The 111,647-nt window shown below is 64.3% G+C and carries 116 protein-coding genes and 4 pseudogenes (2 of these 120 cut by a window edge); 44 read left to right on the top strand and 76 right to left on the bottom strand.

The window, feature by feature from the left end; genetic code table 11:
• Positions 1-498, top strand: partial view of a TraB/TrbI/VirB10 family type IV secretion system protein gene (locus tag FHS82_RS15515; protein WP_166954505.1) — the 3' end only. 603 nt of this gene lie to the left of the window's left edge; only the last 498 of its 1,101 coding nucleotides appear in the window; the start codon falls outside the window, past its left edge; the stop codon is at positions 496-498.
• A 2-nt stretch (positions 499-500) separates the two neighbouring features.
• A complete protein-coding gene (locus tag FHS82_RS15510; protein ID WP_166954440.1) occupies positions 501-737 on the top strand; it encodes a DUF2274 domain-containing protein in 237 nt (78 codons plus the stop codon).
• Positions 738-782: 45 nt separating this feature from the next.
• On the opposite strand, the gene FHS82_RS15505 is transcribed toward FHS82_RS15510, so the two are convergent.
• A complete protein-coding gene (locus FHS82_RS15505) occupies positions 783-1,502 on the bottom strand; it encodes an SDR family oxidoreductase (protein ID WP_166954438.1) in 720 nt (239 codons plus the stop codon).
• Between the two features lie 65 nt (positions 1,503-1,567).
• Here FHS82_RS15505 and FHS82_RS15500 point away from each other — a divergent pair, with 65 nt between their 5' ends.
• The 5 genes from FHS82_RS15500 (at position 1,568) to FHS82_RS15480 (ending at position 5,109) form a co-directional block, all read left to right on the top strand.
• Entirely contained in the window at positions 1,568-2,215 is a 648-nt protein-coding gene (locus FHS82_RS15500) for a TetR/AcrR family transcriptional regulator (RefSeq protein ID WP_166954436.1), read from the top strand.
• Between the two features lie 143 nt (positions 2,216-2,358).
• On the top strand, positions 2,359-2,682 hold the full coding sequence (locus FHS82_RS20925) for a hypothetical protein (protein WP_246225364.1): 324 nt from the start codon (positions 2,359-2,361) through the stop codon (positions 2,680-2,682).
• Entirely contained in the window at positions 2,679-3,032 is a 354-nt protein-coding gene (locus tag FHS82_RS15490; protein WP_166954434.1) for a toxin-antitoxin system TumE family protein, read from the top strand. The genes FHS82_RS20925 and FHS82_RS15490 overlap by 4 nt, the downstream gene beginning before the upstream one ends.
• Positions 3,029-3,418 (top strand): HVO_A0114 family putative DNA-binding protein, encoded by a 390-nt coding sequence (locus FHS82_RS15485; RefSeq protein WP_166954432.1) that lies wholly within the window; start codon positions 3,029-3,031, stop codon positions 3,416-3,418. The genes FHS82_RS15490 and FHS82_RS15485 overlap by 4 nt, the downstream gene beginning before the upstream one ends.
• On the top strand, positions 3,415-5,109 hold the full coding sequence (locus tag FHS82_RS15480; RefSeq protein WP_166954430.1) for a recombinase family protein: 1,695 nt from the start codon (positions 3,415-3,417) through the stop codon (positions 5,107-5,109). The genes FHS82_RS15485 and FHS82_RS15480 overlap by 4 nt, the downstream gene beginning before the upstream one ends.
• A 134-nt stretch (positions 5,110-5,243) precedes the next feature.
• Here FHS82_RS15480 and FHS82_RS15475 read toward each other — a convergent pair whose 3' ends face one another.
• The 6 genes from FHS82_RS15475 to FHS82_RS15450 all read right to left on the bottom strand — a co-directional run bounded on the left by FHS82_RS15475 (position 5,244) and on the right by FHS82_RS15450 (position 9,215).
• The gene (locus FHS82_RS15475) at positions 5,244-6,188 is read right to left on the bottom strand and encodes a zinc metalloprotease HtpX (protein ID WP_067253583.1); all 945 of its coding nucleotides are present in this window, start codon (positions 6,186-6,188) and stop codon (positions 5,244-5,246) included.
• A 9-nt stretch (positions 6,189-6,197) separates the two neighbouring features.
• Positions 6,198-7,316: a S1C family serine protease gene (locus tag FHS82_RS15470; RefSeq protein ID WP_166954428.1), complete on the bottom strand. Its 1,119-nt coding sequence runs from the start codon at positions 7,314-7,316 to the stop codon at positions 6,198-6,200.
• Entirely contained in the window at positions 7,313-7,804 is a 492-nt protein-coding gene (locus tag FHS82_RS15465; RefSeq protein ID WP_166954426.1) for a phosphate-starvation-inducible PsiE family protein, read from the bottom strand. The genes FHS82_RS15470 and FHS82_RS15465 overlap by 4 nt, the downstream gene beginning before the upstream one ends.
• A 114-nt stretch (positions 7,805-7,918) precedes the next feature.
• Positions 7,919-8,410 carry an Hsp20/alpha crystallin family protein gene (locus FHS82_RS15460; RefSeq protein ID WP_166954424.1) on the bottom strand — a complete coding sequence of 164 codons (492 nt, stop codon included), beginning with the start codon at positions 8,408-8,410 and terminating at the stop codon, positions 7,919-7,921.
• Between the two features lie 20 nt (positions 8,411-8,430).
• The gene (locus tag FHS82_RS15455; RefSeq protein WP_166954422.1) at positions 8,431-8,829 is read right to left on the bottom strand and encodes an Hsp20/alpha crystallin family protein; all 399 of its coding nucleotides are present in this window, start codon (positions 8,827-8,829) and stop codon (positions 8,431-8,433) included.
• A gap of 14 nt (positions 8,830-8,843) precedes the next feature.
• Complete coding sequence (locus tag FHS82_RS15450) at positions 8,844-9,215, bottom strand: Hsp20/alpha crystallin family protein (RefSeq protein ID WP_246225363.1); 372 nt, start codon at positions 9,213-9,215, stop codon at positions 8,844-8,846.
• Positions 9,216-9,471: 256 nt separating this feature from the next.
• Here FHS82_RS15450 and FHS82_RS15445 point away from each other — a divergent pair, with 256 nt between their 5' ends.
• The 11 genes from FHS82_RS15445 to FHS82_RS15390 all read left to right on the top strand — a co-directional run bounded on the left by FHS82_RS15445 (position 9,472) and on the right by FHS82_RS15390 (position 21,280).
• Complete coding sequence (locus FHS82_RS15445) at positions 9,472-9,903, top strand: MarR family winged helix-turn-helix transcriptional regulator (protein WP_166954418.1); 432 nt, start codon at positions 9,472-9,474, stop codon at positions 9,901-9,903.
• Positions 9,904-9,917: 14 nt separating this feature from the next.
• The gene (ftsH, locus tag FHS82_RS15440) at positions 9,918-11,750 is read left to right on the top strand and encodes an ATP-dependent zinc metalloprotease FtsH (protein ID WP_166954415.1); all 1,833 of its coding nucleotides are present in this window, start codon (positions 9,918-9,920) and stop codon (positions 11,748-11,750) included.
• A gap of 63 nt (positions 11,751-11,813) precedes the next feature.
• Positions 11,814-14,708: an ATP-dependent Clp protease ATP-binding subunit gene (locus FHS82_RS15435; RefSeq protein WP_166954412.1), complete on the top strand. Its 2,895-nt coding sequence runs from the start codon at positions 11,814-11,816 to the stop codon at positions 14,706-14,708.
• Positions 14,709-14,785: 77 nt separating this feature from the next.
• Positions 14,786-15,928 carry a flagellar biosynthesis protein FliA gene (locus FHS82_RS15430; protein WP_166954409.1) on the top strand — a complete coding sequence of 381 codons (1,143 nt, stop codon included), beginning with the start codon at positions 14,786-14,788 and terminating at the stop codon, positions 15,926-15,928.
• Positions 15,929-15,954: 26 nt separating this feature from the next.
• A complete protein-coding gene (locus FHS82_RS15425) occupies positions 15,955-16,602 on the top strand; it encodes an HdeD family acid-resistance protein (RefSeq protein WP_166954406.1) in 648 nt (215 codons plus the stop codon).
• Between the two features lie 211 nt (positions 16,603-16,813).
• On the top strand, positions 16,814-17,434 hold the full coding sequence (locus FHS82_RS15415; RefSeq protein WP_142585247.1) for a hypothetical protein: 621 nt from the start codon (positions 16,814-16,816) through the stop codon (positions 17,432-17,434).
• Between the two features lies 1 nt (position 17,435).
• Positions 17,436-17,996 (top strand): NADH dehydrogenase ubiquinone Fe-S protein 4, encoded by a 561-nt coding sequence (locus tag FHS82_RS15410; protein WP_037094077.1) that lies wholly within the window; start codon positions 17,436-17,438, stop codon positions 17,994-17,996.
• 143 nt (positions 17,997-18,139) lie between these two features.
• Entirely contained in the window at positions 18,140-18,778 is a 639-nt protein-coding gene (locus tag FHS82_RS15405; protein ID WP_343042591.1) for a rhomboid family intramembrane serine protease, read from the top strand.
• Complete coding sequence (locus FHS82_RS15400; protein WP_024845968.1) at positions 18,769-19,611, top strand: SDH family Clp fold serine proteinase; 843 nt, start codon at positions 18,769-18,771, stop codon at positions 19,609-19,611. The genes FHS82_RS15405 and FHS82_RS15400 overlap by 10 nt, the downstream gene beginning before the upstream one ends.
• 52 nt (positions 19,612-19,663) lie before the next feature.
• A complete protein-coding gene (gene trxC / locus FHS82_RS15395) occupies positions 19,664-20,086 on the top strand; it encodes a thioredoxin TrxC (RefSeq protein WP_024845967.1) in 423 nt (140 codons plus the stop codon).
• Between the two features lie 48 nt (positions 20,087-20,134).
• Positions 20,135-21,280 (top strand): cation:proton antiporter domain-containing protein, encoded by a 1,146-nt coding sequence (locus FHS82_RS15390; protein WP_100964408.1) that lies wholly within the window; start codon positions 20,135-20,137, stop codon positions 21,278-21,280.
• Positions 21,281-21,314: 34 nt separating this feature from the next.
• Here the strand turns inward: FHS82_RS15390 and FHS82_RS15385 are convergent, their stop codons facing one another.
• From FHS82_RS15385 to FHS82_RS15270, 24 genes are all read right to left on the bottom strand, one after another.
• Positions 21,315-21,566 carry a hypothetical protein gene (locus tag FHS82_RS15385; protein WP_166954399.1) on the bottom strand — a complete coding sequence of 84 codons (252 nt, stop codon included), beginning with the start codon at positions 21,564-21,566 and terminating at the stop codon, positions 21,315-21,317.
• 141 nt (positions 21,567-21,707) lie between these two features.
• The gene (locus FHS82_RS15380) at positions 21,708-21,905 is read right to left on the bottom strand and encodes a hypothetical protein (RefSeq protein ID WP_166954395.1); all 198 of its coding nucleotides are present in this window, start codon (positions 21,903-21,905) and stop codon (positions 21,708-21,710) included.
• Between the two features lie 24 nt (positions 21,906-21,929).
• Positions 21,930-22,499: a TIGR02594 family protein gene (locus tag FHS82_RS15375; RefSeq protein WP_166954392.1), complete on the bottom strand. Its 570-nt coding sequence runs from the start codon at positions 22,497-22,499 to the stop codon at positions 21,930-21,932.
• 139 nt (positions 22,500-22,638) lie between these two features.
• The gene (locus FHS82_RS15370; RefSeq protein ID WP_166954388.1) at positions 22,639-22,980 is read right to left on the bottom strand and encodes a hypothetical protein; all 342 of its coding nucleotides are present in this window, start codon (positions 22,978-22,980) and stop codon (positions 22,639-22,641) included.
• Between the two features lie 147 nt (positions 22,981-23,127).
• Positions 23,128-25,338 (bottom strand): hypothetical protein, encoded by a 2,211-nt coding sequence (locus FHS82_RS15365; RefSeq protein ID WP_166954386.1) that lies wholly within the window; start codon positions 25,336-25,338, stop codon positions 23,128-23,130.
• 28 nt (positions 25,339-25,366) lie between these two features.
• The gene (locus FHS82_RS15360) at positions 25,367-26,065 is read right to left on the bottom strand and encodes a DUF2793 domain-containing protein (RefSeq protein WP_166954383.1); all 699 of its coding nucleotides are present in this window, start codon (positions 26,063-26,065) and stop codon (positions 25,367-25,369) included.
• A 78-nt stretch (positions 26,066-26,143) separates the two neighbouring features.
• On the bottom strand, positions 26,144-29,959 hold the full coding sequence (locus FHS82_RS15355) for a baseplate multidomain protein megatron (protein WP_166954381.1): 3,816 nt from the start codon (positions 29,957-29,959) through the stop codon (positions 26,144-26,146).
• An 11-nt stretch (positions 29,960-29,970) separates the two neighbouring features.
• A complete protein-coding gene (locus FHS82_RS15350; RefSeq protein WP_166954379.1) occupies positions 29,971-30,600 on the bottom strand; it encodes a hypothetical protein in 630 nt (209 codons plus the stop codon).
• Positions 30,600-31,034 (bottom strand): NlpC/P60 family protein, encoded by a 435-nt coding sequence (locus FHS82_RS15345; RefSeq protein ID WP_166954377.1) that lies wholly within the window; start codon positions 31,032-31,034, stop codon positions 30,600-30,602. Before FHS82_RS15345 ends, FHS82_RS15350 begins: the two co-directional genes overlap by 1 nt.
• Entirely contained in the window at positions 31,031-31,870 is an 840-nt protein-coding gene (locus FHS82_RS15340; protein ID WP_166954375.1) for a DUF2163 domain-containing protein, read from the bottom strand. Before FHS82_RS15340 ends, FHS82_RS15345 begins: the two co-directional genes overlap by 4 nt.
• Positions 31,871-31,873: 3 nt before the next feature.
• Positions 31,874-32,455, bottom strand: coding sequence for a DUF2460 domain-containing protein (locus FHS82_RS15335; protein WP_150288510.1), 582 nt, complete (start codon positions 32,453-32,455; stop codon positions 31,874-31,876).
• Entirely contained in the window at positions 32,452-35,808 is a 3,357-nt protein-coding gene (locus FHS82_RS15330) for a phage tail length tape measure family protein (RefSeq protein WP_150288509.1), read from the bottom strand. The genes FHS82_RS15335 and FHS82_RS15330 overlap by 4 nt, the downstream gene beginning before the upstream one ends.
• A 12-nt stretch (positions 35,809-35,820) precedes the next feature.
• Positions 35,821-36,042 carry a DUF7697 family protein gene (locus FHS82_RS15325; RefSeq protein ID WP_150288508.1) on the bottom strand — a complete coding sequence of 74 codons (222 nt, stop codon included), beginning with the start codon at positions 36,040-36,042 and terminating at the stop codon, positions 35,821-35,823.
• A gap of 95 nt (positions 36,043-36,137) precedes the next feature.
• Entirely contained in the window at positions 36,138-36,515 is a 378-nt protein-coding gene (locus FHS82_RS15320; protein ID WP_166954374.1) for a hypothetical protein, read from the bottom strand.
• A 22-nt stretch (positions 36,516-36,537) separates the two neighbouring features.
• Positions 36,538-37,785, bottom strand: coding sequence for a phage tail tube protein (locus FHS82_RS15315; RefSeq protein WP_166954372.1), 1,248 nt, complete (start codon positions 37,783-37,785; stop codon positions 36,538-36,540).
• Between the two features lie 96 nt (positions 37,786-37,881).
• On the bottom strand, positions 37,882-38,316 hold the full coding sequence (locus FHS82_RS15310) for a hypothetical protein (RefSeq protein WP_166954371.1): 435 nt from the start codon (positions 38,314-38,316) through the stop codon (positions 37,882-37,884).
• Between the two features lie 13 nt (positions 38,317-38,329).
• The gene (locus FHS82_RS15305; RefSeq protein ID WP_166954369.1) at positions 38,330-38,962 is read right to left on the bottom strand and encodes a DUF6441 family protein; all 633 of its coding nucleotides are present in this window, start codon (positions 38,960-38,962) and stop codon (positions 38,330-38,332) included.
• Between the two features lie 4 nt (positions 38,963-38,966).
• Entirely contained in the window at positions 38,967-39,281 is a 315-nt protein-coding gene (locus FHS82_RS15300; RefSeq protein WP_166954367.1) for a head-tail joining protein, read from the bottom strand.
• A gap of 1 nt (position 39,282) precedes the next feature.
• Positions 39,283-39,618 carry a DUF2190 family protein gene (locus FHS82_RS15295; protein WP_166954365.1) on the bottom strand — a complete coding sequence of 112 codons (336 nt, stop codon included), beginning with the start codon at positions 39,616-39,618 and terminating at the stop codon, positions 39,283-39,285.
• A 48-nt stretch (positions 39,619-39,666) separates the two neighbouring features.
• On the bottom strand, positions 39,667-41,646 hold the full coding sequence (locus tag FHS82_RS15290) for a prohead protease/major capsid protein fusion protein (protein ID WP_166954363.1): 1,980 nt from the start codon (positions 41,644-41,646) through the stop codon (positions 39,667-39,669).
• Between the two features lie 10 nt (positions 41,647-41,656).
• Positions 41,657-43,177 (bottom strand): phage portal protein, encoded by a 1,521-nt coding sequence (locus FHS82_RS15285; protein ID WP_343042590.1) that lies wholly within the window; start codon positions 43,175-43,177, stop codon positions 41,657-41,659.
• Positions 43,174-43,383, bottom strand: coding sequence for a phage head-tail joining protein (locus FHS82_RS15280; protein ID WP_100964371.1), 210 nt, complete (start codon positions 43,381-43,383; stop codon positions 43,174-43,176). The genes FHS82_RS15285 and FHS82_RS15280 overlap by 4 nt, the downstream gene beginning before the upstream one ends.
• Positions 43,384-43,392: 9 nt before the next feature.
• Positions 43,393-45,423 (bottom strand): phage terminase large subunit family protein, encoded by a 2,031-nt coding sequence (locus FHS82_RS15275; RefSeq protein WP_166954361.1) that lies wholly within the window; start codon positions 45,421-45,423, stop codon positions 43,393-43,395.
• Positions 45,371-45,934, bottom strand: coding sequence for a hypothetical protein (locus FHS82_RS15270; protein ID WP_100964367.1), 564 nt, complete (start codon positions 45,932-45,934; stop codon positions 45,371-45,373). The genes FHS82_RS15275 and FHS82_RS15270 overlap by 53 nt, the downstream gene beginning before the upstream one ends.
• 95 nt (positions 45,935-46,029) lie before the next feature.
• On the opposite strand from FHS82_RS15270, the gene FHS82_RS15265 reads away from it, so the two are divergent.
• Both FHS82_RS15265 and FHS82_RS15260 read left to right on the top strand, forming a co-directional pair.
• On the top strand, positions 46,030-46,251 hold the full coding sequence (locus tag FHS82_RS15265; protein WP_100964365.1) for a hypothetical protein: 222 nt from the start codon (positions 46,030-46,032) through the stop codon (positions 46,249-46,251).
• A 92-nt stretch (positions 46,252-46,343) separates the two neighbouring features.
• Entirely contained in the window at positions 46,344-46,904 is a 561-nt protein-coding gene (locus tag FHS82_RS15260; RefSeq protein WP_100964363.1) for a DUF3489 domain-containing protein, read from the top strand.
• 25 nt (positions 46,905-46,929) lie between these two features.
• On the opposite strand, the gene FHS82_RS15255 is transcribed toward FHS82_RS15260, so the two are convergent.
• The 19 genes from FHS82_RS15255 to FHS82_RS15165 all read right to left on the bottom strand — a co-directional run bounded on the left by FHS82_RS15255 (position 46,930) and on the right by FHS82_RS15165 (position 61,719).
• Positions 46,930-47,172, bottom strand: a complete 243-nt coding sequence (locus tag FHS82_RS15255) for a DUF7220 family protein (RefSeq protein ID WP_100964361.1) — start codon at positions 47,170-47,172, stop codon at positions 46,930-46,932.
• Positions 47,169-48,479: a DNA modification methylase gene (locus FHS82_RS15250; RefSeq protein WP_166954359.1), complete on the bottom strand. Its 1,311-nt coding sequence runs from the start codon at positions 48,477-48,479 to the stop codon at positions 47,169-47,171. Before FHS82_RS15250 ends, FHS82_RS15255 begins: the two co-directional genes overlap by 4 nt.
• The gene (locus FHS82_RS15245; RefSeq protein WP_208394270.1) at positions 48,454-49,230 is read right to left on the bottom strand and encodes an HNH endonuclease signature motif containing protein; all 777 of its coding nucleotides are present in this window, start codon (positions 49,228-49,230) and stop codon (positions 48,454-48,456) included. Before FHS82_RS15245 ends, FHS82_RS15250 begins: the two co-directional genes overlap by 26 nt.
• A 378-nt stretch (positions 49,231-49,608) precedes the next feature.
• On the bottom strand, positions 49,609-50,046 hold the full coding sequence (locus FHS82_RS15240) for a DUF6362 family protein (protein ID WP_166954357.1): 438 nt from the start codon (positions 50,044-50,046) through the stop codon (positions 49,609-49,611).
• Complete coding sequence (locus FHS82_RS15235; RefSeq protein WP_166954355.1) at positions 50,027-50,230, bottom strand: hypothetical protein; 204 nt, start codon at positions 50,228-50,230, stop codon at positions 50,027-50,029. The genes FHS82_RS15240 and FHS82_RS15235 overlap by 20 nt, the downstream gene beginning before the upstream one ends.
• Positions 50,227-50,730: a crossover junction endodeoxyribonuclease RuvC gene (locus tag FHS82_RS15230; RefSeq protein WP_166954497.1), complete on the bottom strand. Its 504-nt coding sequence runs from the start codon at positions 50,728-50,730 to the stop codon at positions 50,227-50,229. Before FHS82_RS15230 ends, FHS82_RS15235 begins: the two co-directional genes overlap by 4 nt.
• Before the next feature lie 344 nt (positions 50,731-51,074).
• Positions 51,075-53,351, bottom strand: coding sequence for an AAA family ATPase (locus FHS82_RS15225; protein WP_208394269.1), 2,277 nt, complete (start codon positions 53,349-53,351; stop codon positions 51,075-51,077).
• Positions 53,330-54,088 (bottom strand): hypothetical protein, encoded by a 759-nt coding sequence (locus FHS82_RS15220; protein WP_166954354.1) that lies wholly within the window; start codon positions 54,086-54,088, stop codon positions 53,330-53,332. The genes FHS82_RS15225 and FHS82_RS15220 overlap by 22 nt, the downstream gene beginning before the upstream one ends.
• Positions 54,088-54,294 (bottom strand): DUF6511 domain-containing protein, encoded by a 207-nt coding sequence (locus tag FHS82_RS15215; protein WP_166954353.1) that lies wholly within the window; start codon positions 54,292-54,294, stop codon positions 54,088-54,090. The genes FHS82_RS15220 and FHS82_RS15215 overlap by 1 nt, the downstream gene beginning before the upstream one ends.
• Positions 54,287-54,508, bottom strand: a complete 222-nt coding sequence (locus FHS82_RS15210) for a hypothetical protein (RefSeq protein ID WP_166954352.1) — start codon at positions 54,506-54,508, stop codon at positions 54,287-54,289. The genes FHS82_RS15215 and FHS82_RS15210 overlap by 8 nt, the downstream gene beginning before the upstream one ends.
• Positions 54,508-56,190 carry a DEAD/DEAH box helicase gene (locus FHS82_RS15205; RefSeq protein WP_166954351.1) on the bottom strand — a complete coding sequence of 561 codons (1,683 nt, stop codon included), beginning with the start codon at positions 56,188-56,190 and terminating at the stop codon, positions 54,508-54,510. The genes FHS82_RS15210 and FHS82_RS15205 overlap by 1 nt, the downstream gene beginning before the upstream one ends.
• Before the next feature lie 9 nt (positions 56,191-56,199).
• Positions 56,200-56,796, bottom strand: a complete 597-nt coding sequence (locus tag FHS82_RS15200; RefSeq protein WP_166954350.1) for a hypothetical protein — start codon at positions 56,794-56,796, stop codon at positions 56,200-56,202.
• Positions 56,797-56,802: 6 nt separating this feature from the next.
• Positions 56,803-57,678 (bottom strand): ATP-binding protein, encoded by an 876-nt coding sequence (locus FHS82_RS15195; protein WP_166954349.1) that lies wholly within the window; start codon positions 57,676-57,678, stop codon positions 56,803-56,805.
• A 2-nt stretch (positions 57,679-57,680) separates the two neighbouring features.
• A complete protein-coding gene (locus tag FHS82_RS15190; protein ID WP_166954347.1) occupies positions 57,681-58,004 on the bottom strand; it encodes a hypothetical protein in 324 nt (107 codons plus the stop codon).
• A gap of 12 nt (positions 58,005-58,016) precedes the next feature.
• Positions 58,017-58,496: a hypothetical protein gene (locus FHS82_RS15185; RefSeq protein WP_166954345.1), complete on the bottom strand. Its 480-nt coding sequence runs from the start codon at positions 58,494-58,496 to the stop codon at positions 58,017-58,019.
• On the bottom strand, positions 58,496-58,837 hold the full coding sequence (locus FHS82_RS15180) for a hypothetical protein (protein WP_150288480.1): 342 nt from the start codon (positions 58,835-58,837) through the stop codon (positions 58,496-58,498). The genes FHS82_RS15185 and FHS82_RS15180 overlap by 1 nt, the downstream gene beginning before the upstream one ends.
• 34 nt (positions 58,838-58,871) lie before the next feature.
• Positions 58,872-59,447, bottom strand: a complete 576-nt coding sequence (locus FHS82_RS15175; RefSeq protein WP_166954343.1) for a sigma-70 family RNA polymerase sigma factor — start codon at positions 59,445-59,447, stop codon at positions 58,872-58,874.
• Positions 59,448-59,552: 105 nt separating this feature from the next.
• Positions 59,553-60,545 carry a response regulator transcription factor gene (locus tag FHS82_RS15170; RefSeq protein ID WP_166954341.1) on the bottom strand — a complete coding sequence of 331 codons (993 nt, stop codon included), beginning with the start codon at positions 60,543-60,545 and terminating at the stop codon, positions 59,553-59,555.
• Positions 60,493-61,719, bottom strand: a complete 1,227-nt coding sequence (locus tag FHS82_RS15165; protein ID WP_166954339.1) for a hypothetical protein — start codon at positions 61,717-61,719, stop codon at positions 60,493-60,495. The genes FHS82_RS15170 and FHS82_RS15165 overlap by 53 nt, the downstream gene beginning before the upstream one ends.
• A gap of 138 nt (positions 61,720-61,857) precedes the next feature.
• On the opposite strand from FHS82_RS15165, the gene FHS82_RS15160 reads away from it, so the two are divergent.
• From FHS82_RS15160 to FHS82_RS15105, 12 genes are all read left to right on the top strand, one after another.
• Positions 61,858-62,073, top strand: coding sequence for a hypothetical protein (locus tag FHS82_RS15160; protein ID WP_166954337.1), 216 nt, complete (start codon positions 61,858-61,860; stop codon positions 62,071-62,073).
• Positions 62,070-62,516, top strand: a complete 447-nt coding sequence (locus FHS82_RS15155; protein WP_166954335.1) for a DUF2924 domain-containing protein — start codon at positions 62,070-62,072, stop codon at positions 62,514-62,516. The genes FHS82_RS15160 and FHS82_RS15155 overlap by 4 nt, the downstream gene beginning before the upstream one ends.
• Positions 62,513-63,853 (top strand): recombinase family protein, encoded by a 1,341-nt coding sequence (locus FHS82_RS15150; protein WP_166954333.1) that lies wholly within the window; start codon positions 62,513-62,515, stop codon positions 63,851-63,853. The genes FHS82_RS15155 and FHS82_RS15150 overlap by 4 nt, the downstream gene beginning before the upstream one ends.
• Complete coding sequence (locus FHS82_RS15145) at positions 63,853-64,290, top strand: hypothetical protein (RefSeq protein ID WP_166954331.1); 438 nt, start codon at positions 63,853-63,855, stop codon at positions 64,288-64,290. Before FHS82_RS15150 ends, FHS82_RS15145 begins: the two co-directional genes overlap by 1 nt.
• Before the next feature lie 99 nt (positions 64,291-64,389).
• Positions 64,390-64,995 carry a restriction endonuclease subunit S domain-containing protein gene (locus FHS82_RS15140; protein WP_166954330.1) on the top strand — a complete coding sequence of 202 codons (606 nt, stop codon included), beginning with the start codon at positions 64,390-64,392 and terminating at the stop codon, positions 64,993-64,995.
• Positions 64,992-66,509, top strand: coding sequence for a type I restriction-modification system subunit M (locus tag FHS82_RS15135; protein WP_166954329.1), 1,518 nt, complete (start codon positions 64,992-64,994; stop codon positions 66,507-66,509). The genes FHS82_RS15140 and FHS82_RS15135 overlap by 4 nt, the downstream gene beginning before the upstream one ends.
• A complete protein-coding gene (locus tag FHS82_RS15130) occupies positions 66,502-67,518 on the top strand; it encodes a virulence RhuM family protein (RefSeq protein WP_166954328.1) in 1,017 nt (338 codons plus the stop codon). Before FHS82_RS15135 ends, FHS82_RS15130 begins: the two co-directional genes overlap by 8 nt.
• A complete protein-coding gene (locus tag FHS82_RS15125) occupies positions 67,511-68,731 on the top strand; it encodes a restriction endonuclease subunit S (RefSeq protein ID WP_166954327.1) in 1,221 nt (406 codons plus the stop codon). The genes FHS82_RS15130 and FHS82_RS15125 overlap by 8 nt, the downstream gene beginning before the upstream one ends.
• Entirely contained in the window at positions 68,731-70,158 is a 1,428-nt protein-coding gene (locus FHS82_RS15120) for a Shedu immune nuclease family protein (protein WP_166954326.1), read from the top strand. Before FHS82_RS15125 ends, FHS82_RS15120 begins: the two co-directional genes overlap by 1 nt.
• Before the next feature lie 12 nt (positions 70,159-70,170).
• A complete protein-coding gene (locus FHS82_RS15115; protein WP_166954325.1) occupies positions 70,171-71,019 on the top strand; it encodes an HAD family hydrolase in 849 nt (282 codons plus the stop codon).
• A complete protein-coding gene (locus FHS82_RS15110) occupies positions 71,016-74,231 on the top strand; it encodes a type I restriction endonuclease subunit R (protein ID WP_166954324.1) in 3,216 nt (1,071 codons plus the stop codon). The genes FHS82_RS15115 and FHS82_RS15110 overlap by 4 nt, the downstream gene beginning before the upstream one ends.
• On the top strand, positions 74,228-74,944 hold the full coding sequence (locus FHS82_RS15105; protein WP_166954323.1) for a M48 family metallopeptidase: 717 nt from the start codon (positions 74,228-74,230) through the stop codon (positions 74,942-74,944). Before FHS82_RS15110 ends, FHS82_RS15105 begins: the two co-directional genes overlap by 4 nt.
• A 582-nt stretch (positions 74,945-75,526) precedes the next feature.
• Here the strand turns inward: FHS82_RS15105 and FHS82_RS15100 are convergent.
• The 8 genes and pseudogenes from FHS82_RS15100 to FHS82_RS15065 form a co-directional block, all read right to left on the bottom strand.
• Positions 75,527-76,048, bottom strand: a pseudogene (locus FHS82_RS15100) (DUF2285 domain-containing protein).
• 58 nt (positions 76,049-76,106) lie between these two features.
• On the bottom strand, positions 76,107-76,310 hold the full coding sequence (locus tag FHS82_RS15095; RefSeq protein ID WP_166954321.1) for a transcriptional regulator domain-containing protein: 204 nt from the start codon (positions 76,308-76,310) through the stop codon (positions 76,107-76,109).
• Between the two features lie 143 nt (positions 76,311-76,453).
• Complete coding sequence (locus tag FHS82_RS15090; RefSeq protein WP_166954319.1) at positions 76,454-77,095, bottom strand: pyridoxamine 5'-phosphate oxidase family protein; 642 nt, start codon at positions 77,093-77,095, stop codon at positions 76,454-76,456.
• Between the two features lie 27 nt (positions 77,096-77,122).
• Entirely contained in the window at positions 77,123-78,301 is a 1,179-nt protein-coding gene (locus FHS82_RS15085; protein ID WP_166954317.1) for an MFS transporter, read from the bottom strand.
• 86 nt (positions 78,302-78,387) lie between these two features.
• Positions 78,388-78,957 (bottom strand): TetR/AcrR family transcriptional regulator, encoded by a 570-nt coding sequence (locus tag FHS82_RS15080; protein WP_208394268.1) that lies wholly within the window; start codon positions 78,955-78,957, stop codon positions 78,388-78,390.
• A gap of 287 nt (positions 78,958-79,244) precedes the next feature.
• Positions 79,245-79,397 (bottom strand): annotated as a pseudogene (locus FHS82_RS15075) (DUF3363 domain-containing protein); the annotation flags it as partial.
• Between the two features lie 93 nt (positions 79,398-79,490).
• On the bottom strand, positions 79,491-79,757 hold the full coding sequence (locus FHS82_RS15070) for a conjugal transfer protein TraD (protein WP_166954313.1): 267 nt from the start codon (positions 79,755-79,757) through the stop codon (positions 79,491-79,493).
• A gap of 1 nt (position 79,758) precedes the next feature.
• Positions 79,759-80,085, bottom strand: a complete 327-nt coding sequence (locus FHS82_RS15065) for a conjugal transfer protein TraD (RefSeq protein ID WP_208394278.1) — start codon at positions 80,083-80,085, stop codon at positions 79,759-79,761.
• Positions 80,086-80,266: 181 nt separating this feature from the next.
• On the opposite strand from FHS82_RS15065, the gene traA reads away from it, so the two are divergent.
• The gene (traA, locus tag FHS82_RS15060; protein ID WP_166954311.1) at positions 80,267-83,254 is read left to right on the top strand and encodes a Ti-type conjugative transfer relaxase TraA; all 2,988 of its coding nucleotides are present in this window, start codon (positions 80,267-80,269) and stop codon (positions 83,252-83,254) included.
• 75 nt (positions 83,255-83,329) lie between these two features.
• On the opposite strand, the gene FHS82_RS15055 is transcribed toward traA, so the two are convergent.
• The 4 genes from FHS82_RS15055 to FHS82_RS15040 form a co-directional block, all read right to left on the bottom strand.
• Positions 83,330-83,995: a hypothetical protein gene (locus FHS82_RS15055; RefSeq protein ID WP_166954309.1), complete on the bottom strand. Its 666-nt coding sequence runs from the start codon at positions 83,993-83,995 to the stop codon at positions 83,330-83,332.
• A gap of 243 nt (positions 83,996-84,238) precedes the next feature.
• Positions 84,239-84,688: a hypothetical protein gene (locus FHS82_RS15050; RefSeq protein WP_166954307.1), complete on the bottom strand. Its 450-nt coding sequence runs from the start codon at positions 84,686-84,688 to the stop codon at positions 84,239-84,241.
• 4 nt (positions 84,689-84,692) lie between these two features.
• Complete coding sequence (locus FHS82_RS15045; RefSeq protein WP_208394267.1) at positions 84,693-86,642, bottom strand: ATP-dependent helicase; 1,950 nt, start codon at positions 86,640-86,642, stop codon at positions 84,693-84,695.
• Between the two features lie 42 nt (positions 86,643-86,684).
• On the bottom strand, positions 86,685-87,392 hold the full coding sequence (locus FHS82_RS15040; protein WP_166954303.1) for a hypothetical protein: 708 nt from the start codon (positions 87,390-87,392) through the stop codon (positions 86,685-86,687).
• Between the two features lie 442 nt (positions 87,393-87,834).
• Between FHS82_RS15040 and FHS82_RS15035 the strand changes: the two genes are divergently transcribed.
• The 7 genes and pseudogenes from FHS82_RS15035 to FHS82_RS15005 all read left to right on the top strand — a co-directional run.
• Positions 87,835-88,053: a helix-turn-helix transcriptional regulator gene (locus FHS82_RS15035; protein WP_166954301.1), complete on the top strand. Its 219-nt coding sequence runs from the start codon at positions 87,835-87,837 to the stop codon at positions 88,051-88,053.
• Complete coding sequence (locus FHS82_RS15030; RefSeq protein ID WP_166954299.1) at positions 88,043-88,288, top strand: hypothetical protein; 246 nt, start codon at positions 88,043-88,045, stop codon at positions 88,286-88,288. The genes FHS82_RS15035 and FHS82_RS15030 overlap by 11 nt, the downstream gene beginning before the upstream one ends.
• Before the next feature lie 79 nt (positions 88,289-88,367).
• Complete coding sequence (locus FHS82_RS15025) at positions 88,368-88,787, top strand: putative toxin-antitoxin system toxin component, PIN family (protein ID WP_166954297.1); 420 nt, start codon at positions 88,368-88,370, stop codon at positions 88,785-88,787.
• Entirely contained in the window at positions 88,784-89,044 is a 261-nt protein-coding gene (locus tag FHS82_RS15020) for a type II toxin-antitoxin system HicB family antitoxin (RefSeq protein WP_166954295.1), read from the top strand. The genes FHS82_RS15025 and FHS82_RS15020 overlap by 4 nt, the downstream gene beginning before the upstream one ends.
• A 16-nt stretch (positions 89,045-89,060) precedes the next feature.
• Positions 89,061-90,749, top strand: a complete 1,689-nt coding sequence (locus FHS82_RS15015; RefSeq protein ID WP_166954293.1) for a recombinase family protein — start codon at positions 89,061-89,063, stop codon at positions 90,747-90,749.
• A gap of 632 nt (positions 90,750-91,381) precedes the next feature.
• Positions 91,382-91,756: pseudogene (locus tag FHS82_RS15010) on the top strand (ATP-binding protein); the annotation flags it as partial.
• A gap of 54 nt (positions 91,757-91,810) precedes the next feature.
• Positions 91,811-92,147 (top strand): annotated as a pseudogene (locus FHS82_RS15005) (formylglycine-generating enzyme family protein); the annotation flags it as partial.
• Between the two features lie 34 nt (positions 92,148-92,181).
• Here FHS82_RS15005 and FHS82_RS15000 read toward each other — a convergent pair.
• The 13 genes from FHS82_RS15000 to FHS82_RS14940 all read right to left on the bottom strand — a co-directional run bounded on the left by FHS82_RS15000 (position 92,182) and on the right by FHS82_RS14940 (position 104,674).
• On the bottom strand, positions 92,182-92,925 hold the full coding sequence (locus FHS82_RS15000) for a Clp protease N-terminal domain-containing protein (protein ID WP_166954291.1): 744 nt from the start codon (positions 92,923-92,925) through the stop codon (positions 92,182-92,184).
• A 100-nt stretch (positions 92,926-93,025) separates the two neighbouring features.
• Positions 93,026-94,186: a uroporphyrinogen decarboxylase/cobalamine-independent methonine synthase family protein gene (locus FHS82_RS14995; protein ID WP_166954289.1), complete on the bottom strand. Its 1,161-nt coding sequence runs from the start codon at positions 94,184-94,186 to the stop codon at positions 93,026-93,028.
• Between the two features lie 13 nt (positions 94,187-94,199).
• Positions 94,200-95,804, bottom strand: a complete 1,605-nt coding sequence (locus FHS82_RS14990) for an FAD-binding protein (protein ID WP_166954287.1) — start codon at positions 95,802-95,804, stop codon at positions 94,200-94,202.
• Positions 95,801-96,268, bottom strand: coding sequence for a 4Fe-4S binding protein (locus FHS82_RS14985; protein ID WP_166954285.1), 468 nt, complete (start codon positions 96,266-96,268; stop codon positions 95,801-95,803). Before FHS82_RS14985 ends, FHS82_RS14990 begins: the two co-directional genes overlap by 4 nt.
• Positions 96,265-97,050: an ABC transporter ATP-binding protein gene (locus FHS82_RS14980; protein WP_166954283.1), complete on the bottom strand. Its 786-nt coding sequence runs from the start codon at positions 97,048-97,050 to the stop codon at positions 96,265-96,267. Before FHS82_RS14980 ends, FHS82_RS14985 begins: the two co-directional genes overlap by 4 nt.
• Complete coding sequence (locus FHS82_RS14975) at positions 97,050-97,937, bottom strand: ABC transporter permease (protein WP_166954281.1); 888 nt, start codon at positions 97,935-97,937, stop codon at positions 97,050-97,052. Before FHS82_RS14975 ends, FHS82_RS14980 begins: the two co-directional genes overlap by 1 nt.
• 18 nt (positions 97,938-97,955) lie before the next feature.
• Positions 97,956-98,942, bottom strand: coding sequence for an ABC transporter substrate-binding protein (locus FHS82_RS14970; RefSeq protein WP_166954279.1), 987 nt, complete (start codon positions 98,940-98,942; stop codon positions 97,956-97,958).
• A gap of 239 nt (positions 98,943-99,181) precedes the next feature.
• Positions 99,182-99,949, bottom strand: coding sequence for an ABC transporter ATP-binding protein (locus FHS82_RS14965; protein WP_166954277.1), 768 nt, complete (start codon positions 99,947-99,949; stop codon positions 99,182-99,184).
• Entirely contained in the window at positions 99,946-100,737 is a 792-nt protein-coding gene (locus tag FHS82_RS14960) for an ABC transporter permease (protein ID WP_166954275.1), read from the bottom strand. The genes FHS82_RS14965 and FHS82_RS14960 overlap by 4 nt, the downstream gene beginning before the upstream one ends.
• Positions 100,730-101,632: an ABC transporter permease gene (locus FHS82_RS14955; protein ID WP_166954273.1), complete on the bottom strand. Its 903-nt coding sequence runs from the start codon at positions 101,630-101,632 to the stop codon at positions 100,730-100,732. Before FHS82_RS14955 ends, FHS82_RS14960 begins: the two co-directional genes overlap by 8 nt.
• A 53-nt stretch (positions 101,633-101,685) precedes the next feature.
• Positions 101,686-102,750, bottom strand: a complete 1,065-nt coding sequence (locus FHS82_RS14950) for an ABC transporter substrate-binding protein (RefSeq protein WP_166954271.1) — start codon at positions 102,748-102,750, stop codon at positions 101,686-101,688.
• A gap of 17 nt (positions 102,751-102,767) precedes the next feature.
• Positions 102,768-103,106, bottom strand: a complete 339-nt coding sequence (locus FHS82_RS14945; protein ID WP_166954269.1) for a 4Fe-4S dicluster domain-containing protein — start codon at positions 103,104-103,106, stop codon at positions 102,768-102,770.
• On the bottom strand, positions 103,103-104,674 hold the full coding sequence (locus FHS82_RS14940; protein ID WP_166954267.1) for an FAD-dependent oxidoreductase: 1,572 nt from the start codon (positions 104,672-104,674) through the stop codon (positions 103,103-103,105). The genes FHS82_RS14945 and FHS82_RS14940 overlap by 4 nt, the downstream gene beginning before the upstream one ends.
• A gap of 589 nt (positions 104,675-105,263) precedes the next feature.
• On the opposite strand from FHS82_RS14940, the gene FHS82_RS14935 reads away from it, so the two are divergent.
• On the top strand, positions 105,264-106,292 hold the full coding sequence (locus FHS82_RS14935; RefSeq protein ID WP_166954265.1) for a LysR substrate-binding domain-containing protein: 1,029 nt from the start codon (positions 105,264-105,266) through the stop codon (positions 106,290-106,292).
• 54 nt (positions 106,293-106,346) lie between these two features.
• Here FHS82_RS14935 and FHS82_RS14930 read toward each other — a convergent pair whose 3' ends face one another.
• The gene (locus FHS82_RS14930) at positions 106,347-107,762 is read right to left on the bottom strand and encodes an FAD/NAD(P)-binding protein (RefSeq protein ID WP_166954263.1); all 1,416 of its coding nucleotides are present in this window, start codon (positions 107,760-107,762) and stop codon (positions 106,347-106,349) included.
• A gap of 337 nt (positions 107,763-108,099) precedes the next feature.
• Between FHS82_RS14930 and FHS82_RS14925 the strand changes: the two genes are divergently transcribed.
• The 3 genes in view from FHS82_RS14925 to FHS82_RS14915 are tightly spaced (at most 26 nt apart) and all read left to right on the top strand, a layout consistent with a single transcriptional unit that may run on beyond the window.
• Entirely contained in the window at positions 108,100-109,449 is a 1,350-nt protein-coding gene (locus tag FHS82_RS14925) for an LLM class flavin-dependent oxidoreductase (RefSeq protein WP_246225361.1), read from the top strand.
• A 26-nt stretch (positions 109,450-109,475) separates the two neighbouring features.
• Complete coding sequence (locus FHS82_RS14920; protein WP_166954259.1) at positions 109,476-111,098, top strand: ABC transporter substrate-binding protein; 1,623 nt, start codon at positions 109,476-109,478, stop codon at positions 111,096-111,098.
• Positions 111,095-111,647, top strand: partial view of an acyl-CoA dehydrogenase family protein gene (locus tag FHS82_RS14915; RefSeq protein WP_166954257.1) — the 5' end (the start) only. The gene runs 710 nt beyond the window's last position; 553 of the gene's 1,263 nt are visible here — the first part of the coding sequence; the start codon lies at positions 111,095-111,097; its stop codon lies beyond the right edge, outside the window. Before FHS82_RS14920 ends, FHS82_RS14915 begins: the two co-directional genes overlap by 4 nt.

The following is a 111,647-nucleotide window of genomic DNA, read 5'->3' as shown; positions in this document are numbered from 1 at the left end:
GACCTACCGGGCCAGATCACGGCGCAAGTGACGGAGAACGTCTATGACAGCCCGACCGGCAGCCTGCTCCTGATCCCGCAGGGAACGCGCATCATCGGCCAATACGATGACGGCGTGACCTTCGGCCAGCGCCGCGTGTTGCTGGTGTGGAACCGCCTGATCCTGCCGGGCGGCCGTTCCATCGTTCTGGAGCGCCTGCCGGGCGCGGACGCCAGCGGCTACGCCGGGCTTGAGGATGGCGTAGATTACCATTGGTGGGATCTGATGAAGGCCGCAGGGCTGTCCACGCTGCTCGCAGTGGGCACGGAGCTGGCGACCAGCGACGAGGACCGGCTCATCCGCGCCATCCGTGACGGGGCGCAGGATACCGTCAATCAGGCGGGACAGCAGATCGTCCAGCGCCAGTTGCAGGTCGCGCCGACGCTGACCATCCGGCCGGGCTTCCCGGTCAGGATCATCGTCACCCGCGACCTTGTGTTCGAGCCGGCAGGAGGTTGACCATGACGAGGCTGAAACTCGGCCCGCTGCCCGACGACAAGCCCGTCAAGGTGACGGTGGAGTTGCCTGCGCCGATTCACCGCGATCTGGTCGCCTATGCCGAGGTGCTGGCCCGCGAGAGCGGCCAGCCCGCCGCCGATCCCGTCAGGCTGATCGTGCCCATGCTGGAGCGGTTCATCGCCACGGATCGCGGCTTCGCCAAGGCACGGCGAGCTATTGCGGACTTGCAAGTTGGATGACGGCTATGCGGGACAATTTGGTCATTCTGCTTTGCCCCGCACTCATTACCAAGGTGATTTGCCGTCTGGTTCAACGAATCCACCACTGCCTGTAGCGTTCAGCGCATATTCTGCAGGAAGCCGTGCTCCCTCTTCGGGCAACATTGTGCCATAACCGGTAAGGTCGGTTTTCACGAAGCCGGGGCTGACCGAATTCACCTTGATATTTGTGCCCCGCAGCTCCTCGTGCAGCTGGATCGTCAACATGTTCAGCGCCGCTTTCGATGCGTTGTATCCGATGAATTGCTGCGAATAGTAAGCCGAGGTCGGATCGGCGTTCATTGTCAGAGACCCAAGCGCACTGGATAAGTTGACGATGCGCCCTTCTGGCGCGGCGCGCAGCAAGGGAAGCATGGCCTGCGTTACGGCTAGTGTGCCTATGAAGTTCACCTCCATCGTCCGCCGCACAGCATCAACCGAGGCCCTGCTGGGTGGAGCATCTGCAAAATCAAAGATCCCAGCGTTGTTTACCAGAATGTCCAGACGACCGTGCTCGGCGGAGATGGCATCCGCCGTGGCGGCGATAGTCTCCGGTTTATCGAGGTCCAACGAAACCGCCTTCACTGTCAGCCCGTCCTTGGCCAAGGCGGCGGCGGCCTCGTCTCCGCGCATCTTGTCGCGGCTGCCGATCAGCACATGGACACCGGCTTGAGCCAGCTTACGGGCGATCTCCAAGCCGATGCCCTTGTTGCCACCGGTCACGAGGGCGATGCGGTTCTCCGTCATTTCTGTGTTCCTTTCATATCTTTGATTGCAATATATGAAGGAAAGCTCAGATTTTGGATTCGCATATGACGTCCCATGCCTTGCAAGGTGCTAAGCCCCGAAAAACACCGGTGCAAAGTCGCTCGCGTGTCACGGTGGACGCGATTTTCGAGGCAACCATTCAGGTTTTGTTGTCCGAAGGTATGGCCCGCCTGACAACAACACGCGTGGCAGAGCGGGCGGGCGTATCGGTCGGGACTATGTATCAGTATTTCCCGAACAAACTGGCGCTCATCATTGCGTTGAACGAGCGCTATTTGAATGCCTTGGCAGAACGTGTTGAGCAGACCTGCGCAAGAAGGGCGGGGCACCAGGTCTCAGAAATGGTCGCGGCGCTGATCGAGACCTATTGGACTGCTAAGACCGAGCGGGCCGACCTGACACAGGCACTCTATCGTTCGGTTGCGGCACTGGACAACAATGCGCTGATGAATGCCTTCGCCACGCGGGTAGACACTGCAACAACTGCAATGTTTCGTCAGGCATCCGACCTGCCGCCAGAGGATGCGGCAGCGATAAATCTGACCCTGACAACCGTGATCTATGGCGCGGTGCGCAACGCCTTTGAACGGGAGTTGGACAAGGAACAGATTGCGGCGTTGAAAGCCCGCCTGACCGATATGTGTTGCGCTTGGTTGCGCAGCGTCCAGCTTCGGACGCAAATGACTACTTAGGGCTCTCTGCGTAATGGTGTAAGGGGTGCCGCCAGCACATCAACGCAAATTCGGCACGCTACAGGCCGCCGACTGCCCTCCATGGTTCGCCTAATTCCGGGGCCTATAGCGCCCCGGAATCCACCAGAACCAAGGAGGATTCCGTGTGTGCAGAGCGCCGTCGCGCCCGCAAAGGGCGACCGCGACAGCCGGTCCCCGAAACACTTCCCGACGATCTTTTCGACTATGCTGACGAACCTACGCCAGACGGCCGGGAGCGCCGCAGGTCGCCGCTTCGCATCGTCGATGTGGAGTCGTTGCCCGTCTTCGATGACTGGCCCGAGAAGGTGCCGATCACCGAGGAAGAACTGCAAATCTTCGAGCGGTATTTCGGCGACGTGCTTGACCGGCTGTTCGGCCCCATCGACCCCGATCCCGACAATCAGGGCTTGCAGCTATTACCAACAGATGGTAACAGTAAGCCATGAGCGAGGATCGTGACCCGAGCCTCGACACGCTTCTGGACCTCGACGGACAGGTGCTCGTTGTCGATCCCGAGGGCGGCCATTGGGCGAAGTTCGTTATCACCCGCGTTCCGGCATCGCCTTCGAGGCCGCACGGCCTCGATTATTCGCTCACGCTTCACGGGCCTTCGGGCGAACGGCTGGTCGGTTTCGATAACGCCCATCCGGTTGGCCGAGGCAGGAGGGGCGAGTCGATGGACCATCGGCACCGCCTCCAGACCGTGAAGCCCTATGCCTACGAGGATGCGGCCACGTTGCTGGCCGACTTCTGGCAGGCGGTGGACGCGGTGTTGAAGGAGCGAGGCGTAACATGACTACATTGAAAGTCGGGATTGCCGACTATGAAGAAATGAAGGCCCGCACCATGCGGATCGCCAGGGGCGAGGAAAAGCCCGCGCCCGGCGATCCGAAGGTGTGGTTCACGTCCACGGAGTCCTTCGCGCAAATCCTGTCCAGCGGGAACCGCGAACTGCTGCGCGTCATCGACGAGCAGTCGCCCGGCTCGCTGGAGGAACTGTCGCGGATGACCGGGCGGTCGAAGCCCAGCCTGTCCCGGACCCTCAAAACGATGGCGAACTACGGCCTTGTCCGCATGGAGCCCGGCGAGGGCCAGAAGGTCGTTCCCAAGGTGCTGCATGACCGCGTGGCGCTGGAGCTGCCGCTGATCGAACGCCGGGCCGCGAAAGGAAACGCGCTATGAATATGCAAAGTCCCCATGTCGCCTTGCGCGCCGCGCTCTATCTGCGCGTCTCCACGACACGGCAGGCCGAGCATGACGTGTCGATCCCCGACCAGCGCAAGCAGGGCGAGGCTTATTGCGCCTCGCGCGGCTACCATCTTGTCGAAACCTTCGCGGAAGCCGGCGCTTCGGCCACCAATGACCGCCGCCCCGAGTTCCAACGGATGATCGAGGCAGGCACGTCCAAGCCCGCGCCCTTCGATGTGGTTGTGGTCCATTCGTTCAGCCGGTTCTTCCGCGATCACTTCGAGCTGGAGTTCAACGTCAGGAAGCTCGCCAAGAACGGCGTCAAGCTAGTGTCCATCACGCAGGAGATGGGCGACGATCCCATGCACGTCATGATGCGGCAGATCATGGCCCTGTTCGACGAATACCAGTCGAAGGAGAACGGCAAGCATGTCATCCGGGCGTTGAAGGAGAACGCCCGGCAAGGCTTCTGGAACGGCTCCCTGCCGCCCATCGGCTACCGTGTCGTCGATGCCGAGCAGCGCGGCGCAAAGATGAAGAAGAAGCTGGAGATCGACCCGCTTCATGCCGACACCGTGCGGCTGATCTTCCGCCTTGCATCAGAAGGCGACGGCACTTCCGGCCCGATGGGCGTCAAGAATATCGTCAGCTACCTCAACAGGAACCGCATGTTCACGCGCAACGGCGGGCGTTGGGGCATCGGCCAGCTTCACCGTGTCCTGACACGGCGCACCTATATCGGCGAGCATCGCTTCAATCGCCGCTCCAACAAGGGCGTGGTGAAGTCCGAGGAAGAAATCGTTACCGTTCCCGTGCCGCCGCTGATCGACCTTGAGATATTCGAGGCTGTTCAGAACCGCTTGAAGGTCAACAATCCGAAGGTGACGCCGCCGCGCGTCGTCAGCGGCCCGAACTTGCTGACTGGCATTTGCCATTGCGGCAACTGCGGCGGGGCCATGACGCTGCGCACCGGCAAGAACGGCCGCTATCGCTATTATGCCTGTTCGATCCGGGCGCGGCAGGGCGAAACTGGCTGCAAGGGCCGTGCGATCCCGATGGATAAGCTCGACCGCATGGTGGTGACGCATATCGAGGAAAGGCTACTCGACCCCGAGCGGATCGAAGACGTTCTCGCCTCGCTTCTGGATCGCCGGCAGGAAGGCGTCGAGCGGCGCAGCCAGCATATCGCCGAGTTGAACCATCGCGCGGCCGAGGCCGACAACCGCCTCAAGCGCCTCTACGACGCCATTGAAGCCGGTTCGCTCGACCCGGCCGAGTCTTCCCTTGGCGAGCGCATCGCGGGCCTCACAGCGCTTCGGGATCAGGCGCGGGCCGATGCCACGCGGATCGAAGCTATGCTCGCAAGCTCAACCCACCAGCGCCTCACCGGGGCAGCCGTGCGGGAACTGGCGAGCGAAGCACGCACCCGACTGCGGCTTGGAAAGGGCGGCTATCGGCGGGAACACGTCCGGGCCTTCGCCCAGCACGTCGAGGTCGCGGATGACGCGATATACATCAAAGGAAGCAAAAACGTCCTGTTGCGGACGCTGGTGGCCGCTAAGGGAGGGAAAACGGCGGGAATCGGCGTTCCCGGTTTTATACCGAAGTGGCGGAGGATCGGAAACCGGATGCGAGGCGTCTGCTCCGGTTCCTGCGCAACCCATCGCAGTTGGGCGAAATTCTGAGTAGTGGCGGAGGGAAAGGACTCATCCTCTAACTCTCTGATAAGCCATGGCGAATCGCCCACAACTCCCGCCCACCTCCGAGCATTTCCTCGTATGCGCAGATTTGCCCGAGTGCAACGAAAGACAGGTGATTTCTACCAATAGACTCCGTGTCGACGGAATTTGGGCGGCAAGAACGAGGGTAGCCGTGGTTTATAAGACATGCCCGCGATTGTCGGATATTGCGGTGTTGCCAGGGCGGTGAGTTCACGCAGCCTGGCGATCCGGCTTTCTGTGCTTGGATGCGTCCGCAAGAGAGACGGCTCGGGAATGCGTCGGCCGGGAAGAAAAATTTCTTCCCAGAACCTTCCGACACGGCGTTCGAGTTTGCTCAGCGCTCTCATGAGACCCTCCGGGTCGCCGGTCAGCTCCGCCGCCGCGCGATCTGCGTCATACTCGCGGGTGCGCGACAGGCCGAGCTGCACGAGCGCCATCAAGGTGGGCGCGAAGATGAGAAGCGCCACGATATGCCACGGAACATAGACCGCGCCCGCGAAAATAAGAGGTAGGTTGAGGAGCAGCAGGAATTGTCCAAGCCAACTCGCGATGGAAACCAACCGTGACATCATATCTGCCAATCCCATGATCCACAGGTCGCGGTTCGCGATGTGGCCAACTTCGTGAGCCAGGACGCCGACGAGTTCGCGACCGTCGAGGAGTTGAAGCAGTCCATCGGTGACGCAGATTGTACTGTCTTCCGGACTGCCCATCGCGAAGGCGTTCGGCAACGGGCTCGATACGCGATAGAGCTTCGGCGCGCGCGGCAAATCGGCACGTCGCGCAAGTTCCGCTATTCCTGCGACAAGGCCGGGCGCATCACGTCCCGTTATGCGCTCCGCCTGATATGCGGACAGCAAGAAGTCTTGCGGCAGATTGGGGACAAAAATCAGACCCGCAACCATTCCGAAGGCAAGCAGCAGCCCGACCTCCGCGCCGACGACCGCTGTCATGGACACCCAGGCGATCATCGCCATAAGGCCAAGCAAGAGCGCGGATTGGACGAGATTGATAAATCGATGCCTCGTCGAGACAGCGGGCATTTCCGGCTCCTATCGCGGTTCGCCGAGTGTGATCTTGAGGCTCTTGCGCTGATCGCCGCGCCGGATGTGCAATTCAACCTGATCCCCGGGGCGATGCGCTTCGAGCGCTGTGATCAGGTCAGCCGCTTCATCAACTCTAGTCGCTCCAAGGCCGATTATCCGGTCGCCGACTACAATGAGCCCATCGCCGCTAATGCGGGCGGGCACCAGTCCCGCACGGGCAGCGGGGCCGTCAGGATCGACTCCGAGGACCGGGACGCCGGAGGAGCCATCCTGCGCGAGCATCGCGTCGACCCTGGGATCGAATAAGATGCCGAGTCGTGGTGGTGCATAGCTGCCGCGAGCGATGAGCTGTGGCACCACCCGGTTGACCGTATCGACGGGAACCGCAAAGCCGATTCCCGCACTGCCGCCGGATGGACTGAAAATGGCCGTATTGACGCCGATCAGACGCCCCGCGCTGTCGATCAGAGGGCCACCGGAGTTTCCGGGGTTGATTGCCGCGTCCGTCTGGATCAGGCCCCGTATCGGGAGACCGTTTTCGCCCGGCAATTCGCGGCCAAGGGCCGAGACAATTCCGGTCGTCATCGTCCAGTCGAGGCCGAACGGATTGCCGATGGCGAACACGCTTTGACCGACACGTAGATCGTTGCTGGCTCCGATGGGTATCGGCGGTGGTCGACCCGCACCAACACCGATGTGCAGGACTGCCAGGTCGTGCTCGGGTGCGCGCCCCACCAGACGCGCGGCGAAGGCACGGCCATCAGCCAACCTGACGACTGCCCGGCTTGCACCAGCGATAACATGGTTGTTCGTTACCACATGACCGAGTTGGTCCCAGACGAATCCTGAACCGTTCCCGCGCGGAACGTCATAGGCGTTCCGGGTCCAGGGATCCACTACACGCTCGGCCGTCGTGATGAAGACGACACTGTCTCGAGCGGCATTGAAAACCGTGATGGTGCTTTGTTCGAACGCCGCCAAGTCGCCGCGCGGAGCGACGGCGCGCGGTTCGGCAAACCGACCCAGCACAACGCTCTGAATGATAGGAAAGCTCTGCCACACAATTATGATAAGGAGTGCGGCAGAGGTTGCCGAAATAAGTCGAATGAAAAAGGTTCGGTTCATTGACCGCCATCCGCATTTTCAGTAGGGAGCTGTTCGCGCCGGTCCTGATCGCGCACCAGCCAGTGGACAACCCCGAGCGCAAGCGCCGCGCCCGCGAGTGCGGCAATCTTGGATGATTCCGTCTCGCCGAGGTCCAGGATGATGAATTTGCGCGCGATGGCGAGGAGCGCGATCAGCACGATCGTGCGGACCTGGAGGATCCCGAAGCTGCGTTCGGTCGCAACAAGAAGGGAGCGCTTGAACTCGAGCGCGATCACCACGGTGAAGATCATGCCGAACACCACCTGGAAGGTGGCGTAATCGAGAGTATCGAATGCCCCCAGAAGCAGGCGGTTCACGACTTCGCGCATCAGCGCCCAGACCGACGCCACGACGATCGCCGCAATGATGACGCTGAGGACGAAGATGACAACTTGCTCGAACTTCTCGTAGAGCGTCATCGCCGACCATTGTTCACGGGTCAGCCCGGATCGCTGCAAGTCTTTCATGATTGCCTCTCGAAAGCCGCCCCGGAGAGACAGGCTCCCCGGGGCTTTGCCAGACGGTGCGATATCGCACGGAGCGGAGGGGACGCCGCAAACCGGCGACCCCCATGTGGCAAATCAGCCGTTCTTGACCTCGATGCGCTTGACCTTGGCCTGCGCCTCGGGAGTCTGGGGCAGCTTGATCGTCAGAACCCCGTTCTTGAAGGATGCTTGCGCCTTTTCGCCATCCACACCGGGGGGGAGCGGAATTGTCCGGTAGATCGCGCCGTAGCTGCGCTCGGAGAGATAGTATCCCTTCTTCTCCTCCTGGCGCTCGATCTTCTTCTCTCCCTTCACAGTCAACATGTCATCGTTGACCGTCACCTCGATGTCCTTCATCTCCATGCCCGGCAGCTCGATCGATACTTCGATCGCCTTGTCGGTCTCGACCACGTCGGATTTCGCTTCGCCGCTGCCAAAGGGCCATTCGAAATGACCGACCCGGTTCCAGAAGTTCTCAAACACATGGTTCATTTCGCGCTGGAGTGTCGCGATCGCGTTATCTTCGCTGTTCTTGGAATCTGGCGCGCCGTCCTTGCGCGCCCAGGGAATGAGGTCTTTGATCTGCATGATATGATCTCCTTCGGTTTTCAGGCGCCCTTGACGGCGATCCTTTTCGGCTGCGCTTCAGGGGCTCGGGGGAGCGTCAGGGTGAGGACACCTCCACGCATCTCGGCTTCGATCCTGTCGGGGTCGAAGTCCTCGGAAAGCGTGAAGGCACGCTCGAAATCGCCCTCGCCATATTCGGCATAGGCAAGTTCGAGGTTTTCCGGCCGCACCGGGTCAACCTTGCCGCGGATCGTCAACACACGATTTTCGAGCGTGATTTCGACCGCATCGGCGGCGACCCCAGGCATTTCAAGCATCATGGAGACACCCTGATCGGTCTCGACGATATCGGTCAGCGGACGGTAGATGCGGCCGCTGGCGGCGGTTTCAGGCGCGTCGGTCGGCGTCTTTTCGGCGGCTTGCGTGATGTCGGTGCTCATCGTTCCAGCTCCTCTCAGGCCGCCTTGATCTCAATTTTCTTCGGCCTTTCTTCCTCGGGCCGGGAGATGACGATCCGCAATACGCCGTTCGTCATCCTCGCCTCGACCTTGTCATCCGAGCCCGCGAACGGCAGGCGGATCGCGCGTGAAAACCTGCCGTAACCGCGTTCGTTGCGATGCCAGCGCGCACCGTCGGGAACCTCGGGCGCCTTGCGTTCGCCCGAAAGCGTCAGGACGTTGTCCTTGACCGAAATTTCAATGTCGCCCGGTTCGATGCCGGGAAGTTCAGCGGCGATGGCAACGGCCTCAGGGCCTTGCCAGAGATTCACCGCCGGGAACGCCGCGCGGGACGGCGGCCAGAAGCCGCGGTCGAGATCGCGCATCATGGAGCGCATCAGCGCAAAGGGATCGCTGCGGCGCAGATATGTCGGGTAGAGCATTGCTGGCCTCCTGTTGCTGATCGATGCCCCCGAACCGACGGCATGGAGGGACCGGGCAACGGTGCCGGCCGGATGTGGGTTCGGAGACCGCCCATCAAGATAGGTGGTTCTATTTATTATGCAAGCATATATGATGCATGCATTGCACTTTGTATGGAATGCGGTCTATCCTGTGTATCATGCAACCGGAGGAAGGATACCCATGATCTCTTCGGACATCGCGCTGATCGGGACGACGATCCACCGAGTCGCGCAGCTCATCCAGCAGCGGATCGACCAAGACATCCGCGACAGCGGACTGACCCGCCTGTCTTGGATGGCGGCGGCGCATGTCGAGGATGCGCCCGGGCTGACCATCGGCGATCTGGCCGACCGACTTGAGGTCGCCCCGGCCACTGCGGGCCAGCTCGTCGATCGCATGGTCCGGGGCGGCTGGGTGGAGCGGTCGCCCTCGCTCGACGACAGGCGGTCGCAGATCGTCACCGCAACGTCGAAGGCCCGGGAGATGCTGGAGGAACTCGCGCCGCGGCAATCGGCGCTCGAAGATGAAATCCTGCAGGATCTGTCGGCGGACGAAAGGCGCATCCTGCTGGCGCTGCTCGAGCGGATCAGGGCGCGGCTCGGGCGCCAGTGAAAGGGACAAGCGGCATGGAAAAGAAGACCGAATACAACATCTGGTACTGGGTGGTGGCTTTCATAGCCGTGCTTTTCATCCAGAACCTGATCGCCGGCTGGCAATCCGTCGCGCCGATCAGCTACAGCCAGTTCGAGAAGTATCTCGCTGACGGGAAAATTTCCTCTGTCGCGGTCGGGTCAGACACGATCACAGGCACCTTCGCCGAACCGGTCGACGGCAAGAAGCAGTTCGTGACGACCGTAGTGAATCCCGCAATCCTGGAGCGGATAGACCGGTCAGGTATCGAGATCACTGGCGTTCCGCAAAACACTTTTCTTGGCACGCTGATTTCCTGGGTGGCGCCAGCGCTTGTCTTCTTCGGGATCTGGATGCTGCTGTTCCGCAAGTTCGCCGACAAGCAGGGTTTCGGCGGGTTCATGCAGGTCGGCCGCAGCAAAGCCAAAGTTTACATGGAAAAGGAAACCGGCGTCAATTTCGCTGACGTGGCCGGCGTGGACGAGGCCAAGGCCGAGCTGGAGGAGGTCGTGGAGTTCCTCAGGAACCCCGCCGAATACGGAAAGCTGGGCGCACATATCCCCAAAGGCATATTGCTCGTCGGGCCGCCGGGCACCGGCAAGACGCTTCTCGCGCGCGCGGTGGCGGGTGAGGCGGGCGTGACCTTCTTTTCGATCTCGGGATCAGAGTTCGTCGAGATGTTCGTGGGCGTCGGTGCCGCACGGGTGCGCGACCTGTTCGAGCAGGCCCGGAAATCCGCGCCGGCGATCATCTTCATCGACGAACTCGACGCTCTTGGGCGGGCGCGCTCCTCCGGACAGATCGCCGGTGGCCACGATGAGCGTGAGCAGACGCTGAACCAGCTTCTGACCGAGCTCGATGGCTTCGACCCATCAGTCGGCATCGTGCTGCTTGCGGCCACGAATCGCCCGGAGATTCTCGATCCGGCGCTGTTGCGGGCCGGACGCTTTGACCGGCAGGTGCTGGTGGACCGGCCCGACAAGAAGGGGCGCATCCAGATCCTCGGCGTGTACATGAAGAAGGTGAAGCTCGCCCCCGATGTGGATGCTGAAAAGGTCGCGGCGCTGACCCCGGGCTTCTCCGGGGCCGACCTCGCCAATCTGGTGAACGAAGCCGCCTTGCTCGCCACACGGCGGAAGGCCGAGGCGGTGACGATGGACGATTTCAACAATGCCGTCGAGCGCATCGTCGCCGGTCTCGAGAAAAAGAACCGCGTGCTCAACCCGCGCGAGCGCGAGATCGTGGCGCACCACGAGATGGGGCACGCGCTGGTGGCGATGGCCCTGCCGGGGGTGGACCCGGTGCACAAGGTCTCGATCATCCCGCGCGGGATCGGCGCGCTCGGCTACACCATCCAGCGGCCGACGGAGGACCGCTTCCTGATGACGCGGGAGGAGCTGGAGAACAAGATCGCAGTCCTGCTTGGCGGGCGCGCGGCCGAGAAGATCATCTACAATCATGTCTCGACCGGGGCGGCCGACGATCTGGTCAAGGCCACCGATATCGCCCGCGCCATGGTCGCGCGGTACGGGATGGACGAAGACCTCGGGCATGTCAGCTACGACACCGACCGGCCCGGCTTTCTCGGCACCGGCGACCAGTCGTCGTGGCTGAACCGCCGCTACAGCGACGCCACGGCTGAGCGGATGGACGCGAAGGTGCGCGACATCGTGGATGGTGTGTTCAAGCGCACCCTCACCCTTCTTGAAAGCAATCGGGGTCTTCTCGAGCAATCGGCGCAGGATCTCCTGCAACGAGAGACACTGGACGAGCCCGATCTGGTGGCAATTGGGTCCAAGGTGAAACGCACGGAAGCGGTCGCTGCCTGACACTGTCACTGGCGCAGATGATCCGCGGACAACCCTGACTGGATAAGGAAACGGAGAAGACGAATGGCAAACGGAGCTTGCGATATTTGCGGTCGCCCGGCGACGGCGCGCGTGCGCGCCTCGGTGAACGGCAGGGTTCAGAACATGGAGCTTTGCGACCAGCATTACAGCGAAATGGCGCGCCGGTCGGGGCGCAGCGCCTCGCCGCTGGAGTCCCTGTTCGGACGGCGTTCCCTTCTTGACGAATTCTTCGGCGAGAGCGGTTTCGGCAGCCTCTTTGGTGACAGTCCGCTGCGAGGCGGCACGCTCGGCTCTAGGGGTGATGGCGATGACGCTGTCGTCGACGCCACTGTCGGCGAGGGCGCGCCGCGGCGTGGATCGCGGCGCGGCGGCGGACGCACCATCGCCGACCGGCTGAGCGAACAGGGCAACAAGCTCCTGCAGGATGCAGCACAGAAGGCCGGGGAATTCGGGCGCAGCGAGGTCGATACCGAACATCTGCTTCTGGCATTGACCTCGTCTGACGTCGTCAAGACGATCCTGGAACAGTTCAAGGTCGATGTGGACGATCTGCGGCGCCAGATCGAGAAGGAAGCGAAGCGTGGAGACGCCAAGACGGAAGGCGAAATCGGTGTTAGCCCGCGTCTCAAGGACGCGCTGAACCGGGCCTTCATCGCCTCGAACGAGCTTGGCCATTCCTATGTCGGGCCGGAACATCTGCTGATCGGGCTCGCCGAAGAGGGCGAAGGCCTCGCGGCGGCGATGCTGCGCAAGCTGGGGTTGACGCCGCAGGCGCTTCGCCAGCAGGTGACGAAGGTGGTCGGCAAGGGAGCCGAGGAAGGCCGCGTCGAGACTCCGTCGAACACCCCCGATCTCGACCAGTTCAGCCGTGACCTGACGAAGCTCGCCCGCGATGGCAAGCTCGATCCCGTCATCGGCCGCGCCCGCGAGATCGAGACGACGATCGAAGTGCTGGCCCGCCGGAAAAAGAACAACCCGGTGCTGATCGGCGAGCCCGGCGTGGGCAAGACCGCCATCGTCGAGGGACTTGCACAACGAATCGTCGCGGGCGAAGTGCCCGAGGCGCTGCGCGACAAGCGGCTGGTCGAGCTCAACATCAACTCGATGGTGGCCGGGTCGAAGTATCGCGGCGAGTTCGAGGAGCGAGTCCAGAAGATCCTCAAGGAGATCACCGAGGAGAAGGACAGCCTGATCCTGTTCATCGACGAGATCCACACCATCGTCGGCGCCGGCCAGGGCGGTGGCGAAGGTGGTCTCGACATCGCCAACACCTTCAAGCCGGCGCTGGCGCGGGGCGAGCTGAACCTGATCGGCGCGACGACGCTCAACGAGTACCAGAAATACATCGAGAAGGACGCGGCGCTCGAGCGACGGTTCCAGCCGGTTTATGTGGACGAGCCCACGATAGCTCAGGTCATCATGATCCTGCGCGGCCTGCGCGACACGCTCGAAAGCCACCACAAGGTGACGATCACCGACGAGGCGATCATCGCCGCCGCGGAGCTTTCGGATCGCTATATCACCGGTCGCTTCATGCCCGACAAGGCGATCGACCTGATCGACCAGGCCGCGGCGCGGGTGAAGATCTCGGCCACTGCGCGGCCCGTGGACGTGCAGGAGCTCGAAGCCGAGGTCGCGCAGATCAAGCGCGAACAGGACTATGCCGCAGCCCGCAAGCAATTCGACCGAGCAGCAGAACTGAAGAAGGAGCTGGAGCAGAAGCAGAAGGAGCTGGACGAGCTTCTGGAAATCTGGAAGCGCGACCAGGCTTCGGCGACCGCCGAGGTGCGCGCCGATCACGTCGCGCAGATCGTCTCCAAGATCACCGGCGTTCCGGTCACGGAGCTGACCACCGAGGAGAAGGACAAGCTCCTCAAGCTCGAGGAGAAGCTGCACGAGCGCGTCATCGGCCAGGAAGAAGCGATCCGCGCCGTGGCCGATGCGGTGCGCCTGGCGCGTGCGGGTCTGCGCGAAGGTTCCGGTCCGACTGCGACCTTCCTGTTTCTCGGGCCAACCGGGGTTGGCAAGACGGAACTGGCCAAGACGCTCGCCGAGGTGATCTTCGGCGACCAGGATGCGCTGATCCGTATCGACATGTCGGAGTATGGCGAGCGCCACTCGGTTGCCCGGTTGGTTGGCGCACCTCCGGGCTACGTCGGATACGACGAAGGCGGGCAGCTGACGGAGAAGGTGCGCCGTCGGCCCTACTCGGTCGTGCTCCTCGACGAGATCGAAAAGGCGCATCCCGATGTCTACAACATCCTGCTTCAGGTGTTCGACGATGGCCGCCTGACAGATGGCAAGGGCCGCGTGGTGGACTTCACTAACACCATCATCATCGCCACCTCGAACCTCGGTTCGGACATCATCCAGCGCAACCTCACGAAACGCGGCAGCAGGGAGTTCGACGAGGCCAAGCAGAAATCCGAACTGATGGAGGTGTTGCGCGGTCATTTCCGGCCAGAGTTCATCAACCGGATCGATGAGATCATCGTCTTCCATTCGCTGAACCAGTCGGAGATCCGCCAGATCGTCGAGTTGCAGCTGAACCGGGTGAAACGGACCGCCCTCGGCCAGGGCGTCGAACTCGAATTCGACGTGAGCATCGTGGATCACTTCGGCGCGGTCGGCTTCCGCCCCGAATTCGGCGCCCGCGAGCTGCGCCGACTGATCCGGTCGGAGTTGGAGACCGAGTTGGCCCGCGAGATGCTCTCCGGGCGGATCGAGGATGGTGACAAGGTCCGCGTCGCCTGGTCGGAAGACGAACAGAGGGTCGTGTTCGAAAAGATCGTAAAGGACACCGGTGACGACAGCCCGGACGATCAGGCCAAGGCCGGGATCGAGGAGCCCAGCGAAGTTGCCGAAAACAAGACGGACGTTCCGAAGCCCAGCGTTGGGGATGAGGTGCAGTCCAAGGACGACAAGTCCGCCGAGTGACAGCGCAAAAGACTGGCCCGGCGCGATATCGGTCGCGCCGGACCATCTCTTCGGAGAGTTATAGGAAGGTCCACGGCATGAACGCCATTAGATCATTCCGCAATCTCGACCGGCACGGCCAACAGCGCGCGCCTGAGGTCATCGAGGAAGAGGTGCGGCAACTTGAACCGCACCTTGCGCGCTTTCGCGAGGATCTGGTCCGGCTCGAAGTCGTTGCCTCGCAGACGAGGGGCAAGAAGCGCATCAAAGTCAGCCTGCGCCTGCAACTGCCGTCGGGCGTGATCGCGGCGCGGGAAGAGGGATTCGAGATCGAGCCTGTCCTGCGCAAGGCCTTTGCCGACCTGCGCCACCAGGTCGATCGGCATGTGGCGCGCCTGAAGCACGAGCCTGAATACAAGCGTCCCGCCCGCCGGCGCCGGATCGGCGCCCCGCTGCCGCCCGCGCGGGATGCGGCGGAAGCGGACCGGCGCCAGCTCTTCTTTGACCTGATCGAGGATCATCTCGATACGATCTATGACACCGTCAGGCGCGAGTTGACCTATCTCGAATGCAGCGGATCGGTACCGGAGGGATATCTGAGCGTTCGCGGTCTCTTCGATGCGACGATCCTCAAGGGGCTGGCCCGCTTCGAGGATCGGCCTTCGGAGTTTTCCGTCGGCGACTGGCTGAAACGGCTGGCTTTTGAGACCATCGAGGAAGAATCCCGCGCCGCCCGCCGCGCCGTGCCTGAGGATGCCGCCTCCATCGAGGCGGAACCCGAGGCACCGGCGGAGGATCCGACCGAGGCGGATCAGGCGATGTTCGAGTTCTACCAGCCCGACGAAGTGCTGATGCTGGAGGACCTCCTCGCCGACGACGGCGGCACAGACCCCGAGAGCCAAGCGGATCGGCATAAGATCGCCATGGTGCTGCACCGGGCAATCGCCGATCTTCCGTCGGTCGAACGCCGCGTTCTCTATCGGCTCCACCTCGACAACGCTACGATCGCGGAGACGGCAGACCTTTTCGGCCTGACCGAGACAGTGGTCGCCGAGATCGCAGAAAATGCGGGCGCGACACTACGCGCGAGGCTTGCCGAAGCCGGGTTGGTCAGAGATCCATCAGGCCGCGCGCCCATCGAACGGGAAATCGCTCACACGCAGCGTCTGCCTCAGCCGATCGAGGATCGCCGCCGCGTGGCCGCCGCCCTAACCGGCGAGGAGGCCGGCTCCGACACCTGACATGGAACTGAATAGGAGATCGACCAATGACCACAGCCTCTGAAAACCCGACCGACAAGATGCAGGACATGCTGTGCAGCCTGTCCCGGAATTGGTGGGCATTCGTGTTACGCGGCGTGCTCGCATTGATCATCGCAGTGCTAGCCTTCGTCATGCCTGCGGAAGCGCTTCTGGCGCTCACGCTGGTCTTCGGCGCGTTCGCCTTTGCCGACGGCGTGTTCGGCCTCGTCGCCGCGATACGTAACATCCGCAAGGGCGAACGCTGGGGCTGGCTGATGTTCAGCGGCATTCTGGGCATCGCCACGGGCGTCGTCGTGGTTGTCTCGCCTTTTGTCGCGACGCTTGTGCTTGCGACATTCCTCTGGGCCAGCATCGCATTCTGGTCCGTGTTCTCGGGTGCCCTCGAGATCGCGGCAGCGATCCGCCTGCGAAAGGAAATCAACGGCGAAATCTGGCTGATCCTCAGCGGCCTTCTCTCGGTCGTTCTCGGTGTCGTCGTGACCTGGATGCTGCTGACGCGCCCGGTCGAAAGCTTCCTCGCGCTCGGCTGGCTGATCGGCTTCTACGCCGCGGTCTTCGGGGTGATGATGATCCTCCTCGGGCTACGGCTTCGCAAGGCGGATCGTTCGGACGGTGCGGCCTTCGATGACGCTCCCCCATCGGCAAAGGCGTGAGGTGCCCTGTGGTGGATGACGGGCGACTTGCCGGCGAGGAGGACGATTTCACCCGATGGGACGAAACGATCTTCGAGCGTTGCCTGGGGGCCGGCTTCAATCCCTTCGGCAGCGGACCGACGCCGATCTTCCTGCGGCACCGGGACGCAGAGGCGCCGGACGCCGATGCAAAGCCGTGCATGCCACCTGGCACCGAAAATGCGAGGTGCTGATGTCGAACCGCCTGCCTGACTTGGCATTTGCTGCTGCGGCCGCTGCCTTGGGCATCGGCATCGTTTTCGTTTTTCGTTCGATGTATCTTGCCGAAGACATACTGCCTTTCGCGCAGGAGATGACGCTCATCTTCCTCGGCGCTGTCGTGACGATCATTCTGACCGCGGCGCTTCTCAATCGCCAGACCGATCTCGAGCTTCGCAAGGAAGGAAGGGTCATCATCCTCCAGCAGCAATGCGACATTTACATGGCCTGCATCGAGAAGGTCGCAGAGATCGTGGAAACCGCAAGGCACGATGCGAAGCTGATCGATGAACTGCGTGTTCTCAGCCACAAGCTGGCTGTGGTCGCGAGTGCAGGGGTCGTGTCCAGCTTCGAGCAGGTACTGGAGAGCTTGCAGTCCGGTTTTGCTGACGGCACGCTCTCGGACGGGGACGGAGAGGGCGTGATGAATGCCGTCGCCGATCTCACGATAGCGATGCGGTCGGACGTCCTGCACGCTGCTGCCTTTCCTTCGCAGAACACCGAACGCGCCGTTCGCCTGAATTCGAGGCGAATGGAAAAACTCGGCGATCTCGAACGTCACCTTCTCGTATCCACCGACTCCCGGGAGAACTGATATGCGCGGCCATAATCGCCCACCATTCCCGCCGAAAATTCCCGGAACCGATCTGCCATCCTGGGACGTGCCGACGGCAATCATCTACCGTCCTGCCCGTTCCGCGATGACATCGGCGCCTCGGCCCAACTACTGGGTCCTCGAGTTCGAGCCGTCCCGGCCGCCGCAGATCGAGCCGCTGATGGGATACACGTCCAGCGGCGATCCCTATCGTCCGATCCGGCTGAAGTTTCCGGATCGCGACAGCGCCGTGGACTTCGCAGAGCGGCAGGACTGGCATTATGTCGTGCGCGAGGACGCTGGGGGAGCCCGGATGGCGAACCCTTGGGCGGGTGAGACGCGCCACCGGCTGCACAGGGGCGTCGATGCCCCGGGAGCCTTCCGGGTCCCGTTCCGCCCCGATCGCCGCCTCTCAAGAGGCGTCCAGCATGAGAGCACGGCCGACCCGTCTACCAGCGACAGGGAGAGTTTCGATCCGGTCCTCGAAGCCTCGCTCGAATCCTTCCCCGCCTCTGATCCTCCGGCGTGGACGGGTGTGACAATTGCAAGAAAGACGACGTGATGACGGCCAGCTACATGCGCTCGGGGAAATGAGATGTTTCCATGGGCCGATACCGTTGCTCGCAGATACCCCCCCCGTGGCCGTCTGGTCAGTCGTCGGGATCAGCCTTCTCGCTTTCCTCTACCAGAGGGGCCTGCCGCCGCGTGCGCTCAACCGGTTCCTGTTCGACTTCGCTGCCGTCGCGCGTCTTCGGTCAGCTCCGTCTCATCGCCCCGTCCGATTGGACCCCGTTCCTGACCAACATCTTCCTGCACGGGGGCTGGCTGCACCTCATCTTGAACATGTGGACGCTCTGGATCTTCGGCCGCGCCGTCGAAGATCGGCTCGGACCGGGTAGATTCACACTGTTCTATCTGTTCTGTGGTGTGGCGGCCGGACTGGCTCACGCGCTGGCGAACCCCGACTCAGTCGTTCCCGCGCTTGGCGCATCGGGGGCCATCGCGGGCGTGATCGGTTGCTACGCACGCATGTTTCCGGCGGCTCGGCTGGTGGTGATCGTGCCGATTCTGTTCATTCCTCTCTTCTTCGAAGTGCGCGCGGTCATTTTCGCGATGATCTGGTTCTTCATGCAGGTCGTTCCCGGTTTCCTATCGCTCGGCAGCGATACGGCCACGGGCGGGGTTGCCTGGTGGGCGCATATCGGCGGGTTTCTCGCCGGTTGGCTTGTAACGCCACTCCTGCGAAGGCGCGCCGACGTCTATCGCCACTATTATCGCCACGAGGGCATCTATGGCTTTCTGCCGGATGGCCGACGGGAAGGAGGACAGGGTCCATGGACATAATGCAGCTTTTCTGGCTGTTCTTCATCATTTCGGCGCTGCAGCCGGTTCTGCAGCGCAGATATCTTGAGGCGATGCGCACACGCAAGATCGCCAACATCGAGAAGAAGCGTGCCAGTCGCGTCATCCTGCTGATCCATCGGCAGGAGACGATGAACCTGCTGGGATTTCCCTTGATGCGCTACATCGACGTCAATGATTCGGAGGAAGTCCTGCGCGCGATCCAGATGACCGACGATGAAGTGCCACTCGATATCGTGCTGCATACACCGGGCGGCCTTGTGCTGGCGGCGACCCAGATCGCTCGGGCCATTAAGGGCCACAAGGGCAAGGTCACCGTGTTCGTGCCGCATTACGCGATGTCGGGCGGCACGCTGATCGCCCTCGCCGCCGACGAAATCGTGATGTGCGAACATTCCGTGCTGGGACCCGTCGATCCGCAACTTGGCCAGTTGCCGGCCGCCTCGCTCCTCAAAGTCGTCGAGGAGAAACCCATCGCCGAGATCGACGACCAGACTCTCATCATGGCCGACGTCGGTCGCAAGGCCATTGCGCAGATCGAGGCGTTCGCGAAGCGTCTTTTGTCCGACAAGATGGACGAGGACCGCGCGGCGGCGCTGGCGGCAAAGCTGGCGACAGGCACCTGGACCCACGACTATCCCATCTCTGCCGATGAGGCCCGCGACATGGGCCTGCCCGTTGGAACGGACATGCCCAAGGAAATACTGGAGCTGATGACGCTCTATCCGCAGCCGGTTCGGCGCCAGGGCGGTGGCGTGGAATACCTGCCCGAGCCGCGGCAGCGAGAGGCCCGCCGCGCCATATCCACGCGCTGAACGCTTGCGTCATTCGGCCGCCGAGCCCGGCTCGTCAACGAAAGGATACAGGATGCCCACGGTCGCTTGCCTGCAGTGCAATTCCACCAACAGGGTGCCGCAAGAGCGCCTGAGCGACAACCCCAATTGCGGACGCTGCGGCGCGCCTCTCTTTCAAGGCATGCCCGTCATGCTCACCGCGGCTAATTTTGACCGCCATGCGAATGCCGAACTGCCAATGCTGGTCGATTTCTGGGCCGAGTGGTGCGGGCCATGCAAGATGATGGCGCCCCAGTTCGAGGCGGCGGCGCGCTCGCTCGAACCCCATGTCCGCCTGGGCAAGCTCGACACCGAGGCCGAACAGCAGATTGCCGGCCGCTACGGGATCCGCGGCATTCCCACCATGATCCTGTTCAGGAGCGGCAAGGAAATCGCGAGGACGAGCGGTGCAATGCCTGCCGCGCAGATAGCGCAGTGGGCGCGCTCGCACGTCTAGAGGTTACAGGTAGCGGCCTTCCCTGCGCCATGCCATCAGGAGAAGAACATGCATGGCGTGACCGGATTTGTCGAGAGTGCGGCCTTGTTGGTCTTTGCCGCGTTAGTGCTCGTGACGATATGTTCACGGATTGGCGTGCCCAGCATTGTCGGTTACATTCTTGCCGGTATAGTCATTGGACCCGCCGGCCTCGACCTGATTGCCGAAAACGCTGCCCTTAGCAGCATTGGTGAGATCGGAGTGGCGCTGCTGCTGTTCGCGCTTGGCCTGGACTTCTCGTTCGAGAAGCTCGTAAGGCTCAGGAAGCATGTCTTCGGTCTTGGAGCCGTGCAGGTTGCAGTCACGACGATAACGGTGTCGTTGATAGCGACTCTGATCTTCGATCTCGCGCCCGTCCCCGCAATCCTCATCGGCGGGGCCGTTGCCATGTCATCCACGGCCATGTGCCTCAAGGTGCTCGCAAGCGCGAATGCTCTGGGATCGGCCCAAGGACGCCTGGCCATTGCGGTGCTTTTGTTTCAAGACTTGGCAGCTGTCGCATTCCTGCTTCTGCACGATTCGATGAGTGGAGCCGTCGAAGGGTATGGCGTCATAACGGTCGTCGCCAGTGCAACGGCATTGGTTGCAGCCCTGTTCATTGCCCGTGGCCCGTTGCAGTTGCTGGCCCGTTGGGTAGCGTCGCGTGGCGATCCGGAACTTGCCCAGCTTCTCGCGCTCACCATTGCACTAGGGTCTGCGATTGTCGCGGCCACCGCCGGCCTTTCTCCGGCACTCGCCGCATTCGCGGCCGGCATGATCATCGGCGAGGGAGACGCGCGCCATGCTGTCGAGAACGAGATACGGCCTTTCCGCGATTTGTTTGTCGGGATATTCTTCGTCGGCATCGGAACGCAATTGCCACTTTGGATCATCCCGTATGCGTGGCCAGTCGTGCTGAGCTGGCTCGCGATCATTTTCGCGGGCAAGACGCTGATTGTTTTGGTCGTCGCCCGAATATTCGGCGAGTCGCTTCAGACCGCATGGAGGACTGGGATCATTCTGGCCCACGGAGGAGAATTCAGCCTGATGCTGCTGTCGGCTTCCTCGACATCGGGCATTGTTGCAGAGGAATTCGCTGGTCCTTTACTCCTCGCGATTGGCATGAGCATGCTGGCCGGGAGTGTTATGGTCAGATGGGCGGGGCTAAAGGTTTAGTGTGGTCAACATCAAGACAACTATATTTCTCAGATTACTGAGAGCACGCCCGAGCCTGATCCCGCATGACGCTGTAGTCGGAGAGCATTTCGGCGATCGCCGACCCATCCGGCAGCAGATCGAGCTCGTCAGCGGCATGCGCCTGCAACTCTCGGCTGTGCTCGATGACGGGAGGGCAGACGGTGGCGATGCGGGGTTCAGAACCGCCCGTCGCGCAGCCGGTCAGCGAGATCGTCACGATTGCGAGGGCGGCGAGCCGCCGCATCGAGCATTCGGTCCCTGACATCCGATGCATCCTTCTGTGATGCGAGTTCGGCCTCGCGGGCCTTCGTCGCCTCGGCGGCGGCACCCGCTTTTCGGCCGGCGGCGAAGATGGCCGCAGTGGCGATGACCACCGCGACGATGAGAACAAGAGCGAACCAGCCGGTCACTTGTTCGCCCCGGTGATCCCGGCCCGCAGCGTGCCGAGGCCGAGCGCGGCGAGGATCTGGGTGAGCCAGTCGGAACCGACATCGACGCCCGGCACATCGATGCCGAGGCCCTTCTCGACGACCACGACGAGAACGAGCACGGCGGCGATGATATACGTGCGGTAGCCCGCACCGAACTGAAGAACGGCGTTCATGGAAATCTCCTTGGTTGGGTTGGATCAGGCCTCGTTAACGGAGAGGCTCCCGCTCGCTGCGAGGGCGATGGGTCGAATGTTCGCGGGCTGGGCGCGATAGGCCGGGCGGCGCACCGCCACGAGCCGGTTGCGCGACAGCCGCGTGATCGAGACGCGATCGTACTGATTGCCTCCGAAAACGTGGAAGGCCGAGGCGTCGTGGCCGACATAGAGGCCGACATGCCCGCCGCCCTTGCGCTTGAAGACGAGCACGTCACCCAACGCCGCAGCGCCCTTCGGAACCGAGACGCCGAAGGACGCCCATTCGAGCGCCGAGAGATAGAGACGCGGCGGATTTCGTTCCGGGCGGCGTTCGATGTTGGCGCGGTGAGCGATAATCGCCATGAACAGGCCGCACCACGGGATCGCGTCGTGCCGATAGACACCGGCATAGACACGGCCGAGCTCGGCGGCTTCGATTTCCGCTTGCCAGCCGATGATCTTCGGATTGTCGGCTTCGCCTGGCGCTTCGAGCGTGCCGTATTCCTTCAGCGCTTCGACGATCATGCGCGGGCCGGGCTCGGCTTCGAGCCATCGGTATTGGGCAGGCAGCATTGCGAGTGTCCTTTCGGGTTGCCCGCTCGCGGGCGGCTGAAACGACGAAGCCCGGCATAGGATTGCGGAACGCAATCCGTTCCGGATTGCTTTTGGGGCGGGCTTTTCGTCGGGTTGCGGTTGAGTTGGTGGCGGCAGATCAGGCGTGCTTGCGCCCATCCTCATTGGCTTCGATGCGGTCGATGCGTTCCCGGAATTCGATCAGCGTCGCCTTCATCTGGGCGATGTCGGTGCGGGCCTCGGCCACAACCTTGCGGCCGGCGATGTCGTTTGAGACATCCGTCTTGATCGCGCTGATCTCCTTGGCGTTACCGGCAAGCGTGGCATCGATCAGCGTGAAGCGGTGCGACAGCCACCAGGCTACTCGGACGAGGAAAACGATCAGGATCAGGAGCTGGGCGATAATCCCGCCCGCAACCAGCCAGGTGATCGTCAAGGTTTCCGGGGCGACAGTGACCGCCGCCGCAGCTGTTGCGGGCATGGTGTCTTCCTCTGGTTTTGGGGTTGGCCCTTGGTGGCGCACAGGGCGCGCCGTGTGGCCAATGCGAATGCGGCTGCGCCCACCATGCGGGCGTGGGACTATCGCGCCGTGTGCGCGCCTGTGGCCAAAGCCCAAGTCACAGGCTCTTCAGGGCGCGGTGTAGCCCTGCGCGTCGAGATAGATGTTGGCGCCGGTCGTGATGGCGGCGGCGTTCAGGGCCGCATTGGCGCTGGAGCGAAGCGGCGTGGGGAAGTCGATGTCCCACGGCGTCGTCATGCTGGCGGGGAGCCAGATGCGCCAGATCACCGTGGCGCCGTCCTTGATCACGAACTCGGTGGCGACCGCATTGGTGTTGATCACCTGGATCGCGGTGACATCGCGCCGGATCCCCACACCGGCTGCTGCGGCGATCACCACGTCCGCCGTGTTGGTGATCACGCCGGCTGGCGCGTAGGTCCAATCGGCCTCGGGGATCGAGAACGGCTTGTTGACGAGCGCGCCGATCATCGTCGCCATGAGGTGCACGAGGTCGCCGGTCGCGGACATCGCCGCCTGGTTGATGTTGGCGGCGCGCGCGCCGATCCCGACCGGGTTGCCCGCGACAGCGTCCTGCGCCACGCCGCCGGTGACGGTGACCGCCGAGACGGCGTTGGTGACGAGGACCGGGGCGGCATCCATCTGGTCGGCCCGTCCGAAGCCGCCGATGGATTCGGTGATGAGCCGCGTGAACTCCATGACGCGGATGAAGTGCACCCGGAAATCGGTACGCGGCAGGACCGCGCCGCCGCAGTTCGTCGTGGCGATATCGGCGCCTGTCGGTGCTGCTCCGATGGGTTCGAGAACGAGCGTGGTCGTTGCGACGTCGCGCACGCGCCACGGTCCGTCGAGCCCGAGATCGGCTCCGGACACGGCGTCGCGCACGCCATGCAGATTGACGTACTGGCCGATCTGCAGTCCGGACCAGGCGGCCGAACCGGTGACCGTCAGCACATTCGTGGTTCGGGCGACCGATTGCGCGACCTGGCCGATGGGGGCTCCGAACACACCGCCATTCACGCGGAAGACGACGCCGCCAATGGATGTCGCGGTCGCCGACGCGCCGATGGGAATCGTGATCGTCGTGGCGTTGGGCACGCTGGCGACGGCGGTCGGGGTCGCCAGATTGGCGAAGTTCACCTGATCGCGGATGCCGTGGACCGTCACGAGATCGGCGACCGTCAGTCCGTGCGGCTGGTCGAAGGTGATGGTCACCGTCGCCGAACCTGCCTTGGCCGCCGAGACGATCCTGCCGACGGGGCGCGACAGGGAACGGTGATTCTTGGCGCGCAGGCGCAGCTTGTAGTCGCGGGCCGGATTGGGGACGACCTGCGTGCGCTTGAAAATGGCCGAGATCGCGCCCGCGCTGTCGATGGCCGAGCCGCTGAAGGTCACTTTTTCGAGCTGGGGCAGGATCTCGAACAGGGCGGCAGGTGCGAAGGCATAAGCCCCCGCCGCTGCGACCAATTGGGTGGCGGCGGTCGATACCGAGAAGGCAGCCGCATGGTTGCCTGCGATCGTGCCGGATGGCAGCGCATCGCCGCCCTCGGAGCGGACATAGTAGCTCTCGTTCGTCGCGGTCGTGCCCTCGAACACAAGGCTCGATCCGTTGCGCGCATAGCCCAGCGGATCGGCCTTGATGATCGAGCCGCTGGTGAATGGCCCGGCCGTCACCGAGGGGATCGTGCCCTGCGGCCCGGCCGTGGCGGTGAAGCTCGTGGGCGTCGGCGTCGTCGCGATGGTGAGACAGGGATAGTTGAGGCGGCTGTCAGAGACGCCGAAGATCGAGACACGCTCGCCGATCCTGAGGCCATGCGGCGCGGCGGTCGTGACGCTGAGCGTCGTGGTCGCCTGGGAGATCGAGGCGATGGCGGCCGGACCGGCTGGAACGAGCGGCACGACGCCTGGCCAGTCATCGGTCGAGACGAGTTCCAGCGAGAACTCCTGCCCGTTGATCCGCTGCGACAGCGAAATGCCGGCGGCGACGCGCACGGGCATGGTGAAGCTGTCGAGCGTCTCGATGACGGTTTCGGTCGCATCGGTCAGCGGATCCTTCGAGATCACGAGATAGCTCGCGCCCGCGATATTGCCGTCGGCCTGCACGATGTCTCCGGGCGCGATCTGGACGGCGTTCCAGCGCGTGGTTGTATCGAACGCCTCGAAGGCGTCCCGAAACTTCGTGGGCGCGCCAAGAATGCTGACCATGGGCGCGACGCGGCCATCCTGGTCCTGCAGGGCAGCGCCCCGAACATGGCCCGCGATGCCGCCGGGCACGTCAGCGCCGCCGCCTGGCGCGCTCGGCCAGAGCAGATCCTTCTTCATCATAGTCTCCTGGATGTTGGACTTCAGATCACGCGGTCGGGGCGGTGAAGGCGAGCGCGTAGAGGACGACGCGCACGCGGCCCGCCGTGAAGTTGCCGCCAGCCGCCGTGACCCGGATCGGCGTGTTGGCGTAGAAGGCGGTCGGGCCGATCACGCCGATGTTGTTCGAGCCGAGCGCGATGCCGAGTGAGCCGCCGAACTGGCTGGTGTTGCCGGCGACGCCGACGCCGTAGGAGGTCGCGCCGGTGATGGCCAAGGTCGTGCGCGAGGCGACGGCCAGCACGATCATGCGGTCGGCGATCACGGCGGTGGTCGTGTCGACGAAGGCGCCGGTGAGCGTCAGTTCCTGTTCGAGCGCCACGAGCCGGATCGCGCCGCCATTGGGCGTGCCGACGATGCGATCGCGCCAATCGCCATCCGCCCAGACGACCGTGAGCCGCTCGTCCTCGACATGATAGCGCCAGCCGGTGACGGGCACATAGAACGCCCAGGCATTGACGTTCCAGTGGGCGATCCGGCCCGTCTGGCCCGCCCATGCGCCGGTCGCGCCGGAAGGCACGATCCAGCGCTCGCCGTTTGCGGGCGAGCCGGGCGGCGTCGCCAAAGTCCGGCTGCGGACACTGCCGTGCACGAGCGCGTCCAGGCGGATCAGCGCCTCGTTATGGGTGACCTCCTTCTGCGCCTGCCCCTGCAGGATGAAGGGCAGGCCAAGGTTCGGTGTGGTCATGACGGCTCCTTCAAGGCGCTCGGTCAGAGCGCCTTGGTGGGGTTTCTGGATCAGATGGTCGGGGTCAGATGATCGGGGTCAGATCGTCGCCACGGCCGGCGTGCCGCGCCCGATCGCGGTCGAGAGCTGGACGACGCGGACGGTGACGCTCGCCTGCGCCGATCCGAAATCGGCGACCTGCTGGGCGGCGGTGTAGGTGGCGGCGGGCGCGGACACGGGAAGCGTGCGGACCACCGTCGAGCCGTTCATCACATCGACCTCGTAGCGCTCGGTCTCTTCATTGAGGGGGACGTCCGTCAGATCGCGCCACCAGCCGCCATAGCGGGTGCGGCGCACCCAGCTGATCGTGATGTCACCCGCGCCATTGCGCGCGCCCCGCACATGCGCGGGTGACCATGGCTTCAGGGCCTCGCCGCCATTCATGAAGCTGATCTGCCCGGACTGGTCGCCGGTCGGCCCCTGCGGCGCCGGCGCGAACCGCCAGGCGATGGCGAGGCCGATGCTGGAGGCCGAGAAGGTCGGCCGCTCAAGCCGGCCGGGATCGAGCAGCACGAAGCGCGAGCCGATGGCGTGCGTCGCGATCCGGTGCTCGGTGCCGAGCCGCCCGCGCAGCAGGCGCGAGAGCCGATAGCGTCCCGGTCCGATCAGCACCGCGTTGGCGAACTGGATGATCTCGCCATTGATCAACGCGCCATTGGCGCCATCGAGGATGCGGCTGTCGGGAAGGCTTTCGAGCGAGCCGAAGGCGAGTTGCACCTCGACAGTGTTGCCGTTGTCCCAGACATGCGCCGGTCCCGGCGCCAGCGCGGTCAGCGTGTCGCCGATAACCGAGGCCACGTCGGCGACGCCAGAGACGGTGTAGTCGAGCCCGTCCGCTGTGGGCCGGAACAGCGAGACGCCCCGGAACGGCGCGCCGCCGAGCGAGCACGCGGCCATGTAGAACGAGGTCGCTTCGTCTGCCTCGGCTTCCGTCACCAACGGCAGGTCCATCATTTCGACCCGCGTCGGCGCGGCGGTGTCGGGCACGTTCGGCTGCAGATCGCCTGATCCGGTCGGAACGGTGACGAACTGTGGCAGGTCGCCATCGGTGGCGACGCCGCGCACAAGCACGAGCCCCGGCTTGCCATAGGTCACGGACGTCACCCGAAAGCGGCGGATCGCGCCATCGACCGGCACCTCGATCACATCCGTCGGATCGATGCGGATCGCGCGCGTCGGCAGCTTGGCTTCGAGCGTGACGCGCCCCTGCCAGATCTCCCGGAGCGCACGCTGGGCGATCGTCTGGGCTTCCTCGACCGAGAGGATCAGCGGCAGCGAGAACGTGGTCACGCTGCGCGAGGTGCCGAGTTGGCGGCGACCCGTGACGGTCGAGCTCTGATAGTCGCGCGCCTCGTCGAGATGCACCACGTCGATCGAGATCGGCAGTTCGACATCCTGCGCGCGCTCGATGCGGATGCGCGCCCGGTCCCCATCGCCTTCCGCCGCGCCGAGATCATTGGCGTCGATGGCAACGATGGTTCCGTCGCCGCGCTTGACGAAGCGCAGCACCCCGCCGCTCTCGACCGCATCGAAGAAGAACGCGGCCTGCAAGACCGAGATCATCTCGCGCAGCGACTTGCGCTCCGAGACGACATAGCCCGAGACCTCGTCGGTGAGGCTCGTCACATCGATATCGGCATTGGTCAGGCCCGCGCGAAGGCACAGATCGCGCACGATCTCGGAGAGCTGCATGTTGCCGATCTTTCCCTGAACCCAATGGCCGAGGCGGTAATTGTCGCCGTCCTGCCAGACCCGTTTCAGCGACGGGAAGAACGGGTAAGGCCGCGCGTCCCAGCACCAGAGGAAGCGCGGTCCGACCATTCGCCGCCCCTGGCCGTCGAGCGGATTGTTCGCGGGCTCACGCCACCAATCCTCGGTGCCCTTGATCGCGACGCGCTGGACCACGCGGTCCACCGAGCGGTTCGAGTACCAGGGGTAGAAGCTCTCCGCCGACTTCGGATCGACGAAGACGTTCGGGCGGTTCGGCGAGCAGTGCACCGACGGGAAGCCGTATTCGGTGAGCCAGATCGGCTTCATCTTCGGCGTCCAGGCGGTTGGCCCTCCCGTCGGCACGCCTGCCACGCGCGGCGTGTGGGCGTTGTCCCACCACCAGCGCAGGTCCTTGAGCGCCCAGAACGGCTCGCTGATCGGCGACTGGACACGGTTGGCGCCGCGCCCGGCCAAGTCCCGGTCGGCCTCGCTCGCATAGAAATAGCTGATCAGTTCGCCCGAGCCCCAGCCCGCGCCGATCGTCGCCGGGTCGGTGAGCGAACGGTCGGTGTCGGTGATGGGGAAGTAGGCGTCGATGCCGACCGCATCGATGTTGCTGTCGGCCCAGAGCGCGTCGAGCGGGAAGTCCACGTTCGCGCCGCCGCGATCATGGTAGCGGTATTCCGACCAGTCGGCGGCGTAGGTCACGGTGCAGTTCGCGCCGAGCCTGGTCTTGGTGTCCGCCGCGATCTGTTGCCAGAACGGCACGGCGGGATAGGCTCCGCTTCCATCCCGGATGCGGTTGAGGCCGACCATTTCCGAACCGATGGCGAAGGCATCGACGCCACCCGCCTGCTCGCAGAGCGTCATGCAGTGGCGGATGAAGCGGAGATAGCCCGCAGGACGGGTGAAGAACCCGGCCACATCCGCCGCAGCGCCGGTGATCCTGCCGCGCCAGGGGAACGGCGCCGGATCGGGCGGCGGGATGTCCATCATGATGAAGGGATAGAAGAGAACCTTGTAGCCCCGCGCTTTCAGTTCCTGAACCGCCCGGATGACCGAGCCGTCGCTGATCGTGCCGCCATAGGAGAGAGCGGTCTGCCCGTTTGGGAGCGTGTAGGAGGTGACAACCGGCCACACGGAGCGCCCGCCACCTGCGACCGACCAGATATGCGGCGCGGTCTCAGCCCCGAATGCGCCGGATTGGCCTTGCGCGTACTCGCATTTGGGCACGAGATCGCATGTCGCAACGTCGATCGACGTGCCGAACCAGGCGTAGACGAAGTTGATCCATTCGACGTTCGGCAGTTCGCGCTTCAGATTGTCAATCGAGACAAGGAAGTCCGAGCGCTTCGTGCCGGTGTTGGCGTTGATCGCCGCCTGCGACGTCGCCGAGCCATGGCCGACCTTGCGCACGATCTCGGTGTCGGTGACGAACTCGCCCGAGGCCGGGATCAGGCAGACGCCCTCGACGAGGTGGCGCGCATTGCCCGGATCGTCCGAGCCCCGGTAGACCTCGACCTCGAAATTCGGAAAGCGGTTGCCGAACGGGGTGAGCTTGAAGTCCTCCAGCATGACCGTGACGAGGCCGCGATGGGCTGGTGTTCGGCCAACGCCTTCCACCGCCGCCACCAACGGATCGGGCATCTGCGCTTCCTCGCCATAGCTGACCCGGATTGCGCCGACATGCTCGGGGTCCAGCATCGTGTTGTTGACCCAGATCCGGTAAATCGCCGTCACCGGGCCCTCGCAGACGCCGAGCAGGATGTCGGCCGAGTATTCGTAGCGCGTGTGAACCGTGGTCTGGCGACGACCGCCGCCGCCACCCTTGCCGCCGCCACCCGTGGTCTCGGTTTCGGTGATCGCGGTCTCCCTGATGCCGCGCACCCAGATGATGTTGGCCGCGATCCGCCCGCGTCCCCACACCCTTGGGATCGGCTGGCCGTAAGCGGAGCCCGAGACCTGCAGGTCGGTGACGCGCGCGCCCTCGCTCCTGTTGACGGCCGCGGGGCCTGGGCCGAACAAATCCTGCTCGATCGCCGCGCCGAGATAGGACCCCAGCATCGCGCCCGCCGCCTGGCCGAGCCCGCCGCCAATGGCGTTGCCCGCCCATGCGCCGGCGACGGTCAGGACGAGTTGCGCCATGGATCGGACCTTCAGGCCGTGAGTTCGAACGAGAAGTTGGGCAGGCGGTTGCCGAAGGGCGTGATCGCGAAGCGCTCCAGCACCACATAGGCGAGGCCGCGATAGGCGGGCGCGAGGCCTTCGGTCGCCGCGATCAGCGGATCGGCCGATTGGGTGGCGTCGCCGAGGTAAACGCGACGCGCCGCATAGTGCTCGGAGCCGATGGCGTTACCGTCGGCGAACATCTTTCCGATGCCGGTGATTGGCCCTTCGCAGAGCGCCACCGCCACGTCGCAGAAATAGACGTAGGTGACCGTCGTGGTGCGTTGCCTACCGCCGCCACCGCCGCCCTTGCCGCCGCCGCCGACCGTCTGCGTCTGGGTCCGCGTTTCCTCGTCGAAGCCGCGCATCCAGATCACGTTTCCCGACAGCCGCGCCTTGCCATAGACGCGCGGGATCACAGAGCCGTAGCCTGATGACTGCACCCGCAGATCCTGCAGGCGCGGGCCGGTGACGACGTTGTTCTGCGTCTTGCCGAACAGCTGGCTGTCAACCACGCCGCCCACATAGGCGCCGATCGCCCCGCCAATGGCAGCGCCAAGGCCGGGCAGCAGCAGGTTGCCGATGACATTGCCCGCGACGGTCAGGACGATGCGCGCCATCAGGCGATGCCCGGCAGGCGGAAGGCGGCGCGCGTCTTCTCGATCCAGAACCCGGTCAGGTCCTGTTCGACGACCGCGCCGGCCTCGCGGTAGCAATGCATCAGGCGGTTCCCATCGCTCAGGAAGCCGCAATGGTGCGCCGGACCTTTGCCGACGCCGAACAGCAGGATGTCGCCGGGCAAGGCATCGGCGATGTCGATCTCGGTGGCATGCGCCGCCATCTGGTCGCGCAGGCGCTCTTCCGCCCGGTAGAGCGGCCAGGTCGCGGCATAGTTCATCGGCTGGGTGATCAAGCCAATGAACGGCTCGGCCGCGCCGCGCACGAAGCCGATGCAGTCGCAGCCCGCGCCCTTCACCGCCGCCTGGTGATGCCAGGGCGTGCCGAGCCACGTCCGCGCCTCGGCGATCAGGGCGGCACGCGTGAAGGCGGTCATGAGCGCACCGGATAGGAGAACACCTTGTCGTTCCCCGGAATGTGCGGCTCGCCCTGGAAGTTCAGGATGTTGGCGAACTTGGCGTTGCAGGTCTCCGGTGTCTTGTCGCAACCGGCGACGAGCACGATCTGGTCGCCGACCACGATGGGCCGCGGCATCGGCACGAACAGCCGGATGGTCTGGCCGTCATGTAGCAGCACCTCGTTGACCGCGCCCGCATTGGCGCCGGTCGTGAAGGTCGCCTTGCCGAAGGTGAAGTAACCGGTCGCCCGTGCGGTGACGATCCGCACCGTGTCGGCGGCGATCACCTGTGTCACGGCATAGGTATCGGTGCGCGGGCCGAGCGCCACGCCGCATTCGCTCGATCCGAGATCGACGCGGCAAAGGCGCGAGTAGAGCTTGCCGGCGGTCTGTTGCAGTCGGTTCGACAAGCCCCGGATCTCGGCTGAGAAGCGCTGATCGGCACGCTTGATCTCGCCGAGGAAGCCCTTGCGCAGCAGGAGCCGTCCCTGGCCAAGGTCCGCCCAGTTGACGATGAAGACCTCGATCCGCGCGCCATCGAACAGCCCGGCGATTAGGTCCTCGGCTCGCAGCGCCGCATCGTCGAGGAAGCCGTCGACATCGAGATTGTCGACGGAGAGATCGGAGGCGGTCTTGATCGCGGACGGCAGGAAGCCGGTCGACGCGACATAGGTCAGCCCATCGACGACCAGCTCGCGGTCATGGTCGGTGAAACCGCGAACCCAGCCATCGGCCCGTTCGAGCCGCCAGCAGGTCGCAAGCGTGGTCACCTCGCCGGCGAGATGCGCGGCAAGCGCGGGGGTGGTGGGTTTCATGGGTCAAGCCCTGATCTCGACCAGCGGGATCGACTGGACGTTCTGCAGGTTATAGGCGCGGCTGATCACCTGAAGGTGGTCGGTGTCGAAGCGCACGGGCACGTCGAAACGGAAGGTCGCGACCGGCGTCGCCGCCGGGGCCGCGCCGAAGGTGAGCCGACCCGTCGCGTGATCGATGGTCGGCGTGACGACGTTACCGTTGACGCGCACCACGACCGAACCGACCACCGGGCGGGTGATGGTGCGGATTTCGACGACGGGGCCAGACGGATAGCGCTTCACCAGCTGGAACACCGTCGCACTGACCGCCTGGCATTGCTGGTCGGTGGCTTCGAAGTCGCCCCAATCCCGGAAGCGGAAACCGAAGGCGCGGCCCTTGCGGGCGCGGAAGAAGGCGATCACCTCGGCCATCTGCTCGCGGGTGCGGATGCCGGTCGAGATGTCGTAGCGGGCGCGCGAGGCCGACCAGTTCTGGTTGCGCTGCTCGAAGCCGGACGCGACCATCACCACGTCGGTCGAGTATTCTGGGCCGCCGGTCGCGCCGCGCGCGATGGCGTCAGGGAAGGACACGTCATGGAAGCTCAAAGGTTTCGCCTCGCCCTTTCAAGCGCCGAGGCCATCTCGGCGGTGATCTGGCCCTGCGCCCGGCGGAACGAGCCCGCGTCCGGGGTCGTGATGTTGAACGTCACCATCATCGGCGCGGCCTGCTCGCCCCGCTGGTCGTAGGCTGCGGTTTCCTTGCGGTTCAATACCCGCTCGCCGGTTTGCAGGATGGCCGGCACCTCGCCGGGCCGGATGTAGCCGCCGCCATGAAGGCGCGGCGCGCCCGCGAACAGGAGGGCCGGCAAATTGCGGCCCGGCCCTCCCGCGCCGACCAGCCCGCCCTCATGGAACAGACCGGCGAATATCTTCCCGAGTTCTCCGAAGATGCCGCCGCCGGTCGCCAACGTCGGTGCATTGCCGCCGAACAGGAAGTTCTTGAGCGGATTCATCACCGCGAGCTTGATGAGCTCGTTCATGATGTCGTTGATCGCCGCCTGGCCGGCATCCGCCCACGATTTCCAGTCGGTCTTGCCTTGCGCCAGCAGCGTTCCGAACCGGTCGAGCGCGTTGCCGATCGCGCCCTGCAAGGCCCGCTGCGTCGCTTCCTGCCGCTGCAGTTCCGTCGTCAGTTGCTGCAACCGGACGGCATTGGCGACAATGGCGCGGCCTTCCTCGCTCGCGAGGTCGATGCCGCGCCGGCGCAGATCCTGTTCGGCGCGCATGGTCGCCAGCACCGTCTCACGCTGCTGGGCGGAGGCGCCGATCAGGCCGATCTGGGTCTCGATCAGGGCGATCTCGGCGCGCTGATCCTGCAAGGCGACTTGCGCCTCCGCCTGGCGCTCAAGCGCGAACTGGCGGCGGGCGGCGGCAAGCGCGGCCTGTCCCTCGGCTCCCGCCGGATCGATCCCTTGCCGCCGAAGCTGCTGCTCGGCGCGGATCATGGCGATGGCTTCCGAGCGGGCCGAGACGCCCTGCTTCAGGAGCTCGACCTCGCGGGCGAGACCGGTGTTCTGCTGCTCGTAATCAAACGCCGCCTCGCGACCCGTCGTCTGGCGCCCCAACTGGTTGAGCCGCCTGATCTGCTCGCGGGAGTAACTGGCCTCGGGATCGTTCGGGTCGATCCCGAGCCGCTTCAGCTCCTGCTCGAAACGCAGCTGATCGACGCCCTCGCGACGCGCGGCCGGGCCACGCCGGACCAGCGACAGTTCCCGCTCACGCAGCGCGATCTCGTCGCGGCGTCGTTCGATGCCTTGAAGAAGGTCCGTGCGGTTCTGCTCGCGGTGAAGCTGCTCGTAGGCTTCGCGCGTGCGGTCGATGATGCGACCGAGCTTCTCCTTGGCCTCGCCTTCGGCCAGCGTCTGCGCCGTGATCAGCGGGCGCAGCGCCTGCTCGACCTGCATGATCTGCTGGGCGCGCTGGGAAGAGAGCGCACCGGACGCGATCGCTTCGTTCAGCCGACGCTGGCCGTCGATCTGGCGGCCCAGTTCCGATACCTGCCGGGCGGCCTCGACCGCCTGTTCGGCGATCCGTTCCCGCAGAGCCTGCCGCGCGCGGGTTTCGGCGTTGACGCCCTCGCGGGCCTGATCGACGAGCCCTTGCCGGCGTGCTTCCGCGCGCGCGGCGGCCTCGGCGCTTTCGAGATAGGCCTCGGCCAGAGAGAGCGTCGCGCGGATCGAGATGTCCGTGGCGGAGGTCTGCTCCACCACGGCCTGCGTCGCCGCATCGACCGAGGGTCGGTAGCGGGCGAGTTCCGTGATGACACGCCGGTAGGCCGCTTCGACCTCCGCCACATCGGCCAGTTTCGAGCGGACCAGCGGATCGGCGAGCGCGGCGCGGAGCACGCCTTCCTGCGTCCGCAGCCGCTCGATCTCGCGCGCGCCGGGGTTGGTGTCGCGGGCGATCTCGCCAGCGCGCACCGATTGCTCGTTAGCGCGGGCCTCCGCGGCGATCCGCCTCGCACGCTCCTGTTGGTCGTTGAGCTGCCGTTCGAGTTCAGCGATCCGCCGCTCGACCTGAGGCAGCATGAGCGGCACGACATTGCCGCGCACATTCGCCCTGAGCCGCTCCTGCTGCCAGCGCAGCAGGTCCAGTTCCTCCGTGGGTGTGCGGCCATCCACCGCCCGGTCGACGGCCTTGCCCAGCGCGTCGAAGGCATTCGAGGCCGAGCGCCCGACGAACTGCCAGGCCCGCCCGAGCGCATTGACCGCCTGTTCGGCGTCGGCCAGCGAGGGCGCAAGCGCGTTCAGGATGACGCGCTGCGCTTCCGCCCGGTTGTTCTGATCGACCAGCGTGCGGACATAGGCGCGGGTGCGGTCATCCAGGAAGCGGATGCGGTCGTTGAGTTCATCCGCACCGCGCAACGGATCGGCCAGCGCGCGGGCGAGTTCCTCCGCGCCCTGCGTGGTCTCGACGCCGAGCGTGACGCCAAGATTGCGCGAGACCGCGATGGCGCGGCCCATTTCTTCCGCGCCGATCTTGCCTGTGCGCAGGAACGCGACCTGCATGTCACGCGCCGACGACACCGAGACCTTGCCGGCCTCGGCGGAGGATTGCGCGACCTGCTCAAGCTGTGCGGCGGTCGCGCCGGACGCGCGGCCGACACCGGCGAGCGCCGTGGCGACAGCTCGTGTCGAGGCGTCATTGGCGAACCACGCCGCCGTGAGCACGCCAACCGAGACGGCAACGCCGGCAATGACTCCGCCGACGACGCCGATGGCGGAGCCGAGCGTCATGATCGTGCCGCGCAAGCCGCCGAAGGCCTGCGTCACCTGTCCGCCCTGCTGCATCAGGATGGTCATCGGCGACATGCCGGTGGACATCGACGCGATCACGTCGTTCACCGTGTACTGAAGCGTCATGACCTGCTGGGTCGTGAGCTTCGAGTTGGCGCCAACGCCCTTGATCGCCTGCGCGGTCTGATCGAAGCGCGACTTCGCCAGCGCATTCGCGGCCGCCTGCTCGGCGGTCGTGATCGCGCCACGGCTGGCGAGCGCCGCATGCTCGGCGAGTTCGGCATTGAGCCGGTCCTGCGCGGCGGCGAGCGGATCAAGCGTCGCGCGCAGCGCCCGGGCGCGGGTCTCGTAACGTTCGGCTTCCCTCGCGGCCTGTTCGAAGACCTCGGCCGACGCGCGCGCCGAACCCGCCGCCTGTCGGTCGACGCCCAGAACCTGATTGAACCGTCCCTGCGCGGCCTCGGCCTGAGCCGCCATGCGGGCGGCTTCCGCCAGACGCTTGAACCGGGCAGTTTCGCGATCGGTCGCGGCTCCCGTCTTCTCAAGCGCCCGATCGACCTGCCCGAAGGCCTGCGTGCCCGCCTGGCCGACCTCCTCGAAGGCGCGCTTGACCTCCGCCTTGCCTTCGACGCCGAGGCGGATCGAGACATTGGTGGTGGACATGGGTAGGTTTGCTCAATCGCGATTGGGACGGCCAGCGTCGCGGCCGTAGGCGGCCACGACGATCGGCTCGATCTCGGGGAGGATGTCGGCCAGCAGCGGCGAGGCTGCATCCATGGCCTCAGCCAAAGCGAGCACCGCGCCGAAGTCGATGGCGTAGACACCGCCCATCACGGCGCGCACCTGTCCCGCGCAGCGGCGGATGACCTCCCAAGCAAGAAGCCCCTCGGCCGTCACGGGCGCGTGCTCGACATAGGCGCAAGCCCCACATCGCGACGGACAGGCAGCGCAGTAGCCCTCGCCGCCCTCGAAGTGCCAGCGCGCGAGGGCGATCAGACGTTTTTTTCGTCAAGCCTCGTCAAGGCCGGGCCGACATAGAGCCGATCGATGGCGTCGAAGGCCGGCCAGACCTCGAGCAGCTGATTGATAGCGACCGGGTTCGGATCGATCGGCTTGCCGCCGGCATCGCCGATGCCCTCCCACGCCACGATGCCGCTCAGCGCGAGAGAGCGCGTGAAGGCCGCGCCGGCCGCGACCGTGGTGCTCCGGTCGAGCGGCGCATCGCCCTCGACCTTCGTGCCGAGAGACTCGGCGGCGGCGGCGCGGGCGACCAGCATGTCGGCGACGGAGATCGGCCGGAACTGGATGCGCACGCCGGCTAAGATGTCGAGCCAGAACGGCTCGCGGGATGGTGTCGAGAGCTTGAGCAAGGGAGCCTCCTGTCGGAACGGGTCAGTAGGACGCGACGTCATTGGTGAGCACGCAGGTCGCGGCGCGGTTCAGCACCGGATCGATCGCGGCCTGGAATGCGAACGGGGCCTGCACGCCGCCCGGCCCCTGGATCTGACGGTCGCCGCGCGGCAGGAAGACCCGGTGCGCCGTCCAGACGAGCGACGCGGCTGCGCCCGCCGCCCAGCGGAACTGAAGCTCGCAAGGCAGGCGGTTGGTGGCCTGATCCAGAAGGACGCGGTCCTCGAAGCGGGTGGTGATGTTGCCGGTCAGCGCGATGATGCCCGGATCGGCATCGGCGATGCGCCCGTCGCTTCGGATCACCTCGACCGCTTCGAGGTTGTTCGAATAGGTGAGTTCCGCTGAGATGACGTTGCCGAGCGCCACGTTGTTGCGTCGGACTTCGCCCTGGAACTGGCCGAAGCGCTCCAGCACGAACTCCGACAGCGTGCCGGACTGCGCCGTGGCGGCGATGGTCTCGCCCTGCGCCATGATGTTGAGCGAGGCGGTCAGGAGCCCCGATCGCTGCGCCTGAACCTGGAAGCTGTTGATGCGCGCGCCGTAGTTCATGCCGAAGAAGGGCACGTCGGGAAGCTGGACCTCGATCGACATCGAGGGCAGAGCCTGCGCGCCCGAGAACCAGGTGTGGCTGTTGGCGCCGCCAGAGAGCGTCGCCCCCGACAACGTGGCGCGCGTCGGCGCGTTCGTCGCCAGTGTCCGCGCATTGCCGGCCGGTCCCAGCGCCTTGGCGGTCAGGTTGACGACCGCGCCAACCGCCGCGGCTGCGACGTTCGCGCTCGGATTGATGATCGCGGCGAGCGCGGTGGCGGTGAGCGCCGCCGTGCCGCCGAGGTTGAACTGCTGGCCCGTCGCGCCGGAAGCGACGGCGGTATAGACCGTGCCATCGACCGTCACCGTGTCGTTGACCAGAAGGTTCGCGGTCAGCGTGATCGTGCCGGTGGCGGCGTTCGCGGCGACCGTCGTCGGCGCGCCCATCAGGCCGCGCAGCCAGACGCCGATGTTGCGAGTATCCACGGGAACGACGAGATCGCCCGTGTTGGTGATCACGTCATAGACCGGCGCCAGCGGCTCGCGGCCGAAGCCGAGAAGCTCGCTCGCGATCAGGCCCTGTTCCTCGCCGATGTTGACCGAGGCGAACGGCATGCGGCGAAAGCCGGTGCCGGGCGGTGTGCCATAGGTGCTTTCGAACACGGCGGCGAGAGCCGCGTTCACGCCGCGTGCGCGAGGCATGGGTCGTTCTCCATGTGGTGTGGTGTCGGGGCCTGAGCGGGGCCGGACCGGCGTCGTTCAGTTCCAAAGGTCCGAGCGCCGTCGAAGGACCGTCATTCAGTTGAGCGGATCGGCGGTGGCGTAGGTCGCGACGATCACGACATCGGCGAAGCGGCCTGCCTGACTGCCGGTGGTCTCGATGTCTTCGGAGGACGGGGCCTCCGCCTCGATCCAGTCGACAAGCCCCCCGAGCCTGCGGTTGGCGATGATCGCCGCGCCGATGGCGGCAAGCATCTCGTCGAGCACTTCCTCGCGCGTGAGCGTGGCGCTCTCGAAGGCGGCGATCTCGACAGGAATACGATGGGTGTAGAGGTAGGACACCGGCGAGAGCGTGACCGCGGGCTCACCCGGATCGCCATCGCGGATCACCACCAGTCCTCCCGGCGGAATGCGCTCCGGTTTCGTGAGATTGCGCTTCACGTCCGCGCCCGGCAGGGCATCGGCGACGAGCGCCTTGACCGCGCCGAGGACGGTTTCGCGTTTCGAGGGCATGGACAAAGAGCTTTCAGGATCTCGGCCAGTGCCGTGCAATCAGGGTTGGCACGCGCGCGGCTTGCCGCTTGGCGCTCGCATCAATGTTGAGCCGCTTGCGGAGCGTGACCTGGGGTACGAGCAGGAACACAATCACCGTTGAATGGCCCGTCTTGCGCCTGTTCGCTGCCGCCAGTCCGCGCCTGTTGAGGCGGGCTGTATCGGCGACCAGCAGCGAAGGGCCGCGCTTGCGGTAGACGAAGCGCAGCCGCATGCCGGTGCGCCGTTCCCATCCTCCAGGCGTGATGCGTGACGCACGCCCGTTCGGCCCGCGCCCACGCGCTCCTGCGGCTGGTGTCGGGATCGCCAGCCAGAACCCTCGCGCCGAGCGAATGGTGACGCCACGGTCGAAGGCGTCGACGAGCTTCGGGGCTTTCGACCAGACGAAGGCTGCGGCTTCGACGCTCTCGCCGACCTCGGGGAACACCTTGCCCCGCCATGTCCGCGAGAGGCGTTCGCCAAGGCCGGATGAGATGACATCTTCGCGCAAGCGCTCCTTCAGTTCATTTGATGCGTCCCGCATCCCGGAGGTGACGGCGCGTTCGATATCCTGCTGCGTGCCCGCCAGCGCCTTGCGTAGGTCGGGCCGTTCGAGGCTGAAACGCATGGGATCAGACCTTGACCGCCTCGCAGGTGAGGACGAGCCCCACGGCATCGGATGAGGGCGTCCCGATGACTTTGAAGGTGTCGGCGCCGATCACGACGAGATCGCCCTCATCGATTGTCGCAGCTTCGGTCCTGCGCAGGTCGATGAGAACGGTCGCCATCAAAGCGCGGGACGCGCCGAACTCGACCACGGCGTCCGGGCGGCGGCGGATCACGCGGACGGGAACCCCCGGCCCGATGCCGCCTGCTTGCCAGAGCGCGGTCTCGCCAAGGTTCGGGTCCGCGAACAGGGCGTCGGTCGCTGCCGCGAACGCGTTCACGTCAGAAGCTGCCGTTCAGCCGAACGCGGCCAATCGTATCGTTGGCCCCGCCTGCCACCGGTTCGGTCGCAGCGCCGATCAGGGTGTTCGATGCGACCACGGTCGTCGCGAGGCGGGCGGCGTTGTCCCAATAGATGCGCGCGCCGACGGCCCATGCCTGGGACGGGGCTTTGCGCAGTTCGACCACGCCCTCGGTAAGGGTCTCTACCTCGGCGTTGATGGCCGCCGATCCGGTCGCGATGCCGAAGATCGCGCCGACCAGCAGTCCGTCGCCGGATGCCACGGCATAGGGGGCGGGAAGCGTGATGGTGTTGCCGGGCTGGATGTAGCCGCGCATGGGAGTTCTCCGAGAGTGTCAGATGATGGGGAAGCGTTCCGGCGGCGATCACGCGCCGGGATTGCGGTAGAGGCCGCGCCAGTCGATCGCCTTCGCGCCGAAGTCGAGGCGGCACTTGATCTCGACGCCGTCGACGTCAAAGCCGTTGCGCGTCTCGATGTAGGCGCCCTGCTGGCCTTCGAGATAGGCGTACTCGATGGTGTCGATCTGGGCGGGATTCGCGGCGAGATACCAGGCGGTGAGGCTCGCGGCGTCAAGCCGAGGCTCGGAGATCGGCGTCAGGGTGCGGATCGAGGACGGGACCACGTTGCCGGTCTGGGCAGGCACGAGGTTCTGCGCCACCAGCTGCTCGGCGGCGAGTTCGAGCGATGCGGGCACGATGAGGTAGGCGGGTCGGACGTTGAGGATGGTCTTCTTGTCGAGTCCGGTCTGCCGGGCCATGGCCGCGCGCGCCGCGCCGATCGCGGTGACGCTGAGCGCGGTTGCCGGGTTGGCCAGATTGCCGTGGTTCTGGTGGAACAGCGCGATGGAGTCGCTCATCGCGGCGTTCGCCAGGATGATGCCCCAGACCACGTCGCTCTCCAGCGTGGCGATCGCCGTGCCATACATCGCCGGGATGCGGGTGAAGGCGTCGAGATCGTCGTTGATGAGCACCTGCCGGGTGACCGCGACGACCCGCCCGTAAGTCTCGACACGGTAGCTCTCGCGCCCTTCGGCGAGGGTGCCGCGCTTGAACTCGCCGCCCTCGTTGACCTTCACGAGTTGCGGCGCTTCGCCGAGCTGGACACGGTGCATCGCCTTGAAGTCGGTCGCGAGAACCTGCCGGCAGAAGGGGACATAGGTGCGCGGATAGGCATCATAGGCCTGCCGCAGCGTCTTGCCCGTCACGGCGGCGAGGACTTCGGGGAAGTCCGAGGTGGAATGCAGCGCGCGGGTGGCGATCTCGTCGCGCGACATGCCCCGGACATTGACGCCCGAGCTGGAGAGGAACTCGCGGGCGTGCTCCACGAGCGTCATGCCGCGATATTCCCGCGCCGGTTCGCTCAAGGGGAAGAGCGTCGGCGAGTAGCGGTGCAAAAGAGCGTTCGACACGGCGTCACGACGCGTGACGCGCTCATCGCGGCCGCCGAGCGGGATGCTGACCTGAGGCGAAACCCGCGTCTTCTCGGCGTCGGTCGCGACCTTGTCGAGGATCTCGCTGCGCGCCGCATCAAGCGTCACGCCGCGCTTGACGAGATCGTCGGCGAAGCTGCGCTCGAGGTGGAGGCGGCCGGCAAGATCGTAGATAGTTCCGACCCGCTCGCGTTCGGAATCGCGCGCGCGGGCGGCGATCGTCTCCGCATCGGTCACGGGTGTGGTCGGCACGCGATCCTGCGGTTCAGGCGCGGCCTGGCGCGTCTGCGTCTCAGTGTTGTCGGTCACAGCGTCGTCCATGGCTGCTTTCTCCTTGGATGGAGCGTCGGCGCGGTGGACGACGCAGGGGTGAAGGGGCAAAGAACTTTCGGAGGATGTCTCGGCGCGGAAACCCGCTGCCGGATCAGCGCCGATCGGCACTGCGGAAATCTCGAAGGGCGTCCAATCGACCGCGCGCCACAGCTCCGGCGCGCCTGCCTGCCTGGACACCTCGAAGCGATGGACCTGGTAGCCGATCGAGACCGCCCGGATGTGCCCGGCCTCGACGTCCTTCCAGAGCGGTTCGACTTCGGCCCGGTCGGAGAAGCGGACACGGGCAATGCCGCGTCCGTTCTCGATGCGGGCACTGCCAGGCACGACCGAGCCGATGACGCTGTCGAGCACGGAGGCGTCGTGCACCTTCAGGAGAGGCGCACCCGCGTTCAGGCGATCGAGACGGACGGCGCGCGGATCCATCGCCAGTTCCTCGTCGAAGGGATCGCCGAAGAACGGATTTCGGCGCACACGCGCGCCTGTGGACCAGACCACGTCAATGGTGCGCTCGACCGCATCGATCGAGGCAGGCAACAGGTCCGCCGCCCGCGTCAGCGGTGGCAGGTCGATGTTTCGGGTCATGGTGAAAAGCTCAGGTGTCGGGATTGATGGGTTGGCCGGTCGTGTCAGCCTGCATCACGCCGGTTTTCGTCACGCGGCGTGGATCGCTGTCGAAGATGAGCCCGAGGGCGTCGATCTTGGCGTTCATCGCGGCGATCTCGGCGAGCACGGCGTCCGGGTTGTGGCCTTGACGCGCGATGGCCTGCGCCAGCGACATGGTACCCGAGCGCAACGCCAAGAGATCGGCCATCGCGTCCTTCAGCGGGTCCACGGCTTCGAAACGTGGCGGCGACCATTCGACCGCAATGTCCGGGCGTGGCAACTTCCCGGCTGCCCACGCGGCCTGGCAGAACCAGACCCACATGGGCTGGCAGAGAACCGGGATGACGATCTGCCATTGGACGGCGTCGATCAGGCGGCGAAACTCCACGAGCCCTGCCCGGATCGATGAATAATTGACCTGGCTGAGGTCACCGGTCAGCAGCTCGTAGGGCATGCGGAATCCTGCCGCCACGATGTGAAGTTGCGCGCGCAGCCATTCGCCCACGCCCACTGTCGTCGCAGGCTGATTGAAGCGGATGTCCTTGCCGCCGCGCGCATAGGCGATCAGCCCGGGCTCGAACTGTTCGACGCGGTTGCCGTCGGCGTCGACCACCGAAGGGGCAATCCCCTGATCGGCTTCGTCGGCGCCAAGCACGATGCCGACGACACAGGCTTCCGTTTTCTTCCGGACCAGTTCGGCTTGCGTCCAGTCATCGAGATCGCGCAGCGCCCGCATCACCGGCGTGCCCCACGGGACGCCTCGGACCTGCGTGCGCTGCTTCTCGTAAAGATGCAGCACGTCGCTCGCCGGGATGGCGAGACTCTCCAGACGCCGCCGCATGGTGACGACCGCGTCGCCAGGGTGCTGGGCATAAAGCCAATAGGCGCGGCGTCGGCCCAAGGGATCGAATTCGATGCCCTGAAGCAACCGCCCGCCATCGGCGAGATCGCCGTTGCGGGTGTTGTCGAGGAGATCGGCTTCGATAATCTGGACCTGGAGCGGCACGGCCAGACCATCGCTGAGACGTCGCGGGCGGCGGCGGATCAGGACTTCGCCAGCCTCGATCATTTCCCTTACCGCCAGGGTCTGCAGCCCGAAGATGTCGAGTTGCCCGTCGGCGTCGCAGGCGGCGGTCCACTCGGTCCAAAGCCGGTCCACCGTCTCGTCGAGCCTGGCGTCGCCCGTCGCAGCGCGCGGAATGATGCCGCTGCCGACGATGTTGTTGACCAGCACCGAGACAGCCTTCGCCGCATGCGGATTGTTGCGGGTGAGATCGCGCATGCGATCCCGCAACAGGCCGCTGGCGGCGGCGATCTCGGCATCAGCCGATGTTCCCGCCGTTTTCCATCCGTCCGTGCGCCGTCCCTTGGCTGCGCCGTCATAGCCACGGGCATGGCCAGGGATCTTGGCGCTCAGCGCCTCGAAGCTGCGCCGCGCGAGCGCCCGCCTCACGCCTGCCTCGGGTGCGGCCCACGCCACCATCCGGTCGAGGAAGGTGATCTGGCTCACCGGTCGCCTCGTCCGAACCCGGCATAGCCCGCGATGGCGCGCGGCACGCCGGAGGATGCGGTGATCTCGGCCTCGATGGTGCGGATCCGCTTCAGCAGGTCATCCGCCGAGCCATACTCGACTGTCTTGCCGTCATAGCTGACCCGGAGCGTACCGCTGGCATAGGCGCGCTTCAGCGCATCGAGTTCGTCGGTCGTCCAGGCCATGACATATCCTCAGAACCACTTCCCGCGCGGGCCGAGCCAGTCGCTCTGCCGCTTGGTGGATGGCGGGTTTGGACGGGCGAGACGCCCGGCTTCGATGTTCGATTGCGTGTCGTCAGTGTCCGCAGGCTGCGGGCCGACCTGATCTTCGAGGTCTCGCCACTTCTCGTCGGACCAGCGATCGGCTCCGGCGATCCAGACGGCGGCGCGGGCATAGACCCGGCAGTCCAGCGCCTCGTTGCGTTCGCGCACCTTCTGCCATTCGAGCTTCTGGAAGCCGCGCTTGGTGGTGACGGTCACAAGATGCTCGGCCACGAGTTGCTTCACCCATTCGGCGTCAACGCCCTGGGGCAAGTGCACAAGCCCGGCCGGACCCTGCGCTCCGTCCGCCGCATCCTCGTCGGTCGGCTTCGACAACCGCAGAAAGCGATAGGTCTCGGCCTTGAATGTTGCGACGGCGATCGTCCAGAGCCGCGCGCCGCGGCGGATCTTGCGGCCGCCTTCCGTCGCATCGACAAAGGACGGGCCTGTCACCGGCGCCGTGCGATTGAAGCCTTCGACGCCCTTGATGGGAATGACCTGCGCAAATCCCTGCTGGCGCGCCCATGCATAGACGGCGGGCGCTTCGAACCCTGTGTCGATCGCGAGTTTCGACAGGCTCAGCCGAACGCCATGGGCGTGCGGCCATGTCTGGCCAAGGAGAACCGTCAGAGCCGCCCAAGCCTCGGCGCTGTCCGGGCCGCCGGGGATGACGATGTGGTCCACGAGCCAGCTCGCGAGCCGGCGACCCCAGGCCCAGATCGAGACTTCGATGCGGTCTTTCTGGATGTCTGCGCCCGCCGTGAGGAACAGGCCGCCGCTCGGCACCGTGCCGATGCGCCATGGCTCGCGCCGCTCGTAGAGCCGCTGCCAGTCCGGTGCTTCGCCGGTCTCGATCCAGGTCTCGCCGAGGACGCCGTTCTTGAAGCTGCGCTTGGCTTCGTCGCTGGTCTGCGCAGCGTCCCACATTCGGGCGATGTCAGCCCATGAGAGCCAGCCCACCGGCGAATAGAGCCCCGAGAGATGGTATCCGACCGTTCCCGAATGCGCATTATCGCGCGTCGGTCGCCATTCGCCGGACATCATCAGGGCCGTCTTGTGATGTTCCTCGATCCGGCCCTCACAGGCTTCGCAAGAGTAGTGTGCCGTATGCGGTTGACCCTTCTCCCAGCGCAGACGCTCGAAGCGGAGCCACTGGCGGTGATCGCAATGCGGGCACGCCACGAAGTAGCGTCGCTGGTCGCTCGCCTCGAACTCGCGCTCGATCCGCGACACGCCATGGATCGTCGGCGTCGAGGTGAGAAAGACCTTCGAGCGCCAGGAGAACGTGCGCGTCCGGGCCTCGGCCAAGGCGACAGGATCGCCTTCCTCGTCGGCGGAAGGGGGATAGGCATCGACCTCGTCGAGAAACAGGTAGCGCGCCGGCATCGAGCGCAGGCCGACCGCGCTGTTGGCGCCGGTGATGACCAGAAGCCCCGCCGGGAACTCCTTCGACAGAACCGTGTTGCCGGCGTCGCGCGAGCGCTGCGGCTTGACGCGCTCGCGCAGCACCGGGCTTTCCGCAATGAGCGGATCGATGCGTTGGCGCGAGAAGCGCTTCGCCAGTTCCACCGTCGGCTGGACCGCGAGCATGGGTCCCGGCGCATGGTGGATGACGTAGCCGATCCAGTTGTTGCCGGCCTCGGTCGCGCCGACCTGCGCCGCCTTCATGAAGACGATGCGGCGCGCGGCGTTGCCGGGCGACAGCGCATCCATGATGGCGCGCATGTAGGGTGTGCGATCGGTGCGATACCGCCCGGGCTCGGCCGAAGCGCGGGGGCTCAGGAACCGATGCCGATCCGCCCATTCCGCCACGGTAAGCGTAGGATCGGGCGTGAGCCCATCGCGCCAGGCTTGGACGAGCGCATCGACGCCTTCGAAGGCGAAAAGCTCCTCTGACCGACGGTCCGCGTCAGCGAAAATCTGTGGCGACCTCGGCGAGATCGGCGAGGTGCGCTCGGACATGGGTCTCCAGAACCTTTTGCATCGCGTGCGCTTCGAGGCCGAGTTCCGCTGCCATCAGTGCCGCGATCCGTGCCGGCCAGTTCGCCCATGCATCGCGCTCCTCGCGCGCCAGTCGGAAAACAAGCGCCGTCGCCCGCGCTCGGTCGATGACCTCGCCCTTCATGCGCTGCAGACGCAGACGCCGTTCCTGAGCCTTCAGCACCTCGTTGGCGGTCTTGGCCTGGAGAAACGTGGTCCCGCCGCCAGCCGGCGATGGCGCGATCCCGCTTTCGCGCAGCGTGTCGCCGACTGCGGACAAGGCCGCATCGGGGACGGGCTTCAGCTTGGCCTCGGCTCCATCACGACGCTGCTTCGAGGGGTCGGTCATCGACGCGCGGCGCGCATCGCTGGCCCGCGCATCGATCGAACCATCGGCATGCAGGACGAGCCGTCCCGACATCCTCGCCTTCTGGATCGCGCCCCGCGACAGGCCGACATGGGACGCGTACTGGCGCTCGCTCATGCCCTGCATGTCAGCTCCAAAAACATAATGATTTGATGCACTTATTGCCTTGATAAGCGTCCGGGACAGAGCCTGTATGGGGTCACGAACCAAGGAGACCCCGGATGACCAGCCGCACCAAGAACGCCCAGGCCCTCGACGCTTTCATCGCCCGCAAGGTCGAGATCGACGCCATGCTGGCGCGACTTGTCGCCCTGAGCGACGACCATTTCGACGTTCATCCGGACGAGGTGCATTGGGGCCATGTCGGGACGCTTGCCCACTACGCCGAACTGCTCAAGCGCATCACCGACAGCGCCTTCCGCGAAGGCGAACACGCCGAATGATCCAGTCGACCGTCGCGCCAGCCCCGCGCTTGCGGGGCTTGGCCTCGTAGAAGCCCCGCGATGGTCGCGGCGCTCTCGAACTGGAGGTTCCGATGACACAGCTTTCCGACACCCAAGCCATAATCCTGAGCGCCGCCGCACAGCGGCCCGAGCGCATTGCCCTGCCGCTGCCCGACAGCCTGCGGGGAGGAGCAGCCGCCAAGGTCGTCGGCGCGATGATCGCGAAGGGGCTGATCGAAGAGGTCGAAGCAAACTCACGCCGGGGCGAACCGCTCTGGCGCGAAACCGGTGACGGCCACGGAACGACGCTGGTCGCGACCGATGCTGGCCTTGCCGCTATCGGGATCGAGCCGGATGATGCCGAAACCGCGCCCACGATCACGACCGAAGCGCCGAAGGCGGATCCCACGCCGGACGCTGCTTCCGAAGCCGCGCAATCGACGCGCACGCCACGCGCCGGGACCAAGCAGTCCGCGCTGATCGCCATGCTGCGCGCGCCGGAAGGCGCAACCATCGAGGAAATTACAGCCGCTACCGGCTGGCAGGCCCACACGGTGCGCGGCGCGATTGCCGGAGCACTCAAGAAGAAGTTCGGGCTCGATGTCACATCGGAAAAGGTTGAAGCGCGCGGACGGGTGTACCGGATCGTCTGACTCGAACATTCCAAAGCCGTCGAGGTCAGGCCTCGGCGGCTTCCTTGATCTCCCGGCATACGCGCAGTCCCTCGAATATTCTTCGAAGGCAATAGGATCGGCCGATCGACACTGCGGTGAAGATCGCGCCGATCGTCATATTCTCGGCAAGTGTCGTGTGCAGCCCGAACAGGGGAAAGACGAGCAGCTGTGTGACGACGGCAAGCCCATAGCCTACCGCGACGTTGACGAGAGACTCGGCCAGCGACATGGCGCGCGATTGCTTCATGCGGCCGGGTCCTGAAGATGCGCGGTCTCGCCGAACCGCTCGGTCCTCACCTGCGAGAAGGTCCGTCCGTCGCCGTCGAGGATCGCCTCGCGTCCGGTGTCGGCCTGCCAGCGCTCGATGGCGACATCGACATAAGCCGGGCTGATCTCCATCGCGAAGACACGGCGGCCATTGGCTTCGCCCGCCATGATCTGCGAACCTGAACCGGAAAACGGCTCGTAGCAAAGCCCGCCCCGCGCCACATGCTGACGCATCGGGATACCGAAGGCATCGAGCGGTTTCGGCGTCGGGTGATCTGGTCGATCGTCCTTGGCGAAACTCGGTAGCGCCCATGTCGAGGGCAGCGTTTCCTCGGCCACCTTCGGCGGGCGCTTGCCCTTGATCCAGCCCATGAAGCAGGGCTCGTGCTTCCAGAGGTAGTGCGACCGGGTCAGAACTCCGCGGTCCTTCACCCAGATGATCTGCTGATGGACGAACGCGCCCGCCTTCTCCCAGCAGGCTTCCAGCATCGCCTGGCGGCGCGAGGCGTGCCAGCAATACCAGGCGGCGTCTTCCGCGATCGCCTCGGCAACGGCCGCCGCGATGAAGCCGTCATATAGCTCCGCGCCCTGGCTGCTGTCATCCCAGGTGACGCCGTAGGATGGCGACCAGTCCTTGTTGCGGGTCGGATGGTTCGAGCCGTCGTAGTCGACGAGATAAGGCGGGTCGGTGGCGAACAGGATCGCCCGCTGGCCATTCATCAGGCGGCGGACATCGGCGGCACTCGTGCTGTCGCCGCAGAGCAGCCGGTGATCGCCCAGCGTCCACAGATCGCCGAGGCGAGATGCCGGATTGCGCGGCGGTTCCGGGATAACGACGGGGGCGACGCCTGTAGCATCGGAGGTCTCGGCGCCCGGCTCGAACGCGAGCAGCCGGTCGAGCTCGCCATCGGAAAAGCCGATCAGCGACAGGTCGAAATCATCGGCGACGAGTTCCTGAAGCTCACCGGAAAGCAGCGCATCGTCCCACTCGGCCCAATTCGCCGACTGGTTGGCGAGCAAACGGAACGCCCTAATCTGGGTTTCCGACAACTCGTCCGCCAGGACCACGGGCACGCTGTCAAGGCCAAGCAGCCGTGCCGCCTTGAGCCGGAGGTGCCCGTCGACAACCAGCCCGTCACTGCGCGCGACAATCGGAATGCGAAACCCGAATTCCACGATGGCCTGCGCCATCCGGTCGACAACATCATCGTTCTTGCGCGGGTTGCGGTCATATTCGATCAGCCGGCCGATGGGCCAGTCTTCAAGCTGCAGCGCGGTGTGAAGCATCTGATTTCAAGGCCTTGAGCTTGTGGAGGGTTACCGTCCGCATCGCATGAATGCTGCAGAACAAAACCAGCTTGGTGAGCGGGATCGGCGGAGCCGCGGCTTCGATATTGTGAAACACCGTCTCCACCCGCTTGTGGCAGACGCGGCAAAGCGGGATGAGATTGGTTTGCGAATTGTCCTGCGTGAGGCGGAACGGAATGATGTGGTGCACCTGGAGGTGCTTTCGCCCGCCGCAGCAGGCGCAGAACGGTGTCAGCCGGAGCGCTTCCCGTCGAACAGCAACCCAGCGTGATCCCCGTCCGCGAATGCGGGGCGTGCGGCAGAGGTGACGCTCGTAGCAAGGCCGGGAGCAGAAGCGCCCGCAAGAGTTGCTTCGTCCAGACAGGATCGACCGCGCAATGCGAAACTCAGTGCCGCAGGTCGTGCAGGTCCGTTCGGTCGACCGCGCGGCAACCCGGCACGCCCGGCTGCAGAACTTCTGGCGGCTGCTGGGAGGTGCCGGAAAGTCGATCCGGCAATGCTGGCACGTTTCACGATTCCGTCCCGCGGATTTTAGTTCGCGTCCCATCTCCAGCATCGGGCGACCCGCACATCGTCGGCATCGTGGCGCAAGGTTGTCGGCCCTGACCTCATCGATCCTGCCGCAGTCCGGGCAACTGCGAAGGCGCATCCGCCGGTTCTTCACATGCGAGCGCTGGACCAACGCCACCGCCGTCCCAGGCGCGTTGAACGCATCGAGCGCGAACGTCATGCGGGTTCCTACTGATTATCTGGCGGCATGTGCCAAGGTGGATATCCGCTGGCCGCTGGATGCCGGATACCGAGCCGGACTCCGCGAAGGGTCCAGGCGTGGCAGGCGGCTACGAGGCAAAATGCTTGTGTTCGTCGGGACTTCGGAGCGGCCATGAAAGGCGCTGGACTCCGGGTGGCTTCCCAAAAAATCCGGCCTGCCGCTAGCGACGTTTCGCGCCGCGCCCTCCCGCATAGGGTATCCGCCGGGAAGGAACCAAACGCGTCAGCCGGGCCGCTTCGGATGCGCCTCTCGCGAACATGCCACCGGGATACGCGAATTCGGGCCGTTATGTCTCGCCGGGAAATGTCTCACTGAAAATTGTCTCACGAGATGCATTCAGCTTGACACGCGCCGCGTCGCATCGACCACGAATCGCTGCGAGCGCTTCGCGGGTGGCCGCCGTCCATTGAGCCGCCACGTGATGACGCTCAGCGCGTACTCCCAGCGGCGGTGCGCCGTTGCGCGCGACAGCCCGAAGCGCCAGCAGATGGGCTTCCACGGTGTGCCCTCGGCGCGCGCCCAGACGAGCTTGGCGTCTTCCGGCTCCAGCCAGGCGAACCAGTCGAAGGTCTTTTCCATCCGCGAGATGGCGGCAGGCGACGGCGGGGGGCGGCGCAGTCGTGGGGGCTCCTGGCCGACGAGATCCGCGAACTCGTACACGATCTGCGGCCAGGTGCTGAAATACCCCTGACCTTTCGCATCAGGCAGGCGCTTCAGGGCATCAGCCGCCTCGGCGAGCCGTTCTTCCACCTGATCACGGGTCCAGACGTCCATGCCGCGCCTCCTTTCTGTATCCGTAGAGCTTGTCTCCGAGTTGCCGCACGAGCTCACGCTCGGGCCAGGTCAGGCGCGGATCGGTCTCGCTGACCACGAGGACCTTCTGCTCGCGCCAGCCTTCGCGCTTGATCTCTTCCGGCGATCGCCGTTTGCCGCCGAAGCCGGGTGGCGCCCATCTCATCGCACGCCTCCTTTGGTCTCGATGGCCCAGAGGAGCAGCGCGATGGCGTCGGCTTCGTTGTCGTCCTTCGGGTTGAAGCCGCGCGCAGTGACGGCGGCGATGACGGCGTCCTTGCCCGCATTGCCCTTGGCCGTCGCATGGCGCTTGATGGTGCCGACGGGCACGCCCTGATAGGCGATGGCTCGATGCTCGCACCACGCGGTCAGCGTGGCGAGGAAGCCGCCATAGAGGTGAGCTGCGTCGACACCGAGGTGGCGGCGGACCTCTTCGAAGTAGATCGCTTCGAGACCACCTGCGTCGGTGATCAGGGTGGCGAGCCAGGCGGAGAAGCGGACGAAGCGCATGCCGCCGCCATCGAAGCGGCTCGGCCGGAACGAGACCGAGCCATGCAGGATCTGACCGGTCGCGAGCCGCAGCGCCCAGCCGGTGGTCGTGCCGAGATCAAGGGCGAGGAGTGGGCCCTGTCCCGGTCGCAGGGGATCGGTGCCAAGGTGCACCATGGTCGGATCGAGCGGTGCGACGGAGACAGGCTGGAGGGTGGTTGCCAACGCCGCTGCCGACGACACAAGTCGCGACGGACGAGCGCGCCTGATGGGCGCTCGCTCGTCTCTCCCGTAGGGAGAGCAGGAATTCTGGCAATCTGGCAACTTCCTCAAGCCGTTGAATTCGAACGATCTTTTGAAGTTGCCAAGTTGCCGGAGGGAAGTTGCCAGATTGCCGACCGGCAACTTCGTCGCTTCGCTAAGCCTCTGGAACGGAACGACTTTTCGTGTCGGCAAGTTGCCAGTTGCCGAAGTTGCCAGTTGCCAGGACAGCGCCGTTGGCAACTTCTCGCCGGGGGAAATCATGGGGTCTCTCCTTCGGGATAGACCCAGACGAACGGGTTTTCGACGTCGAGAACCGCGCCGGTCTGGGCTGCTTTGTAGTGGGTCGGAAGGACGGGGATGAAGGCGGGGGTCACCTCGCCGGTGTCCGCATCGACGCTCTCGCCCGACGGGAACTGCATGCCTTCGATCACGAGGTAGCCGAGCTTCGAGCGGGCGTTAGGCAGGCCATAGGGCCCGCCGTCGCGGGTGAACTTCACGTAACCCTTGGTGGCGAGCACGCTGACGCGCTCACGGATCGTCGTGCGCCCGCCAAGCCCCGCCTGGTTCTCGAAGGCCTCGGCGAATTGCAGGGCGGTGTAGAGGTGTCCGGCGCGCGCCTGCTCATCGAGAATGTCGAGGATCACGTCGCGCTTGCGCGCGCGCTCGGCATCGAGCCGCTCGCCAAGGTCCTTGCGCACCAGGCGCTCGGATTTCGGATCGAGCATGATCCAGCGGCCTTGCCGCTTGTCGATGAGGATGGGATCGATCGCGGGGCCGTTGCGCAGTTCGAACTCGAGGCGGCGCTCGGGGCGCTCCTCGTCGGGGCGGTGCATGAGGATGCCGGCGCTGTAGAAGCCGCGCAGCGCGCTGGCGCCGGCAAGCGCCTGGAACGGATCCTCGGCGATCTGCTTCTTCTGCGCCTTGCGGGTGTGGTGACAGAGGATCAGCCCGGCATCGGGGGCTGCAGCGTTGCGCAGCGCCTCCACCCGGGCCTGCAGGAAGAACAGCATCGCGTCATTGTCGTTCTCGCCGCCACCGTCGGGACCGCCGTCGAACAGATTGCGGATCGGATCGATGCACAGAATGTCCGGGCGCTCGCTCTCGAACGCGCCGAGGATCGCGGCTTCGACCAGGCCAAGGCCACGCCCGTCCAGGATGAGCCGGAGCTTCGGCGTCACGACGAGATTGTCGCGCGCAATGGCGAGGACCGGCTTCGGCAGGCTGAGGCCCTGAAGCCGTTCGCGCAGGTAGTGGTAGTCGATCTCCGCCTGAAGGTAGAACACGCGCAGAGGGCGCGGCGGCTTGAAGCAGAGAAACGCGGCCCCCGCCGCCATGTGGGCGAGCAGGCTGATCAGGAAATCGCTCTTGCCGACCTTCGGCGCGCCGCCGAGCACCAGCATGCCACCGGGCGTGAGCACGCGCGGCGCGATGATGTCGGCCGGCATGGGGCTCTTGTCGTCGATGAGCGCGCCGAGCGTGAAGGCCGGGATCGATGCGACCGGTGCGTGGCCAAGCGTCAGACCGGGTCCGTTGCGGGCGACATGCCGGCGCCAGAGCCGATCGAATTCCGCATCGATGCGTTCCGGCGGCCAGGGCGGATCGAGGCAGGCCTGGTTGAACTCCTGGATCGCGCGCCGGGCCTCGTCCTCGGTCTCGCGCCCTTCATGAACGAGCCGGACATGATGGCCGATCGCCATGCTGGCCGCTTCGAAGCGGGTAACGGGATCGACGCCGCCCGCGCGAGTGCGACGGGACAGAACGTCATCGAGCGTCGGCTTGTCAGGCGTTGCGTGCGTCTCGATGGGCGCTGCGAGACCCGGAAGCGCCGGCATCGCCTCGACCGCGTCGGCGAATTCACGCAGGTCGATTTCGCTCGCTGAGCTCTCGCGGATGGCGACAAGGCGCGAGGCTCCGCCCTTGAAGTAGACCGATCCCGCGACGCGGATCGGCTGATGCGCCGAGCGAAAATGCGGGTCGCCGCCGACCTTGTCGGCAATCAAACCGCGCAGCGCGCAGACGAGATCGACGTCGGTGCCCTCGGCGGGCTCATTGAGGCGCCACCAGACATGCAACTTCGGCGCGCCGGTCTCGGTGCGGCCGCCGCTTTCGACCACGATCACCGGTGGCGGCAGATGCTGCCTGAGGTGAGAAAGCTTCGCCTCAACATCGCCGGAGTCGAGATCGACGACGATGGTCTGGATCTGCCGGACGTCCTCGGCCTTGGCCTTGCCCGTCTCGGCGACGGTTCCGGGCACGACATAGAGCGCCGCGCCTTCGCGCGCGGCCCAGATGGCCGAGGTCAGGATTTTCGCGGCGGCGTCGCGATCCGCTTCGATCCAGGCGGTGTGGGGGCGGCCCGAGCTTCCCTTCTCGGCAAGGCCGCGCACAGGGATCAGCCCATCGCAATAGCCGAAGACGCGGTCGATGAAGAGCGCGATGGCGTCCTGGTCCGGTGCGAGCATGGGCTCGGCCGCGGACCGGGCATCGCTGGATCGGAGGTCCGCGTCAGCGCTCATCCGGGCAGCCTCCAGCAACGCTCGGCCCACGGGCAGAAGCGGCACTCGAAGTGCGTCGGGTCGTGCGCGATGCGCGGCAGCAGTTCATGCGCGTCGGTGGCGCGCAGGATGCGCACGGCGCGGTCGCTCGCGGCCTGAGCCCTGGTGGCGTCGAACGGCACGAGTTCGTGGTGAAGCTCGGCGGTATCCTTGTTGATGGCGGTGAAGAGCGCCGGATGCTCGGAGACGCCCGGCAGCGCAGGCTCCAGATAGGCCTGATAGATTGCGATCTGGACGGCATAGATCGGCTTCGCGAGGACAACGCCCTTGGCGACGGTCTCCCGCCACGCCTTGGCGTTCATCGTCTTGCATTCCCACAGCGCCGGAACCTGAAGGGCCGGCATGTTGGGAGCTCCGAACACCACGCCGTCGGCATGACCACGGATGCGGCCGCCCGCGACGGAGAAGCCGATCTGCCCGCCGTCCCTCGTGCGTGTGACGAGATCGAGGCCGCTTGCACGCAGCCAGCGAATGGCGACCTCTTCGAGAGCATGGCCGATCTCGAAGATCCGGAGCGTCCGACCAACGAGGCTCGCGCCAGGATCACGCGGGGTGTCCGTGAACTCGAACTGAAGCGCGCGGTCGCAGGCGACACCGAGGCGGGAAGCTCCGAGATAGCCGCGCGCAGGGACGGCAGCGCGTTCGCCCACGAGCGCCGCATCGATGCGCTGGTTCAGGTGGTCTTCAAAGGTCGTGCGCGAATTGAAGTCGAGCATCAGAACGGGATCTCCGTGCTCGCCTGCGCGGCGCTCGCCGCCATCGCTTCCTGAAATCCGCCGATGGCGGCTTCGATCAGGGTCAGCACCTGCGTTTCGGAGAGGCTGGCGAGCGGCGTCGTCCAGCCGATCTCCTCCATGAGCTCGGCGACGGGCCGTAGCGCGGCACGCATGGCGGCGCGTTCCTGTTCGGTCAGATCAACCACGGAACGCCTCCGTGCCGACGAGGACCAGAAGGCCTGACAGGTGATCGAGCAGAACCAGCGCTCCGGGCGCGGCCGGCTCGTACGGAAGGGCTCGCGCCAGCCAAAGCCGCGTGATGGTTTCCCGCAGACGGCGCAGGGGATGCCCTTCGGGTGCCAGAGACGCTCCCGGTCCGACATCGGTTGCTGCGAAGGTGTCATGGGCGTCGCCTGTCATCACGCCGCCCTCGCCAGCGCATCGCGATCGGCCCCGAACACGAGCCGACGGATCGCGGCCTTGTTGAACTGGAAGGCGATCAGCGCGGAGGCCTGGTAGCGGGTCAGACCGAAGTCTTGGGCATACTCCATCGGCAGCAGCGCCAGCTGTTTGTCGGTCGGGGGCTGCGAGAGCCAGCGGCGGGTCTTATGCGCGGTCTCGTCGCTCTCGTGCTCGTTCAGCCAGTCATCGGCGGACGCCAGACAGACCATGCGCTCGCCGGTGCCGACGAGCGTGGTTGGTTGGCCCTGCCGGCCGCCCACCGCGTACCAGCGCCCGTTCAGGAAGAAGACGCCCGCCCAGGCGGAGAAGCCGGTCGCGACCAGCGCGGCATCGTCGCCGAACAGATCGCACCACTTGAAGCTCGACCGCTTCAGGAGATCGATCTCGCTCATCACGAAGTCGCCGAGCGGCTGCGGCGCATCCGAGGCGTCGTCGCAGGTGAAGGCATGGCCGCAGAGCGGGCAATCCCGCGATGAGAGCGGGATGATCGCATCGCAGGACGGGCACGTCCTGGTCGGCGCTTCCCCGGTCGCCTCGCGACCATCGAGATCGACATCCTGCTCCAGCGAGCCGTGGAGCAGCGTGGACGTGCCGAAATCCAGGACGACACAGTCCGTCTTGACGACGCCCGGGTGTTCCTGCGGGTTCACCGTGCGCAAGCCGCGACCGACCATCTGGACCATGGTCGAGCGCCACGAACTCGGGCGCAGCAGCACGACGCAAGAGGTCGGCGGGTGGTCCCATCCCTCGGTCAGGACCGCCACGTTGACGATAACGCGCGCTCGGGTCTCGGCGAAGTCGGCGAGGGCAGCCTTGCGGCTCGCCTCCGTCATCTCGCCGGTGACCAGCACCGTCGGCACGTCGGCTTCACGGAAGGCGTTCGCGACAGCGGTGGCGTGGGCGACATCGGCGCAGAACACGACCGTCTGCCGATCACCTGCCTTTTCGCGCCAATGGCGGATAACGGCTTCCGTCACGGGCGTCCGGTTCATCACCTTCGCGACTTCGGCCATGTCGAAATCCTCGGCGGTCTTGCGGACCCGCCCGAGGTCGGACTGGACGCCGACGTCGATCACGAAGGTCCGCGGCGGCACGAGGTGGCCGGAGGCGATGAGTTCGCCGATCCGGATCTGGTCGGCGACATTCGAGAAAACCGGGCGAAGGCCCTTGCGATCGCCACGGTTCGGCGTCGCCGTCACGCCATAGATCAGCGCCTTCGGGTTGCGCGTCTGGACCCGGTCGATGATGCGCCGGTAGCCGTCGGCGGCGGCATGATGCGCTTCGTCGATGACGAGAAGATCGAGCGCCGGGAGTTGGTCGAGATTGCTTTCGCGCGCGAGCGTCGGCGCCATGGCGAAGGTGGCGCGCCCCTGCCAGGACTTCTCGCCCGCATCGACCACGGAGGTCGACAGGCCCGGATTGACCCGGGCGAACTTGGCGCGGTTCTGCGCCGTCAACTCGTCGCGATGCGCGAGCACGCAGGCCTTCGTGTCGCGCTCTTTCAGGATCTCGCCGACCACGCCGGACAGCATGATCGTCTTGCCTGCGCCGGTGGGCGCCACGCCGATCGTGTTGCCGTGGCTGCGCAGCGCCGCGACGCTGCGCTCCACGAAGAGTTTCTGACGGGGGCGAAGCAGCATGGCGTCGCCTCACTGCGCCCAAGAGGGACGCATGCCGGCCGCCGGAGTCGCCGCAGGCTGGGCTGCCGTCTGCGCAGCGCCGCCGCTCTGGAAACCGAAGGACTGCGCCACCGGCCCCATGACCCCGGCGTACTCCTTGTGATCGGGCGTGACGGCGGTCCTGATCTCGTTCTTCGGATCGCCATTGGTGTCGGTGCCGACATCGATCTTGGCGACGAACTCGATGCCATCGAGATCACTGAGCCCGCGGATGCGCCGGGCGGACTGGGCCTGGGGCGAGACGTCCTTGTCGGAAATGCCGCGCGCCGAGTTGAGGATCGTGCGCACCAGCGCCCGTCCCATATTGCCCCAGTCCGGGCCCTTCGGGCTGTAAAGCCCGATCAGCGAAAAGATCTTGCGCCGCGCGTACGGGCCTTCGAGCACCGTGAACTCGGCGTTGAGGTAGACCGCGCCGGTGGAGCCGCGCGTTGCGTAGCCGCCGGTCCACCCCTGGCTCGGATCGTCGTAGCCGCCGGGGCGGATCGAGAGGCGAACCTTGGCGATCGCGCCCTTCGGGATGACGCTGGTGGTTGACCTTGCGTCGTTGAAATCATTCCAGTTGGACATGATGGATCACTCCTTGGTCTGGTCGTTCGAAGCGGCGTGGGACGGGGTCGAGGCCGGCAGGCGGCCGGAGAAGTCGAGCGGCTGTCGCGAGGGCCCGCGGATCTTCGCCATCAGGCGTCCGAGATGCGGCTCCTCGACCATGGCAAGACGGCCGCTGCGGTCCTTCGCGGGAAAGCCGAACGTGTTCAGGGTCTGACAGATAAAGGCTCGGCGGTTCGTGCCGTCCTCGGCCTTCACCTCGGCCATCGTCAGGACCTCATCGACGATGCCGGGCAATTCGAGGCCGGTCTTGGAGCCGTCGATCTGGGGCGAGAAGACGCGCCGATTGAAGTCGTCGAGCCGCTCGTCGAGGATGCCGACGAACCAGACATTCTTCGCCCGGGCGTGCTGCAGCTGGGTGAGCCAGCCGATCATCTCCCGGCCATGGAGACCGTAGGCGCCGCGCACGTCGGGCTTGCCGGTCTTCTCGGACATCGCCTCGGGTTGCCCGCGACACCACTGGAAGCAAAGCCGGCCGGCGACGGTGATCGAGTCGACGAAGATCGTCTCGTAGCGATCGAGCACGCTCGGCGGCCCGAAGCGCTCGGCGACCGCCGCGAAATGCGCCTCGCCATAGGCCTGGTCGGAGCGCAGCGCCGGGTTCGGCCCGCCGATGAACACCGCCAGATCGCGGCACTCGGCCCAGGTGCGGGGACGCAGCGCGTCGCCGGTCCACCCTTCGATGGCGAGGTCTCCCGCCTCGAGGTCGAGGAAGAGCGTCGTCTTCGGATCGAGCGTCCAGAGCAGGCTCGTCTTGCCGATACCGGACTTGCCGAAGATGCAGCCCTTGACGCAACGAGCTTCGGCAAGGCGCTGATCGGCGGTGATGATCGGGAGCGCCATGATCAGCGCTCCGCCTTGGCGCGGGCTGCGGCTTCGACCGCGCGATCGGCCCCGACGCCGCCGGCGTCACGCGCGATCTGCGAGAGCTTCCGGAGCGCATGCATCCGGTCGCCGATGGCGTTGAACTCGGCTTCGAGGCCCCGCAGCGCGAAGGCGATGTCGTCGAGCGTCGCCTCGGTGATGGGCCTTGCATCGACCGCGTCGTGACCGGGGCTTGCCGGGACACGGATCGTCTCCGGCAAGGAGCCGAGGCTGTAGTGGGATTTCTGCAGCGCCTTGATCGCCGACAGGGGCGCATCTGGGGTGGATTTGCCGAACGAGAACATGAGGTGGTCCTTTCAGTCGCGGAGCAGTCGGAAGGTCGGTTTGCCGGTCCTGAGCGTCCGGGCCGGCTCGAAGGTGCGGCGGATCGCGTCGGGCCAGGCGCCAAAGGCGCGCTCGGAGACCGAGAGGCTGATCTCCACGTACTGGCTGGGGTCGTCGCCGGAGGCGCGGATCGTCTCGACGAGAGCGGCGAGCCTGGCCTGATCCCACTCGGTCTTCTTCGGCAGATCGGCGACGATGGTGACCGTGCCGTCGGTGAAGCGGACCGTGCCGGTGTCCTTGCCCAGAGCCGCGCGGGCTTCACGCGCACGCTCGCCGAACTTCAGCGCGATGGCGCCGTCCAGCCAGTCCTTCAGCGACCTCGCGCTCTTGAGCGCCGCGTCAGCTTCGTCCTGGAGCACGGCGAGAACCTCTGCCGGCAAGGCCGTGATCTCCGCGATCGGCATGGTGCGAAGCGCGTCGAGCGTCGGCAGGTTGTTGTGAGGATCGGTCATCACGCGACCTCCTCGGCGAGGAGGGCGGAGAGCGAGACCGGCGACGACTTCGGCTTCCGCCGCGCTACGGCGAGGTAGGAGAAGTCGTCAGGTCCGTGACGCCGCTGGACGAGATGCGCGAGCCCCTGTTCGGCCGCCCACATCGCGCGCCGCCCGAGCTTCAGGAGTTCGGTGCGGTCCTTGGGCGGAAGCCGGGTTGCCATCGGCATGCCGTCGAGGGCGAGGAACCCGCGATGGTATTCGAGGCAGTCGCCGGGCGTGGCCTGGCCCAGCCAGCCACAGAAGTCGATCTCCGAGATCCGGAGCCTCGCCGTCGAGAAGGGAATGATCGTGTTGCTCATGAGCGGCTCCTACTCACCAGGTCCGGAAACCGTCTCAGGCGGCCGCAAGGCCGCGGGCGAGAAGCGTCCCGCGCAGCGTCTGGATCCGGCGGTAGAGGCCGGCGCGCGAGCCGCGACCCTCGGCGGCGAGCGCATCGACGCTCTTCCCCGTCAGGGCCGCGCAAAGCGCGCCGTCGCGCCGATCGATCGCTCCGAGACAGCGCTCGACATCGAGGCGCGTGATCGCGGCATGGACACCGCGGCTGCTCTGTCCCCAGAGCGTGCCGAGACCTGCGTCCTCAGGCGTCGTGTCGGCGAACGTCTCGGCGTCGCCGTCCATCAACGGCGCATCGATGGACATCGGCTCGAAGCCGAACATGCGACGCTCGGCGATCACACGCCGCATGATCCGCGTGGCGCGGTTCGCCATAACGGTCGCGACGAACGCACCGATCGACCCACGCGCCGGATCGAAAGCCGCCAGCCGCGCGAAGGCGTCCGTGATCAGATCCTGGCGAATGTCTTCGAGATCATGGCGGGGCAGTCGCATCCGCCGCACCAGGCTGCGGGCAGCGGCATCGGCTTCGTGCAACAGCGTATGGAGCTGTTCCGGCGAGGGAGTGAAGGACATGGGGCAGAGCCTCGTCATCGGGTTTCGATGGCGAGACGGTGCCCATTCGAGCGGTTCGAACCCTGTCGCGGAGCTCTCGTGAAGCTGCCGCGAACCTGCCGGCGCTCAGAAGACGTGGATCTCGTTTGCGGGGATCAGCAGACGGCAGCCCTGACCGCGACCAGATTGGATCGGATAGGTCCCCTTCGGACCGTCAGTCATACCGGCAGCCCGCAGCACCTTCCGGAGGTTGCTGACGACCTTGTCGATCTGCTCGTCGTTCCGGTCGTTGCTGCCGGTCGCGGCTTTCAAGGCATCCGCGAGGACATCGCGGCTGACCCAGCCGTCCTCGTTCGTGCGCTCGTTGACCAGTCGGACAAGCACTTGGAACTCTCGGCGCGGCAGCGACAGCAGCGTCCCATCGCAGCGCGCGCTGCCGCCCTCAACATCGACGGCAAGACGTGTTTGCGCTGATCGAGGTGTCTTGCTGACCGGCGTCGGGATCTTGATCGCGAGCGGTTCAGACGCGTTGGCGTCGAGAAGTTCGTCGATTGCGGCGAGCGTGATGTCCGCGCCATCCAGTTGCCGTCGCACCGCCATGGGCAGATCGCGTTCGGTTGGCGTCAGGACGACAATGGGCAGGCCCCCGGCATGGGCCTTCAAGGCGAACGCGATGTCGACCGCAGTCTTTGCGCGCAGACGTCGTGCCAGGAAGTATTCAAGCCTGCGACTGCCGGTTCCGATCGCGCCGAGCCAGAATGCGCTGACGCCCACCGGCTCGACAGGTCTTCCCGCCAGCACGGTGGAAGCCCGCCGCAACTGGCGGCAGACTGCCATCATGTCGATGTCGAACTGACGAATCGACGTCGGATCGACCTCCGTCGTGATCCCGTCGCCGTCTAGGTTGACGGCAATAGCTCGACCGCCGCTGTGCTGGATCGCGAAGCCGTCGACATCCGATGGAGCTTCGCGCTCGACCAGCAATCCGAGCGTCAGAAACTGGCGCACGATCTCCGGCGGCTGGTCGCGAAGATCGGCCCCATCGATGATCCTGATCGGATGCTGATCACTCCGCTGCAACAGCAGTCGCGACAGGCTGACGTGTGAGGCGGATGCCATTGCGCTCAAGATGCTCCAGGATCTGCTTCTCAAAGGCGTGGTTGCGGAAGCTTGCGATATTCGGCGGCTTTACCTTCACGATCACCTTGTGCTCGCGCCCGCCGCTCTCGAAACGGAACTCCAGCTTGACGTAATTGATGCGCAGATCGTCGAAGTCGATGTCGGGCGCCAGCTCGACGAGCCGGACGATCGCGTTCTGGCTGTCGCGGACCGTCATCGCCCAGGGCGAATAGCGGACCTTGCCGTCGACCTCATGCTCGCCTTCGTCGATCTGGATTTCCTTCACCAGGATGGCGTTGGTGTCGGGATCCCAGGCGTGGTTGAAGCGAAAGCCGGTGCCTTGCCGCTGGATCGGAGCCAGCGTGTAGATCTGTTCGGCGTTCGCGCCCTTGAAGAAGTTCTTGTCTCCGAGCATGTGCTCGGCGAACAGCTCGGCCAACTTCTTGCGTTCCGCCGCCGCCGTGGCGCTGATCCAGACCCGGCCTGTCGCGGAATGGTACCGGATCGTGTCTTGTGCGATCTCGCGATAGGTCAACGTGCGCTCGGACCCGTTCTCTTCCACGTTGGCGGTCACGGCGTTCTTGCCGTGCAGCACGAGGATGCAGATTTCATCGTCCTCCGGATACCAGCGCACGTCGCAGTACTTGCCGAGGTAGCGTCCGGCGAAATAACCCGAAGCGGCAGCGCGAAAGGCTTCCTTCGCGGCGTCATCCGTGTGGCGCGACTCGACACCTTCCTTCGCGCCGCTGAATTCCGTCGGCGACTTCACCGCCCAGAAGGCGAACTTGTCGAGGGTCAGGTCGAAGACCGCGCGATGGTCCAGGAACGCCCGCAGAGCGAGATGGCGAGGCGTCACGATCTTCGCGTCGGCCTCATCGGGCGGCACGATGGCCACCCCTGCCAGATCGGCCTGCTCGTGGAGTAGCCGAGCGCCATTCTCGTTGGACAAGACCATGATCTTGTGGAGCGCATCGAGCAGTTCGGCCGGAAACGTCTCGTCGGTCCCGCGGAAGAACTCGAAGATCGCCTCGCGCCTCTCCTTTTCATCAGCAGGCAGTCCATTCCAGTCGAGATGGATCGTCGCGGCGTAGGGATCGATCAACCGCTTGAGCAGATCGAGGTCGACGGTTTTCGCGAAATCGCGGTTCACGAATTTCTTGACGTTCTTGGCCATGGCAGCGGTCCGATAGCAAAGGTGATGTTCTTGCTACGTTCTATCGCAAGCGTGGCCGTGAGTCGATTCAGGTTGCAGCCCCTGAGACGGTTTCTCCACATGCTGAGTAGGTGACCGGGGAGGAGACCCGGTGACCGAATGACTGGCCCCAACGCCCTGCGCCCCGAACTGATGAGCGATGCCGAGCGGCTCGACGAGGCCGCCGAGATCCTCGCACGCGGCGTCGTCCGGCTTCGGCAGCGGCGGGAGGGACGATCCACACCTTTATCTCGCGAGTGCGGAGACAGTTCGGTGGACTTCACCGCCGACCGACGCCGTCATGCGGACACGCAACTCGGCGGAGACCGCCCATGAATGATCCCGTGCTGGCGCGCGTCGCCGCCATTAAGACCATGCCCACGCCCGCCCTGAAAACGATGTGGCGCGATCTGCATGGCACCGAAGCACCGCCCTACAACCGGCGCTTCCTCGAAAGCCGTCTGGCCTATCGCATCCAGGAACTGGCCTATGGCGGGCTCAAGCCCGAGACGGCGAAACGGCTCGATGCACTCGCGCGCGGCGTCGAGGACACCAACCCCAAGACGCGGCGGATTCGCACCGACCGCAAGCCGGTTGCTGGCACGCGCTTGCTGCGTGAGTTTCAGGGCATCGAGCACATCGTGACGGTCACCGTCGAAGGCTACGAGTACCGGGGCCGACCGTACAAATCGCTCTCTGCCATCGCGAAGGCCATTACCGGCGTCAAATGGAACGGCTGGGTATTCTTCGGCCTGAAAAGCGCGGGGAGCGGCACATGAGGCGTGCAGCGACCAGCCATCATCCGACGACGAAAATCACGCCGAAGGTGCGGTGCGCGATCTACACGCGCAAATCGTCCGAGGAAGGGCTCGACATGGAGTTCAACAGCCTCGACGCCCAGCGCGAGGCTTGCGCCGCCTATATCCTGAGCCAGAAGCCGGAGGGCTGGGTTGCCGTCGCCGACCGCTATGACGACGGCGGGATCTCGGGCGGCACGCTGGAGCGTCCAGCGCTGAAGCGGCTCATCGCCGATATCGAGTTCGGCAAGGTCGATGTGGTCGTCGTCTACAAGATCGACCGGCTGTCCCGCTCGCTGATGGACTTCGCCAAGCTGGTCGAGGTGTTCGAGCGGCGCGGCGTCACCTTCGTCAGCGTCACGCAGTCGTTCAACACGACGACGTCGATGGGGCGCCTGACGCTCAACATCCTCCTGTCCTTCGCCCAGTTCGAGCGCGAGGTCATCGGCGAGCGCATCCGCGACAAGGTCGCCGCCTCGCGCCGGAAGGGTATGTGGATGGGCGGCTACGTGCCGCTCGGCTACCGCGTCGAAAACCGCAAGCTGCTCGTCAACGAGGAAGAAGCGGCATCCGTCCGGCTGATCTTCGAGCGGTTCGTGAAGCTCGGATCGATCAAGCTGCTGATGCGGGAACTGCAAGCGGCCAACATCCGCAGCAGGCGCGGCTACATGCTCGACAAGGGCGCGCTCTACAAGCTGCTCAACAACCGGGTCTATATCGGCGAGGCCGTGCACAAGGGCGAAGCCTATCCCGGCGAGCACGAGGCCATCATCAGCGCCGATCTCTGGCAGCGCGCTCACGCCATCATGGGCGAAAGCCCGCGCATGCGCGCCAACCAGACCCGATTGTCGGGACCGTCCTTGCTGCGTGGCCTGATCTTCTCGCCGAATGGTGACGCCATGTCGCCGAGCCACACCCGAAAGGGCGACCGGCTCTACCGCTACTATGTAACGCAGTCAGTCCTCAAACGCGGTCCCGGAACCTGTCCCGTGGGTCGGATCCCCGCCGCCGAGATCGAGACGGCGGTGATCGAGCAGCTTCGCGGCTTCCTGCGCGCGCCGGAGCTGATCGTGCGGACATGGATGACCGCGATCCGGCACGACGATCGCATCACAGAGGCGGAGGTTCGCGATGCCTTCGAGCGGCTCGATCCGATGTGGGACGAGCTGTTCCCCGCCGAGCAGGCGCGCATCGTCCAGCTTCTGGTCGAAAGGGTCGACGTCAAGGTCGATGGCATCGCGATCCGCCTCCGTTCCGGCGGGCTGACCAAGTTGCTCGGCGAACTGCAGACCTTCACTGACCGAAAGGACGCGGCCTGATGGCGAAGGGCGCTTTCTTCCACGAAGCAGGCGCGCTCACCGTTACCGTGCCGATGACCTTCCGGAAGCGTGGTGGGCGCAAGCTCGTCATCGCGCCGAACGGGGCTGATGCGTGGGCACTGCCGCGCGCCCGCATCGACAACACCATGGTCAAGGCGCTGGCCCGTGCCCATCGATGGAAGAAGCAGCTCGACTCCGGGCGCTTCCAGACTGTCCAGGATCTTGCCGAGGCCGAGAAGATCAACCCGTCCTACATCGCCCGTGTTCTGCGCCTCACGCTGCTCGCCCCGGATATCGTCGAAGCCATTCTCGACGGGCGGCAACCGGCGGGGCTGCAGTTGGACGACCTGCTCGTGCCCTTTCCGGTGGAGTGGGGAGATCAGAGGCTCGCATTCTTGCATCCCCAAGGGCCGCGGCCGATCTCGCCGGGCGCCTAACTGATCATTTTTGCAGTAGGTTGCCCTACAGCGCGATCACGATTGACAGCGGTGTGGCGAGATCCTATCTTCTGTAGCGAAGGTTACAGAGGATTCTCGATGCGTCTCGCCGACGTCTGCATCATCCACACCGGCTACACCGCTCGCGGCAGACTCGAGCCGATGGCCGCTGGGGGCGTGCTCGCAATCCAGTTGCGGGACATATCCTCGGAAGGCCATATCCACCCTGAGCGTCTCGCTCGCGTCCAACTGGAAGACCTGGCGGACCGCTACTTCGTGCGCGCCGGTGACGTTGTGTTTCGGTCACGGGGTGATCGCAACACGGCTTCCGCCCTGGACGAGCGCCTGCAGGAACCTGCGCTTGCGGTGCTCCCTCTGATGGTTCTGCGTCCGAATCTTGAAGTCGTGACGCCAGCGTATCTGGCGTGGGCGATCAATCAGCCGCCAGCTCAGCGCCACTTCGACGCCGCGGCCCGGGGCACGAACATCCGGATGATACCCCGATCCAGTCTCGACAGCCTCGAACTCGATGTGCCGGACATCGAAACTCAAGAAAAGATCGTAGCGGTCGACGCCCTGGCCGAGCGAGAGCGCTTGCTTTCGCAGCTCGCCGCCGAGACGCGAAGACAGATGATCAGCCTGATCCTCGTCGAGCAAGCAAACAGGAATAGCCCCGGTACTGGGATGGAAAGGACGTCCAAATGACCGACCAACTCACACAGCAGCAGGTCAACCAGACGGCCTGGGCCGCTTGCGACACGTTCCGAGGTGTCGTCGATGCTGGTCAGTACAAGGACTACATCCTCGTGATGTTGTTTTTGAAGTATATCTCTGATCACTGGAAGGATCACCTCGAAACTTATCGCAAGCATTTCGGTGGAGATGAGATCCGGATCCGGCGCAGGCTGGAACGTGAGCGTTTCGTCCTGCCCGAAGGCGCCAGCTTCTACGACCTCTACGAAGCGCGGAACGAACCCAACATCGGCGAGCGGATCAACATCGCGCTGGAGCGGATCGAGGATGCCAACCGCACCAAGTTGGAAGGCGTGTTCCGCAACATCGACTTCAACTCGGAGGCCAATCTCGGTCGCGTGAAGGACCGCAACCGGCGCCTCAAGAACGTGCTGGAGGACTTCGCCAAGCCCGCACTGGACCTTCGCCCCAGCCGCGTGACCGAGGACATCATCGGCGAGTGCTACATCTACCTGATCTCGCGCTTTGCCTCGGATGCGGGAAAGAAGGCCGGCGAGTTCTACACGCCCTCCGCCGTTTCCCGCCTGCTGGCGAAGCTGGCAGCGCCCAAGCCCGGCGATACGATCTGCGACCCGGCCTGCGGGTCCGGATCGCTGCTGATCCGCGCGGCCGAGGAAGTTGGGTCCGAGAACTTTGCCCTCTACGGCCAGGAAGTGAACGGGGCCACATGGGCGCTGGCGCGGATGAACATGTTTCTCCACGCCAAGGATGCCGCGCGCATCGAGTGGTGCGACACGCTCAACAGCCCCGCGCTGGTCGAGGGCGATCACCTGATGAAGTTCGACGTCGTGGTGGCCAATCCACCGTTCAGCCTCGATAAATGGGGGGCAGAGAGCGCGGACACCGACCAGTTCAAGAGGTACTGGCGCGGCATTCCGCCGAAGTCCAAGGGCGACTACGGCTTCATCACCCACATGATCGAGATCGCTAAGCGCCAGAGCGGCCGGGTGGCCGTTATTGTTCCGCACGGCGTGCTGTTCCGGGGCGGAGCCGAGGGGCGTATCCGGCAGGCTCTGATCGAGGAGAACCTGCTCGACGCGGTGGTGGGTCTGCCTGCCAACCTGTTCACGACCACGGGCATCCCGGTGGCCATTTTGGTCTTCGACCGCTCTCGCGAACAGGGGGGAGCCAACGAGGGCCGGCGCGATGTTCTGTTCATCGATGCGAGCAGGGAATTCACATCCGGCAAGACCCAGAACGTGATGGAAGACGCGCACATCCTCAGAGTGCTGGAAACCTACGCCTCGCGGGCGGACACACCAAAATACTCTCACCGCGCCAGCCCGGAGGAGATCGGCGAGAACGACTTCAACCTCAACATCCCCCGCTACGTCGACACCTTCGAAGCGGAGGAGGAGATCGACGTGGCCGCCCTGCAGAAGCAGATCAACACCATTGAGGCCGAGTTGGCCGAGGTGCGGGGCAAGATGGCCGGCTACCTGAAGGAGCTGGGCGTCGATGTCTGAAGGCGAACTGATCCTTTACAGCACCGAAGATGGCGCCGCGACCATCGGCCTGCGGGCCGTGGACGGGACCGTTTGGCTGAGCCAGCGGGAGATCGCGGAACTGTTCGACAAGGACGTGCGCACCGTCAACGAGCACATCAAGAACGTCTTTTCAGAGGGCGAATGCGATCCTGGGGCAACTATCCGGAAATTCCGGATAGTTCAAACCGAAGGCTCCAGGCAGGTCGAACGCGAGGTCGATAGCTACAACCTCGATGTCATTCTGTCGGTCGGCTACCGGGTCCGCTCGGCGCGCGGCACCCAGTTCCGCCGCTGGGCCACCACCGTCCTGCGCGAATACCTGGTCAAGGGCTTCGCCATGGATGATGCCCGGTTGAAGCAGGCCGAGCAATGGGACTATTTCGACGAGTGGCTCGCCCGCATCCGGGACATCCGCGCCTCGGAGAAGCGCTTCTACCAGAAAGTGCGCGACCTCTACACGACAGCCATCGACTACGACAAGACGTCCGAACAGGCCCAAGCCTTCTTCAAGAAGGTTCAGAACAAGATGCTCTGGGCGGTCACGGGCAAGACGGCCGCCGAGCTGATCGAGAACCGCAGCGATCCACGCGCCCCCAACATGGGCCTGACCAGCTGGAAAGGCTCGGTCGTGCGCAAGGGCGATGTCGGCACCGCCAAGAACTACCTCAAGGCCGAGGAGGTCGAGGAGCTCAACCGGATCGTCGTGATGTATCTCGACTATGCCGAGGACCAGGCGAAGCGCCGTCGCCCGGTCGCCATGGCCGAATGGGCCGACAAGCTCGACGCTTTCCTCTCCTTCAACGAACGCGACGTGCTGACCCATGCCGGACGGCTGCGGATGGATGTGGCCCAGAAGCTGGCCGCCGAGCGGTTCGACGTGTTCGACGCCAAGCGCCGCGCCACGGAGGTGCTGGCGGCGGATGAGGCTGACATCGCTCAGCTGGAGGAGATGGAGAAGGCCGCGAGGAAAGGTGGCGAAGATGCGTAGAGCTAATCAACGCTCATCGATTGGGGAGCTCTGCGACTTCGTCAATGGGAACGGCTTCCGCCCCCCCGACTGGAAGCAGTCTGGCCTTCCCATCATCCGAATTCAAAATCTGAATGGCTCCACTTCGTTCAACTACTTCGACGGTGAACCAAAGCAGAAATGGATTGTCGAGCCTGGTGATCTCCTGTTCGCATGGGCAGGAGTGAAGGGCGTTTCGTTCGGTCCGACCATTTGGCCCGGCCCGCGCGGAGTCTTGAATCAGCATATTTTTCGTGTCGTTCCAAAAAAGGGCGTCGACAAGTATTGGCTCTATCTGGCGTTGCAGGTCGCAACCGTTCGGATCGAAGCCAATGCACATGGCTTCAAATCCTCACTTGTTCACGTCCAGAAAGACGACATCACAGAACAGGCCATTGATCTGCCCCCGCTCCCCGAACAGCGGAAGATCGCCGAAATCCTGCGGACATGGGACGAGGCCATCGAAAAGCTGGACGCGCTGCGGGCGGCGAAGCTGCGTCGGCATCGCGCATTGACCCACTCTCTGGTCTTCGGAACGCGCCAACTGGATCGCTTCCGCACCACGGACGAAGTGGCCACGCATCGCTGGTTCACGCTTCCCGCAACCTGGAGCATAAAGCCCATCGGCAAGCTGGCGCGCGAGATTTCCGAGCGGAATGGCGACGCAGAGCAGCATGAAGTCCTCTCCTGCTCCAAATACGACGGGTTCGTCCGGTCGCTTGAATACTTCAAGAAGCAGGTCTTCAGCGCCGATCTGTCAGGCTATAAGAAAATCTGGCGCGGCGACTTCGGCTTTCCCAGCAATCACGTCGAGGAAGGCTCAATCGGCCTTCAGAACCTGATGGAGGTGGGCGTCGTCAGCCCCATCTACACGGTATTTCGCTTCGCCCCCGAGAAAGTGGATGCGGACTACGCCTTTGCCGTGCTCAAGACCGGGCTCTACCGACACATCTTCGAGGTTAGCACGAGCGCCTCTGTCGACAGGCGGGGCAGTCTGCGCTGGACCGAGTTCTCAAAGCTGCCGTTTCCGGTGCCGTCGCTGGCCGAACAGAAAGCCATCGCAGAGGTGTTGCGCACGGCCAAGGTGGACCTCGATGCCCTGAGCGCCGAGATCGAAGCCCTCTCCCGCCAGAAACGTGGCCTGATGCAGAAGTTGCTGACGGGCGAATGGCACGTGAAGGTGGAGGCCCACTGATGGCGCTCGGTTTCCGGCAACATGACCCTGCGCGTGACGGTACCCTTGAGGTCGAGGAGGTTCATCCGAACTTCGTCGAAGTCTATTTCGTGCCGCCGGAACATAGTCTCAGCGCGGCCAATATCGACACAAAGAAGGCGAACCAATACCGGGCCAAGTTGCTGGACATCAACGGCCAGCACAGATTCCTGACGATCTATCCAATCAACACTTTCGGCGACAAATCCGACTTCCTGAAGCCAAAATATGGTCAGGTGGAGCGGATCACCCTCGATCGCACGGACATCATCTTTCCGGGCTTCGACGGAGCCGTGCCAACGGAGCCCGAAGGTGTGCTCGATGTCCTGGAAAAGCTGCCCTCCGCCTTCACCAAGGACTACGCCTACGGCCTCGGCCTGGCGAAGCCGTATCGATTCATCATCGATGCTGTGGAGGAGCTATCGGACTGCACCGAGATCGTCATCACAAGCGATCAAGTTACAGGACCAGACGCGAAGAACGTCCAAATTTTCTATATATCAAAGAAAGACTTCGAGCAGGTACGGCGCGCTCTGAACAGCATTGATAACCTCGCTCAGACCGCCGCGCGTGCCGTGAAGGAAACAACGGCTCACAACATCATCGCAGACCGGCTTGGCGTGCCAAAGCTGGAACCTAAGGCCGGCCGGCACCCCTACCGAAAGCTCTTCACCACCGTGGCGCAGGGCAAGGAGGAACTGTCCGAGGAAGACCAGAACGCCGTTATCGGTGCCCTGAGCAGCCACGCCGCGAGCATCGCCGAAGAGCAGCCCGAGAAACTCGCCAAGCTGCGCGGGGACATCGAGCTTGTAACGCTCGAAGCGTTGATCAAGCGATATGAGGAGATGCTCGGTGAGAAGCTCCCTGAGGGCCGTTGGCAGGATTTCTTCAACGAGAATCCCTTCATCCTGAACATGGCGTTCGGCTATCCGGTGATCAAAGTGCGCGACCAGGCCTCAGTTGGCGGACGGAAGCTGTCGGGCGATGGAGAGAAGATCACCGATTTTCTGGTCAAGAACAGCCTGACCAACAACACGGCGATCTTCGAAATCAAGACGCCGCAAACTGCGATCCTCAACAAGACGCCGTTTCGCGATGGCGTTTTCACGCCGTCGGCCGATCTGTCGGGATCGATTAATCAGGCGCTGGATCAGAAGTACCAGTTTCAGAAGCAGATTGCCCAGATCAAGGACAACACCCGGCTCTATGACATCGAGTCCTATGCCGTGCACTGCTGCCTTGTCATCGGCAGGGCGCCCGACGGCGACGACCAGAAGAAGTCCTTCGAGCTGTTTCGACGCAATTCCAAAGACGTAGAAATCGTGACGTTTGATGAGCTCCTCGAAAAGCTGAGGCAGTTGAGCGTCTTCCTGCGCGTTGCAGATGATCCCCATAAAGCCAAGGACTGAAAGGCGATCCCAATGGCCAAAAAACACATCGAGATGGCGATCGCCTACGACTTCGACGGCACGCTGGCGGACGGTAACATGCAGGAACATCAGTTCCTGCCCGACATCGGCATGAAACCGGCTGCGTTTTGGGCCGAGGTCAAGCGCCTGACCAAGGAGCATCAGGCCGACGAAGTGCTCGTCTACATGAACCTGATGCTGCGCAAGGCCGCCGCCGCCGGCGTTCCGGTCAGGCGGGACGACTTCAAAGCGCGGGGCAAGTCGATCCAGCTGTTCGAGGGGGTCGAGGACTGGTTTGACCGCATCACTGGCTATGGCAGGGCGCAGGGCGTCCGCATCACGCATTATCTCGTCTCGTCGGGGAATGCCGAGATTTTCGCCGGAACGCCGATCGCCTCGAAGTTCGCGCAGGTCTACGCATCGAAGTTCATGTTCGATGAAAACGGCGTGGCCGCGTGGCCGGCGCTTGCCGTCAACTACACGACAAAGACGCAGTACCTGTTCCGCATCAACAAGGGCGCCTTCGACCTCAGCGACAACAGCAAGGTCAACCAGTTCGTCGAGAAGCGTGATCGGCCGGTGCCCTTCGAGAACATGGTGTTCATCGGCGACGGCTCGACTGACATTCCGTGCTTTCGACTCGTGAAGGAACAGGGCGGCCTTTCGGTCGCGGTGTTCAAGCCCCACACCAAGGGCGCGCGCGGCAAGGCCGACAACTACATCAAGGATGGCCGTGTCCACTGCGCCGTGCCCGCAGCCTACACGGACGGCAGTGAATTGGACCGCGTCATCAAGGCGAACATCAACGCTGTCGCGGCACGCGCGGCGCTGTCCGGGCTGCTTTCGGAGGGCCCGCAATGACCTTTGATGCCGCCGAGAAGCACCAGTCCCAGATCCCCGCCCTGCAGCTTCTCGTGGCGCTGGGGTTCACACCGCTCTCCCAAGCGGAGGCTGTGCGCCTGCGCGCCGGTCGTCTGCGCAACGTGGTGCTCGATGACATCCTTGCGGACCAACTCCTGCGGATCAACAGCTTCAGCTATCGTGGCCGGGATTATCCCTTCGACCTTGAGGATGCGCACGAGGCCATCCGCCGGCTGAAGCCCACGCCTGACCGGCAAAAGGGACTGCGCGGCACCAACCAGGACATCTACGACACGCTCGTGCTCGGGACGACGATCACCAAGACGATCCAGGGAGACTCGAAGTCCTACTCATTCCGCTACGTCGATTGGGAAACCCCGTCGAACAACGTCTTTCATGTGACGGCCGAAGTTTCTGTCGAGCGGACGGCCAGCACCCAGACCAAGCGGTGTGACATCGTCGCGTATGTGAACGGCATCCCGTTCCTGGTGATCGAGAACAAACGTCCGACCGAGAGCCTGAAGAAGGCCGGTAGCCAGCTGATCGGCTATCAGAACGAGGACAACATCCCGCAGCTGTTCCACTTCGCCCAGCTTCTCATGGTGATGAACCGTGTCGAGGCGCGCTACGCTACCGTGGGTACGCCGCGGCAGTTCTGGCAGACGTGGCGGGACGAGGAAGACCGCGACGAGATCATTGATCCGCTGGCCAATCGACCGCTCACGGCGGCGGAGGCGGACGCTGTCTTCTCGGGCGACTTCGCTTTCGCCCGCGCTCACTTCGAGGCTCTGGCGGCCGAGGGTGCGCGCGCGATCACCGCGCAGGACCGCACAATTCATGCAATGTGCCGGCCGGAACGCCTACTGGACCTTATCCGTCGCTTCACAGTGTTCGATGGTGGCGCACGCAAGGTCGCGCGCCACCAGCAGTTCTTCGGGATCCGGAAAGCTGTCGAACGCGTCCGCCAGTTCAATGTGGACGGGCGCCGCAAGGGTGGCGTGATCTGGCATACCCAAGGGTCGGGCAAGTCGCTGACCATGGTGATGCTGGGGCGCTCTCTCGCGCTCGACAAAGCCATCCCCAATCCGCGCATTCTGATCGTCACCGACCGCGACGATCTCGACAAGCAGATCAAGGACACGTTCAAGTCGTGCGAACTGGAACCCGTGCGGGCAACCAGCGGCGCCCATCTGATCGACCTGATCCGAAACCGGACGCCCCTCGTGACGACCATCATCAACAAGTTCGATACGGCCGCCAAAGCTGCCGAGGACGTCGATGAGGATGCCAACGTGTTCGTCCTGGTCGATGAGAGCCATCGCTCGCAGACCGGCCGATATGGAGGTCACAGCCAGTTCGCAACAAGGATGCGCCGCCTGCTGCCTAAGGCTTGCTATCTCGGCTTCACCGGCACGCCGCTCCTGAAGAAGGAGAAGAACACCCTGTCGACCTTTGGCGGCCTGATCCACAAGTATGCGATCGACGAGGCCGTCGCTGACGGAGCCGTCGTGCCGCTTCTCTATGAGGGACGGCTTGTCGAGCAGCAGGTCAATGGGGGCGTGATCGACAAGTGGTTCGACAAGATCAGCGAGGGCTTGACCCCCAGCCAGAAGGCCGACCTCAAGCACAAGTTCTCCCGCATGGATGCGCTGTCAAAGACAGGCCAGTCGATCCGAGCGAAGGCTTTCGACATCTCGGAGCACTTCCGCCAGCACTGGCAAGGCACGGGATTCAAGGCGCAGCTTGTCGCGCCGTCCAAGGCGGCAGCTGTCCGCTTCAAGGAGGTGCTCGACGAAATCGGGCACGTCACCAGCGAAATCGTCATCTCGCCGCCCGATGACAACGAGGGCAACGAGGAGGTCGACAAGGAATCGAAGGACCTCGTGCGCGGATTCTGGGCGCGGATGATTGCCCGGTACAAGACCGAGGACGAATACACCCGGCAGATCATCGACGCATTCAAAGGCTCGGGCGATCCGGAGATCCTTATCGTTGTGTCGAAGCTGCTCACCGGGTTCGATGCGCCGCGCAATACCGTGCTCTACGTGTGCAAGTCGCTGCGCGAACATAACCTGCTGCAGGCGATCGCCCGCGTGAACCGGCTCTATGAAGACGGCGCGACCGAGAAGCAGTTCGGCTTCATCATCGACTATGAGGGGTTGCTCGGAGAGCTCGACACGGCCCTGACAACGTACAGCGCCTTCGAGGGTTTTGACGCCGTCGATCTCGCCGGCACAGTTCACGACGTGCGCGAGGAAATCCGGAAGCTGCCCCAGCTGCACGATCAGCTCTGGGACCTGTTCAAACCAGTCAAGAACAAGAAGGACATGGAGCAATTCGAGCAGTTCCTGGCCGATGAAGCGATCCGGCAGGAATTCTATGAACGGCTGAAGGCATTCAGCCGCTGCCTCCATATCTCGCTGTCGTCCGACAAGCTCTTCGACGTCTTCAACGAGGCGAAGATCGATTCCATGAAGAGGGACTGGAAACAGTTCTCCGAACTGCGTCGGTCAGTTCAACTGCGCTACCAAGAGACCGTCGACGTTAAGGAGTTCGAGCCAAAGATCCAGAAGCTGCTGGACGACCATGTGGTTGCCATGCCGGCTGAAACGATCATCGAGATGGTCAACATCAACGACCCGGACGCCCTGAAGGCCGTGGTGGAGGAAACGGGCGTCTCCGAGGCGTCGAGGGCGGACCGGATCGCCAGCGCGACGCGACGGACCATCACGGAAAAGATGGACGAGGACCCGACCTTCTACCGCAGCTTCTCGGAGCTTCTGGAGGAAACCATCCGCGACTATCGGGCCAAGAGGATTTCCGAGCGCGATTATCTCAAGAACGTAGTCGATCTGGCCAGCAAGGTCGCCCGCAAGGACCGGGGGCGCGAGGTGCCGGATGCGATCAAGGGCAACGACGATGGGCAGGCGTTCTTCGGGATTCTTGAGGGCGTGCTCGCGACCGACGACGGTAAACCGGTTGCGTCAGATGAGGTGGCCGCCATCGCACTCACGATCATCGATATCATTAAGTCCCATCACATCGTCGACGTCTGGTCCAACGACATCGCTCAAAACAAGATGCGCAACGCCATCGACGACTACTTCTTTGACGTCCTTCGCGATGAGCGCGGCATCGAACTCACGGTCGAGATGATGGACGATCTTGAACTCAGGATCATGGACCTCGCGCGGGCGCGGTTTCCCGGATGATGCCGGAACGTCACAGCATCCGATATGGGGAACACTGGATCGATTTCTCCATCGTGCGCCGCGACCGGACGACGCTGGAAATCGCCGTAGAGCCTGATGCCTCTGTTGTGGTCGCTGCTCCACGGGATGCTCAGCTGGCGGCCATCGAGGAGAAAGTGCGCAAGCGCGCCGCATGGATCCAGCGTCAGCAGCGATATTTCATCCAGTTCCTGCCGCGCACACCGGATCGCCAGTATGTGGCGGGCGAGACCCATCTCTATCTCGGACGCCAGTATCGATTGAAGATAGTGCACCACATTCAGGCGACGGTGAAGCTTGTCCGTGGCTTCATCGTGGTCCAAACGCACAGGCCTGAAAGGACCGAGGTCACCCGCGAACTTGTCGAAGGTTGGTATCGGGAGCGGGCTTATGTGAAATTCGTAGAGCGCCTTGAAGTCAATTTGCTGCGCTTCCCGGCCCCTGAAGACTTCCGCCCCAGAGGTCTGATTGTGCGCCAACTCCGGCAGCGGTGGGGTTCGATGTCACCAGCATCGCGCCTTCTGCTCAATCGCCGCCTAATCGAGGCGCCCATAGACGCGATTGACTACGTCATCACGCACGAGCTTTGCCATATGGCCGTGCCGCACCATGGAGCGGAGTTTTTCGAGCTTTTGGGTCTTGTCCTTCCGGACTGGTCAAGGCGCAAGCAGAGGCTCGAAGAGGCGATGGCGTAGCTGCTCTCGTCCAGGTTACTCCCTGAGATTTGTTGCCCGTGCACGACCGGCCGGCGCTCAAGATCTCAACGAATTCAGTTCGTACGTTCGCGACAGCTGTTGTTTCCATGACGATTTGAAGTTCGAACTCCCGCTCCGGCCTGATCGCCCAACCGTATGAAGAAGCGAGGGTTTCTGTCCGTATGGTGGTGGCTTCAGTCCACAGGTCGGGAGAGAAACGGGCCATTCGGAGAATGCGGCCCGGAGTTCGCGGGCAGCGCAGTGCAGAGGTCGAACCTGCAAAGCCTTTGGAACGTTGCGCTTTCTTCTGCCGCGCGGCGTTCGGGGAGACGCTTCATTTGAAAGCAATGGCGGGGCTGGCGGGATTCGAACTGGGCATACGTCGAGAGTAAGCCGATAGCCTCGGGATAGACCTTTCAACTAACCGCAGGAATCGTTGGTTGCAAGCCCCCGCAACCACTTCTGTCATAAAGCACTCGAAATCCAAGTGTGATCAGATGCTTAGGCCGCCGAAAGGCGGCCTTTTCCATTTTGAAGCGGGCGGAATATCGGTCGTTCCGACCGGGCCGAAACCGTATGCGCTCAATGGCCGCCCGTTTTGATGGGATAGTGCAGCAGCAGCCGATAGCCGCCGCGCATCATCCTGATGCCGTGGGCGACGAGGCGGCGAGCCTTGTTCTTGCGCGGATCGACTTCTCAATCCTCTTTCGTGCCGCTGAATCCGAGCAGCACTTCGGTGATGGTGCGGTAGCTCTCGCCGTGCAGGCGGGCGTCCAAGGCTCGTAGGGACAAGATGTGCCATTGGCGGAGTTGGGCGGGCATGACCCGAAACTCCGGTCCCGGCCGACGGCCTTCGACGGAGCGCCAGAACCGCCGGGCGGCATGCGACCGCAGGTCGTAGAAGGCGTCTAACGGCAGGAACGTACCGTAGAAGGTCGCAGCATCGGGAGCGGCGCGGGGAAGCCACAATTGATGCGCGATGCCATCGGCACGCCAGATGCCATGCCAGCCATCGGCCGCGCGGCGCAGGTCGAGGTCGTCGAGATCGGCGAGCTTGATGGTCGGACCACTGGCGTCGACTATCTGCGCAACAGGCAACAGCATGAAGGCGCTCGGATACACATACGGCGACCAGAGCGGAGCTTGCAGATCAGCCGCCGTGTCAGGATCGCTTGGGAAACAGCAAACCCCAGCGATGGGTGAATTTTTTCAAATCGGCTGCTTCCGGTTCCTTTACGCGGCTGATTGTCTGGAAGTCGCAGTGATAGTCTTCATGACGACGAAGATACTCCCACGCAAAATCAGTAGGAAGAATGACCTTTTCGTAACCGTAAGCCGATGTCGCGCACCAATTAATACTTAACATGACGCACCCTTCCATCTATTGGCGGTCAACCATCGGTGCTGAATGCCACCGCCGCCGCATCGCGTTAGGCCCGGACACTCGCGGCTCTATCTATAAACCGCACTCCCGATCTCGGTGGGAAAGGTGATAATGCCATCTTCATTTTATTGGGCGTGTGCATCTGGCGACGATTTGCCTGCCAGTTGGGACCGTAGCTGAGCGTTTTCTGCTTCCAGCGACTCCAATCTCTGCCTGATGGGCTGCAAGGCGCTGGCCAGTTCCGTTTCCGTGAAGCGGGGGACGATATGCTGAGGACAGTTCCAGTCGAAGTTTTGCAGACGCAGCCGGATGATCCTCTCAACCTTTCCGCTGGCACCGTCGAGCACCTTTTCAGTCATGTCAGGATCGGCATCCAGAGCAACAACGTCTGCATGCACATACATCTTGAGCCGGGCTCGGCGCGGATAGTCCATCAGAAATAGGCAGGCCTTGCTGTTGGCGGACAGATTGCCAATGCTGAGATACTGGAAATTTCCCCGATAGTCGGCGAACGCCAGCGTCCGGTCGTCCAGAAGCTTCAAGAAGCCTCGGGGTCCGCCGCGATGTTGGATATAGGGCCATCCCGTCTCCGAAGTGGTCGCCATGTAGAAACTGTCCCGATCCGCGACAAAGGCAGCCTCCCTTTCGGTGAACCGATCAAATTCTCGCTGGCCTTTGAAGTTTGACCACATGTGCGCCACGCCGAGGGCTTCTTGCACCGCCCGTACAGCCGGTGTCACCGCCACTTCCAGAAAACCAAAAGCCATGTCATCTCCAGTCGTGCTTGCCTGTTCTCATGCGACTTCTTTGCGGTCCTCAAGTGGGTCCGTGCTTCGTTTGCGCCCGGTCTGGAAAGCGAGCGCTACTGCTGCGAGCAGCGCGAAGGCGCTTCCGGTCCACATCGCAACGGCGGGGTCATCGCCGAAGGCGCTGATCGTGCCTGCGCTAACGGCGGTGCCGACGGTGATGCCCAGCGTGATGACCGACATGTGGACAGTCGCGACGAGGTTCCCGCTGCCCCCGACCTCCACGACGCGAGTGACCAGCGGCGGGTTCATCGTGACCCCGGCAAGGCCTACGATCAGGACCATCGCGAGCACCAGAGGCTGACTCTGGCTGGCGATGGCGAGCACGCCCAAGGAGACGAAGAGCAAGGCGTGTCCGAAGCGCAGCACACCGACCGCATGATTGTCCGCGAGCTTTCCGACGATGAGATTCCCGACGAGCGAACACAGTCCGTACGCGAGAAGAATCAGCGTGGTCGCATCCGTGCTGAATCCGGCGCTCTGTTCGAGAAGCGGTGTGAAGTAGGAGAACGCTGCATACGCCGAGCCGATGGTCAGGAAGCTTACGAGATAGCGCGACCAAAGCCTGGGCAGTCTGAGATTGCGCAGGTCCTGGGCACTGTCGTCGGCAGAGGCCGCACTTCTGTCGGGGAGCGTCAGAAGACTCAAAAGAAAAACGAGAGATGCCGCCGCACCGAGGACGTAGAATGTCGCCTGCCAATTCCACCGGCTGGCGATGAAATGAGACACCGGAAGACCGATAACGATGCCGGCCATGATGCCGCTGAGTACGATAGAGACAGCCTCGCCAATCTTGTTTGGGCTTGGTGCCAGTCTTGCCGCGTAGGCGACGGACAGTCCGACTGCGGCTCCCGCGAGGCACCCGGTCAGGACACGCATGAGAGCGACCCACCAGTAGTCGTGCACGAGCGGGACGAGCAGTTCCGGGATCGCGTAGGCGGCGACCACGGTCAGCAGCGCTTTTTTGGGTGGGAGATCGCGCAACGCATAGGCGATCACCGGCCCGCCGAGCGCCATGCCGAGTGCGAAAAATGAGACGAGCAGCCCGATCCTGCCGGTGTCCACTCCAAGATCACGAGCCATCTCCGGCATTATGGCCGGAACTTGCAGCTCGCTTGCGACCACGATCAGGATGGTCAGCGCCAACAGGAACAGGTGTCTTTTCATAGGTAGCTCTTCTTTTTCAGTCAGTCCATTTTGTATTTTAAAATACAAAACACGTTAAAAAATGACGGATCATGCGACCCCGCGACTTACGCGCGAAGTGAATCGAGGTGGAGATCGGCTACCTTGCGCAGGCTAGAAACCCCCGTGCCGGATTGCGAGAGAACCCGGATTCCCGAGATTGCTGACACAATCATGAGCGCTGCATCGCGCGGCGAGAGGTCATTTCGCAAGCTCCCGTCGAGCCGCCCCGAAGCGACAGCCTCGGCCACGAGAGAGAGTTGGCGGTCCATGAAGCGGTCGAGAATACGCTGCACTCGCGGCTCTCTGTCGCCGATACCCGGCGCCATCCGCGAGGCGACGATCATGCAGCCGGCGGCATGCCCCTTCTTTCTCGCAGAACCTTCCTCCTCAAGGATCAGATCAAAGAGGGCGGCGAGACGCTCACAGCCGGACAAGGCGTTTTCCGTCAAGATCGCCTTCTGCGCATCGAGCGCGACGGAGATGTGTCGCTCCAGAGAGCGAATGAACAGCTCATCCTTCGAGATGAAGGTGTTGTACAGACTGCTCCGCTTCACGCCGGCAGCTTCGCATAATTGCTCTGTCGACGTGTCTGCGAACCCGCGCACCCTGAACTGCTTGGCGGATGCGTCGAGCACCGCCGCCTCGTCGAACTCTCGTGGACGTCCCATCGCGATCCGTGCACCCTATTTTGTACTATATAATCCAAAACTATCGTCTTTCCCGAGGCGCGTCAATGAGTAGCGTAGCTCCGTATTCTGGTTTGTGTTCTTGAGGCGAAACCGAACAGAATGCCCGTGCTGTCGCGTGATGTCCTGAGGCGATTCCGCCGCGTACCGTAGTAAAAGGCTCCCGCCCGAGCCGCCGCTCGATCACCGGCTCTCGCTGCATCAGACTCAAACTCACGCCATTATCATCCTCGCGCTCAAGGCGTTCGGTGAGGACAATCTCGATACAAGTGCGAAACGGCCAATAGCCCCAATCCTCGCTGCCGTCCCAACTGCCACGACACCGATCCGTCCTGCACGACGCCCATGACCTCGCGGCCAAGCTGGCGGTCGATGACAGGCCGTTGGGGACAAGGCTTCCGTTCCCCTGTTTTTGCGCGGCGTTGCCGCGCGATGGCGGGCGGCGCTGCGATATGTGGGGTCTCCGCGCCGCCCGCCATCGGTCACGCCCTATCCTGCTGCGGGTGCAATGTCGTCGGCGTTTTGATTTGCTGTTCCGCTTCGAACGTCTCTTTTCCCTTACCGGCCCACAGTTCTCTCGCCCGTTCGGCATCCTCGCGGTTGAGCTTTTCGGCCATCCATAGCAGCGCGCCGTAGATCGTGGCGCGGTCATCACCGGTCAGGTCCACGATCCCAGCCTTGACGACGAGACCGCCCAACTCGATCAGATGCCGCGTTCTCTTGCGGCGTTCGACCTGCCATGTGCGCATGTCATGCCGCGCCCGCGCCGCCTGATGCCGGTTGCGCGACGCCCGGTTGCGTCGGAGTGCCGCCAGCGTTGCGGTCAGGCGCTGGTGCAGATCGCCGCGATTTGCTGCGAAAGAACGCTACGCCGCGCCTGGCCCATACCTCCCTCTTTCCGGCATCGGTGGTTTCCGCCAGCACGATCAGCGCCCCGGCCAATTCGTCGGCAGTGAGCGCATCTGCCCCGGTGGCGATGACCAGTTCGCCGAGTTGCTGCACCTTGCGGGTTTTGAGTTCCCGCGCCTTGTCCTCAAGCGCCTTCAGTTCCGCGTCATAGTCCCGTGGCTTTCGCATCATCGTGTCCTTTCCCGGTCGCAAGTCGTTGATCCGGTAAGCATAGTTGCGCGGACGGCGGAACGCAGTATTGTTGCCGGGACGGTCTGGCACGGCCCGGTCCATCCCGAGATTTTTTCGAGGGAGGGCGCGCTTATACGTCGTTCCGACGTGCGCTTGGCCGTGCCAATGCTTGATCGCGATGGCGATCTATCATCTTCACGTCAAGGTCATCGGCCGTAAGGCCGGGTCGAGCGCGGTGGTGTCCGCCGCCTACCGCTCGGCGTCACGGCTGCGCGACGAGCGCATCGACCGCGTGCAGGATTTTTCCAACAAGCGGGGCGTCGTCCATTCCGAGGTCATGTTGCCGGAACATGCGCCGGAGCATCTTGGCGACCGTGAACGGCTCTGGAACGATGTGGAGGCGTTTGAGGTCAGGAAGGACGCGCAGCTTGCGCGCGAGGTGGAGTTCGCCATTCCGCGCGAGATGAGTGAGGCGCAGGGCATCGAGTTGGCCCGCGACTTCGCGCAGGTGGAATTTGTCGATCAGGGCATGATCGCCGATTTGAACGTGCATTGGGATTTCGCCGAGGACGGCAGCCCCAAACCCCATGCCCATATCATGCTCACCATGCGCAGCGTGGATGAGAACGGTTTCGGCCCGAAGGTGCGGGACTGGAACCGCACGGAGATGGTCGAACGCTGGCGGGAACGCTGGGCCGAGCATGTCAACGACCGCCTTGCCGAACTCGACATCGACGCCCGGATCGACCATCGCAGCCTTGAGGCGCAGGGCATCGGCCTTGAGCCGCAGAGCCAGATCGGTGCGCCCGCGCAGCGGATCGAGGGCGAAGGCATCGAAGCCGCCGACCGCGCGGACATGCACCGGGAGATCGCGCGGAACAATGGTGCGCGGATCATCGCCGATCCTTCCGTTGCGCTGGACGCGATCACACATCAGCAATTGACCTTCACACGCCGAGACATGGCGATGTTCGCGCATCGGCATAGCGACGGTATCGACCAGTTCAACGAGGTGATGGGCGCGATGCGCGGTTCGCCCGATCTGGTCGAACTCGGCAAGGACGGACGCGGCGAGGATCGGTTCACCACCCGCGAGATGATCGAGGCCGAACAGCGCCTGCACCGCGCAGCGGAACTCATGGCCGAGAAGGAATTGCACGAAGTCAGCGACAGGGACAGAGAGGCAGCACTTGCGCGCGCAGAGCAGCGCGGCCTTGTCCTGTCCGGCGAGCAGGCCGACGCGCTTGCGCATGTCACGGACGGGCGTGATCTTGGGATCGTCGTCGGCTATGCCGGAACGGGAAAGAGCGCCATGCTCGGCGTGGCGCGTGAAGCATGGGAGGCAGCGGGCTACGAGGTGCGCGGTGTTGCCCTGTCCGGCATCGCCGCCGAGAATCTCGAAAGCGGATCGGGCATTGCATCACGCACCATCGCCAGCATGGAACATAGCTGGGGACAAGGGCGTGACATGCTCACCAGCCGCGATGTGCTTGTCATCGACGAGGCGGGCATGGTCGGCACGCGGCAGTTGGAGCGCGTGCTGTCCCATGCGCAGGAAGCAGGCGCAAAGGTGGTGCTGGTCGGCGATCCGCAGCAGCTCCAATCCATCGAGGCGGGCGCAGCCTTCCGCTCAATTCATGACCGGCACGGCGGCGCGGAGATCGGCGAGGTGCGCCGCCAGCGCGAGGACTGGCAACGCGACGCCACCCGCGATCTGGCGACCGGCAGAACCGGCGAAGCGATCCATGCCTATGACGCGCACGACATGGTGCATGAGGCACAATCGCGCGAACAGGCGCGCGACGATCTGATTGACCGCTGGGACCGCGACCGGCAGGTGTCACCGGACAGCAGCCGCACCATTCTCACCCATACCAATGCCGAGGTGCGGGAACTCAACGAGGCCGCCCGCGACCGGATGCGGGCGGCGGGCGATCTGGGCGAGGATGTGCGCGTCACGGTCGAGCGCGGCGCTAGAAACTTCGCTGCCGGGGATCGCGTCATGTTCCTGCAAAACGAACGCGGCCTTGGCGTCAAGAACGGCACGCTCGGCACCGTCGAGCATGTCAGCGCGCAGAGCATGGCCGTGCGCACCGACGATGGCCGATCCATCGCCTTCGACTTGAAAGACTACAATCGGATCGACCATGGCTATGCCGCCACCATCCACAAGGCGCAGGGCATGACGGTGGACCGGACGTATGTGCTGGCAACGCCGGGCATGGACGCCCACGGCAGCTATGTTGCCCTGTCGCGGCATCGCGAGGGCGTAGACCTGCATTACGGTCGCGACGACTTCGCCGGTCAGGACAAGCTCGTCAACACCCTGTCGCGCGACCGGGCCAAGGACATGGCGACGGATTACGAACAGATCGACCCGGCGCAGGACTATGCCGAACGGCGCGGCATCAGCTTCCGCGCCCGTGTCGCACAGATCATGCGCAAGCTGGTGCCCGAGAACGTCCGCGACAGGATCGACGGGATGTTCGACGGTCTGCGTTCCCCCGGCGACGGCGTGCCTGGCGCGGATGCCGTGAAGCAGCCGGAAAGAGAAAAGGCCGGGAAGCGGGAGGCGGAACGGCAGGCCGAGGCTGACCCGGAGGAAGCGTTGCGCCGCGCCCGTGGCCGGGCATTCGTCCGCCACGCCCGCGCCGTGGACGCAATTTTCAAGGCGCAGGCGCAGGACATGGCCGCAACACCCGGACAGGTGCGGGAACTGCACGAATCCCGTGCCGGATTTGACGAACTTCGCTCCCACGGCTCGCGCGATGCCGAGGCGGTTTACAAGAAGAACCCCGACTTTGCGGCTGATGTTGCTTCGGGCAATCCTGACCGCGCCGCATCCGCCAGACGCGCCCTGCAACTGGAAACCGAACTGCGCACCGATCCGGGCCGCCGCGCGGATCGCTTCGTGGACCGCTGGCAGAAGCTCGACCAGACCAGCCAGCGCCAGTATCAGACTGGCGACATGTCCGGCTACCGATCCACGCGGGCCGAGATGGGCAACATGGCGAAAAGCCTCGAACGCGATCCCCAGATGGAATCCATCCTCGCAAACCGCAAGAAAGACCTCGGTATCGGGATCGACTCAGGCCGCAGCCTTGGCCAGCAACTCGCCTTCACCCACGGCATCGACCTTGGCATAGGCCGGGGTCTCGGACTGTAGAACCGGCCCGCCACTCCAAACTGGCAGTTGCGACCGCATCTCGGGTGCCCATCGTCTGGACGATCCCGCACCTACTCATTCGTGCTTTAGACGTTCCCATTCACCGATCAACGATCTGTATTTTTCACGGAAAACCACCTTTTCGTTGCCTTGCAACGGCGTCGTTTGCGGAGAGAAGAATGTCCGACGAAGAGGGTCGATAATACGCATGTCACTTGGATCAAGTTCTGTCAGGGCCTGTTGCATCACCCATAAGCCCAACCTTCCGCCCTCTTCGGGGAGCGCCGGTTCTTCGCTGAAGTATGGGTATACGACGCGGGTATATTCTCCTCTGACGCGAGCATGGAGCGCATCCCTTATACGAATTGTGCCACCGAAGTCCTCAATTCGCAGGTTACCGTGCACGCTTTGGGGGATGATCTCGACTGGTTCGTTTGACCAGCGCAATTTTGCACTAAGCAATTCTAGGACACCGTCTCTCAGCAGGGGGTATAGTCGCTTGAAATTTCTGTTCGACTTTATACGGTCATCAGTTAGTTGTATTAGATCACTGTCGCCCGATATGTGCCTTTTTACATCTGACCAGAAAGGCAAATAAAAATCGCCACCCCGGCTTCTAGTGCCGCCGGTTTCTTTTTTGCGGTCAAGCCGAATATCCTCCTTCAAAATTGATCGCCGCAACGAATCTGGCGCATAGAATAATTGCAGCGCCTTTCGGAGAGGGATATCTAGAACGGACATACATGCCCCCGCTTCATAGGTTGAAGCACAATCATCACTTCAAATTTTCTGTCGACACAAGGGCTGACGTAGTTCTTCATAAGACGGGACGCACAGAAATTTCCGATAATGGTTCAAATATTTTTGCTTCGCGCCCAATTTGAACCGTCCACCTTGCACCACAATTCGAACGTTCAAGCAGACTTGGCACGCGCCGAAAAGCAGGCTTCGCGGGCCAATATACACCGTAGATCGACCCAGCGGCTAAGCCCTGTTGCTTCTTAGTTCAAGCAAGAAGGCTGTCGCCGTTGCGGTCATGCCGCTAGCGACCTGCCATGCATTGAAAAGCTCGACATGCATAGTCTCAAGGTCAGCCATCATCGCATCGCGTCCTTCGTCGGTCTGGATTTCGAAGTTGTGTGATTCATAGAACCGATGAAACAGCCTGTTCCGCGTTTGCAGCGCGGACGCGAAGCGATCAGCTAATCCATCGTCCAGCCCTACACACTTTTTCAGGCTGCCAAGAAGGCGGCCCAACGTGCTCCGATCGATGTCGCGAAGGAGCTTTCGTGCCTTGTCGGAGTCGGCATTGAACCTCCAGCCCTGTTCAATCGCGCGGGCGCACAGAAGCAGCGAGCCAAGTTCAACCTCGAATAGCTGTGCGGCTTCCGCCGTTATGCCGAACTTTGCGTAGAGTTCATCGCGTGTCGCCAATGTCCTAGCCCGCGATTGGTTGTGGCGCTGCCGGACCTAGCTCGGCGATAAATTGGCTCGCATGAAGGGATGCGAGGCCATACTGCATTTGCGCTGGCGCGATGCCAGCCCCAAGGGCGGATGCCAACGGCATGGTCTGCGAGTAGGTCAGAATGAGCGTGCCCGGTTTGCCGGCATTTGGCGCTGCTTTCACCCGCGTGATGCCGACATAGAACAGCCGCCGTTGCTCTTCCATTTCTAGGGCTTGCTGCGCAGCGGGGAGGGTGTTGTCAGGCTGCTTTGGGAGCAAGCCTTGAATGCAGCCCGCAATAATTGTGACAGGAGCACTGAGTCCCTTGCTCTTGTGAAGGCTCATGATCCTCACGTCTTGGATTTCCGAAGGGATATCAGGCTGGTTTATCGCCTCTTGAAGTCGCGACAGGAACTCGCTGTTGATGTCCTCGCCGTCAATGCCTTCTTCCATGTCCATTTCGGCAAGAATGTCGAGCGACAGTTGCCGGATATCGCGTGTTGCAATCTGCCCAGCCGGAAATAGCTCATCCACGATAGACGCTAGGTCGGGAAGTGCCTCCAAGGCATCAAGCTCAGCCACGAGGTCATTGAAGGCAACGACGATCCCGCCAGTATGAGGCAAGGAGAGGTTTCCGGCTGCGATCTGCTCTAGCACCTGCCACGGCGTCAGACCGGAAGCCTCGCAATGGTCGCGCACACGACGATAGCCTGCTGCGTGCCAATTGTTGCCATCAATGCCGACCAGCCATCGCAGGGCGACACGGTCGTCTCTGTCGATAAGGAGTTTCAGCTTCGCGAACGCGCGGCGGGCTTCCAATGCGTCCAGTTCCGCTTCCGCATAATAGGACCGCACTGGAATCTGCCGGGCGACAAGCGCCTCATAGATCGGGGTTCCGATCACGCCACGCTGCGCAAGCACCAATATGTCACCGGGAGGCGTGCCGTTCGCCACCATCCCCGCGATGATGTTCGCAACGCCATTCACCTCGTTTGTGAGCGACGGGTATTGAACAATACGGACATCGCCCGGCCCATTGGTGGGGAGCGGGACCAGCGCGCGAGGGACTGGCCTGATTTGATTGTGGTCGATTAGGCTATTGGCCATCTGAACGACGCGAGTCGGGCAGCGGCGACAATCATCTAGCCCAAGATCATCCGCCCCAGCATTTGCAACAAGCCATTGGCGAATCCCGTCCGGATGAGCGTGCTTGAAGCTGTATATCGACTGGTCATCGTCACCAACAATGCAGACTTGCGCGTGGTCGGAAAGAAGCGCGATGACCGATTGTTCCGCCCGGTTGAGGTCCTGATATTCGTCGACCAGAATGTGCTGAAACTCGGCGCGCTCCTGCGCTGCTGGGTTATTTCGGAGATATTGGTATAGCTGAGGGATCACCTCACCGATTAGCATAGCGCGATGGAAGCGGAGCCAATTTAGTAGGTCATGTTGAAACGTAGCGTCTGCGGGATCGAGAACATATCCCGGGTGTTCATGTTGCAGTCGAGCCCAAGCCGCCTCATACGCTTGCTTGAACTTCTTTACCGCCTTCTTTCCTCCATGTGCGCCCATCAAGTCGCAAATGAGCGGTTCCAGTTCAAAGTCGTTAAGCGGCCTTGGCACTCGGCCGGTTGCGCCAAGCACGTGATTTCGCATCAGCATACGCATGGCGAGGCTGTGGAGCGTAACGCCCGTCAGTCCGTCCGCACCTGCCACGTCCATGCTGACTAACTCACGATGGAGGTCTTCTGCGGCGACACGAGTAAACGTGACCGGCAGGATCGACGCCGGCGCGATCCCATGCTCTAAGAGCCGCGCCACGCGCCGTTTCATCGCGAACGATTTTCCCGTTCCGGGACCTGCCACGACGCGCACGCGGAGATTTGTTGACGACGCAATCTGGTAGGCAGGACTTCCTACCGCTAACCCATCCGACCAAGGCATTTTACCCCCAAAGAATTTTCATGTCCCCATTAGCAGCGTCGGCTATTCCGTCGAAGAGTCGACGCCGTGTGCAGCGTAAAACTGCGCAAGATATTTTTGGAATTTTTCGCCGCTCATTCCGAGTTTCTCACGGATTGGAGCCAATTCAGCGTAAAGATCACGATCGATCGCTTCAAACATATCACCGTCATTGTGCAGTTCCGCTATCATCTTGTCGCGGCCGGTGCGATTGCTGAACTCGACTGCCCTTTCCCTAAAGTAGTGATGGCCCAAGAAATCCCTGCGCTTTTTGGCATCCCTGAGCCTTTCTTTTAGGCTATCACTAAGCTCGGGTAATGTCGAAACGCGCTTAATCAGATTACCTAGTGTCTGCGCGTGTTGGTTCTCCATGAAGCGATCGAATTCAGCTTCGTACTGTGTCCGATCAAATGATCTTCCCCGATCAGCCAAATATTGATCACGGACGCGACTAAGGTAATCAATCTGCATAAGTGCAATAGATAGTCCTGTTTCCAACACGCCTGCTTCGTAATATGCTCGGCCGAAGTAGGCAAAGACCTCTTTGACGTGCTCCCCCTCGTCATAGGCCATTTGTGCCCAATCCTTGCAATGTCGCAGCTCAATGAACAGCAGCTGCTCCACTATAGATGCCTGAAAGTCGCCTGTATGGAAGCGTACTTTTTTTGACAGCGGCCAAATGTCTGCTTTCCAATCGGCTGTTGCAGAAGCAGCCTGTCCGCAGACCGCCACCGTTCCGATCCAGAGAAAGCCTTACTTGCTTCCCTGCATGGGGCCGGACCTGAGCCGGGCTGTCAAGACCGCAGCCGCTTCGCGGTGGCGCGTTCCGCGCCAGCCTTGACAGTCCCGTTCACTGCCCGGCAAAGCGTGAGGAAGCAAGTAAGGCTTGGTGGGAGCGCTGGCGATCCTCCTGCGGACGTGATCGGGCTTCGTCTCGGTCAATCTCGGGGCATCGTAATCCAGATCGGATCAGGTTTTCCTTTCGGCCAGAACTGGCATTCCCTCAGGGCATTTGTCTGGAGGGGGATGGAAGACCGGCTAATACAACCATCCTTTTTACCGCCGATTGTATCCTATAGTACGACGGAGCGAAAAATACTCTTGCGCGTGCGCAACTGCTTGTTCTGACTGGACCAGAAGCCGTCAGAAACAGTCAGCAGGAGGCAGCGCGACCATGCGTCAGCCAGACCGTATCATCCGTCTGAACACCGTCCTCGCCCGCACCGGCCTGTCCCGGTCCACCATCTACCGCAAGATCGCAGAGGGCACATTCCCGCCTCAACTCAAGATCAGCACCAACGGCGCAGGATGGCATGAATCCGACATCAACCGCTGGGTGGCAAACCCCGCCGGATGGCGGCCACGCGGCGAGTTCGACTTCGATGACTTCTGATCGCGTGGGCGGTGACGGGAAACAGAAACCGGCGAATGACAACCGCCCGCCCGAGGGCCAGGGGGCCGCAGGCGAGACCGATGCGTCCGAACGGCTGGACCGAGTGGTGCTGACCATCGCCCGCCTGATTGGACGCCAAATCGCGCGGGAGCATTTCGAGGCATTGCAGGCAGAAAACGATAACCAACCTCCGGCCGAAGATGAGGTATCGCCGGGAGCCGAGGATGAGGACTGACCAGACGGCGGCATGGACGGGAGGCAATTTCAATTGCACAAAGAATTGACATCTTATGAGATGTCTCTATATTGTTGCCATGAGACTGGTTCTGGACACCAACGTGATTGTGGCCGCGTTCCGCAGCCGCAACGGCGCGAGCAACCTGCTGTTGCGGTTTGTTGATCGGGGCATGGTGACGCCGCTTTGTTCTACGGCGCTGTTTCTCGAATATGAGGCGGTGCTGTGCCGCGAGGAAACCCGGATCGTGACGGGGCACAGTCTGGAGGATGTCGCGGCGGTGATGAGCGCGCTCGCGGCCGTGTCCGAGGGGATCGATATTTCGTTTCGGACGCGGCCCATGTTGTCCGATGTCGCCGATGAAATGGTTTTGGAGGCCGCGTTGAATGGACAGGCCGAGGCCATCGTGACGCATAACGTCAAGGACTTCCGCCCGGCCCTCAAGCTGGGCGTCACCATTGCAACGCCGGGAGAGATCGTCAGGAGATTGAACACATGACGCAGACCCAACGCTACAAGTACCCGCTGCAACTGCCGCAGTCGCTCAAGGAGACGGCGGTACGTCTGGCTATGGAAGACGGCGTGTCACTCAATCAATGGATCGTCTCGGCGGTTGCGCAGAAGATTGGAGCCGTGGAGACAGCCGCCGATTTCCTCAAGGCACGCGCAGGCACGGCGAAGCAAGGCGATCTGACGAGGCTTTTGGATCGTGCGCCGGACGTGCCGCCGATGCCGAAGGATGTCATCAAGGACTGACCGAACGGAGACCGCCATGACCCGCGTTGCCCTTTACGCCCGCTATTCGTCCGACAACCAGCGTGAGGCGTCCATCGAGGACCAGTTCCGGCTTTGCCGGGAACATGCGCAGCGGGAGCATTGGGAGATCGTCGGCTCCTACGAGGATGCTGCCATATCGGGATCGAGCACGATCCTGCGACCGGGCATCCAGCGACTGATGCGCGATGCGCAGCATGGCGAGTTCAACATCCTCTTGGCCGAGGCGCTGGACCGCATCAGCCGCGATCAGGCGGACGTGGCGACCCTCTACAAGCACCTGAAATTCGCGGGCGTCACCATCGTCACTCTGGCCGAGGGCGAAATCTCCGAGCTTCATGTCGGCTTGAAAGGCACCATGAATGCCCTGTTCCTGAAAGACCTTGCCGATAAGACGCGGCGTGGCTTGCGGGGCAGGGTGGAGAAGGGCAAGGCGGGCGGCGGTATCTGCTACAGCTACCGTGTTGTAAAGAAGTTCGACGGTAATGGCGAGCCGATCCGTGGCGACCGCGAGATCGTTCCCGAGGAAGCGGAAATCGTCCGCCGCATCTTTCGCGAGTTCGCATCCGGCAAAAGCCCCAAGGCCATCGCGGTTGATCTGAACAGGGCCGGCGTTCCCGGTCCGCTCGGTCGCGCATGGGGCGACACCAGCATTCGCGGCCATGTCTCGCGTGGCACGGGCATCGTCAACAACGAGCTTTATGCCGGCGTCCTTGTGTGGAACCGCCTGCGCTTCGTGAAAGACCCGTCCACCGGCAAGCGCGTGTCGCGCATCAACCCGCCCGAGAAGTGGGTCAGGAGCGAAGTTCCGCATCTGCGCATCGTGGATGATGAACTCTGGAACGCGGTTCGCGCGCGGCAGAAGGACATCGCCGTCCAGTTCGAGGCGACCGCCGAGGGCGTCAGGAAGGCGAAGGCCCGGAAGCTCCACGAGAAGAAGCGGCCCGTTTCCCTTCTTTCCGGCCTGCTGACCTGCGGCTGCTGCGGTGGCAAATACGGCCTCATCATGCGCGACCGCTACGGTTGTCTCAATCACTACCGGCGCGGCACCTGCGACAATGGCCGGACCATCCCGCGCGCGAAGATCGAGGAGCGTGTTCTGTCCGGTCTGAAAGACAGGCTGATTTCTGCGCGCGTCGTCGAGGAAACCGTGCGTGCCTTCGCCGGGGAAATGAATCGCCTCAACCGGGAGCGCCGGGCGCAGGGTGAGCAGGATCGCAAGGCGTTGGAGAAGATCGAGCGGGCCATCACCGGCATCATCGCGGCCATCGAGGACGGCATGTATCAGCCGTCGATGAAAGCGCGCATGGACGAGCTGGAACGGCAGAAGGCGGAGATCGTCGCCCGGCAGATGAAAGCACCGGCCGACACGCCGGACGTGCATCCCAATATCGCCAGCATCTACCGCAACCGGGTGGAGCAATTCACCGATGCCCTGCACAACGATGACGATGGCCGTATTGCCGCCGAGGAACTGCGTTCGCTGATCGAGGAAGTCGTCCTTATGCCCGGCGAGAAGCGCGGCGAGGTTCACGCCAAGCTACGCGGCGAGTTGTTCGGCATTCTTGACTTCGTTGAGGCGGAACACCGGCAGCGACCGGGGGAAGTTAGGACAAAGGTTGAAGCCAGCCCCCGCAACCATCTTGACCTGCATACCCGGCAGGGTACGGAAATCAAAGGTTTCTAGGGAGTTTGTCAGGGTTTCGACCTGCTCAATCTCGGAAATCTGCCTCCTGTTCAGCTCTTCCCGTGGTTTCAGTTTAATCCCTTTGCCGCCTTGGGCGATTTGCAGGATACCTGCCAGATCGCCGTGCAGGTCAGCGACAAGGGCGCTTCTATCCCCGTTCGGTGTGAGGATAATCTTGTCGATCAGGCCGCGCAGAATCTTTGCCGATTCATCGCGGTGATCGGGATCGTTCAAAGACGCGATAAGCTCTCGCACAGCCGTGGCGTAACGCTCCCCCATCCTTGGATGAATGAAGGCCGGAACCTCTTCTTTCTGGTTCAGGCTTGCCGTCAGCGTGTCCTTCTTAGCGGACAGGCCGTTGATCTCATCCTTGATAAGCGGCGGATCGACGCCGTTCTTGATCGCCTCGACCAGCTTGCGGATGGCCCGTTCCGTCTTTTCAAGCTCCTTGCGGTTTTTCGCGAGGTCCGCGTTCGCGTTCATGCGCAGGCGGTTCATTTCCGAGACATATTCCTCGCAAAACAGCCTGGTCATTTCCGGGTTCATCAGACGATTGTGCAGGGCGCTCAGAACGCGCTCTTCCAGCACTGACTGGCTGATGGTCAAACGGTTGTCGCAGGTGCCCTTGTTGCGCGCTGTCGAGCAAGGCTCACGACGATGGCACGCTCGACAGGCAATTGACGCAGCTTGCCCGGCCCAGGCTGCTCATTATCGATGAGCTCGGGTACCTGCCGTTCGAGGCCAACGCCGCCCATCTGTTCTTCCAGCTGGTGTCCCGACGCTATGAGAAGGGCTTAATCCTGATCACTTCAAATCGCTCCGTGGGCGAATGGGGAAGTGTTTTTGGGGATCCCGTCGTCGCAACGGCGATACTGGATCGCCTGCTTCACCACTCGACGGTCATCACCATCCGCGGCGACAGCTACCGGCTTCGCGAAAAGCGCAGGTCCGGCCTTCTGCAGAAGGCCGGACCTGCGCTCAAGACAAACGAAAACGCCACAGCATGAGAGGGGTCAGTTCGTCAGTTCCCCAAAGGGGTCAAATTTGCAGTTCACTTGACACCGCCCAACGGCTACGGGCTTTATGACATGATAAGCAACATGTGGGAGTGGACGGCGGATTTCTGGTCGCCCGGCCATCCCGCGGACGCGCGGACGGCATGCTGCGTGCCTGTCAATCCTCGCGGTGGTTCGGCGGACGCGAGTCTCGATCCCGTCCGGTCGCACAACCCCATTCCCCGCAAGGTGCTGAAGGGCGGTTCTCACCTTTGCGCCCCCAACTCCTGCCGCCGCTACCGCCCCGCCGCACGCCATGCCCAACCCGTCGATACCTCCGACCAGTCATGTCGGCTTCGGCTGCGCGCGCAGGGATGGAGCGGTGCGCAGCGCCCTTACATGAAAGAAAATCGACTTAAAAGGGCGCAACGCACGGATCAGTGTTTGGAGTGTCCGTTCCTGTCCGTTCCGAGCTTTTCCTCTATCCTGTCCAGCCTCGTTCGAATGTCGGACCACATGGTCTCGAGGATCACGTCGCGCTTGCGCATGGCGATTCCGTGCGTGCCGTAGGCGACACCTGCATCGCTGGTGTCGAAGACGGCGTTCGTCAGCGTATGGGCGAGGCCGAGGGCTTCAACCACTTCGGCGACCACACCTTCCCGCTCCTTCACGAGGGACAGGAACAGGTAACGGCCTGTCAGCATCTCGGCGCCCGCGTCCTTCGCCTCGGCCGCTGCGCGGGCGAGGATTCCGCGGGCATCGTCCGACAACCGGACCTCCGCCGGGTCGATCGGCGGCCGTCCGGCCCGGGACGCGGCCTCCAGCGCCTCGCGCAGCCGGTGGGGCGGAAACCCGAACTGTTCGAGCAGGAGGAGGAGCAGGCTTTCGCCCTGCTCGATGATCCCGGCGAAGATGTCTTCGGCCTCGACGGTCGGCGAACCGCGCTCGGCCGCGATCGGATAGGCGATGGCGACGATCGCGCGCACGTGCTGGCCGAGGCGGATGCCCAGATCGGGCTCCTCGGGCAGCGGCGGCTGCGGGGGGTTCGCCGATTCGAGCGTTTCCGCGATCGTGCGCAGCGCCGCCGAAAGAGCATCCTGACAGATCGCCGATACGGGCAGCTTGGCGCGTTTGACTTGCTCGAACAGGTCGTCCGGCAGGTAGACGTTTATTTTCGGCATGCTTGTCCCGGCGCCGCAGCACCTGCTTTCCTGATTGACGGGTGGCTACCGGTTCCCCTGTTAACCCACCGCAGGCGCGCGGGCAACGTGCACGCGGGCTTCAATGCCAGACCCGCCTCGCGACGTCGAGCATGAGGTCGATCTTGCGCCACTGCTCGTCCGGCGTCAGCAGGTTGCCTTCGATCACCGAGGCGAAGCCGCATTGCGGGCCGAGCGCCAGTTGCTCGACGGGCATGTATTGCGACGCTTCCTCGATGCGGCGGATCAGGCCGTCGGCCGTTTCGAGTTCGCCGACCTTGGTCGTGATCAGGCCGAGGACGACGATCTTCCCCTTGGGCACGAACCGCAGGGGCGCGAAGGAGCCGGCGCGCGGCGTATCGTATTCCAGCAGGAAGCGGTCGAAGTTCAGCTCGTTGAACAGCCGCTCCGCGATGCCGTCGTAGAAGCCTTCGCGGTGCCACAGGCTCTGGCGGTTGCCCCGGCACAGATGGACGCCGAACACGACGCCCTCGTGCCCCGCGATGGCGGCGTTGTCCGCCGCGATCGCATGGCTCAGATTCTGCGCCGGATCCTCGCCGCGCGCGATCTGCTCCGCGATGGAGGCGGGGTCGACATAGCCCGTCAGGCTCGGCTCGTCGATCGAGACATACCGGCAGCCGGCGGCGGCGACGCCCGCGATCAACTCCCGCTGGATACGCACGAGATCGTCGATGAAAGCCTGCAGCGAGGGGTAGATGTCCTGCGGCTGCGGCTTGCCGTAGCCGTGGATGATGCGGTCGACGCCGATCAGCGTCACCTTGGCCGGCGTATCCGTGAGCCCTTTCACGAAGGCATATTCGTCCAGAATGTCGTTGTTGACGAGTTCGAGCCTGCGGGTCGCGCGGCGCAGGGGAAGCGGCACGGGGCTATATCCGCAACAGGCGCCGTCGTGGGCGTGTTCCGCGGGTCTGACATCCGCGGGTTTGGCATTCTCCCGCTTGGGGATCTCCCTGTTCTCCCATTCCTCGAAGCCCGCGACCTTCGAGAAGCTTTGCAGGAACACCTGGCGCCGGTACTCGCCGTCGTTGACGATGGGCAGGCCGTGGTCGACCTGCTCCCGGACGACCTGCGCAATCGCCTCATCCTGCCGGGCGCGCAGCTCGCCGGCGGAAATCGTGCCCGTGCGGTGATCCCGGAAGGCATCCTTCAGCGCCTGCGGCCGCAGCAGGCTGCCCACATGGTCGACACGCAGGTTCTTGATGTATTCTGCGCTGTGGCTCATCTCGTTCTCCCGTTCATTGTCCGAAATCGTTCCGTGCGACCGGCACGGCCTCCAGCACGGGCGCGTCGATCCCGGACAGGATGAGTTGCCGGTGCTGGCCTTGCTCCGTGGCGGGGAAGTCGGCGCGGACATGCATCCCCCGCGTCTCCTCGCGGGCGAGGGCGGCGATGTACGACCAGCGCGCCGTGGCGAGCATGGCCTCCGTCTCCCGCAGCCGGATCCGCGCGCGGACGTCGTCGGCCGCAAGGCCGTTTCTCAGCAGGTCCCAGCCGTTTTCCAGCCGGCCCAGCGCCTCCGTCATGCCCGTCGCGGAGCGAAGGCCGTTCTTCTCCAGCGGGTGGACCTCGGCGCCGATCAGCTTCTCTAGGCGCTGCAATGCGCCGGCTTCCGTGGTGGGCCGGGCCGCCGCGCCGTTCCGGCCCTCGGGCGCGGCCGGCGCCGGATGCCCGCGCGGGCGGCCGCGCTCGCGCGCATGCCGGGCGGCGGCTTTCCCGGACCACCGCCCTGACGAGACCGTCCACGCCGCGTTCGCCGAGCCCGCGCCGCTGGCCGCGCCGGTGATGTGCTGCCGGGAGGCGGTGTCGCCCGCCACCCACAGGCCGGGAACGCCCGTCCAGCACGTCTCGTCGGCGACGACGACCCCGCCGGTGCCCCGCACCGAACCTTCCATGATGGGCTCTATGCGGAACTTCTCGGTGAACGGATCGATGCCGAGGCGGTCGAACTGGATGAGCAGGTTGGGCTGGGAAGCCCTGACGGCGAGCCGGTCCTGCGGCGCGACGCGGTCGAAGCGGGCGAACACCGGGCCTTCGATGAACGCCCGCGCGATGGCCGTGCCGACGACGCCCGCCGGCGGGCTCCAGCCCCGGTCGATCTCGCGGCCCCGTTCGTCGTAATAGGTTGCGAGCAGGTAGTAGCCGTTCTTGTCGATGGAACAGCCGACGGGAACGAGCCCGTAATAGTTGCTGAACTCCATGCCCGTCAGCCGGGCGCCGGCTTCCGCCGCCATGAGATAGCCGTCGCCGGTCGCGACATTGCCGCCAAGGCATCCGCTCTTGAAGGCGCAGCCGCCCGTGGCCAGGATGACGGCGCCCGCATGGACCCGCCACGGGCCGGCGGCATGGCGGCGCAGGCCGCGCGCGCCGCACACGGCGCCATCGGCGGCCAGCAGCTCCAGCGCCGGGGAATGATCCAGGATCGTGACGCCGGCCTGCTTGATCAGGCGCCGCATCTCCCGCAGGTAGACCGGCCCCTGGACGAGGGGCTGCGCGCCGGCGTCCCCGTCGTCGCCCTGGCGGTATCCCCTCCGGTCGGCGATGCGGGGCCAGGTGCGCCACGTTTCATCGAGGATGCGCGCCATCCACGCCGGATCGGAGAGATAGCCCCCGGCCCGCGCCTTCTCGGCCATCGCGGCGGGGCGGTTCTCCTCCGCCACCCACCAGTGGCCGATGGTCGACGGCGCCGCGACGCCGCTGGATCCGCAATAGCCCTTGTCGGCGAGGACGACGCGGGCGCCTTCCTCGCGCGCCGTCAGCGCGGCCCACGTCGCCGCGGGTCCGCCGCCGATCACGAGCACGTCGGTCTCCAGCGCGAGACCATCGCTGATGTCGCTGTTCATCGGTCTGCCGTGCCTTCGTCGCCGTGAGGGAGGGCGCCTTGGGGCAGGGCGCCTTGCGGGAGGGCCTCGCCCCGCTCATGCGCCGCGTCCGGCGCGGACATGCCCTCCGGTCCCGGTCCCGCTCCCGGTCCGGTGCGGGCTAGTGCCAGCGCCTCGTCGAAGGTGCGCGGGGGGCGCCTGCCCTTGCCCCAGCCCAGGCGCGCGCGGAAACTGCCGAGAATGCCGGCAGCCGCCAGTCGGCTCTCGTCGCGGTGAACGGATTCCTCGGCCGCCGGCTCGCGACGGGGGGCGACGTACATCGCATCTGCCGGGCAATGGATTTCGCACATGTAGCAGGTCTGGCAGTCTTCCTGACGCGCGATGGCGGGCGGCGCGTTCTCCCTCAGCTCGAACACGTCCGTCGGGCATATGTCGACGCAGAGGTCGCACAGGGTGCATCGTTCGGCGCTGATGAGCTCGATCATTCCGCCGCCCCCCGGATCGCGGGCGCTTGCGGGCCGGCGCCGACGTCGTCGTTCACGCCGAGTATCTGCAGCAGCTCCTGCCGCAGGGCCGCGAAGCCGGGCGCATTCCGGTTGCGCGGCCGGCCCAGCGGCACGGGTCGGTCGAGCGCGAGCGCGCCTTCCCTCAGGATCACCACCCGGTCGGCGAGCAGCAGGGCCTCGTCGACATCATGCGTGACGAGGAGAACCGCCGGCTGGTGGCGGTCGCAGAGTTCCGCCACCAACTGCTGCATGCGGATGCGGGTCAGCGCGTCGAGGGCGGCGAACGGCTCGTCCAGCAGCAGAAGCTGCGGCTCGCGCACCAGCGCGCGCGCCAGGGCGACGCGCTGCGCCTCGCCGCCGGACAGCGTGTGCGGCCAGGCGTGCAGGCGGTGCGACAGTCCCACCTCGTGCAGCGCCCGCACGGCCACCTGCCGCGCGGCGGCGGTCCTCTTCTGGCCGATCAAGACGTTGGCGCTGACGTCGAGGTTGCGGACGAGGCGCGCGTCCTGAAACACCACCGTGCGGTTCGGCGCCACCAGCACGCTGCCGGAATCGATGTCCTCCAGCCCGAGCAGGATGCGCAGCACCGTGCTCTTGCCGCTGCCGCTCGCGCCGAGCAGGGCGACGAACGAGCCCCTTTCGATCGCGAGGTCGAAACCCCGCAGGATGGGCGATGCGCCGAAGCTCTTGCCGACCCCGCGCATGTCGACGGCCAGGACGCCGTGGTCGCGCCCGCCGTTCCCGTCGATCGCATCCGGCATCACGCTTCTCTCCGCTTGCGTCGCCAGGGCATGGCGACGGCTTCGAGGAAGCGCACGATGCCGTCGCCGACCAGCCCCCAGACCGCGTAGACGATGATGCAGACCAGCAGGATGTCGGTTTCGAAATATTGCTGCGCCGCGAGCGCCAGCGCGCCGATGCCCTTGGGTGCGTTCGTCTGCTCCGCCAGAACGAGCGCGAGCAAGGCGAGGCCGATCGATTGCCGCAGCCCGATCAGCATCTGGGGCAGCGCGTTGGGCAGGATGATGCGCCAGACGACCTCCGCCCGGGAGGCGCCAAAGACCTGCGCCGCCTCCAGGATGGCGGGATCCGCCTGGCGCACGCCGCCCTGGGTGTTGAGGTAGAACGGCACCGCGCAGGCGAGCGCGACCAGCGCGATCTTGTGCGGTTCGCCGATCCCCAGCCAGACGACGAACAGGGGCGCGACCGCGAGAAACGGTATCGTCCTGATCATCTGGAGGGTCGGGTCGATCAACTGGTCGCCGAGCCTGTAGAGGCCGGCCAGGATGCCGAGCGGCAGCGCGATCGCGATGCCGATCAGAAAGCCGACGCCGGCCCGGGCGAGCGAGACGGAGAGATTGTCCCACAGCATGCCGTTCTGCATCAGCGTGAGGAACGCCGTCAGGACATCGCCGGGCGGGGGCAGCAATTGCGGCCTGATCCACCCTTGCCGCGAGGCGAGCCACCAGAAGGCGACGGCCGCCGCCGGCACGAGCGCGCGCATCGCGATGTCCGCCGCCGCCGATGGCCGGGCGGCGCGGGCGGCCTTCGGCGATACGAGCCGGTATCCGCCCCGCCGTCCCGCCGCCTCGCCCCCGGCCCCTGCCGGCGCGCAGCCGGTCATCGCCGCTCCATGGGAGTTGCTCATCTTCCGCCGCCGGGCCCGTTATTTCAGAGTCCAGGCGTCGACATCGGCGCTGCGCTTGATGACGCCCGTATCGGTGAGAAACGCCAGCGAGCTCCTGATCACCTTCAGGCCGTCCGGCGCAATCGGCGCGTCGGCGAAGTTGAGCAGGACGACGGTGCTGGATTCCTCGGGCGACAGGCCCGTCTTCTGGCTGTAGAATGTGTAGTACTTCTGCGGATCCCTCCGGATTTCCGCGATGCCGGCCTTCTGCACCTCCCACAACGCCTTCTGCAGGCCGGGATTGCGCACGGCGAAGTCCTCGGTCGTCACCACGACGCTCGCGCTCAGTTCGAGCGTGGGATCTCCCTCGCGGGCGCGGGCGATGATGTGGACGTCCTTGTCCTTCCGCAGCCAGCCCACGGCCTGCGGCGGGCTCGCCACCACCGCCGCGACGCCGCCGCTCTGCAGGGCGGGATAGGTTTCCGACGGCGACAGGTTGACGAGCTTCACCTTGTCCTGCTGGCCGGTGCGCTTCAGCGCCGCCAGCGCGAACTTGTCGAAGTTGGAGCCGAAGGCCGCGCCGATCGATTTGCCGGCGAGGTCCTCGAGCTTGCCCGCCTCGGACTTCCGCGCGACGATCCACAGGTCTCCCGCCGGCGCGCCGATCGTCACCGCGCGCGTCGCCTGGCCGTTGACCACCGTGAGCACGGCCGGCGTCTCGCCCGTCTGCGCCAGTTGGATCTCGCCGCTCTGCAGGCCTGCGAGCGCCAGGGGCCCGGTGTTGAAGCCGATCTGCCGGCCGAGCTTGAAGCCGTGCGCCTCCAGGATCGGCCCTGCGAGGCCGAGGTGGATGGCATAGCCAGTGGCGTCGGTCAGCGCGGGCGGAAAGCCCACGCCGCCGTTCCACGGAAAGCCGAAGTTCAGCTCCACGGGCGCCGCCTGTCCGGCAGGCTTGCCCGCCTCCTGCGCCGGGGAGGGCGATGAATGAACCGCCGCCGCAATGACGGACGCGAGGATGGCCGTCATGACGGTGCGCCGCGGGAGGCGGAAAATGCCGGACGATGAATGCATAGCGGGATGTACCTTCGCCGATGATTGATGGGGTTATCCTATAACCCCAAAAAAGGTCTCGCAAGGCGAATTATATTAAATCTACTGAATTTATCTCAAAATGAGAAGACGAAGCTGCTCGGCTCCGTGTTCGGCACCGGCCCGCAGGACCGCCCGGCTGCAGCGGCGGCCATGGCTGCCATGCCGGATTCGTCTCAGGAAAGCAGTTCCAGCAGCGACTTGCGCAGGGCGATGAACGCCGTTTCCTCCCGCTGGCGCGGTCGCGGCAGGCCGACATCGACCACGGCGCGGATGCGGCCGGGATTGGGCTGCATCACGACGACGCGGTCGCTGAGGTAGATCGCTTCCTCGACATCGTGGGTGACGAGCAGGATGGTGACTCGGTTGCGCTCCCAGATATCGAGCAACTCGCCCTGCAGGCGGGTGCGCAGCAGCGAGTCGAGCGCGCCGAACGGCTCGTCCATCAGCAGCAGCGCCGGCTCCGCGACCAGCGCCCGCGCGATGGCGGCGCGCTGCGCCATACCGCCGGACAATTGCCGGGGATAGGCGGAAGCGAAGCTGCCGAGGCCGACGAGCGCGATGTAGCGGCGCACGCGCTCACGCCGCTCCGCCGGCGCGAGGCGGCAGGAATCGAGCGCGAGATCGACGTTCCCGCTCACCGTCAGCCACGGAAACAGCCGATGGTCCTGAAACACGATGGCGCAATCCCGCGCCGGGCCGGCCACCGGCCTGCGCCCGTTGATGAAGAGCGCCCCCGCATCCGGCGTTTCGAGGCCGGCGACGAGCCGCAGCAGGGTGGACTTGCCGCAGCCCGAGGGGCCGAGGATGCTGACGATCTCGTTGTGCCGCAGGGTCAGGCTCACGTCGTCCAGTGCGGCGAATGTCCGCGTCTCGACGGTGAAGGTCTTGCGGACGTTCTCGATGGCCAGCGACGGGGCCGGCGAGGACTGAACGGGCGTCATGCGCTGCTCCTTGGGCTGTTCCACGGCGTGAGCCGGGCGATGGCGGCGCGGGAGAGGTAGTGGAGGCCCGCGCCGACGGCCGCCAGCACGGCGACGCCGACGATGACGATATCCATGCGGAACTGGTCCCGCGCGCTGGCGATATAGCTGCCGAGCCCGCGGCCGTTGCCGATGGCGTATTCCGCGCCCACCGTTCCGATCCAGGCGGATATCAACGCGATCTGGACGCCGACGCCGATCGAGGGCAGGGCGGCCGGCAGCAGCAGGGCGGTGATCGTGCGCCGGCGCGACAGGTGCAGCACCCCCGCCACCTCCCTCAGCGTCGCGGGGACCGTGCGCAGTCCCTGCTCCGTGGCGAGGAAGAGCGGGAAGAAGGTCGAGATGGCCACGAAGCAGAGCTTCGTCGCCTCGCCGTTGCCGAACCACGACGTCAGCAGCGGAATCCACGCGAACAGCGCGATCTGGCGCAGCGTATGCAGGGTGGGCGAGAGCGCGAGCCCGCCCCGGCGCGACATGCCGACGAAAAGCCCCGCCGCCAGACCGGCCGCGGCGCCGATCGCCGTGCCGGCGGCAAGGCGCAGGAGGCTCGCACCGACGCCCGCCCAGATTTCACGGCCCGACGCGTCGAGGAATGGCACGGCGAGAACCTGCGAGGGCGAGACGACGAGCGGGCCGTGCCACAGCCCCGTCTCGGTCAGCGCCGCCCAGAGGACGACGAGCGCGGCCGGAATGACCGCACCGCGCGGAAAGCCCGCCGGCGGCAGGGAGGACGATGCCTGCTCAGCCATGGCTGCCCGTCCGCTCGCCCATCCGCGCGCCGATGCCGCGCTCGATCCGCCGCAGCAGCGCGTCTAGCAGGAAGCCGGTCACGCCGACGATCGCCATGCCGACCATCACGATATCGATCTGGAACAGGGTGCGTCCCCATACCATCATGTAGCCGATGCCCTCGGTCGCCGCGAGCATCTCGACGACGATGAGCGAGACGAAGGCCTGCCCCGCCGATAGGCGCAGGCCGCCGAACAGCATCGGCATCATGGCCGGCAGGGTCAGCTTCAGAAGGCGCGTGCGGGGCGAAAGCCGCATGACGTCGGCTGCCTCCCGGAGCCGGGCCGGGATGTTGCGGTAGGCGTCCAGGGTGGCGATCACCATCGGCACGAAGCAGGCCTTGGACAGGATCACGATCTTGAGCGCCTCGTCGATGCCGAGGATGAGGATGAGGACAGGAATCCAGCCGAGCGCCGGGACGGCGGCGAACGCGCGGAACAGCGGCCCCAGATAGGCCTCCGCCCGCCGCGACACGCCAAGCAGAAGGCCGAAGGCGAAGCCAGTCACGACGCCGATGCCGAGCCCGCAGGCGATTCGCCGCAGGCTGACGAGGAGATTGTTCGCGATCTCGCCGTCGCCCAGAAACGCGATGAAGGTCCGCAGCACCAGCGAGGGCGGCGGCAGCACCTGTTCCGGCATAAAGCCGGCCGCGGTGACCGCCTGCCACGACGCCAGCAGCGCGCCTGGAAGGGCGAACGGCAACAGGCGGTCGGGCAGCCGGCCCGCGCCGGCCGGCCGGAAGAGGCGCCTGCCCCCGTCGCCGCGCTCCGCCTCCCGCCCGTTCCACGGGAGTGGCGGCGGGTGGAGGATGCCGGCCCGATCCTTGGTGTCGAGCGCCTTGCTGTCAAGCGGCATGGCCGATCTCGTCTCCGGTTGATTGGCTGATGTGTGCGGGCGGCCGCGTCACGTCAGGGAAGGTCGTTGCCCTGCGCGTCGCGCTTGCGCCAGAACGTTTCGAGCCCGGCCGATTTCAGGGCCTTGTCGAGGACGGTCGGATCGATCCAGGCGGAAAGGTCGACGTCGCGGCGTGTGAGCTTCTGCTCCTTGTTGAAAGCGATCGCGCTCTCGTAGCGGCTGCGGAAGAAGTCGTCGAGCAGCAGGTTGTACTTGTCCTTGAGCGAACCGCCGTCGTTCGACTTGCGGATCGTCTCGACCGGCGTGCCGGCGCGGTTCCAGATCGTGAAGGCCTCCTCGCGGTTCGCCTCGTCGCCGAGCCACGCCGCCGCGCGGACGAGCCCGCGCACGACCTTTTCCGTCGCTTCCGGATACTTGTCGCGGAAGCTCTCCGTCACGAGGAAGGCGCCGAAGCCGTCGCCGGTCTTGCCGGCCGTGGACGACCTGTAGAAGATCGTCGCGAGCCCCTTGTCCGCGAGCGGCAGCAGGAAGTCCGCGCCGAAGGCCGCATCGACGCTTTTCGCGGCAAGCGCGGCCAACTGGTCAGCGTTCTTGAGGTCGACGATGGTCACGTCGCGCTCGCTCAGGCCCGCCCGCTTCAGCGCGTCGATCACGCCCCAATGAATGATCGTCGCCTTCTGGATAGCGATCTTGCGGCCTTTCAGATCGGCGATCGACTTGATATCCAGGTCGGGCCGCGCCGCGCCGAAGATCGTCGTGCCGCCATAGGATGCGAGCAGGATGGTGGGCAGGCCGTTGGCCTTGCCGATGATGTTGGGAACCGCGCCGTAGGAGGCGAAATCGAGCTGCCTGTTGGACAGCGCCTCGTTGATCGCCGGGCCGGTGCCGGTGAAGTAGGTCCATTCGAGCTTGACGTCGCTTCCCTTGAACTCCTCGGCGATGAATCCCTTGGCGTCGGCGATGGCCAGCACCCCGACGCCGAACGGCGTGCCGAAGCCGAAGCCCACGTCCCCGAGCCGGATGACATCCGGGTTCCCGGCCGCCTGAAGCGGGGTGGCGGCCTGCACTGCGGCAGTCAGAAACAGGGCGGCAAGGGCCGCTTTCAGAAGCTTTCTCATCGTGATCGTTCCTTGCATCATGGCGTGATCGCACCGCTCTCGAACATGCGGTAGCTGAGATCCTTGTGGGTTCCGCGCGGCTTGGCGTTCTTCCAGCCCATTTCCGCTCGGAAGCTGCCGAGGAGGCCGCGCGCCGCGAGATCCGCCTCGCTCACGCCCTCGACACGCTCCGAGAACGGCGAGACGTAAAGAGCGTCGACAGGGCAGAACAGCTCGCACAGGAAGCACGTCTGGCAGTCGCCCTGCCGCGCGATGACGGGGATGCCGTCGGGACCGCTGTCGAAAACGTTGTCGGGGCATGCCTTGACGCACAGGTCGCACCCGATGCAACGTTCGCTGCTGACAAGCTCGATCATCGCACTGCGCTCCGGTAGGGGAAGGTTTCTTCGGCGAAAGGCGCGAACAGGCTCCGCGGCTCGTTCGCGCCGCGGAGGTGGAAGGAACCCGCCAGGCGGTCATCGCTCTGCGGCCGGTCCGTGCGGCGGTGGGTGCCGCGAGTTTCTTCCCGCAGCAGCGCTGCCTGCGTCACCCAGCGCGCGGTCGCGAGCAGCGCCTCCGCCTCGCGGCTTCCGGGCAGGCCCGTCCGCCACGCGGGATCGCGCCACAGCCCGTCAAAGAGGGCCTGTTGGCGCAGGAGCGAGGCTTCGGTGCGGAAATAGCCGCCGTCGAGCGGCAGGATCGCCTTGCGGACCTCCGTCACGACTTGCGCCACGATTTCCGCTGCGACGCGCGAGGAGGCGCCGGCGCCCGGTGCCGGCGCGTTCGCGGACCTGCGCGTCCGCTCCCGCGCGCGCGGCCCCAGCGCACGGGCGAAGGCGGCGGCGTCCTCGCCGGCCCAGCCTCCGGTCGCGATGGCCCAGGCGGCGTTGGGACCGCCGCCGCCGCTCGTCGCGCCCGACATCGGCTCGCGCGAGGCGGCGTCGCCGGCGGCGAAGAGACCCGGCACGGCGGTGCCGGCCCTGCCGTCCGTCAGCAGCAGTCCGCCCGTGCCCCTTACGGTGCCTTCGTGGCGCAGCGTGATCTCGAACTTGTCCCTGAAGGGATCGATGCCGGTGCGGTCGAACGGCACGAAGATGTTGGGCTGGCCCTTGCGCAATCCCTCCTGCAGGCGCGGCGACGCCTTGTCGAGAACGGCGTAGACGGGCCCGCGCAGCAGATGGTGCGCGACGGTGCGCTTGTCGCGCGAGGGGTCGATGACCTCGCCCTGCGCGGTCGTCAGCGTGGCCCAGAAATAGATGATGCCCTTCGTCACCCCGGAGAAGACCGGCGATATGCCGTATTGGCCGGAAAACTCCATCCCGGACAGGGTTGCGCCCGCCTCGACGCCCAGCAGATAGCCGTCGCCGGTGAGGTTGTGCGTGCCGATCGCCCCGCTGAGGAAGGCGCATCCGCCGGTCGCGATCACCACCGCGCCGGCGTCCGTCCGCCAGCGTGCCCCCGTGCGGCGGTCGAAACCGGTCGCGCCCGCGGCCGCGCCCTCGGCATCGAGCAGCAGCGCGTCGGCCGGGCTGTGGTCGAGAATGCGCGCGCCGCCCTTGATCAGCCGCTGGCGCAGGAAGCGCAGGTTATCCACCCCGCGCAGCATGCCTCGATAGGGCCGTCCGTCCTCGCGGCGCGGAAAGGGGTAATCCCACTCGGCCAGCAGGTCGAGGCTCGCGCGGGTGTGGTCCATCACGCGCTCCAGCCGCTCCGCGTCGGCGAGGCCGCAGCCGAGCCGCAGCCGCTGGTCCACCGAACGCTGCCGTTCCACGGAGCCCGCCAACGTGTCGATGACCGTGTTGTTGCCGGCCGCCATCGCGCCGCTCGTGCCGACATAGCCCTTGTCGACCAGAACGACCGACGCGCCACTCCGCAGCGCCGCCAGCCCGGCCCAGCATCCGGCCGGCCCGCCGCCGATCACCAGCACGTCTGCATCGAGATGCATATCTTGTTCGCCGTTACGTTGACTGGTTGGCCGGGTAGGAAGGGACATGGACGAGCGCGACGCCTGACAATGGATGGTGACAGCAGAAATTATATTAAAACTATCATATTTATGATTATTATCGCCTATCTCATTTTTGAAGAGAAGTAAACTGCCTTAGAGGTTATGCTATGCACCCATCTTGGCAGCTCAGCATCCTGATAGGCTCCTTCCGTACGGGAGCCTCACGATCAGTGGGGCGCGTGCCTATTTCGTCCTGCAGAAACGGATCGTCAGCGAGATTCTCGCCGCTGCCTCCCGTTCCATTTCCTGCTTCTGTCTACATCCGATGAGGACGAGAGACCGTCCCTTGACAGCCAACGTGCACTCATTTAAAAAAATACAAAATCTATGTATTTGATTAAATAAATGGTGGAATTGGAGCAGCCAGCCGATCAAAGGTAGATAGAACCGGATATCGTCCAGACCAGCGCTCGTGCAATGGTGTTGCATCCGTCCTCGGCGATAGTCCGGCTTTCGCGGAAACGGCCGACGCCCGTCTTCTGAAATACCGCTTCGCGACGACTCCCCATATGCGGCATCATGAGTTGTGGGAAGCTTCCGTTATTGGCATCGACCAGACTGGCGCATTCAGATGGCAATCTCACACATTGCGGCGTTCACGAAAAATCATTCCGGCCCGTCGAGGCTTCGTCCGCCCTCCCTGTCGAAGCTGCCGCCGCTCACCGCGTTGCGTACGTTCGTCGTCGTGGCGCGTGAGCTTTCATTCAAGAATGCGAGCGACAAGCTCTACGTGACGCCGGCCGCCGTGGGCATGCAGATCCGGGCGCTCGAAGATCATCTCGGGGCGCAGCTGTTCGTCCGTGATGGCAACCGTTTGCAGATCACCGAGATAGGAGAGGCGCTGTATCCTTATCTGGAGGAGGCCTTTCACCTGATCTCGGACGGCGTGGAACATGTAACGCGGATCGCCGTTGAAGGGCCGCTACGCGTCTCCGTGACGCCGTCCTTCGCCTACAAGTGGCTCGTTCCCAGGCTGGCGGGGCTGCGCAGCAAGCATCCCGATCTCGAAATCCAACTGGACTCCAGCCTGACGCTCGGCAGCTTTTCGGACGATAACATCGACTGCGCCATCCGATTCAGTTCCGGCATATGCCGGAATCTCGCTTCCGAACTCATTCTCTCGGAATCCATCGTGCCGGTGTGCAGTCCTTCGCTGCATGCGAAGATACACAATCTGTCTATCGGGGAGATTGTTCGCACGGTCCCCCTGATTCACGACGACTCGTCAGAGAACGAGGACGGCAGCGTCAGCTGGGGAGTCTGGCTCGGCCGGCACGGTGTCGGCATCTTGCCCGGTGACAGCGGCCCGCACTTCAACCTCTCAGCGCTGGCCATCGACGCCGCGGTGGCGGGCATGGGCATAGCGCTGGCAAAATCTCGTCTGGCGCAGGCGGATCTGGATGCCGGCCGGCTTGTTGTCCCGTTCGGCGAGACGGCAGGCGTCAACTTTTCCTACTACTTCGTTACCACGAAGCAGAAGTCGCAAATTCGCCGCGTGCAGACGTTCAGGAAATGGCTGAAGTCCGAAGCGCTTCATCACTCGCCTGCGTACTGAGGTGCGCCGGATGAATATCCGGACCCCGATCATTACCTCCGCGCGTGCGCCGGCTTACCGGGCGAGCCTTTCCGCGACGCCGATGGCCTGATCGAGACATTCGATGGCGCCATTCGACTCCCAGTGAATCCCGCGCATCAGCGGGCCGATGGCACTCAGACGATCACTGACATTTCCGTTGCGATCGATCACCCGGCCATCCGGGGTTGCCAGGAGCCCGAACTGTTCCGGGCCGGGCACGATCAGCCCTCTTCCAAGCAGGTTGCGGACGAGCGCGGGCTGAGATGCGTCGCTAATATCGTGGCGGGGACCGGAGCAATTCACCACGGCGTCGGCCTCGATGATGACAGCGGATCCGTCGGAGCGCTGCCTCAACGAGATCTGTAGGGCGCCGCTACTGGTGACCGAAACCGATACGATGCGGCCACTCAACGTCGTGAGTCGCCCTCTCGCCAGCGAGCGCTCGACGGCTGCCGCCGTCTGGGGTGCGGCGCGATGCAGTGCAGTTTCCCAGAACCTGCGCAGGAACCGCAGGAAGTTGCGGCGCTCGCGGGATGACCCGCGCCGCCAGAGCCCGGGTATCTGGGCTTTGATCGCTGGTACGAGCGATTGCCAATCGCCGCCGGACGCAGCAAGGGAATGCCGCATGATCTGCACCTGCCGCAGGAAAGGGACCAGCCTGTCGGGCGCTTCTTCGTTTTCGGCCAGAACCGGAAGGCTGACGACCTTGCGGCGGCCCTCCGAAACCAGACCGCTGCGGGAGATGGCGACGAGTTCTCCTCCGAACCCGGCCCGTTCAAGGGACGCGGCGACATCCAGCATCGTTAGTCCGGTGCCGATCGTGACGATTTTTCCGCTCCGCGCCAGCCGGTCCAGCACCCCGTGTTCCCACGGGTCGGCCACGTAGCCGGGGTGAGCGCCGGCCTCCCCGGTCACGAACGCGGGTCTTGCCGAGGTCACGCCAACTGCGAGGACGACCTGTCGCGCGGATAGCTTTCCGCCTTCGGCAAGATGGAGAGTGGCGGCATCCGCGCCCAGCTCCAGGTCTGTCACGACATCCCTGATGTGCCGGACCGTGGCGCGGGCAGTCGTGGCCGTGCGTTCGAGTTCCGAGCGCACGTACGCGCCGTAAAGCCGGCGCGGTGGATAGGCTTCGCCGGCGACGGTCCATTCCGAAAGCCGCTCCGTACCACATGCCGTTTCCAGCCAGCGTGAAAATCCCTCGGGATCGCTCCTGTCAATGCCGAATACGGTCGCGGGCGCATTCATGAGATGGACGTCATCGCGTGTGGAATACGCCACGCCGCCGCCGAGCATCTCGCGCGGCTCCACGATGGCGATGGTGACGGGGCGCCGCGCGACGGCAAGGTACTTGATGGCAAATACGGTTCCGGTAAACCCGCCGCCGACGACGGCGACGGAGAAAGGAATGTCGTGAAAGAGCGGTTCAGGGAATGAGACTGCCGTCATCGTCTGGATTGTTCCATACTGTCAGCGCTGAACTGTCGGCAACCGTCGTGGACAGCGCCGGGCCACGGGTGCCGGGAGCCTGACGTGGAGCTGGAAGAGGGTGACACGGATGCCGCTATCGTCGGCCCTGAGTAGACGTGCGCGTCGCTTGCCGGCAAGAAAGTATAATTTCTGCACCGATAGAAATTTTGGTTTGAGCGCCCGGCTCCCCACGAAAATAATGATTGCTGGTTGACGCCCCCTGATTGTCTGTCCGCTGCGAGGCGTGGCTGCAAGCCGCTTTCCGGAGCTGGGGCGGGCTGTGCTTTGGCCTTTCGGGATGTAGTGGGAGACGGGATTGGCGGAACGAATGATACATCTCGGGTTGTTCCTGCGCGGGCCGGGCCACCACCTTGCCGCATGGCGGCATCCCGGAAGCAGTTCCCTGGCCGGGATGGATTTCCGCACGCAGCTTGCGGTCGTCCGGGCAGCCGAGGAATCCCGGTTCGATATGGTCTTTCTTGCAGACGGCCTTGCAGTGCGCAATTTCGAACAAGGGCCACACATCACCAGCCGAATGGGGCACGGTGTCCATCTGGAGCCATTGACGCTCCTATCCGCGCTTGCCGTGCATACTGAGCGTATCGGCCTTGCGGCAACTGCGTCCACGTCATACACGGCGCCTTTTCACGTTGCGCGGCAGTTCGCCTCCCTGGACCATCTCGGCGGCGGGCGCGCGGCCTGGAACCTCGTCACTTCCGTATCCGTGGCGGAGGCACGCAACGTCGGCTTCGACGAGCACCTGCCGCATGCCGAACGATATGCGCGCGCCGAGTCCTACGTCGATGTCGTGAGGAAACTCTGGGACAGCTGGTCCGACGACGCATTCACAGCCGACAAGGCGGGCGGACAGTATTTCGATCCCCAGCGCGTATTCCCCGCCGGCTACCGGGACGAACACTTTGCCGTCGAGGGACCGCTTAACATCGCCCGTTCCCCGCAGGGGCATCCGGTGATCGTGCAGGCAGGGTCGTCCGCAGCGGGACAGAAGCTCGCGGCGAGAACGGCCGATGTCGTCTTCACCGCCCAGCCCAATCTGGAATCCGCTATCGCCTTCCGCACAGGCTTGCGGCAGCAGGTGGAGAAGGCGGGTCGCCCCGCCGACGCGCTGAAAGTGCTGCCCGGCCTCATGCCCGTGGTCGGGGACACGGAGGAGGAGGCGCAACGCGCGTTCGCAGAGCTGCAGGGGCTGATTGATCCCGAAGTGGGAATGGCCATGCTCTCGCGGCTGCTGGGCGGCGTCGACCTGTCCGGCCTGTCTCCCGATGCGCCCCTGCCGGAACTCGGCGGGAGCAACGCCATTCAGAGCCGTCTCGAGCTCATCCGTGGCATCGCGCGATCCGGTCGGCTCACGATACGCCAGACATATACCGCGATCGCGGGTGCGCGGGGCCATCACACGGTCATCGGGACGCCGGAGACGGTTGCCGGGGTCATGGAGCAATGGTTCAGGGCCGGCGGCGCCGACGGGTTCATCGTCCTGCCCGCGCTCTACCCGCAACATTTCGAGAAGTTTGCGTCGCAGGTCGTTCCGATCCTTCAGGAAAGGGGTCTGTTCAGGAAGGAATACGCCGGATCGACATTGCGTAGTCATCTCGGCATTCCCCGAAAAGAACATTTCACGTCCATCGACCGTCAGGTGGCGTGACGTCAACACGAAAATCAGGTGACAGCATGAGCAGCACATTTTCACGAAGCCGCCGCGAGCTTCTTCAGTCCAGTCTTTCCGTGACCCTGCTTGCGTCTCTCGGGGTTCCTTCCGTCGTGTTCGCCGACGACGCGGCCGCGCCCGTCCATGGCGGGACGCTGACCTTCCTCGTCTACCCGGAACCGACATCCCTCGTCAGCATCGCGACGACATCAGGCGCCGAGCAGAGGGTCAGCTCGAAGGTGCACGAGGGCTTGCTCAAATACGATTTCGATCTGACCCCGCAACCGCAGCTCGCCACGGGCTGGACCGTGTCGCCCGATGGAAAGCTCTACACGTTTTCCCTGCGGGAAGGCGTCCGCTGGCACGACGGAAAGCCGTTCCGGGCCGTCGACGTGGTGCGGTCGATCGAGCTGCTCAAAGCGTGGCACCCACGCGGCAAGCAGACCTTCGCCAACGTCGAGGCTCTGAGGGCCCCCGACGACCATACCGTCGAAATCGCGCTTTCCCAGCCCGCACCCTATCTTCTCTATGCGCTTTCGGCGGCGGAGTCCCCAATCGTCGCGGCCCATGTCTACGACAGCCTCGACAGCCCGGCCAAGAATCCGGCCAGCCTATCGCCGATCGGTACCGGCGCCTATATCTTCAGGGCGTGGGAACGTGGCACCAGCGCGGTATTCGAACGCAATCCGGATTACTGGGACCAGCCGAAGCCGTATGTCGATCGTCTCGTCGCACGCTTCATCGCGGATATCAACGCCCGCACGGCGGCACTCGAAACCGGAGAACTGCTGGTCGCGAGCGAAAATCCGGTGGCGCTCTCCGAGATCAAGCGGCTTCAGGCGCTGCCGCATATCGCGTATACGCAGGACGGCTACAGCTACAGCCCCAATCAGCACCAGCTGGAGTTCAATCTGGACAAGCCTTATTTCAAGGACTTGCGGGTGCGCCAGGCAATCGCCCATGCCATCGATCGCCAGACCATCCTCGATGTTGTCTACAATGGCTACGGCATCGTGGCGCCGTCGCCGATCAGCCCGTTGCTGAAACGCTTCTACTACGACGGTGTAGAGACCTATCCCTTCGATCTGGACAAGGCCAATGCGCTTCTGAACGAGGCCGGCTATCCACGGGGGCCGGACGGCGTGCGTTTTCGCATCACGCACGACTACCTGCCCTATGGATCGGAGTTCCAGAATCTCGCGGCCTATCTCAAGAACAACCTCGCCCGGATCGGCATCGACGTCACCATCCGCTCCCAGGATCTCAGTGCCTGGATCAAGCGCGTCTATACGGACCGCGATTTCGACTTCGTCAGCAACGGCCTGAGCAATACCTTCGACCCGACGGTCGGCGTGCAGCGCGGTTACTGGAGCAAGAGCTTCGTCAAGGGCGTGCCGTTCTCGAACGCCTCGCACTACGCCAATAGCGAAGTGGATGCCCTGCTGGAAACCGCCGCTATCGAACCTGACGAAAAGAAGCGCTATGATCTCTTCGCACGGTTCCAGCAGATCGTTGCCCGCGAAATCCCGCTCATCAACACAATCACCGTCAAGCAGGTAACCTTGTTCAACAGGAAAGTCCACGACCACACCGTTACCGCGGACGGATTGCGCGGCAATCTGGCCGATGTGTTCATAAAAGAATGAGCCGGGAATGCGATTCCGCCGACGGTGCCGATAATGGAGCCGGTTTCGCCGGCGCCCTTGACCGCGCGCGCCAGGTAGCGGTCCGCCTTGCGGAAACCGCCAACGCCCGCGAGCGGCAGACCGCTCCCCCGCATGGCGAAATCGGGCTGTTGCGTCAGGCAGGGCTGCTCGCCTTCCTCCATCCGTGTACGGTGGGAGGGGGCGGGGGCAACTGGCGGCAGGCGTTCCGCATCCTGCGCACCGTCGCCGAGGGGGACATGTCGATTGCCCAGATCCTGGGAAATCACTACGTTCAGGCGACATCCCTATTCGGCCGCACGGACGAGGTGACGGCAGCGCTGATCAGGGAGACGGCGTCGCGCAGGTTGCTGTGGAGCGCGGCGGTCAATCCGCGCGATCCCGATCTCGTGTTGTCACGCGCTTCCCCCGATCGTTATGCGCTGTCGGGGTGCAAGACATTCTGCACGGGCGCCGGCGTCTCCGACAGGCTGATGCTGGCAGCCGTCCTGCGTGACGGGGAGGGGACCCGCCGGCTTCAGCTTTCCGTGC

Origin of the sequence: Pseudochelatococcus lubricantis, assembly GCF_011762225.1 — a bacterium.
Lineage (GTDB): Bacteria > Pseudomonadota > Alphaproteobacteria > Rhizobiales > Beijerinckiaceae > Pseudochelatococcus > Pseudochelatococcus lubricantis.
The sequence above is the reverse complement of the archived record's forward strand: the minus strand, read 5'-3'. Positions and strand labels throughout refer to the sequence as shown.

Bases quoted from the DNA above. Each gene is read 5' to 3' on its own strand.
- FHS82_RS15120 (WP_166954326.1), top strand. From the start codon at position 68,731: ATGGCGCTCGGTTTCCGGCAACATGACCCTGCGCGTGACGGTACCCTT.
- FHS82_RS15045 (WP_208394267.1), bottom strand. From the start codon at position 86,642: ATGCCTTGGTCGGATGGGTTAGCGGTAGGAAGTCCTGCCTACCAGATT.
- FHS82_RS15265 (WP_100964365.1), top strand. From the start codon at position 46,030: ATGACCAGCCGCACCAAGAACGCCCAGGCCCTCGACGCTTTCATCGCC.
- FHS82_RS15065 (WP_208394278.1), bottom strand. From the start codon at position 80,085: ATGCGAAAGCCACGGGACTATGACGCGGAACTGAAGGCGCTTGAGGAC.
- FHS82_RS15295 (WP_166954365.1), bottom strand. From the start codon at position 39,618: ATGCGCGGCTACATCCAGCCCGGCAACACCATCACGCTTCCCGCCCCC.
- FHS82_RS15510 (WP_166954440.1), top strand. From the start codon at position 501: ATGACGAGGCTGAAACTCGGCCCGCTGCCCGACGACAAGCCCGTCAAG.
- FHS82_RS15135 (WP_166954329.1), top strand. From the start codon at position 64,992: ATGACCGACCAACTCACACAGCAGCAGGTCAACCAGACGGCCTGGGCC.
- FHS82_RS15385 (WP_166954399.1), bottom strand. From the start codon at position 21,566: ATGTCAGGGACCGAATGCTCGATGCGGCGGCTCGCCGCCCTCGCAATC.
- FHS82_RS15490 (WP_166954434.1), top strand. From the start codon at position 2,679: ATGAGCGAGGATCGTGACCCGAGCCTCGACACGCTTCTGGACCTCGAC.
- FHS82_RS15455 (WP_166954422.1), bottom strand. From the start codon at position 8,829: ATGAGCACCGACATCACGCAAGCCGCCGAAAAGACGCCGACCGACGCG.
- FHS82_RS15085 (WP_166954317.1), bottom strand. From the start codon at position 78,301: ATGAAAAGACACCTGTTCCTGTTGGCGCTGACCATCCTGATCGTGGTC.
- FHS82_RS14990 (WP_166954287.1), bottom strand. From the start codon at position 95,804: ATGAACAGCGACATCAGCGATGGTCTCGCGCTGGAGACCGACGTGCTC.
- traA (WP_166954311.1), top strand. From the start codon at position 80,267: ATGGCGATCTATCATCTTCACGTCAAGGTCATCGGCCGTAAGGCCGGG.
- FHS82_RS15380 (WP_166954395.1), bottom strand. From the start codon at position 21,905: ATGAACGCCGTTCTTCAGTTCGGTGCGGGCTACCGCACGTATATCATC.
- FHS82_RS14980 (WP_166954283.1), bottom strand. From the start codon at position 97,050: ATGCCGGATGCGATCGACGGGAACGGCGGGCGCGACCACGGCGTCCTG.
- FHS82_RS15370 (WP_166954388.1), bottom strand. From the start codon at position 22,980: ATGCCCGCAACAGCTGCGGCGGCGGTCACTGTCGCCCCGGAAACCTTG.
- FHS82_RS15360 (WP_166954383.1), bottom strand. From the start codon at position 26,065: ATGACCACACCGAACCTTGGCCTGCCCTTCATCCTGCAGGGGCAGGCG.
- FHS82_RS15345 (WP_166954377.1), bottom strand. From the start codon at position 31,034: ATGACCGCCTTCACGCGTGCCGCCCTGATCGCCGAGGCGCGGACGTGG.
- FHS82_RS14945 (WP_166954269.1), bottom strand. From the start codon at position 103,106: ATGATCGAGCTTGTCAGCAGCGAACGTTGCATCGGGTGCGACCTGTGC.
- FHS82_RS15445 (WP_166954418.1), top strand. From the start codon at position 9,472: ATGATCTCTTCGGACATCGCGCTGATCGGGACGACGATCCACCGAGTC.
- FHS82_RS15290 (WP_166954363.1), bottom strand. From the start codon at position 41,646: ATGACCCGAAACATCGACCTGCCACCGCTGACGCGGGCGGCGGACCTG.
- FHS82_RS15365 (WP_166954386.1), bottom strand. From the start codon at position 25,338: ATGAAGAAGGATCTGCTCTGGCCGAGCGCGCCAGGCGGCGGCGCTGAC.
- FHS82_RS15330 (WP_150288509.1), bottom strand. From the start codon at position 35,808: ATGTCCACCACCAATGTCTCGATCCGCCTCGGCGTCGAAGGCAAGGCG.
- FHS82_RS15110 (WP_166954324.1), top strand. From the start codon at position 71,016: ATGACCTTTGATGCCGCCGAGAAGCACCAGTCCCAGATCCCCGCCCTG.
- FHS82_RS15170 (WP_166954341.1), bottom strand. From the start codon at position 60,545: ATGGCATCCGCCTCACACGTCAGCCTGTCGCGACTGCTGTTGCAGCGG.
- FHS82_RS14975 (WP_166954281.1), bottom strand. From the start codon at position 97,937: ATGAGCAACTCCCATGGAGCGGCGATGACCGGCTGCGCGCCGGCAGGG.
- FHS82_RS14955 (WP_166954273.1), bottom strand. From the start codon at position 101,632: ATGCCGCTTGACAGCAAGGCGCTCGACACCAAGGATCGGGCCGGCATC.
- ftsH (WP_166954415.1), top strand. From the start codon at position 9,918: ATGGAAAAGAAGACCGAATACAACATCTGGTACTGGGTGGTGGCTTTC.
- FHS82_RS15245 (WP_208394270.1), bottom strand. From the start codon at position 49,230: ATGACGTTCGCGCTCGATGCGTTCAACGCGCCTGGGACGGCGGTGGCG.
- FHS82_RS15450 (WP_246225363.1), bottom strand. From the start codon at position 9,215: ATGATGCGCGATCTCGACCGCGGCTTCTGGCCGCCGTCCCGCGCGGCG.
- FHS82_RS15180 (WP_150288480.1), bottom strand. From the start codon at position 58,837: ATGAGCAACACGATCATTCCCTTCTCGACGGCGAGGCTCCGGATCTCG.
- FHS82_RS15130 (WP_166954328.1), top strand. From the start codon at position 66,502: ATGTCTGAAGGCGAACTGATCCTTTACAGCACCGAAGATGGCGCCGCG.
- FHS82_RS15390 (WP_100964408.1), top strand. From the start codon at position 20,135: ATGCATGGCGTGACCGGATTTGTCGAGAGTGCGGCCTTGTTGGTCTTT.
- FHS82_RS15250 (WP_166954359.1), bottom strand. From the start codon at position 48,479: ATGCTTCACACCGCGCTGCAGCTTGAAGACTGGCCCATCGGCCGGCTG.
- FHS82_RS15410 (WP_037094077.1), top strand. From the start codon at position 17,436: ATGCGCGGCCATAATCGCCCACCATTCCCGCCGAAAATTCCCGGAACC.
- FHS82_RS15375 (WP_166954392.1), bottom strand. From the start codon at position 22,499: ATGCTGCCTGCCCAATACCGATGGCTCGAAGCCGAGCCCGGCCCGCGC.
- FHS82_RS15435 (WP_166954412.1), top strand. From the start codon at position 11,814: ATGGCAAACGGAGCTTGCGATATTTGCGGTCGCCCGGCGACGGCGCGC.
- FHS82_RS15205 (WP_166954351.1), bottom strand. From the start codon at position 56,190: ATGCTGCTTCGCCCCCGTCAGAAACTCTTCGTGGAGCGCAGCGTCGCG.
- FHS82_RS15425 (WP_166954406.1), top strand. From the start codon at position 15,955: ATGACCACAGCCTCTGAAAACCCGACCGACAAGATGCAGGACATGCTG.
- FHS82_RS15070 (WP_166954313.1), bottom strand. From the start codon at position 79,757: ATGCGCACATGGCAGGTCGAACGCCGCAAGAGAACGCGGCATCTGATC.
- FHS82_RS15140 (WP_166954330.1), top strand. From the start codon at position 64,390: ATGCGTCTCGCCGACGTCTGCATCATCCACACCGGCTACACCGCTCGC.
- FHS82_RS15160 (WP_166954337.1), top strand. From the start codon at position 61,858: ATGACTGGCCCCAACGCCCTGCGCCCCGAACTGATGAGCGATGCCGAG.
- FHS82_RS14930 (WP_166954263.1), bottom strand. From the start codon at position 107,762: ATGACGGCAGTCTCATTCCCTGAACCGCTCTTTCACGACATTCCTTTC.
- FHS82_RS15415 (WP_142585247.1), top strand. From the start codon at position 16,814: ATGTCGAACCGCCTGCCTGACTTGGCATTTGCTGCTGCGGCCGCTGCC.
- FHS82_RS15175 (WP_166954343.1), bottom strand. From the start codon at position 59,447: ATGTCCTTCACTCCCTCGCCGGAACAGCTCCATACGCTGTTGCACGAA.
- FHS82_RS15260 (WP_100964363.1), top strand. From the start codon at position 46,344: ATGACACAGCTTTCCGACACCCAAGCCATAATCCTGAGCGCCGCCGCA.
- FHS82_RS15015 (WP_166954293.1), top strand. From the start codon at position 89,061: ATGACCCGCGTTGCCCTTTACGCCCGCTATTCGTCCGACAACCAGCGT.
- FHS82_RS15235 (WP_166954355.1), bottom strand. From the start codon at position 50,230: ATGAGATGGGCGCCACCCGGCTTCGGCGGCAAACGGCGATCGCCGGAA.
- FHS82_RS15485 (WP_166954432.1), top strand. From the start codon at position 3,029: ATGACTACATTGAAAGTCGGGATTGCCGACTATGAAGAAATGAAGGCC.
- FHS82_RS15115 (WP_166954325.1), top strand. From the start codon at position 70,171: ATGGCCAAAAAACACATCGAGATGGCGATCGCCTACGACTTCGACGGC.
- FHS82_RS15470 (WP_166954428.1), bottom strand. From the start codon at position 7,316: ATGAACCGAACCTTTTTCATTCGACTTATTTCGGCAACCTCTGCCGCA.
- FHS82_RS14970 (WP_166954279.1), bottom strand. From the start codon at position 98,942: ATGACGGCCATCCTCGCGTCCGTCATTGCGGCGGCGGTTCATTCATCG.
- FHS82_RS14960 (WP_166954275.1), bottom strand. From the start codon at position 100,737: ATGGCTGAGCAGGCATCGTCCTCCCTGCCGCCGGCGGGCTTTCCGCGC.
- FHS82_RS15310 (WP_166954371.1), bottom strand. From the start codon at position 38,316: ATGCCCTCGAAACGCGAAACCGTCCTCGGCGCGGTCAAGGCGCTCGTC.
- FHS82_RS15350 (WP_166954379.1), bottom strand. From the start codon at position 30,600: ATGGCGCGCATCGTCCTGACCGTCGCGGGCAATGTCATCGGCAACCTG.
- FHS82_RS15465 (WP_166954426.1), bottom strand. From the start codon at position 7,804: ATGAAAGACTTGCAGCGATCCGGGCTGACCCGTGAACAATGGTCGGCG.
- FHS82_RS14995 (WP_166954289.1), bottom strand. From the start codon at position 94,186: ATGAGCCACAGCGCAGAATACATCAAGAACCTGCGTGTCGACCATGTG.
- FHS82_RS15230 (WP_166954497.1), bottom strand. From the start codon at position 50,730: ATGGTGCACCTTGGCACCGATCCCCTGCGACCGGGACAGGGCCCACTC.
- trxC (WP_024845967.1), top strand. From the start codon at position 19,664: ATGCCCACGGTCGCTTGCCTGCAGTGCAATTCCACCAACAGGGTGCCG.
- FHS82_RS15430 (WP_166954409.1), top strand. From the start codon at position 14,786: ATGAACGCCATTAGATCATTCCGCAATCTCGACCGGCACGGCCAACAG.
- FHS82_RS15305 (WP_166954369.1), bottom strand. From the start codon at position 38,962: ATGCGTTTCAGCCTCGAACGGCCCGACCTACGCAAGGCGCTGGCGGGC.
- FHS82_RS15190 (WP_166954347.1), bottom strand. From the start codon at position 58,004: ATGTTCTCGTTCGGCAAATCCACCCCAGATGCGCCCCTGTCGGCGATC.
- FHS82_RS15055 (WP_166954309.1), bottom strand. From the start codon at position 83,995: ATGTCCGTTCTAGATATCCCTCTCCGAAAGGCGCTGCAATTATTCTAT.
- FHS82_RS14940 (WP_166954267.1), bottom strand. From the start codon at position 104,674: ATGCATCTCGATGCAGACGTGCTGGTGATCGGCGGCGGGCCGGCCGGA.
- FHS82_RS15195 (WP_166954349.1), bottom strand. From the start codon at position 57,678: ATGGCGCTCCCGATCATCACCGCCGATCAGCGCCTTGCCGAAGCTCGT.
- FHS82_RS15185 (WP_166954345.1), bottom strand. From the start codon at position 58,496: ATGACCGATCCTCACAACAACCTGCCGACGCTCGACGCGCTTCGCACC.
- FHS82_RS15355 (WP_166954381.1), bottom strand. From the start codon at position 29,959: ATGGCGCAACTCGTCCTGACCGTCGCCGGCGCATGGGCGGGCAACGCC.
- FHS82_RS15095 (WP_166954321.1), bottom strand. From the start codon at position 76,310: ATGTTAAGTATTAATTGGTGCGCGACATCGGCTTACGGTTACGAAAAG.
- FHS82_RS15200 (WP_166954350.1), bottom strand. From the start codon at position 56,796: ATGTCCAACTGGAATGATTTCAACGACGCAAGGTCAACCACCAGCGTC.
- FHS82_RS15255 (WP_100964361.1), bottom strand. From the start codon at position 47,172: ATGAAGCAATCGCGCGCCATGTCGCTGGCCGAGTCTCTCGTCAACGTC.
- FHS82_RS15020 (WP_166954295.1), top strand. From the start codon at position 88,784: ATGACGCAGACCCAACGCTACAAGTACCCGCTGCAACTGCCGCAGTCG.
- FHS82_RS15145 (WP_166954331.1), top strand. From the start codon at position 63,853: ATGGCGAAGGGCGCTTTCTTCCACGAAGCAGGCGCGCTCACCGTTACC.
- FHS82_RS15315 (WP_166954372.1), bottom strand. From the start codon at position 37,785: ATGCCTCGCGCACGCGGCGTGAACGCGGCTCTCGCCGCCGTGTTCGAA.
- FHS82_RS15340 (WP_166954375.1), bottom strand. From the start codon at position 31,870: ATGAAACCCACCACCCCCGCGCTTGCCGCGCATCTCGCCGGCGAGGTG.
- FHS82_RS15480 (WP_166954430.1), top strand. From the start codon at position 3,415: ATGAATATGCAAAGTCCCCATGTCGCCTTGCGCGCCGCGCTCTATCTG.
- FHS82_RS15125 (WP_166954327.1), top strand. From the start codon at position 67,511: ATGCGTAGAGCTAATCAACGCTCATCGATTGGGGAGCTCTGCGACTTC.
- FHS82_RS15150 (WP_166954333.1), top strand. From the start codon at position 62,513: ATGAGGCGTGCAGCGACCAGCCATCATCCGACGACGAAAATCACGCCG.
- FHS82_RS15000 (WP_166954291.1), bottom strand. From the start codon at position 92,925: ATGCCGAAAATAAACGTCTACCTGCCGGACGACCTGTTCGAGCAAGTC.
- FHS82_RS15460 (WP_166954424.1), bottom strand. From the start codon at position 8,410: ATGCAGATCAAAGACCTCATTCCCTGGGCGCGCAAGGACGGCGCGCCA.
- FHS82_RS15280 (WP_100964371.1), bottom strand. From the start codon at position 43,383: ATGGCCTGGACGACCGACGAACTCGATGCGCTGAAGCGCGCCTATGCC.
- FHS82_RS15500 (WP_166954436.1), top strand. From the start codon at position 1,568: ATGACGTCCCATGCCTTGCAAGGTGCTAAGCCCCGAAAAACACCGGTG.
- FHS82_RS14920 (WP_166954259.1), top strand. From the start codon at position 109,476: ATGAGCAGCACATTTTCACGAAGCCGCCGCGAGCTTCTTCAGTCCAGT.
- FHS82_RS15090 (WP_166954319.1), bottom strand. From the start codon at position 77,095: ATGGCTTTTGGTTTTCTGGAAGTGGCGGTGACACCGGCTGTACGGGCG.
- FHS82_RS15165 (WP_166954339.1), bottom strand. From the start codon at position 61,719: ATGGCCAAGAACGTCAAGAAATTCGTGAACCGCGATTTCGCGAAAACC.
- FHS82_RS15210 (WP_166954352.1), bottom strand. From the start codon at position 54,508: ATGACAGGCGACGCCCATGACACCTTCGCAGCAACCGATGTCGGACCG.
- FHS82_RS15475 (WP_067253583.1), bottom strand. From the start codon at position 6,188: ATGCCCGCTGTCTCGACGAGGCATCGATTTATCAATCTCGTCCAATCC.
- FHS82_RS15270 (WP_100964367.1), bottom strand. From the start codon at position 45,934: ATGCAGGGCATGAGCGAGCGCCAGTACGCGTCCCATGTCGGCCTGTCG.
- FHS82_RS15240 (WP_166954357.1), bottom strand. From the start codon at position 50,046: ATGGACGTCTGGACCCGTGATCAGGTGGAAGAACGGCTCGCCGAGGCG.
- FHS82_RS15220 (WP_166954354.1), bottom strand. From the start codon at position 54,088: ATGCTCGACTTCAATTCGCGCACGACCTTTGAAGACCACCTGAACCAG.
- FHS82_RS15505 (WP_166954438.1), bottom strand. From the start codon at position 1,502: ATGACGGAGAACCGCATCGCCCTCGTGACCGGTGGCAACAAGGGCATC.
- FHS82_RS15035 (WP_166954301.1), top strand. From the start codon at position 87,835: ATGCGTCAGCCAGACCGTATCATCCGTCTGAACACCGTCCTCGCCCGC.
- FHS82_RS14950 (WP_166954271.1), bottom strand. From the start codon at position 102,750: ATGAGAAAGCTTCTGAAAGCGGCCCTTGCCGCCCTGTTTCTGACTGCC.
- FHS82_RS15155 (WP_166954335.1), top strand. From the start codon at position 62,070: ATGAATGATCCCGTGCTGGCGCGCGTCGCCGCCATTAAGACCATGCCC.
- FHS82_RS15030 (WP_166954299.1), top strand. From the start codon at position 88,043: ATGACTTCTGATCGCGTGGGCGGTGACGGGAAACAGAAACCGGCGAAT.
- FHS82_RS15025 (WP_166954297.1), top strand. From the start codon at position 88,368: ATGAGACTGGTTCTGGACACCAACGTGATTGTGGCCGCGTTCCGCAGC.
- FHS82_RS15400 (WP_024845968.1), top strand. From the start codon at position 18,769: ATGGACATAATGCAGCTTTTCTGGCTGTTCTTCATCATTTCGGCGCTG.
- FHS82_RS15275 (WP_166954361.1), bottom strand. From the start codon at position 45,423: ATGTCCGAGCGCACCTCGCCGATCTCGCCGAGGTCGCCACAGATTTTC.
- FHS82_RS15105 (WP_166954323.1), top strand. From the start codon at position 74,228: ATGATGCCGGAACGTCACAGCATCCGATATGGGGAACACTGGATCGAT.
- FHS82_RS14965 (WP_166954277.1), bottom strand. From the start codon at position 99,949: ATGACGCCCGTTCAGTCCTCGCCGGCCCCGTCGCTGGCCATCGAGAAC.
- FHS82_RS14985 (WP_166954285.1), bottom strand. From the start codon at position 96,268: ATGATCGAGCTCATCAGCGCCGAACGATGCACCCTGTGCGACCTCTGC.